The sequence below is a fragment of the Oceanobacter sp. 4_MG-2023 genome, from assembly GCF_030689165.1.
GTDB lineage: Bacteria > Pseudomonadota > Gammaproteobacteria > Pseudomonadales > Oceanobacteraceae > Oceanobacter.
Genome location: NZ_JAUYVV010000005.1, coordinates 57,672 through 173,014, shown reverse-complemented (window position 1 = coordinate 173,014; position 115,343 = coordinate 57,672). Strand labels below are relative to the sequence as shown.

Genomic DNA, 115,343 nt, shown 5'->3' with positions numbered 1-115,343 from the left:
GATGGCGTTATCTTTGGCAGGCATGACCAGCAAGTGATCGAGCAGGAATTCAATCAGTACCAGTTTGACGTCGATAATCAGCGAGAGCGGTGTGGTCAGGGCGACAGATAATCGGGATTGTGACAAGTGATGCTGGATAAACTGCACCAGATCTACCGATTGTTTGGCTGGTCCGGTCAATACATTAAATGATCGCGTTGCCAGCGCCAGTGGTATCGCCAGAGCTGGCTCTGTCGCCTGGGAGGCTTGTTCCAGCGTGGGAGCAACCAGTGCCAGTAATGAGGGGCGTTGCCGGTTGGTTACCTGATGGCGCAAGTGATCACATTCCCGCTGCAAGCGTTCAAGGTCGCTGCTTTGCACCATTGCCATATGCTGGAATTCGTCTTGTTGCTGGCGTAAAGAGGCTTCCATACGCAGATTCAGATCTTGCAATTGCTTGTGAGCATAATATTCACTGGTGTGGTCAACGCTGCAGATCAGCACTTCGTTCGGGCGGTTGTTATGAAAACGGATGGCCTGAAAGCTGATATCGAATACACCTTCCTGACCATTGAATTTGAGAATGGAAAATTTGCCCTGGACCCGTTTGATCCGTCCTTGCAGTAACTGGTAAATACGTTCCCGTTGCTCTGCACTGGTGTCTGAATTCATACGTTCCAAAATAGCATGTAACGGGTTTTCCATACCGTTCAGGGCTTCTTGATCGGTTCGTAGCTGGTAACAAAAGTTGCGGTTGGTTTCCATGTGATCTTCACGAACCAGATAGCGGCAGAAGCCCATGGTGGTGTTCTCAATCGCCATATTGAGGTGATTGTGGGTATCTTCCAATTCCATTCTGGCCTGGTCACGCAGGTGCATGTCATTGAGTAATGACAGACGCATTTTCTCGATGGCAGAGGCCAGGGCGTCCAGCTCATCTTGCTTGTGCATGGTATTGGTGGTGCGGTGCTCAAGTGTGACTGGGTGGTCGGGTGTTTGAATGGAAAAGGCATTGGCCCACTCTGACAATGAGCGAATATGACGGGTAATCAGATGGTGGATCAGCAGCAGTAATACCAGGGATATGGTAATGGTCTGGCAGAGCAGTACCAGCAGCATATTCAATGCGCGGGTTTCCAGTTGTTGGTAGAGCTGTGCATAACTGCCCAGAATGGTCAGGGTTGCCAGAAAGGTGCGGTTATTGTCCTGATCTTCGTAATAGAGATTGAATTGGTGGCGAATATCAACCTTGTTTGGCTTGAGGCCAGTTTCGACGTAACCAAAGTCGGTACTGTCGACCATGATGTACTCAACGCCGTCAAAGTTGAGCATGCCTTTCAGCTGTGTGCGCAGCTGCTCGGAATTGAAATTCCAGAGGCTGATGACAAGACTGTCGTGATAACTGTCCTCCAGCTTGACCAGGTTATTTTGCAGGCGTTGCGTACCATGCTGGTAGTCGTCGATCAGCATCCAGCCATAAGACAAGGTGGCGATAAGGAAATTGGCCAATAGCAAGTATGAAAGCAATCGTCTTCCGATCCGGGTAGCGAATGCCGCAGAAAACTGCTCAATCAAACGTCAACTCCATGATTTTCTCCGGATGTTGTTCACAATGGTGGACAGGAAAACGATGGCCAGTGGATCAGCCTCAATGAAGAGGGTCTGATCATGTCAGACGGCAGTGTCAATCACGATGGTAGTCACACTTCAGCCTGAATCCGGTGACAATAATATCAGGGATGGCTAACTGTATCTCAGCTAACGTTTTTTTGCTGCCTTTGAATGAAAGAAGCATGCCATAGCACTGTTGGACAGCTTGTAGGGTTGACACAAATTGACCTATCACAAGATTGTCAGGTGTCTTTATTTTGGGGCATTAAATGCTTGATTTGCATCAAAATTGTGCAGATCAAGCCGGGTACCCTGCACTCATCTACCAAAAGCACGGAATCAAGGAGTGCAAAATGAAACTGATCAAAACTCTGCTGGCTACTGTTGTTGCAGTATCTGCTATCCCGGCTATGGCCTACGAAGCGGGTGACATTATCGTCAAGGCGGGTGCTGTGACGGTTTCTCCGAAAGACGGTAATGCCGATAGCAGTGGTCTTGTTGCAGGCAGTGAACTGGATGTCTTGTCAGATACCCAATTGGGTTTGACCGGTGTTTATATGGTGACCTCCCAGATCGGTGTGGAACTGCTGGCAGCGACGCCTTTTGAACACGAAGTCGAAGGTGATGGTGGTGCTATTGATGGCGCTACGATTGCGACAACCAAACACTTGCCACCTACTGTTTCTGTACAGTATTACCCAATGGGAGCCGATTCCAAACTGCAACCCTATGTGGGCCTGGGTGTTAACCATACCTTCTTCTTTGATGAAGAAGATGATGCGGGTCTTGGTACCAAAGGGCTGGAAACCAGCTGGGGTTTGACTTACTCCGTAGGTGTTGACTATGCCCTGAATGATCATTGGCTGGTGAATGCTGCAGCTTGGAAAATGGATATCGATACAAAAATCAAAGGCGGTGCAGCTGATGGCCTTGATGTAGAAATTGATCCGCTGGTTTACTTTGTTGGTGCTGGTTACAAGTTCTGATTACTCGGGTTTGATATAAAAAAAGCGGCGCAAGCCGCTTTTTTTATATCTGCTGGTTGCGATGTGTTGACGTGTCACATAATCAAGGTCAACACTCGAAACCAGACTTACAAAAAGCCCCCTACAAAAACACTGCTGAGATACTGTTACTGGTTTGTGGTGGCTGTACTTGCAACGCAGGAGCATCAACAAGAACAGCGGGTGCCATCGAGGCCTGGATCAGCGCCTGAAACCAGTCCTGTCCACGGATAATACCCATATATTCATTCTTGACCATTACTTCCGAGCCACGGCCGGGGGTGTACTCAATAACAATACGGTCACCCTGTATCAGACGGGTATCCATCATTTTGACCAGCGCATTCAGGCGTGCTTCCAGTATGGCCATCTGTTCCCATTCCGACGTGATGGCAATGGTATCGTACAGTGACAAGCCAACCCCACGACCGCTGATTCGCTCGGATTGAACCGTCAGTTCAAGGCGCTGTATACCGGTGCGGGAAGGGGCATGATAGAGAGCGCTGGTATAGGCATCGCGGATATAAAAATAATCCCGGGATAATGAATCAGCCAGTTGCAGGGTATGGTGGCCATTTAATGACAGTAACCGCTCTGGAAGCGGAGTCGTCAGGGCATGAGTCGTCAGACTGGTCGCTGAAAGCAACGACACCAAGGTGGTGACTAACCAGGTATTTTTCATAATCCATTACCTCTTTTGTTGGTTCTTTTCTCCTTTTCCTTCCTTGAATCTACGCTCAGTAATACTGGATCGCAATGATAAATAGGGGAGAGACATGGCTTTATTGGTAGCTGTTACAGAGGGTGACACCGTGGTCATTGGCTGGGTACAGAAAGCCGAATAATGTGTTTCTGGAAGTAGCAATCAGCGGCTGTTAGACGGCTACTAAATGGCTGTCTGATGGTTATCAGAAAGTATGCAGGTCTACGGATATGACAGAGGGGGTGCGGGAATGGCTATGGGGGAGGTTGCTGGTGTTGGGTGGGTATGAAGCTGTCTGACCAGCATCTGGACTCTGGTAAAGAGTCGGGCAGCGTTACGGAGCAGCGCGTTCAGATCTGATCAGCAGTCTGTCGGAGCGCCAGGTATTTTATACCCTGTATAAAAAGACTGGCAGCTCACGAAGTCATCGGGTTACATCCCGACCAAACGCATAAACTCGCTACGGGTGGCCGGATTGCTGCGAAAGTCCCCTTTCATAACAGATGTGCGCATGGATGAATTCTGTTTTTGCACACCGCGCATCATCATACACATATGTTGTGCTTCCAGAATGACGCCAACACCACGGCAGCCAGTCACTTCTTCGACGGCTTCAGCAATCTGTTTGGTCATGTTTTCCTGGATCTGCAGGCGACGGGCAAAGAGGTCTACTATTCGGGCAAACTTGGATAGGCCGAGTACCTTGCCGTTGGGTAGATAGCCGATATGACAGCGTCCGATAAAGGGCAGCATATGGTGTTCACACAATGAGTAAAACTCGATGCCCTGTACCGCGACCATCTCGTCATTATCACTGGTGAACACCGCGCCGTTGATTACTTCTTCGAGACTGGCGTTATAACCACTGGTCAGAAATTGCATGGCTTTGGCTGCGCGCTTGGGCGTATCCAGCAAGCCTTCACGGGTGATGTCCTCTCCCAGGTCGGTTAGAACCTCACTGTAAAGGTGTTCGAGTTTTGACATGTTTTATCCAGATTTCCAAAATACCTGAGCACTATACTCAAATTAAAAAATACTCATACAAGAGGGTTGCTTGTACAGCTTATGTTGACTGTATTGCCAGTGGTTTCTGGCAAATTCAGTTTTACCCAATCAGGGTTGATACTCTCTGGCAACGCGGCAGCGGACCAGAACTGGCTCAAATATCGGGCGTCGGCGATGCCATTCGTTTGATACAGATAGAGCTGTCCGAGCCTGGTATCAGCAGGGGCGGCTCCGAGTAAGTGATTGACTCGTCGAGCAATGGCTGCACCGGAGTCAACCCAGATAATCGTTGGCCAAAGCTTACTCAGATACGGCCGTAGCAGCGGGAAATGAGTACAGCCCAGCACAATATGACTGGGCCTGGGTGTTTGTTCTATCCAGCCTGACAGGTGTTGTTGGATGCGCTCTGACAAGCCTTGATGATATTGATCCGGTGCACGAACCAGGCTTTCAGCCCATTCAACCAGTTGGCGACTGCCCAGCCGCCTGACATCACAATGAGCGGCAAAATCGTTTATCAGCTTGTCGGTATAAGAGCGACTGATGGTGGCCGGTGTTGCCAGCAAACCGATCACGCCATTGGCTGATTGCTCTGCCGCTGTCTTGATGGCTGGAACCACACCCACTACCGGAATATCCAGTACTGCCCGTAATGAATCGAGTGCCAACGTGCTGGCGGTATTACAGGCGATAACCAGCAACTTGACCGGCAGGGCTGCCACTGCTTGCTGACACAAGGCGATAATCCGCCGGGTCAGGATTTGATCATTCTGGATGCCGTAAGGGAAGGCTGCCGTATCCATCAGATAGTGCACTGTCAGGTCGGGGCGTAACTGGTGTATCTCCCTGACAACACCAAGGCCACCAACACCAGAGTCAAAAACCAGAATCAAAGACAGTTACCAGCAATAATAGAAACAGAAGGATGATAGTTTAACAAATTTCATCCGGTGTGGCTGCGTGTTTGGATCGCGCGCCACGGTTGCTGAAGTCAGGCGTACAAACAGTAAGCGATACGCCTGACACGGTCGGCCAGGCGGGTTACTGCGGCTTCAGGATCAGAGTGAATTCTACCGGTACGACCTGGGTAATGGATGTCAGTTTGGCGATATTGCGTAATGCTTCGATACCGCCCTCAAGCCCGAACTCGGCGGCATCAATCAAGACAGGCGCCAGGCTGCTGACAACCAAAGAGGCATCCGCTGCGGGAGTGGCAAGTACCTCGGTAGTGACCGTCGCCTGTTTGCCGTGTAACGACAGGGAGCCAGACAGAGTAAAGCGTGTTGGTTTGCCCTGTTCCAGCGAGGTCATGACCTTGGCAGGAACCGTGGCCTGCAGCACGGCAGTGGCAAACCGGCTGGTATCAAACAGCATGGATTGCATGCGGCTGTCACGAATATCGATACCGGTGGCAACACTGCTCAGGTCGATATTGATAGTGGCAGCGCCGGTGCTGCTAACGGCCCCGGACACGTGTTTGAAGTGATGATTTTCTACCTTGTTAATATTCTTGGTGGTCTGGAAGGCGACCACTGAATCATTGTCGACTTGCCAGTCGGCCAGGACGGGTAAGCAGGTCAACAACAGCGGGGCTATCAGTGCGGTGCGAAAAGTCATACAGACTCCTTGACGTTATGTTGGATATCCATGGGTGTATTGTCAGTCATGTCATGAGCGGTTGAAGGCTGGTCGATGGTTCTGCTGCAGCGCCACTGTCCGCACATCACAATCTGACCGTTATATCCCGGATTGCCGCCCACCGGCGGAACCGCTTCAGGCTGCGGAATACTTCCCCGATATGATGGCGTATATGGCAGCGTCCCGGTCTTAATGCAGCAAGGTCAAACCGGGAAAGCGGAATTCGACCAGCCATTTCAGCGCATGTTCAATCGCCGCCTTATGTTCGTCTTCCAGGGTCAGGCGACGCTTGTCGATGGCGAACTGTTGTTTGGGAGGGAGTTTTTTATAGGCATCAAGGATCGGCATATCAGCCACTTGCTCGTGAAACATACGTAATACGGCCAGGTTCTCATGCTGCCAGACCGTGGGATCGAGGCCTTTAATGGTGTGGTGCAAGCGTAAGACCCCTTCGGTGATATCACATTGCTCGCTCAAGACTGCTCGCGCCAGAAAGCGTACATCCTGCACCAGGCTGTGCTGGTAATCACGCAGCTGTTGTTCTGCGGCAGCCGCTTCGGCCTGTTGTTCAGCCTCAATACGTTTGACCTGACGGGTCAGGCGCCAGGCGTAGGCAGAAAGTGCGGCGATAATGGCAATGCCAACGACAGCGATCAGTATCATCATGGAAAAAACAGCCAGCAGAAGAGTGTGATGGGATGATAAACATTTCAGCACAAAAGTTAAGGCGTGTATTGGCAACAGCCCATTCTGGCACTGGCTTTATGACTGGCGCTCGGGAGAGCACAATCGGCACCCCGGTGCTGGCGGTGTACCCTCCCGGTATCGCACCCGAAAACGGGGGCCAGAGCGATGGCTGGAGACCGTATAGATTGGACGGACAGGGGGCGCCGGGTTACTCACCGGGTGGTCTGGTAACGACGGTGGCAGCCGATCCGGATGTGACTCGGGGTGTGATTCAGAGTGTGAGTTGGTGTGTGAGTTGGTGTGATCAGACATGGCCCAGCTCCTTTAATGCTTCACTGGCGGTAAAAAAAACTTGTCCGGGCTGGATACGTTCCAGCCAGTCGGTGTTTTCCAACAGGTCCATCACCGGCCCTTTGAACTCCGCCATATGCAACAGGATATTGAGTGATTGCAGCTGCTCGTGCAGCTCCAGCAGACCTTCGTAACCGTTAAAATCGATATGGTTGATGGCACTGCCTACCAGCACAACGTGGCGGATATCCGGCGACTGTTCGAGGCGACGAATAATAAAAGTATTCAGGTAATGACTGTTGGCAAAATACAGGTTTTCATCAACCCGAATCATCAATACATGTGGTGAGGTGCTGACATCATGGCGCTGGATATTACGGAAGTGATCACTGTTTTTATAACGACCGATTTCGGCGATATGAGGCTCACTGGAACGGCGTAAATACAAGATCAGAGACAGTAAAATACCAAGGGAAATACCGATTTCTGCATTGGTCGCCAACACCGCCAGAAATGTCATCAGCCAGACCACGCCGTCACTTTTCTGAAAGCGCCAGGCATGCAAACCATCCTGAAAGTTGATCAGCGGTAATACCGCGACCACAATAATGGCACCCAGTAACGCCTTGGGCAGCACCGTGAACCAGCTGGTGGCGACCACCAGTACCAGCACGATACCGGCCAGTGTGATCAGCCCCGCCAACTGGCTGCGGGCACCTGCCGCCTGATTCACCATGCTGCGGCCAAATCCGCCCGCCACCGGATAGGCTTGTGAAACCGCTGCCCCGAGGTTGGCAATACCTAGCGCCAACAGTTCGCGGTTGGCATCCAGCCCGGAGGTTTTGACGCGTCGTGCCATGGCGGTGGCCACAGACAGGCTTTCCAGATAACCGATAAGCGCAATCAGCAAGGCAGAAGGAATCAAGGATTGCCATTGGTCAATCGTCAGTTGTTGAGGCAGCGTCAATACCGGTAAACCGGAAGGAATATCACCTACAATATCTGCGGGTAAATGCAGCGCAGGCACCAGCGTAATGCCCAGTACAATCAGTACCAGAGGGCCGCTGCGGCCAAGTAATTCACGTAACATTTTCCAGTGTTCAGCAATCAATACCCGGCACAGAAGCGGCCATAACTTGAGCAACAGAATGGCTGCTACAGACAATACAACCACTGCAGGAATGGCCTGCCCGAGATGTTGCAGTACGTACCAAAGAGTATCGGCCAGACTGTCCTGCCGGGGAACCGACATGCCGGTCAGGGATTTGCTCTGGTTAATAATAATGACTATGGCAGCCGCGCTGGAAAAGCCGGAAATAACCGAGTGGCTGATAAACGTTGTCCAGCGACCCAGACCAATCAGATAAAACAGCAATAAAAACAGCCCGGTTAATGCCGCCAAAGCTGCAGCCAGCTGACTGAACTCAGCCCCGCCCGGCGTCGACAGCTGCTGCAGGGCTTCCAGCGTCATCAAGGACACAATGGCCGCTGGGCCAACCGCAAGGCTGGGGCTGGTGCCGAGCACGGCATAAATAAACAAGGGCAGCAGCGCAGCGTACAAACCCGCCTGAGGCGGCAATCCCGCCAGAAAGGCATAGGCGATGCCCTGGGGAATCAGTAAAATCGCAACGACCAGACCCGCTGTCAGATCCGCCGAGAACCACTCGCGTTGGTAGTGGCGCAGAGTACTAAACATGGTTTGTATTCTCTCCGTAGAGCTCGTTTAACAAACGAATAACGCGAACCACCTTGTGATCAGCAAGGCAATAAAAAACGCACTGGGCTTCGCGGCGGCTGACCACCAGATGTTCTCCCCGGAGCCAGGCAAGATGCTGCGACAGGGCCGATTGACTGAGTGGCAGCTGACGCCCGAGGTCGGCCACGGAAATTTCCCCCTGTCTGAGTAAACAGAGAATGGCCAGCCGATGTTCATTGGCGAGCGCCTTGAGCAGACGGACGGCGGGTTGGCGTTGAGTGTCGAAAGAAGAAGGCATAACCGCAATCTCATCAGGCTGCTGGAAGTCACCTGATACAGTGTATATTAAATATTGCTAAATAAGAATATTCTAATATAGTTGGGTTGTTTTGAAATGATCAAGATAAGGCGGAGGTTGCCATGCAAATCCAGAGTTTCTACCATCAGGATACATCTACTTATACCCATTGGTTGGAAGACACCGAGCAGCAGCTATCGCTGATTGTCGATCCGGTGATGGATTTTGATCAGAAATCCGGCCGAACCGGTACCGGTTTTATCGATGCGGTGCTGGACCGTCTGGCAGAGAAAAACAGCCGCCTGGTATATGTGCTGGAAACCCATGCCCATGCTGATCATTTGTCGGCGGCAGATTATCTGCGCCGCCAGACAGGGGCTAGAATTGTGATTGGACAGCCTATCAAGCAGGTGCAGGGAACGTTCAGCAAGATATTCAATGAGCCTGCGACGTTTGTTGCGGATGGGCACCAGTTTGACGTGCTGGTTGCTGATGGCGACACCCTGACACTGGGTGATCACCAGATCCGGGTGTTGGCAACTCCGGGGCATACTCCCGCCTGCGTCAGTTATGTGGTGGATGAGCAGGTGGCTTTTATTGGCGATACGCTGTTTGCACCGGATACCGGCACGGCGCGCTGTGACTTTCCGGGAGGGGATAGCGATACCCTTTATCACTCGATCCAGCGACTGTTTGCCCTGGGCGATGGGGTGCGCTTGTATTTGTGCCATGATTATCCCCCGGATGGACGGCCAGCGATGAGTTCGGCAACGGTCGCCGAGCAGCGCCAGCACAATATTCATATTCGGGATGGTATCAGTCAGGCAGCATTTGTGGCCTTGCGTACCGCGAGAGATGCGGGATTGGCGATGCCACGGCTGATTTTGCCATCGTTGCAGATTAATATTCGCGCCGGGGCACTGCCCGATGCAGAAGATAACGGTGTGTCCTATCTCAAACTGCCGTTGAATCTCTTTTAGCCAACGCGCATACCCTTTGGCTCAGCCGGGCGGGGAGCCGATCAATCACGGCGCCGGGCGCGGCTGTATCGGTTTTGGCTGGTTTGGTTGATTTGGTATTGATCAAGTCGTCACGACCCTTTCCTTTGTGACGGCTTACGACTCCGCGTCATCGTCTGGATGAGATGCCGGACGGGGTCGACGCTGGCGCTGCTCTTGCTGCAAGCGTTGTGCTTCTTCTTGCCGTTCCTGTTCTTCGCGTTGGCGAGCTTCGATTGCGGCTTGTTCGATGGCGACCATCTCCGGTGTTTCGAGAGAAATACGCCCCAATTTACCGGAACGTAATTCGTGTAGTACCAGCTCTGCTGCCTTGTGCAAATCAATCACGCCACCCGGACGTAAACAACCACGCTTGCGACCAATGTGCTCCAGTGCCTCGGCTGCTGACGCGGGTTTTTCCTTGAGCTTGTAGCGTTGCATCAGCAGGTCAGGGTATTGCAGCAATAAAAATCCCAGCGTGTGGTTGGCAATATCCTGATATTCGATGGCAGTATCCTTGACGGCACCACTGGCAGCCAGGCGATAACCACTGTTTTCATTTTCAAACTTGGGCCAGAGAATCCCCGGCGTATCAGAGAGCACCATGCCGTTTTTCAAATCAATCAACTGATTGGACTTGGTCACTGCCGGCTCATTGCCGGTACGGGCAATATAGCGTCCTGCGAGGCCATTGATCAGAGTGGATTTACCGACGTTGGGGATACCCATCACCATCAGGCGCATGGCCTGGTTACGTCCGGAACGCACACGGCCCATTTTTTGACACAAGGCCAACAACCGCTTGAGTTGCGACTTGTCTTCGGCAACCAATGGTAATGCCTGGGTGTTTTCCTGTTGGCTGAAATAGTCGACCCAGGCCCGGGTGATATCAGGATCGGCCAGGTCCTGCTTGTTCAGCAGCTTGATAACGGGCTTGTTGCGACACAGCTCGTCCACCATGGGATTGGTGCTGGAGAACGGCAAACGTGCATCCATGACCTCGATCACCAGATCGATATCCGGCATGGCTTCACTGATCTTCTTGCGGGCTTTGTTCATATGCCCTGGGAACCATTGGACTGCCATTGTGTGTAATCCGGTTGACCTGAATAAATTAGGGCGGCACATTGTATCGATCGGCCCGGTGAGAGCAACCGCCCGAGAGCAATTGGGCGTTATTTGAATGTCATATTTGCTCGATAACCTGACTGTGGTCGAAAAATTCCTGTGGAATTGGTCAAGTTGGAGACAATGTATGGATGTCTTGCAAGAAGATTTCGCTCGAAGTGCCAAACGTCAGGGCCGTCAGGCCTCGGCAACGGTTTCTGGTCGTCGTCGCGCCGGTTTCCTGGTTGGCAATAAGTTTGTTTTTTCAGATCAGGCCGAGGTGCTGTGGATGGAAGCAGGCCCCGGAGAATTTCGTGAATTGCGTCTCTGGCGCAAATAGAGTGATAGCGCGGCGCTGAAAGCGCCGCCCTGGAATCGCTAGGCTTCTGCAAACACTGATGTTGCTTCTGCTTCATCGGAGGGGTTCGTACCCTCTGCAGAAAGCGCATCGACTGGCTGTTGTGCCAGAACTTGCTCGGCATTGACTAATAATTCTTGCTGCTTTTCTTGCTCGCGGGCACGTTTACGCTCCAGTTTGACGAAGTGTTTCTCATGCGTGGTCCATTGCCCCTGACGGATATCCACGTCGGTTACGCCGTTTTCTTCGGCAATTTCTTCTGCCAGTTGGCGCGTGGCTTCATCGGCATCGCGGGCCAGTAACTTGCGTTCACCAGCGTCAAGATGGCTGAACAGGTCGATCAGCGCCGTCGACATGATGTCGCGGCTGATTTCATCGCGGCTTTTGTTGAAGCGACGGGCAATCATATTCAGCATGGGTTTTTTCTTGCAAACGGCGCTCTTGTTCTTCCTGATAATATCTGTCGATCAGGTTCTGGGTGTTGTTACTATCGTTTTCGTGCATGCAGTGCTCCGGGTCACTCGGGAGAGAGGGCTGGGCTTGAGTTATGCCTCGGGGCGGCGGATTATACGCAGACATTACCGAGCGAGTAACCGGAGTTTTTATGAAGCCTGAAGAGTATCCAGAAGAGTATATCGTTGAGCAGATGGCATCACTGTCGCCATCTCATCTCGAATTGATGAACGAAAGCCATATGCACGCAGGCCCGGCGACGACGTCCCACTACAAACTGGTGATGGTATCCGACGCTTTTGAGGGCAAGCGCCCGGTGGCCCGGCATCAGCTGGTGTATGGCCTGGTGGCTGATATTTTGCAAAATCCGGTACATGCTCTGGCGCTGCATTTGTATTCGCCACAGGAATGGCAGGCACAGACGGCTGTACCTGAGTCGCCACAATGTGCCGGGCAACACTGATCATGACCTGATGATGATTGATGCATCATCAGCTCTGCTGGATCGAGTCTGCTGGTCCGGGTGGCTGGCCCGGAGCAACAGCGACATAATCCTGATTCCATAGGACAAGCCGCAAATCACCAACAGCTGTACCCCCAAAAGACCCCACCAGATCGGGAAGTGCGCAATTTCCTGCCGATATCATCATGCAATGATCTGTCAGGTTGGCAACTTTGTAACTAAAATGTCACTTAATATTCATAGACTCGCGCCGAACTCTCGACCAGAAATCAGAATTATGACTACGATTCGTGTTTGTTTGACTCTGCTTGCCATTCTGGGTTTTTCAAGCGCCAATGCCGGGATTTTATCTCCTTTCACTGGCCTGCCAAAAAATGGTGAAGTACGTCTGTTTGGTATCCAGGGCTCCAATACCATTGGTGATGAACTTGGACCTAATCTGGCTAAAAAATACCTGGAAGAAAAAGGGGCGACAGACGTTCAAATTCGTAATACCCGGTTTAATAATGAAAAAGTGGTCAGTGGTTTTTTGCCTGATCTTGGTACCCGTTTGACGATAGACATCGCCGCACATGGTTCCGGTACCGGCTTCAAGGGGATTGCGAGTGGTTCATCAGAAATTGCCGCCTCATCCCGTCCGATCAAGGCCAAGGAAGCCAGCCTGTTAAAACACATCGCCGATATGAGCAGGCCATCGGCAGAACATATCATCGGCATTGATGGTTTGGCGATTGTGGTGCACCCATCCAATCCGGTCAGTGAACTCAGTGTTGATGAAATCTCCGAGATTTTCTCCGGAGGCTATACCGACTGGTCGCAGGTGGGCGGCCGTCCTGGCGCCATTCATGTGTATGCCCGTGATGAAAACTCGGGTACCTGGGACAGTTTTAAATCCATGGTGCTGGGTAATACGCCGTTGATTGCATCGGCCAAGCGTTTTGAATCCAATGCGGTATTGTCTGATGAGGTCTCTGCGGATGATAACGGAATCGGTTTTGTCGGTTTGTCATCGGTCCGTGCTGCCAAATTGCTGGCCGTATCGGATGGCAGCGCCAAGGCACTGAAACCCAACAAGCTGACCGTTGCCACTGAAGATTATGCCTTGTCCCGGCGTTTGTTCATGTACACGGATGATGTGCCGGAAAATCCGTATGTCGTTGAGTTTATGAGCTTTGTTCAGCTCAATGAAGCACAGCAGGTGGTCGCGGATTCTGGTTTTATTTCACAGGAACTGAAAGAAGTCGTGCCGGAGTTTTATAGTGAGTTACCGTCTGATTTTCGTGAAATAACCAATGACGCCAAGCGTTTGACGATTAATTTCCGTTTTCGGGCCGGGAGCGCATCGCTGGACAATAAAGCGCTGAAGGATATTGAGCGGCTGGTTAATTATCTGCAGCAGAAAGGCCGCAACGATGCCGAAGTGATGCTGATCGGCTTTGGTGACAAGAAACGCACCGAGAAACGCTCCAAGCTGTTGTCCAAACTGAGGGCCATGGCGGTACGTCGTGAACTGGTACGTAACGGCATTTATCCTGAACTCTCGGTTGGGTACGGTGAGTATTTACCGGTTGCTTCTGTGAATCGGGCAGAAGGGAAAATGAAAAATCGCCGGGTTGAGGTGTGGCTCAGGGACAATACCTGAGCCGGACTGCTGCCAAGCGACAAAGAAAAACCCGAAGCCTGCAAAGGCTTCGGGTTTTTTGTGTTCTGGCAGGCTCAGGTGCATAACGCTGCCTGTGGTTCAGCCCTGGCTATGGAAAAACAGATACAGGTCGATGACGGCTGCTGGAATACCGCCACAGACCTGGTCGGACAGCTCGATGTCATCATCGATGTCGGCCATTTCTTCTTCGTCTGCGAACAGGCCAGAAGCGTACATGATCGGGAACAGGCTCTCGGCGACGTTTTCTTCATCGCGCTGGTACCAGTCCTCTTCGTGCAGCATGACACCGGTCATAAAACCAATAGCCCAACCTTCGATGGGTGGCTCGTCTTCTTCATCCGACAGAGTCAACTCACAAGGTACAGGGAAATCCTGGCCGGAATCGAGCCAGCCCTGGATTTCCGCAGTCATTTTGCCAAGCAGCTCGGTGACGGTGGCTTTTTCAGCGCTGCTGAAGCCCAGTTTTTCGTCAAAGGCACAGTCCCAGACTCGCTGGATATCGAACTCAATCGGCCCTGCCAAAAACGAGGTAATCAGGCCGTGGACGGCGAAAAAATCGAAACTGTCCTGGCGTTCTGCTTCGTCTTCCAGCAATACCCCGAGAGTTTCCAGTTCGTTCTCGGTCATGGCTGGGATATTATTTAGATCATTCATTTGGGTGCTCCTGAAGTCGGAGCCAATGCTAGCAGGCTTATGAAAGGCTACAAACAACAATTGCTTGTTCCGCTGGATGGAGAGGATGTTGTACTCCATATTCAGGCGATGAAACGCAAAAGTTTACGACTGGTGCTGAACCCGGCAGGTGAAATCGACCTGCGTATTCCGTTGGGTGCCAGTAAAGCCCAGGTAAACCGTTTTCTCGACGGTCATCAAGCCTGGCTGATTCAGCGTCGTCGAGAGTGGAAAGAAAACCAGAGTCGCAATGAAGGTGTGCTGAAGTACCTGGGGCGCACCCTGACGCTGGTGGAGACCGACGTGGCCATCCCGCAAGTGTGTGATGACCAGCTGCTTGTACCTGCCATGCCCGCAGGGCAGCGGCAGGCGCTGATGGATGACTGGCTCAAGCAGCAGGCGCGCAGCACCTTCAGTGATCTGCTGGATTGCTGGTGGCCCCGGTTTCAGCAGTATGGGGTTGAGAGGCCGGTGCTACGGGTGAAAAAAATGCGGACCCGCTGGGGCAGCTTGTCTCGCAAGGGGTATATCAATCTGAATATGGCGCTGATTCATATGCCCGAACCGCTGATTGAACTGGTGGTGGTACATGAGCTTTGCCATATCCGGCATTTTGATCATGGCCCCGGTTTTCGGCGTCTGATGGCATTTCATCTGGCGGATTGTCGCCTGCGTGAGCAAACATTGGATCAGTACCACCTCAACGGTTTTCTACGCTCGTATTGATCCATAATTGCGAATACCAGTAAAAATAGCCGGGTTTGCTGAGGCTGGGGGCGGTGCAGTTGTAGCGGCTGCGTCCCTGGGTAATGGGTTGGGTGGCTTGGGTTGTCAGGGTGATGGTGGTGCCAGTGACATCGACCTGGTGATCAATCTGGCCTTCACCGCTGGCAAAACAGCGCAAATGGTCAGGATCAAGATCCTGGGAGTGCAGGGTTAGCCGCAGCTCTGGCGGGTTATCGCTCCCCAGTGCCGGGTCGACCAGAGAGTTGCTGGCAACGGGTAATGCCAGGGTCTGGAGTTTGTTATTGAGCGTATCAGGGTCGGCATAGGCACCCGCGACCGGGTAGCGTGGAATCGCTTGCCAGAATGATTGGCTGGATACAGCCCCGGAATGTTGCCCAAATGCCAGGTAATCGTGATCTTGGAGCCACTCCGCGATTGCCAGTGAATACTCACCATAAGGGTAGGCCAGCAAGCGGTTGGATTGCCCCATTTCCTGCTTGATTCGTTGTTCGGCGTTATCGACTTGCTGGGTCAGCCATGCATCCAGCGTCAGGTTATCCGGGCGCTGAATCAGATAAGGGTGGTCCTGGGTGTGATTGGCAACGGTCGCCCCTTGCTGTTGCATCTCGCGCAACTGTTGCCAGGGCATGATCCCCTCGTGTTCTGCATCGATCGTTCCCGGGTTCACAAAAACAGTGAAAGGCCAGCGACGTTGGGCCAGTAACGGGAAGGCGTTGTGATAAATAGATTCGTAGGCATCATCAAAGGTAATGGCAACGGCGTTGTCCGGCAGAGTGCCACCTTGGCGCAAGGTCTGAATGGCGCTTGGCAAATCGACAATGGTTTTGTTCAGTGACGCCAACAATAGCAAATGCCGTTTGAAATCCGCCGGGCTGATACTGGTGGCAGCCGGTGTGCTGGTGGAAACGTGATGGTATTGCAAGATAACCAGCTCTGCCCGGGTTGCCATCGTTATCAACAGGCCGGCAAGTAGTACGAGATACTTCATGGAACGCCCTTGTTCTGTGAAAGCGGGGTATGGAATTGTGGGGACATCGATTTAATCCTGCACGGCTCTGCGCGAGTGTTGCCGTTGTTCAGGGCAAGGCGACGAATGCAGCGAAATGACGAGTCCTTTTCAAATTCGTCCCCCTTGTGACTACGGCATTCGAGTGACGTTCCTTGGCATCCTGATGTGTTGGTGACTGCCGATATTGTTCCTTCTGTGTTGACCTTCTGGCGGTTGCGCCGTCGCTAGTGACCCCTTGCCGAAGATAGCCTGTCCTGGCCAACAAGACGGATATTGGTTGCGGTTCTAGAAGAAAGTGTCAAACCGTCAGCCGTTGATACGCCGCCAGCAGCGCCTGGAAATGACTGACATCACCACCCCGGTCCGGATGGTGGCGCATGGCGAGACGGCGATATTGCCGACGGATATCCGATTCGTTGGCACCTTCCTGTAACTCCAGCAAGCGCAGGTCGCTGCGGCGCTGATCAGGTGTCAGGGTTTGCTGCCAGATGCCCCGCAAGAGCTTGTCGACGGTATCGCGATCGGTACTGAGGTGGGTGAGATCAAGATAATAGCGGGCCAGCGGATCGGCTTCACAGACGTGCTGGTTATCGCTGGCCTGCTCAGTATTCCAAGGCTGTAATTGCACGCCGAGTGGTTCGATATTCAGCCAGCCAGCCTGTTGCGCCAGCCATTCCAGGCGTAAACGATACAAACAATGCATCACCAGAAAGTGGCAACGAAACAGAGTCAGGGAATCGGCCAGGGCATCCGGCTGGAAAACGCCGGGCACTGGCTGTTTGAGCCAGTGGATCAGTTGGTATTCGGTGTGACACTGGCCATCCTGCAATTGACTGGAAAGCAGTGCTTGCAGGGTATCGAGGCTTTCATCCGGAGGATTGATTTGGTCGCGTTTGAGATTCAGCATGGCGGCAGAATATCACAGCTGATAACGGCCTGCTGTGTCAGTGAGGCCCAGGATCGGTGTCTTCAATCAGCTTGCGGGCAAAGCCGGGCAACTTGCTTTTGATGGCATTCAGTCGGCCAGAAAATTCCCGATAACGATGGCGTTGTTGGCGTAGCCATTCCCGCACGCGTGGCACAGTGCTGACGAGTAATGACAGGCCGATAACGATCATGACGAGGCCAAAAGGGAGGGGAAGAGGCGTCACAATGATACCGGCGATAATAAAAAAAATGCCGAGCAGAATTTTGGCACTGCGTTTAACCATAGCAAAGTCAGCCAGTGGTGATCGTAACTTACCAAGGTGTCATGCTGATGTTGCTTCATCATGACGGTGACGATAACTAATTGAGCAGAGATACCGGTTTTTCCGACAGCTTAACCTGAGTTATCACTCCGGTTTTTTAGCGCCTGATCCACCACAATACTGGCAACAATATCCCCCTCAACATTCACGGCGGTGCGGACAGTATCGAGAATACGATCGATGGGGAGCAAGATGGCAATGGCTTCGGCTGGCAGCCCCACAGATTGCAACACCATGACCATGGTAACCATGCCGGCACTGGGAATGCCTGGCGCGCCCATGGAAGCAATCATGGCCGTCAGCATCACAATGATCTGCTGGCCGACTGACAGGTCGATGCCGATCAGATAGGCGATAAACAGCGCTGCAGCGGCCTCATACAGGGCTGTGCCGTCCATGTTCATGGTGGCGCCAACCGGCAAGACAAATCCGGCCACGTCTTTGCTGACGCCCAGATTTTCTTCGCTGCAGCGCAGACTGATCGGCAGCGTGGCAGCACTGGAGCTGGTGGCAAAAGCAGTGATCAGGGCCGGGCGCGCTCCCCGCCATAACCACTGTGGTGATTGACGGGTAAAGAGCCACAGCAGGCCAGGCAAGATTACGGCACCGTGGATCAGGGTAATCGCAAACACCAGGACAATAAATTCGCCCATGCTGGCCAGCAGGCTCAGATCTTGGGTGGCCAACAGCTTGGTTAACAAGGCAAACACGCCGAATGGAGCCAGCAGCATGATCCATTGGATCATGCGCATTAACAGCGCCAGTAATTCTTGCAATACCACCAGAATGTGCATTTTTTGCTCGCCGGATTTGACCAGTGCAATCCCCAGTAACAGTGCAAACACCACTACGGGCAGGATTTTTCCATCCGCCAGGGCAGCCATCGGATTCATAAACAGGCTGTGGAGAAATTGGGCAAAAAATTCGCCGGCACTTAACTGTTTGGCTTCAAAATTTTCCATGCTGTCGGCAAACATGGCGAGTTGCAGATGACTGCCGGGTTGAACCCAGTCGGTAACGACCAGCGCCAGTACCATGGCGCAGACCATGGAGAGAGCAAAAAATCCCAGGGTGTAGCGCCAGACCTGGCCACCATGACGATGGGCCTGCAGGTTGGCCACACCAACCACAATGGAGGTGAATATCAGCGGAATCAGGATCATTTTGAGCAGATCAATAAACAGTCTGCCCATCACATTGGCGGCATACAGGATGTTACTGCGCAGGGCGGATGCGTCGTCCATGCCATTCAGCCAGTAGCCAAGGATCAGGCCTGCGACGGCGGCGATCAGGATTTGCAGATTCAGTCCAGGCCAGGAAATGGAGTGTCTGGTCACGTGTTGTCCTCTTGCTTGCCGGTGGTGTCCGGTGATTCAGCTGGGTGTTGAGCGGGAGGTATACCAAGCAACGGCGGTCTTTGTCTCAGGGCATCGAGTAAAGTTTATGGCCATTTCAAGAACTCAGTGATCGTTTTCACCCAGGTATCTTGTTTATGCGTCTGTTTGTCAGCCTGACAGAAACAATGGAGCGACTGTTCCGATGCCTTATCCTATCCTGTCATAAGGGTTGTTACCCTTTGTAAATCAATAAGATAGGCAGGAATGGCAAAGGCTTTGATTGCCAGAAGTCTGGTATTATCGTGTTTTGGGCTGGTGTTTTGGGCTGGTGTTTTGGGCTGGTGTTTTGGGCTGGTGTGTGGGGCTGGTGTCGTGGTGAGAGAGATAACAAGCGAGACGATGATAAGCCGGTAAAAAGAGAGGCGGTCTGTGTCCCGGTATTACTGGTTCAAGGAGCGTCTTGGCTTGCCTGCCTCCGCCGGCAGGTCAATGGTTTACAAACCAGTACTTTTCCCAGGCGGCCATTACCTTTTCCGGATAAACCGTTCTGCCCAGGCTGCCGTTATAGCGTGCCAGAGCGCGGGTCCAGTTGCCTTTTTCCTTGTCGAGGTAGTGGCGCAGTATGGTACAGCCGTAACGCAGGTTGGTGGCCATATGCATCAGGTTGTCGCCATCGCGGCCGATTTCATTTTTCCAGAAAGGCATGATCTGCATATAACCGCGGGCACCTACACGGGAAACCGCAAAACGGTCGAAGGCACTTTCGACCTGAATCACGGCCAGTACCATCTCGGCGGAGATATTGGCCCGACTGGCTTCGAGGTGTACCAACCGCAGAAACTCAAGCTGTTCGGCCTTATCTCTCAGCTTGATCCATTTCATGCTCTCGAGCCGGGATTGCATATCCATTAACCAGACTTCGGCATCAAAGCGGTCGGGGAACGACTCGGCAGTGGTAACAGCGTTCAGCAAGGCCAACCGTAATTCCGGGTCGTGGTTGGGCATCGCCTCTGCTGCACTGAGGGCACAATGGCCACTCAGTACGGCAGTCAGCAACCATGTAGCCGGTTGGCGGCCTAGCATGACACCTTGGTTTTCAGGAATGGCATCAGTTCATCGAGAGCAATGTCTTGCTTCTCGTCAGCACGGCGGGCCTTGTATTCCACCGTGCCGGCTTCCAGTCCCCGGTCTGACAGTACAATGCGATGCGGGAAGCCCATCAGCTCCATATCAGCAAACTTGACGCCGGGGCTGGTTTTTTTGTCGCGGTCGTCCAGATAAACGTCATAGCCGGCAGCGGTCAGTTCGGCGTAGAGGGTTTCGGTTGCCTGTTTTACGGCGTCTGAACGGTGGTAGTTCATGGGTACAATACCGATATGGAACGGCGCGATGGCATCAGGCCAGATAATGCCCTTGTCGTCGTGGTTTTGCTCGATGGCGGCAGCGACCACCCGGCTGACGCCGACACCATAACAACCCATGATCAGGGTGCTGTCCTTGCCATTTTCGTTGAGCACGGTGGCTTTCATGGCTTCTGAGTATTTGGTACCCAGCTGGAAGATATGGCCAACTTCAATGCCCCGTTTGATTTCCAGTGTGCCTTTGCCACAAGGACTTGGATCGCCGGCCACGACGTTACGCAGGTCGGCAAATTCTGGCAGCGGCAGGTCGCGTTCCCAGTTGATGCCAAAATAATGTTGACCGTCTTTGTTCGCGCCAGCACCAAAGTCTGAGCTGATGCTCAGGGCACGGTCGGCAATAATGCGTATTGTCAATCCAATCGGGCCAATGGAGCCTGGGCCAGCCCCGATCACCGGACGTATTTCTTCTTCACTGGCAAATTCGAGTGGCGAGGCAATACCGGGAATTTTTTCAGCCTTGAGTTCATTCAGCTCATGATCGCCACGCACCAGCAGGGCAACCAGATCGTATTGCCCCTTGTCGTCGGCTTCACCATGAACGATCAGGGTTTTGATGGTTTTTTCAATGGCAATGCCATGTTGTTCAACCAGCTCGGCGATGGTTTTGGCATCTGGGGTGTCGACCAGCTGCATCGCTTCGGTTGGTTCGGGGCGCTCACCGGCTGGTGCCACGGCTTCGGCCAGTTCAACGTTGGCGGCGTAATCACTGGCGCTGGAGAAGGCGATATCGTCTTCGCCAGAATCAGCCAAGACGTGGAATTCGTGGGACTTGGCACCACCGATGGAGCCGGTATCGGCCCAGACCGGACGGTAGTCGAGGCCAAGACGGTCAAACAGGTTGCAGTAAGCGCCGTGCATTACCTGATAGGTTTGTTCCAGGCTTGCTTCGGTCAGGTGGAAGGAGTAGGCATCCTTCATGATAAATTCACGTGATCGCATGACCCCGAAGCGCGGGCGGGTTTCATCACGGAATTTGGTCTGGATCTGGAACAGCGTGACCGGTAGCTGTTTGTAACTGCTTAGCTGGTTACGGGCCAGATCGGTGATGACTTCTTCGTGGGTCGGGCCAATACAAAACTCACGATTGTGGCGGTCTTTGACACGTAGCAATTCGCCACCGTATTCGAACCAGCGACCGGTTTCTTCCCACAGCTCGGCGGGTTGTACCGCTGGCATCAATACCTCCTGGGCACCGGCTTTATTCATTTCTTCCCGTACAATGGCTTCAACTTTGCGCAAGGTACGTAACCCCAGCGGCATCCAGGTGTACAAACCCGCGGCCAATTTGCGGATCATGCCGGATCGCAACATTAATTGATGACTGACAATCACGGCATCGGCTGGGGTTTCTTTCTCTGTAGCGAGTAAAAATTCGGTTGCACGCATGGGGCTAGTTCAAATCCGGTTTATTAATCGAAAAATATCGTCCGATTCTACTGGCTAGTCAGGCTGGCGGCAATTTGCCTGTTACAGTGATTCTCGAAAAAGGGCATGGAATGGTGCAATAAAGATCATGCTATTTCGAAGCGGCACTATTTCTGCCGACTGGTGCCTGTGACATACTCTGCCGCGAGTAAGGCTGAGGGTGGTCTCGGCAGACAACAGGAATCGCTATGAATCGGGTGAATATTCTGCCGGAGCTTCAAATTGCACAGGATGAAGACCTGCCGGTCTCGGAATCCTGCTTACGTAATCAGCAACCCATTGGTGATGTACTGTCAGAAGAGTTGCCGAAACATTCTGTCGTACTGGAAATAGGCAGCGGTACTGGCCAGCATGCGGCGTTTATGAGTGAACGCATGCGCGATATTACCTGGCAGCCTTCTGAAATGGCGGCCCGGATTGCATCGATCAATGCCTGGCGTTTACGTTCAGGGCGGGATAATTTTTTGCCACCGTTAGTGCTGGATGTATCGCAAGACCTGTGGCCAGTGAAGGAAGTTGATGCGGTGTTTTCGGCCAATGTAGTGCATTACGTTGGTTGGCCCAAGGTACGCTCCATGATGGCCGGGATTGGCCGGGTATTACGCATCGCCGGATTGGTTTTTTTGTACGGCCCGTTTAACTACCATGGCAAGTTTACCAGCGAAGGCAACAAGTCGCTGGATGCCTGGCTCAAGGCCGATGTTGACCCGGAAGCCGGAATCAAGGATTTTGAGCAAATCGTACTGGCTGCCCGCAAGGAAAAGCTGCGGCTGATCAAGGATATTGCCATGCCGGCCAATAACCGCATTCTGGTGTTCAAAAAATATGTCTGAAGCACACCTCGACGGAGCCTGATTTATAATGAATGAATGGCAGCCAGTCGTGGCTGTGAGTAAAGGATGCCATCTGGACTCTGGACAATATCTGTCTGTCATAGTGATACTGGGCTGATTACCCGATCAATCGCACGTTAAAAAAACAATAGCAGACAGGATTTTTGTGGTGACATAATCGCTGTCGGTTTATATTTTATTTTCAATATATATACCATTTGATTCAAATATGTATTGGTGCATGCTGCACTGGTCGCTGGTGTGTATATCAGTGTGTTTGTCAGTGTATATATAAGTCCGTGTATCCGTGCGTATCAGCCTGCTGAAACTATTGATAACCATGGTATAAATAATGATTGCTGGTATCAAGGCCAGCTTCTGACAAGCGGCTGAGTCGCAGTATACGGCTACGGCTGCTGTGCACTGGTATCACAGGACTTTCCTGTCTGATGGCTCAGTGACGCATGGTAGAGCAGGGAACAGGACATTTCAGAAAAAATGCTTTTTAAAAATATAAGCGACGGCTTTTGTCGCGTGGGTTTGTTTTTATTGTTTTTCAGGAAGAATATATCAATGACTAAATCACGGAGTATGGCCATGACTGATAATCATCGACCAGAAAGCTATAGCGATAGCGGTTTTTGGGAAAAACTAACAAAGTATGCCAAATCAGCTGGAAGTGAGGTGGTAGAAAAAGCCTTGACGTTGTACTACGTTACGGCAGATAGCAATACACCAGCCAGTGCCAAAGCCATTATTTATGGAGCGTTGGGTTACTTTATTTTTCCTGTTGATATTATCTCGGATTTTATCCCGGTTGTAGGGTACACGGACGATACGGTGGCACTGGCTGCTGCTGTTAAAGCTATGGTTGATTATACTGATCAGGATCATATTGATGCTGCAAAAGAAAAAATCAAGGAATGGTTTGGTTGATATTTTTATATGGTCAAAATTATTTAATGGCTAAGGAATAATACAAGAATCATATGGTTTGTATGTGTGTTATGCATGGATATATACGGGAGATTATACAATGCCATGGCCAATTTATTGCGTTATTCGCCGCTGTCAGCAATGTGGCCATGAAAGTCGGGAGTACGGCGCATCGGATTGTATTGCTACCGGACTTCCCTGTAATCAATGTCGATCGACTGATCTGGATATCATCATAGAGTCGCAGCCTGAATCGACTCTTGGCAAGTTGATAGCCACTTTACAGGGCCGAACAGTTCGTTGGTGATTCGTTGGTGGGGAGAATAATGGCTATATCTGTCAGAAGGAGGAGACCGTGTGGACTTTGATCAAGTGTGTTGTTGTCGGGCCGGTGTATTTGATTCTGGGCTTGCTGCTGTTGCTTGTGGCATTCAGGTTCTTTGGCGATACCTTTTTTGCTGGTAATCGGGTTAGTGATTTGGCTGCTGCGGCGCTGATGCCCGGCGACCACAAGCAAGCCTGAACCTGATCCGGGAGGCAATAAAATCAGCGTGTGTTAATCCGCCAGCCGGCGTGACTGCCAGTAATGATTTTCCCAGTAGCTGTTTTCAAAACTGGAAATAATCACGCCACTCTTGGTAGAAACATGGAGAAACTGGTCGTTGTCCAGATACATGCCGACGTGGCGGTTCTTGTTCTCGGTTTTGAAAAACACCAGATCACCGGGGCGTAATTCGTTGCGGCTGACTGCTGAGCCAATCTGCGACTGTTGCAACGTTGTGCGAGGGACTGGCAGGCCAAATTCATCACGATAAGTAAGATAAACGAGCCCGGAGCAATCAATGCCCTGGCGACTTAAACCTCCCCAGGCATAAGGCGTACCGCGCCATTGTTGATATTGCTGATACAGCCGCGCGCGGGTGGCCTCGTCATCGTTTAGCTGTGCCCCTGAAGCGCTGTAGGAACTGTTACTGTCGCCAGGGGACGGTAAGGCGCTCATCTGACTGCAACCGCTGGCAATCAAAGACATCATGACAATAGCGAGATATATAGCATGCGACATGGTATTTCCTGTGAATGACACTGGATGAAATGGCTGGTACTGGTCTGATTATCGATCGAGGGGCCATGGCAAAACAACAGAACCCCAATGCAGCGGTATCGCCAGCCAAGCAGTATAGCCAGATAATATACCCGATATCGGTATTGATCTCCGGTTTCACGCGGTGCAATGACCTGGATTCCGGCGTTTGCGTTTTGTGGGAAGAAGGGAGCAGGGCAGGCAGAAAGCATCTGTTTCGTGCGGACGAGAGCTAGCACGGGGTCAGGCAATTAATCAGGGGGGAAGGTAAGTAACCCGGTCACTGGTATCGGGCGGGGCTCTGCTCTTGTTCCGGATGCAAGGACCACGCCCGGAGGCGAGGCCTGTCTATTCTACCGGGTGAGCAGGATGCGTGCGGGTCGGATCAACTCCCTATTTTGCCTTCCAGCTCTTCCAGGTGGCGAATGATTCGGTCGTTATAGCTGATGACCAGAAAAGGCACGTCCATCTCGTGTTGGCGGGTAATGGAATTACGCAGAAAGCGCCACTTGCTATTGATGTTATCCATCAGGATATCGGTAGATCGCTGCGACGTCATGACCTTGAGATCAGCAAGACGGAATTCAAAATCCGAGGTCATTTTTTGCATGGTGTTCTTGTACTCACTGAGATACACCTCAGAGTTCTCCATAGCTGCGGAGGCGGCATATTGAGTTGTCATTTCCTGTAGCAGCATGGCCATGTCACGTACTTTCTCAATGGCAGGATTGGTGTCACTTTCGCCAGCCAATTGCTGATAGGCCGTTGAAATACGTGTCACCAGGGTGTTGTTGAGACGACCCAGTTCATCAACCATCTGCACACTGGGAAAACCTTGATTCTCAACCAGGTTGCGGTTGCTGTTCAGCGAGCGGGTGAAGTGATGCCATTTGTCTTCAATATCGTTCAAATGACGGATCAGCTCTTGCTGGCCATCAGCCCCTTCCCGGGCCTGGGCCAGAGAAGTATTAAATGAATCCATATCGGTATTCATTCGACGGCTGTATTTGCTGTCGCCATCAAGACCGGTATACATAAAAAAGTCTGTCATCACTCCGATAGAAGCAAGCCGCATGTGCTGAAGCTGGACCATCAGCGCATTGTCATCTGCGTGGGAGGAAATGGATGTCAAAGTGAGTGCCAGGGCGAATCCCAGCGATTGGAAGAATCTAGTCATCATGACCTCAGTCTTTTTATGATTATTGTTAGGGTCTTCATCTGTCTGCTTGCTGAACACCCTCGCTTTTGTTCAACCACACGAACAGGCCGCGGGTGAACGCAATAAAAGCCGGTCAAGCAATACTACGATATTTGCTCGCGAATGTCGCGGCGTCATACATTAGTAGTAGGTTGTTTTGATACGAAAAGACACTTTATCGTGGTGACGAGCGAACTTGGCGCGATTGGCGGCATGCCCGGAGGCGGCCATGTCTGCTCTTTGCCCAATGCTTGCTGACGGCCTGTTTATCCTTGTATTGATGGCATAAACCGATGTTTGCTGAAGCAGGTGACAGCCTGTTTTGTGCCAGTGGCCAGCGTTTTCCAGAGTGGTTTTTTGATGATGCGACCAGGAGTGGTCCAATCTGGCTGTTGACTTTGCTGTGAGATTCAACGAAGGTTGTTTCATTATTCAAACGGTCGTATTAATCGAGTGTTTGAAAATAGCTTCGTGTCCATAATAGATAACCATATGATGCGAAGGCACAAACCATGGATCGGGCTGTCAACCAACAGTCCTTACGCTAACCACCACTTGGAGATCAGTTGATGATTTACGAAGGTAAAGCCATCACGGTCAGCATGATCGAAGGTGACATCGCCGAACTCAGGTTCGACCTGCAGGGCGAGTCCGTCAACAAATTCAACCGCGCCGCACTGGAAGAGTTACAGGCTGCCACTGCCGCGATTGCTGCCAATGATACGGTCCGGGGCGTGCTGTTAACGTCCGGTAAAGACTCATTTATCGTGGGTGCTGATATCACCGAGTTCGGCGGCTACTTTGCTGGACCAGAAGCATCCATCATCGAATGGATCGGCTACGCCAACAGTGTTTTCTCTGCCCTTGAAGACTTGCCAGTACCCACCTTGTCAGTGATCAACGGTATTGCGCTGGGTGGTGGTATGGAACTGGTATTGTCGACCGATATCCGGGTGATGGCCGACACCGCCAAAGTGGGGTTGCCTGAAGTCAAACTGGGTATCATGCCGGGCTTTGGCGGCACTGTGCGTTTGCCACGTCTGATCGGTGCTGACAATGCGATCGAGTGGATCTGCATGGGCAACGAACAGAAAGCCGACAAGGCGCTGGCCGATGGTGCTGTCGATGCGGTATTCAGCGCCGATGCACTGCGTCCACAAGCTATTCTGATGCTGGAAGCGGCGATTGCCGGAGACATCAACTGGCAACAGCGTCGGGCCGAAAAAACAAGCAAGATGATGCTGGACACCATGGAAGCCATGATGGTGTTCGAGACCGCCAAGGGTTTTGTGATGGGGCAGACCAAAGGCCACTATCCAGCGCCGGTAACGGCCATCAAAACCATGCAGAAACATTGCTCCATGAGCCGCGACAAAGCGCTGCTCGTTGAAGCCAAAAACTTTGCGACCCTGGCCAAAACCACCGAAAGCCAGGCCTTGATCGGCTTGTTCCTCAATGATCAGCTGCTGAAAAAGAAAGCCAAGGAATACGACAAGATCGCCAGGCCAACGGCCATGGCAGCAGTATTGGGCGCCGGTATCATGGGCGGTGGTATTGCTTACCAGAGTGCCTATAAAGGTACGCCAATCCTGATGAAAGACATCAGTGAAGACGGCATTGAGCTGGGTCTGAATGAAGCCAACAAGCTGCTGTCCCGTCGGGTGGATAAAGGCAAGATGACCGCGCTGAAAATGGGCGAGTCATTAAACCGTATTCGTCCAACGCTCAGTTATGGTGACTTCGGTACGGTCAATACCGTGGTGGAAGCGGTCGTGGAAAACCCGAACGTCAAAAAAGCAGTCCTGGCTGAGCTGGAAGACCAGGTATCTGCAGACACGATTGTGACCTCCAACACCTCGACCATTTCGATTGATTTGCTGGCAGCCGATCTCAAGCGGCCGGAAAATTTCCTCGGTATGCACTTCTTTAACCCGGTACATATGATGCCGCTGGTGGAAGTTATTCGTGGTTCAAAAACGTCCAACGAAGCAGTAGCAACCGTCGTGGCTTACGCCAAGAAAATGGGCAAGACCCCGATTGTGGTCAACGATTGCCCGGGCTTCCTGGTGAACCGGGTCTTGTTCCCGTATTTCGCCGGTTTTGCAGGTTTGGTACGAGACGGTGCCGACTTCCAGAAAATCGACAAGGTGATGGAAAAGTTCGGCTTCCCAATGGGGCCTGCCTACCTGCTCGATGTTGTTGGTATTGATACCGGTGTGCACGCCAACGAAGTCATGGCGGCAGGCTTCCCGGATCGTATGAAAGCCGATTACACAACCTCGATGGAGGTCATGTTTGAAAACCATCGTTATGGTCAGAAAAACGGTGCAGGTTTTTATAAATACGAAACCGACAAGAAAGGCAAACCGAAAAAAGTTGTTGATCAAACCACCTACGAACTGATTCAGCCTGTAGTGGCAGCCGCGACCGACTTTGAAGCCGACGACATCATTGCCCGCTGTATGATTCCGATGTGTATCGAAATTGCCCGCTGTCTGGAAGAAGGCATTGTAGATACCGCCGCAGAAGCGGATATGGGTCTGGTCTTTGGTATCGGTTTCCCACCATTCCGTGGCGGCGCTTGCCGTTATATGGATACCGTGGGCCTGGCCAGCTTTGTTGAGCAGTGTGACCGTTTTGTGCATCTGGGCAAACTGTATGAGCCGACGGACCGTATGCGAGAAATGGCCGCCAACGGTGAGTCCTACTTCCCGGCAGCCGTTACCACAGACAGTGCGGAATAAGAGCGAACCTGGAGAAATTTATGACAACCCTGAATCCTAAAGACGTTGTAGTGATCGACGCGGTTCGTACGCCAATGGGCCGCTCCCGTGGTGGCGCTTTCCGTCATGTCCGTGCAGAAACCCTGTCCGCCACAATTATCGATGCACTGTTTGACCGCAACCCGGAAGTGCCACCCAAGCTGGTGGAAGATATTATCTGGGGCTGTGTGAACCAGACCAAAGAGCAGGGCTTTAACGTGGCGCGCCAGATTGGCCTGCTCACCAAAGTCCCGAAAGAAGCCGGTGCACAAACCGTTAACCGTTTGTGTGGATCGGCCATGAGCGCCATTCATACGGCGGCCCAGGCCATTATGACCGGCAACGGTGATGTATTTGTGGTGGGGGGGGTTGAGCATATGGGTCACGTCGAAATGACCCATGGTTTTGATCATAACCCGGCATCGTCCAAGCATTTTGCCAAGGCCTCCAACATGATGGGGCTGACCGCAGAAATGCTCGGCAAGATGCACGGCATCAGCCGTGACCAACAGGATGCCTTCGCAGTGCGCTCGCATCAGCGTGCGCATCAGGCAACGCTGGATGGCAAGTTCAAGAACGAAATCATCCCGATATATGGCCACGATGCGGATGGCAAACAGGTATTGATTAGCGAAGACGAAACCATTCGTCCGGAAACCACGTTACAGACCCTGGGTGCCTTGCGCCCGGCGTTTGATCCAAAAAGTGGGACGGTCACGGCCGGTACTTCTTCCCAGATCACCGATGGTGCGGCAGCAATGTTGCTGATGAGTGCGGAAAAAGCCGCCGAGCTGGGTCTCAAGCCCCGTGCTCGTATCGTGTCGATGGCGGTTGCCGGTGTGGATGCAGCGATTATGGGTTATGGCCCGGTGCCAGCAACCAAAAAAGCCTTGAAGCGTGCCGGTCTGGAAACCAGTGATATTGATTACTGGGAACTGAACGAAGCCTTTGCCGCACAATCCTTGCCTTGCATCAAGGACCTCAAGCTGACTGCGGTTGCAGATGATCACGTCAACATTCATGGTGGTGCGATTGCGTTGGGTCATCCGCTGGGATGTTCCGGTGCCCGTATCTCGACCACGCTGATCAATGTGCTGGAACAGCAAGGCGGTCGTTACGGCGTATCGACCATGTGTATCGGTTTGGGTCAGGGGATTGCCACTGTGTGGGAACGCCTCGAGGCATGATTTGACCGACAGTCATTCAATGCCATAGCAGACCGTCAGGGCTCGTCGGTTTGCTGTTGCATGGAATGAAAAAGCCCGCAGCGATGGTGATCGCTGCGGGCTTTTTTTTGGCTCGTTTTTGCTTGTTCTGGCCTGTCTTGTGGTTCGGCTCGGGAGCAAGGCAAGCAGGCGCCTGCACTGGCCGTTGTTCTATTTGATAATCACGCGGGCATTCAGATGCTGTAGCGGGCGGTTGTTCTCGCCAATCAGGCGGGTAAATCTTGTCATCTGGTCAGCGGAGGCTTCGATCGGTGTTTTCAGTACAAACCAGCTGACTCCTTCTGTACAGGGCGGCGTGGTTAAGGAGCCGTTGTAGCGAATGTAATCCAGTGAAGAGGGCAGTAATTGGGTGATATCCAGCGAGCCCTTCAATGCCCTGCGCTGGCCAGGCTGCGGCAGGTCATCCCAGATCCTGGCCAGTTCGGCGTTTTTCTTGCCGGTCTTGAACATGATAGCCAACACGGCCAGCCGCCCTTCCGGTGTGGCATGAACCATATGCATTTCCATCGGGTAGGAGCGGCTTTCAATACGGTTTTCTGACGGCGTATGAAAATGTAATTGCATCAGGTTGAAACGGTGGTAACCCACATTCAAGGTATTTCCCGTAGCGTAATTGACTTGTACGGTGTGGCCGTTGTTAAGGATTTCCTTGCCGCCCGGGTGGTAATTCAAGACCAGCGGTAACTGATCGGCATCAATCATGGCGGTCAGATTGAGCGGTGACTGATTCCAGCCATGGTTACAGGCGGTGTTGTTGTCTGAAAGACTGGACCAGTGCTCCGGGCCGTTGACACCTTCGTAACTCCAGCTGTGTGACGGGTCGGCACTGGCTATCAGGCTGTTTAGGGTAAGTGCTCCGATCAGAATCAGGGCAGACTGTTTAATCATGAAATATCTCTGAACTGGCTGAGGAATCAGATCCGGGCGGAACCGCTCGATCCGGCGAAAAACGCCCGGCTGCAGCGTTGTGAATGTGTCATGGCGTATTGATCATGGCAAAGCAAAGGGGCAACAAAATTGCTAACGCCGACCCGGTCAGTATGCCAGCCAAGGCAGGATCATTACTGTGCACCAGTACCTCGAGCATCCGGCGTGTGACGGCATGAAACGTTATGCCGGAGCGATCGCTGATGCGCAGCAAGCAGGTGTCGGGGTCAAACGTTGACGGGGCAGATTAGCAGATGCATTCCTTGGCAGGCAAACCCTTCGTGGGTAACTCTTTGTCAGGAAAACCCTGGTCGTGTTGCTTGCTGTATCAACGCATGCCGCGGATGGATAACGGACTCTTGCCCTGGCCTGTCAGCATCGGGTTTGGCGCAGGCAGACGCTGCGCTGGTGGAATAGATAATACTTTTTCTTAATCGACGGAATAGTCAGTTATGACGGCAGCCTCAGGTGTCATACTTTAGTGTTATGCTCCACTACGACTCAATGATAAGTGTGGAGACAGAGGCATGTAGCGATGATAAGTCGCTGCCGGGTATTTTTATCAATTGATCGATAAAGAAAAACGGCAGCAAATTGCCCGAATAATATTAACAACAAGTGAGCATATGATGGTGATTCAGACTGCGTTCGTTTTACTGGCTTTTGCCGCCAATTCTCTGCTCTGCCGCTGGGCGCTGCGGGAATATAATTTTGACCCTGAAAATTTCACCATGATTCGGCTGGTATCCGGTGCCGTGGTGTTGAGCCTGTTATTGTGGTTTCAAAATGCGCGGGCAGCAACTCATAACCGAGTAAGCATCAAGGCTCCCCGTTTCTGGTTTCTGGGGTTGGGACTATTTGTTTATGCTGCAGCGTTTTCCATGGCCTATGTCAGTCTGGATACCGGTGTTGGCGCTTTTGTGCTGTTCGCCACGGTACAAATCGGCCTGCAACTGGTCAATATCTGGCGCGGTGAACACCCGGGACGCTGGCAAGTGGCAGGCATGCTGGTTTCCATCAGCGGACTGGCACTGCTGTTACTGCCCGGGAGTGCCGTATATTCCTGGTGGGCGGTATTACTGATGGTGGTTTCTGCCGTGGGCTGGACCAGCTTTGTGGTGTTGGGACAAGGTTCATCGACACCGCTGGCGGATGTGCAGGCAGCGTTTGTCGCGGCGAGTATTCTGTCGATGCTGTTATTGCCTTTTGCTGCTGTCGCAGAACTGTTGGACTGGCAGCCGTTATTACTGGCGATTCTGTCAGGAGCTGTGGCGTCCGGAGTCGGCTATTTTGGCTGGTATCAGGTGTTGCCCTGGTTGGGGATTCATCGGGCAGCACAGGTGCAGCTGTTGGTGCCAGGGCTGGCGGTATTAATGGGGGCGCTGGTCTTGTCTGAGCATCTGACCCTGCTGATGTTGCTGGCAATGGTGATGATTGTGGCGGGTGTTCTGATTGCCATTCGGGCTCGGCAAGCCACTGCCTGAATCCGTTGGTTGTGTATAAGCCCTGTATCAGGGCTTATACATCTCTGCCAATCCAGACGACTCGGCCAATGATTCCCAATGGGTTGATATCGTCTGCTGCCAACAGGATATCGGTATAGTGGGTATTATCGGTCAGTAGCCAGATGCCCTGACCCGGTTTGCGCTGAATGCGCCGTATGACTTCGAAAGTATCTTCTCGCAACGCGTACAGATAACCATCTTCCAGTGAGGTATTTCCGGTGTCGATCAGCACCAGGCTACCGTTGGTAATGGTGGGTTCCATACTGTCGCCCCGGGCCGTTATTAATCTCAGGCTCTGGTCGTTCAAGCCCCGTTGTTTGGCCCAGTGGTTGGGAGGGGCAAATTCTGCGCAGGTCGTGTGCTTGTCGCACAAGGGGAGTGAGCCGGTATGGCACGGAGTGGGGGTGTCGATGCGCGCTGTTTTTTGATCAGGACAGGCTTGCATCAGGCCTTCGCCGGATATTGCCCATTCAATGGAAACGTTGGCGGCTTTTGCCATGGCGACCAGTGGTTCGACCGTGGTGGCACTGGCACCTTTGATGCAACGGTAAAGCTGTGACTCTGAAATACCAGCGGCATCGGCGAGTTTCTTTTTGCCACCGACCAGATCGGCCATGGTGGAAATTCGTTGTCCCAGCTGGGTCAGGAATTCCATCGATTTTTTGTTGTCGTTATCCGCTGATGCGCTATTCATGTTGTCACTGTTGGTTGAGTATGCAAAAACCACTGGTTGTGTCTCATCCGGAATATCGTTGTCACACACATATATGCATGCTTCTGTTGACTTGGTCGCATATGTGTCAATATGCTCCGGCCAGACCGACGAGAGGCTGCTGTCTATTGCGGGCAAACAGTGACGGCTCCATAGACAACATGGGCGTTTTATACTGTCCGGGTCTTTTCAGCAGGCAGTATAAAAGCACAAAGTTGATTGATCATTCGTAGAAATTGGTACTTTTGGCTGAGAAAGATGCTTTTTTCGGTAGTTATTGTTCCTGGCAAGAGACTAAGTGTTGTTTTTGGCCAAGTGGGCTCTTTTTGTAGATTCCCTGTCGTTTCCCTCTTGCGTCGATGATTATTGGATGGTCGCGTGATTACAGAGATGTTGGAGCAGGTTATGCTAAGCAGGACAGCCTGAGCCGTTTTGCTGTATGCCTATGCTACCATTTCCCGGATGGGGGAGTTCTGTAGCACAAATGACGGAGAAAACTCCCGTTTTCAGCAATCGTGCTGTGGAGTATCCGTAAAAAACATGATTACCGATAATATGTTGACCCGAGCATGATGACAGTCAACGTTGCATAGCCTGAGCCAGAGGATGGTCTCGGGTCATATATATCGCTTTACGAGGAATTGATTTATGGCGTTTGTTGTCGCCGAAAGTCTTGCAGAACAAATAGCCAATCACCTGGCCAATCGCATTATCCAGGGAGACCTGGTCAATAACGAGCGTATCCAGGAAGCTCGTATCGTAACCGAGCTGAAGGTCAGTCGTGGGTCGGTTCGCGAAGCACTGCTGATTCTGGAACGTCGGCATCTGGTCACTATCCAGCCGCGCCGGGGTGCTTATGTCACCGAACTGAATGCCGACCGTGTACGCAGCCTGTATCGGTTGTATGGCAACCTGCTTGAAATGCTGGCAGAGAAACTTTCCTGGAGCTGGAAAGAAGAAGACAAGCAAACACTGGAAGCGCTGGTCAACAAACTGAGTAACACCGCCGCCGAGCACGACCCTCACCAGTTTATCGATGCCAACTTCGAACTGATATCCAGCGCCGCGGTAGCGGCCGGCAATGAATACCTGAAAACTGCCCTCGACAACCTGCAGCCTCCCCTGCATCGGGCGCTGGCCCTGGCATTACGCAAAAACCTGGGCGAAATGAACGAAACCAGTCTGTTTGTTACCCGCCTGATCGGCTATACCCTGGGTGAACGCTGTGATGAAGTACAGGCGTTGGTCAATGAATATTGTAAGCGTCACTGCTTGCTGGTAGTGCAAGCCATCGAAGCCAATGCACAGAAAGAGTCAATCTGACGCTGTAGAAGTGGCGTGATTAGCCACTTCCAATTAATATTGCGTATTATTCGGGCTGTTGCCCTGTACAGCCCAACTCCACCGGATTCCTATGCGCCTGAAGGCCATCAAACTCTCTGGCTTCAAATCTTTTGTCGACTCCACCACGGTCAGCTTTGATACCAATATGACCGGTATCGTTGGCCCTAATGGGTGCGGCAAATCCAACACCATTGATGCGGTGCGCTGGGTGATGGGCGAAAGCTCAGCCAAATACCTGCGTGGCGACTCGATGACCGACGTTATCTTTAATGGTTCTTCCGAGCGCAAGCCGGTAGGCAAAGCCAGCGTTGACCTGATTTTTGACAACAGCGACCAGACGCTGCGGGGAGAATATGCGGCCTACACCGAAATTGGCGTCCGTCGCCAGGTTACCCGGGATGGCCAGTCTACCTACTTTCTGAATGGCAGCCGCTGTCGCCGTAAAGACATTACCGACCTGTTTCTGGGGACTGGCCTGGGGCCTCGTTCCTACGCCATTATCGAACAGGGCATGATCTCCCGCCTGATTGAAGCCAAACCGGAAGAACTGCGGATTTACGTTGAAGAAGCGGCGGGTATCTCCCGTTATAAAGACCGCCGCCGTGATACCGAAAACCGCATGCGCCGCACGCAGGAAAACCTCGAACGCCTGCAGGATATTCGCGACGAACTGACCCGCCAACTGGGGCATCTGCAGCGCCAGGCGGAGGCCGCGGAAAAATACAAGGCACTCAAAGCCGAAGAGCGGCAGAAAAAAGCCCAGTTGCAGGCACTGAAATGGCAGCAACTGGATCAGGAGTACTGCCAGCGCGAGTTATTGATCAGTGAGCTGGATACACGTCTGGAAGCGTATCGATCCGAGCAGGTGCGCATCGACACCACAACCGAATCGTTACGGCTACAACAAACGGAACACAACGAACAGTTTCAGGAAGTGCAGGGCCAGTTTTATGAAGTCGGTGCCCTGATTGCCCGCCAGGAACAAAAAATAGAACACCAGTCGCAAATGTCGCAGGAACTGAGCCGTAATCTGGCCGAAGCCGAACGTGAGCTGGAAGCCTGCCAGATCGCCCTGGAAGCCGATCAGCAGCAACTGGATCAGCTGGAAGCCGAGCGTCTGCAACAGGCACCGGAACAGGAACTGTTGGACGAGTTACTACAGCAAGCCAAAGAGCAGCTCGAAGACGCCGAACATGAGCAAGCCCGTTGGCAGGATGACTGGCAACAGTTTACCCAACGGGCGGGTGAGCCAGCCCGTCAGGCCGACGTTGCCCAGACCCGGATCCAATCCCTGGAGCAGCAACTGACGCGCTTGCAGCAACAGCTACAAAAATTGCAAAGCGAGCAACAGCAACTACAGAACAGCCCGGAACAGGATGAAATCCAGCTGCTGCAAGAAGAAGTGAGCGAATACGAGCTGCAAGCAGAAGACCAGCAACAGCGTGCCGACAGCAGTAAAGAACAGGCTGAGCGAGTTCGGGGCGAGATCGAGCAACAACGACAGCAAATAGAAACCGGTCGCCAGCAACTCAACACCCTCAGCAATCGCAAGGCAACACTGGAAGCGCTGCAAAAAGCCGCACTGGGGCAAGGCAGCGATGCCATGGCCCGTTGGCTGGAAAGCCGTCAGCTGGCGCGCAAACCCCGACTGGCAGAACGGCTGCAGGTTGAACGAGGCTGGGAAGACGCAGTGGAAGCAGTCCTGGGGGACTACTTGCAAGCGCTGGTGATCGATAATCTGGACGCCGCCAGCCAATGGCTGGACAGCTTGCAGGAAGGCAGCCTGGTGCTCTGGTCCGACTCCGCCGTTGATGCGAGCAATACCGCGCTGGCCCCGGACTCCCTGCTGCAACGGGTACAGTGTGCTTATCCGCTGGACGACCTGTTGGCCTCCGTACGCACCATAGACTCCCTTGACCAGGCCCTGGCGCAGCGTCACCAGCTGGCCGTCGGAGAAAGCTGGATCACTGCCGACGCAGTACGGGTTGGCCGTGACTGGATACGGGTACAACGCCAGGACGAAAGCCAGGGCAGTGTTCTGGGTCGCCAGCAAGAGCTGGAACTGTTGCTGGAGCAATGGGACCAGCTGGATATGGACGTGGAAGAGTGGGAAGCCGATTACGAAGCAGCGCGGATGCGCTTGCGTGGCCTGGAACAGCAACGGGACAATGCCCAACGGGAATGGCAGCAGGTCAACAGCCAGTTGATGACACTACAAACCCAGCTGTCAGCCCACCAGGCCCGGGCCGAACAGGCGGCACAACGAAGCCGGCGTATCGATGACGACCTGGCGGAAGCCCGTGAACAACAGGCATTTTTGCAAGAAGAACTGGAAGAAACCCGGCTGCAATGGCAAGAAGCCAATGCCGCGATTGAACAATATGGCGATGAGCGTGACCAACTGCTGCAGCAGCGAGACAGCAAACAGCAACAATTGGATGATGCACGGGCATTATTGCAACAACAACAGCAAGCCGCTCATCAGGCCGCATTGGGACAACGTGAACTGGATAGCCGTATTCAGTCGCTAAACACGGCACTACAGAGGTTACAGGCGCAGCTGGAACAGTGGCGTGGAAGAAAAAAGGCTATACTGTCAAGCCAAACGCAAGATCATAATATTGATCTGGAGCAGTTAAAATCAGAACTGCAACAACTGTTAACCCGACGCCAACAGGCAGAACAGCAGGTACAGGCAGCCCGTAGCCAGCTGGAAAGCACAGAAACCGGATTGCGGCAGCTGGAGCAACAGCGTGGTCAGGCAGAACAACAGGCCTTGGAAGTGCGTAACCAGCTGGAAGCCGTACGACTGGAATGTCAGGCGCTGGATATTCGTCGCCAAGGGCTGATCGAACAGCTGCAGGAAGAAAAACTGACCCTGAAAGACGTGCTGGACAATATGCCAGAAGAAGCGGACCCCGAACGTTGGCAGCAAGACCTGTCTGACCTGGGTGAACGCATTCGGCGTCTTGGCAATATCAACCTGGCGGCCATCGATGAATATCGACTGCAGTCAGAACGTAAAGTGTATCTGGATACCCAGAGTAACGATCTGGAAACCGCGCTGGCAACATTGGAAAGCGCCATTCATAAAATTGACCGTGAGACCCGTACCCGATTCAAAGAGACCTTTGATAAAATCAACCACGGCCTGGCCGACCTGTTTCCCAAGGTATTTGGTGGTGGGCATGCCTGGTTGGACCTGACCGATGATGACTTGCTGAGCACAGGCGTAGCCATTATGGCGCGGCCTCCGGGCAAGAAAAACAGCACTATTCACTTGCTGTCGGGCGGTGAAAAAGCATTAACGGCAATCGCACTGGTATTTTCCATCTTCCAGCTGAATCCGGCGCCGTTTTGTATGCTCGATGAAGTAGACGCACCATTGGATGATGCCAATGTCGGACGTTATGCCAAACTGGTAAAGGCAATGTCAGACAAGGTGCAATTTATATTTATTACCCACAACAAAATCGCAATGGAAATGGCATCCCGATTACTGGGTGTCACCATGCAGGAGCCTGGCGTGTCCAGGCTGGTTTCTGTTGATGTCGAAGCGGCGGCAGAAATGATCGAACAGTAAGCGTTAAGCTGCCGGGCGTCAGAAAGGGCGCAATCAACAACAGAATACAGCGGGCAACCTACAACGGGTTTTATGAGACACCAAATCCAGTTGCCCGATAATACACAGACGAAGAGGGCGTTATGGAACTGACCTGGAAAACGGTCATGATTTTGCTGGGGTTACTGGCAGTCGTGACGATCGTAGTGGATGGCATACGGCGAATGAAGCGTGCCCGGGCGATGGCACTGAAGCTGGACATCAACAAGAATTTCAAATTTCCGCAAGATAATCACAACCCTGAGTTACCGGGTGGGCGTTTTCGGGTAGTGGAGGATTCTGAATCCGAGGATGACCCGATAACGGCCAGCGACTCCGGCAATACAGACAACCCGGGGGATATCGACGCTTTTGTTCCCGAGGCCTGGGCCAGTGACCGTGACGATCTGGCTGCTCCCCGTACCGATGTTCTGGAACCCGAGACCGGGAGTACAGAAGAACAGGGCTTGCAAGACAATATTGAAAGCTGGCTGAATGCCCGTAGCCAGGAAATAGACCAGTCAACCGACGAGCAGCCACCGGCCGCCATCATCCCCAAAGCCCAGCCGGTGAATCTGGATGAATCCGTACCGCTGTTGATGACCGTCGAAGCGCTGGGTGAGCAGGAAGTGATTATCGAGCCAGAGGCCAGGACAGAAGAACAGGCGGCCATATCGACTGGGTACGAAACCAGTCATGAGGAAGCCGACACCACATTGGCTGACAGTCAGGCAGAGGACGACCAGCAGCCACATCTTGAAGATGAGATTGCCCTGCAAGAAGAACAGGGTGCGGATCAGGGCAGTGAGTTGATTATTTATGCTGGCGAGAATGCTGAACAGCTGTCCAGTCGCGCTGCAGCAGAAGTCGTACTGGTTGTGCACGCCCGTGCTCGGGATGAGGCAGGATTTTCCGGTCTGGCACTCTTACACCTGTTTGATGGCTGTGACCTGCGTTACGGCGAAGAAAAAATATTTCACCGCTTTGAAGAAGCCGACGGTCAGGGGGCGATCCAGTTTTCAATTGCCCAGACTTACGAACCCGGCATCTTTGATCCGGCCACCATGGCCGATGAGAATTTTGCCGGATTAACGTTCTTTTTAAGCCTGCCAGGTGCCAAGCGCCCGTTGGAAGCCTATCAGGCCATGTCTGAAATGGCGCGGCTGCTGGCCGATCACCTGAATGCCGAACTCAAGGATGGCACGCTCAGTACCTTTACCAAACAAACGGTAGAGCACGATCGTCAGCAAATTCTTGAATATGAACGTCGACAAGCACTGTTGGCCAAAAAACAGGCGGCAGCAGGCCGGCGGCGCTAGCGTCACCAGTGTGTACAACCCATTCCTTCAGGCGCGGCACGCACCGCGCCTGCCAGTGTGAGCCAGAAAGTCATGCCCTCCGATACCTCCCAAGACGTCGTGTTAGCAAACGAAGCCAGTATCCGTATTCAACAGCTGCGTCAGCAAATCAACGACCACAACTATCGTTATTACACTCTGGATGAAGCGCTGATTCCCGATGCCGAATACGACCGCCTGATGCGGGAGTTACAGCAGCTGGAAGCACAGTTCCCGGAGCTGGTTACCACAGACTCACCCACCCAGCGTGTCGGTGCCGAACCGTTATCATCGTTTGACCAGATCCGGCACGAAATGCCAATGCTGTCGCTGGATAACGCCATGAACGAAACAGAGTTCGCCGCGTTTTACCAGCGCCTGCAGGATCGACTGAAAACCACCACCGATATTGAACTGGTGTGTGAACCAAAGCTGGATGGTCTGGCGGTCAGCTTGCTGTATGAAAATGGCCTGTTGGTACGGGCGGCGACCCGTGGCGATGGCCAGACCGGTGAAGACATTAGCCGGAATGTCCGCACGATCAAGAATGTGCCCTTGCGCCTTCAAGGCGAGAACTGGCCGCAGCGTATCGAAGTCCGTGGCGAAGTCTATATGCCCAAGGCCGGCTTTGAGGCCTACAACGCCAAGGCCAGAGCCAGCGGCAGCAAGGTGTTTGCCAATCCACGTAATGCTGCCGCCGGCTCGTTGCGTCAGCTCGACTCTGCCATTACAGCACAACGGCCACTGGAATTTTGTGCCTACAGCGTTGGGATCGTCTCGGACGAATTTGAACTGGCGGCAACCCACCGGGGCGTGCTGGATCAGATTCAGGGGTGGGGTATCCGTATCAATCCGGAAACCCGTCTTGCCAGCGGTCTGGAACCGGCACTGCAATGCTATCGGCTGTTAGGTGAGAAACGCCATCAGCTGGACTATGAAATAGATGGTTCGGTATTCAAGGTAAACGATCTGGCTTTACAACAGCAGCTGGGCTTTGTGGCCCGGGCACCACGCTGGGCGATTGCCTTCAAGTTTCCGGCACTGGAGCAGATGACCCGTTTGATCGGGGTGGATTTTCAGGTTGGCCGCACTGGTGCTGTAACCCCTGTAGCCCGCCTGCAGCCAGTGCAAGTCGCAGGAGTTATCGTCAGTAATGCCACGCTGCACAATATGGACGAAGTCGCCCGGCTGGAAGTACGGATTGGGGATACCGTTATTATTCGTCGGGCCGGTGACGTGATTCCACAGATTGTTTCCGTGGTGATGGCAGAACGGCCGCCGCAGACCGAAGCGATTGTCATGCCTGATCGCTGTCCGGTGTGTGACTCGCTGATTGAAAAGGTCGCAGGCGAAGCCGTAGCTCGTTGTACTGGCGGGCTGGTATGTGCCGCACAACGCAAAGAAGCCATCAAGCACTTTGCCTCACGCAAGGCTCTGGATGTAGAAGGTCTGGGCGACAAACTGATAGAACAACTGGTGGCTGCCAACCTGATCGATTCTGTCGACGACCTGTTCCACCTGACACTGGAGCAGTTGTCGGGCCTGGAGCGAATGGGCGAGAAATCGGCCACCAATGTACTGGCGGCCCTCGACAAGGCCAGGCAGACCACTCTGGGACGGTTTTTGTATGCCCTGGGTATCCGGGAGGTCGGTGTGGTGACGGCGCAAAGTCTGGCCGATCACTTCGGCTTTTTGCAGGCGATTATGGATGCCAGTGTTGAACAACTGCTGGAGGTGTCCGATGTTGGCACCGTGGTGGCCAGTCATGTGGTCAACTTTTTTGCCGAAGCCCACAACCGGACGGTGATCGAGCAATTACAACAGGCCGGGCTGGTCTGGCCAGAAGCCGAACCGGTGCAGCCGTCAGAGGCCGATGCATTGCCTTTGGCCGGGCAAACCGCGGTGATTACCGGCACCCTGTCGGCCTTGTCCCGTGAGCAAGCCAAGGCACATTTGCAAACACTGGGAGTCAAGGTAACGGGCAGTGTATCGGCCAAAACCGATTTTCTGGTGGCGGGAGACAAGGCGGGTTCCAAATTGACCAAGGCCAATAATCTTGGCGTCAGTGTCTGGGATGAAGCCCGCCTGCTGGCTGTGTTGGCTGAGCATGGGCTGGTGGTCGAATAAAAACCGCCGGGCTACAGCCATCGTTATCTAGCGTTATCTATCGTTGGTTATTCCAGAACGTTATTTTTGGCTGTTATCTCAGGACGTTGTATCAGGATGGATACAGACTGTCGTGCAATGAACCGGAACCAGCCTGTGTGCGACCTTGCTGTTGACGCCAGTGTGTCAGCTGGCGCAGTAGCTGTTTGCCATCCAGGTTCGAACGGTCGTTTTCCGGTGCATACAAGCTGGCGTCCAGTTGCTGCAAGCTGCGAACCAGCTCAGGATCGCCAGCCCGGCTGGCCAGCTGATCGATACGGCTGATACCACTGCTCGCCATCTCTGTTGCCAGCCAGTTCAGTAGCGCGGCGCGTATTTCTCCCATGGTTCCCTGATTACACGCCCGTGTTAGCGTTGCCCAGCTGGCGGCCGGCGTTTTATCCCTGTTAACCGTTTGGTTGGCCTGTGTGGTTGGCTGTGGCGAGCGGAATTTCCACCAGTACAGCAACAACAGATGACTGCACAGCAGTAATAGCGCCACTACCCAGCCAATAATGCCGATGGTAGTCATACCCTGGGTGGTGGCAGCACCGGCCATTGTGGTGCCCGGGTTGGTATTGCTGAGAGCGGTGTTGTTATTAAGAGTCGTGCTGGCTGCACTGCTCTGGGATGGGGGCTGGTTGGCTGTCATCCCACTGGGTGCACCTGGGACAGTCTGGGCCGGGTCTGCTGATACCGTCACGGTACGCGCAGGCAGTGTGGCGTATTCCAGTTGATTGGTATGAGTGTTCCACCATGGCAAACGTATCTCCGGCAGGACGACGGTCCCTGCTGCTGTTGGCACCATGGCAATGGCTTGCTGGAACTGGCCACTGAAGCCGTGCTCCCCGGGGGTATCCTGATACTCTGACTGATCCGGGTACTGCTTCATGCCAGCCGGTTGGGGTAAATCGGGTAATACCACCTGGCTGGCCGACATGCCTTCGGTGCGGATAATCAACGTCCGGGTAATGGGCTCGCCAACCTGCCATTGGGTCGGGTCGGCACTGAACTGCTCCGTCAGGCTGAGCTGTTGGGCGGGTAGCCAGGGAGCAGCCGGATAGTTGGCAGGAATCGGCGAAATCTCCAGCTCCAGTGGCCGGGTCACGGCCGAAATCATGGTGCGCTGACGGTCCCAGGGGTCGTTGCCGTTTTGCACAATTCCCAGAGCCTGAAAACGTTGCCCGGGAATCACCAGGGTGCCCGCTTTTTCTGGATAAATCACATAACGCCGTTCGTAGACGCCGACCCGTTCACCATTAATCATGCTGGTGTAATGTTTCGGGTCTCCCAGCATCTCGACCCGAGCATCTTCTACCTGCAATTCACTGAGATTGGCATCGCGGTGATTAACGCGGTAATAAAGCTTTTCGGTGTAGAGGATTTGGCCCTGGACATAATATTCAGGTTGCTGGTCCAGCTGGATATCGAAAAATGCCTGCTGGCTGGCCTGTTCGCGCACGCTGTCGGACAGCGGCTTGACCGTAATGGTCAGAGGTTGACTGCGTTCACCTTTAAACTCAATCGCCGGAATGGTCAGGGCACCGGTACGTTTGGGCATCAGGGTCAGGGTCCATTCGGTGCGAGAGCTGCTTTCGCCATTGACCGAGCGCATGCTGTTCATGCGGTTGGGCCCTTGCACAATCTCAAAGTCTTGCCGGATGGCGCTCAGGTCGGGGGAACCAAAGAGTATTTGCGGATCGTGGGTCAGGGTCAGTTGCAGGGTTTCCTGTTCCGACAGCTGGCTGCGATCGACACTGGCGGTAAAGCTGTCGGCCAGCAGGCGCGGGCTGATCAGGAGCAGGGCTAGCAGTAGCCATAGCGAGTGCAGTGAACGAGCCGTGCCCCTTTGGTGGGCAGGGGTGGCTTTAGCTTGGGCTTGGGCGACAACGGGGCGGGCCATCAGCCGGAATTCTCGCTGATTTACCATAAAACATCCTCTGGCGGCTGATCTTTGGATTGCTGGGAATACTGATATAAAAACTTGCGTTGCAGCAGCTGGCCGGGCTGGTCGGGCACCCGGTTAAGCCATTGGCGCAGGCTGGCTTGTTCTTCTGGGCTCAAGTGTTCGAGGCTATCGCTGGGAATATCCCCAAGCGCGCGCTGTGGTGCCTGGTTGTTGGCTGGTGTGTCGTTGTTAGCCTGGTCTTTGTTGGTCTGGTCGTCGCTGGTCTGGTCGTCGGCGTCTTCTGGTGATGATTCCTGAGACGGCTGCTGATCCTGGCCGGGTTGCTGATCTGACTGGCCATCGTTATCGGCGTCAGACGGCGATTGCTCGCTGGGTTGTTCGCTGGATTGCTGTGGCTCGGAAGACGGCTCACCGGACTGATCGGCATTCTTTGAGGACGAGTCCGAGGACGGTTGATCCTGACCATTCTGACCATTCTGGCCCTGCTGGTTTTGCTGGTTTTGCTGGTCTTGTTGTTGTCCCTGATTATCCTGATCTTGCTGCTGATCCTGACTTTTCTGATCTTGCTGGTCCTGCTGCTGTTTCAGTGCCTGTTCAACTATCTCCCGGTTCTTGCGGGCATCTTCCATGTCGGGCTGCTGTTGCAGGGCATTGTCGTAGGCCGCCAAGGCATCCTCGTAGCGGCCCTGTTGCGCCAGTGCGTTGCCCAGATTGTAGTGGCCGGTGGCACTGGGGTCGTTGGCAAAAGCGTCGACCGCTGCCTGATAGTCACCGGCTCGATAGGCGGCGGTACCACGCCAGGCCGGGTCTTCAAACTTGCTGGCCGCGGCGGCCGGGTCGGTGTCCAGTAAGCGGGCACCCTGTTGATCCGGTGTTGACCACCAGTCTTGCCAGCGACTGCCAGTGTTGGCGCTGCTGTCGGTGGTTTCCGCATAGCCGGGTGGAGATGATAACAACCCGAGCGGCAAGAGTAAGACCAGGCACCAGCTGCTTAATACTCCTCGGCGGAATCCGGCCAGCGCCAGAGGCAATATGATCAGTAGCAACCAAAAGCCCTCATCCAGCCAGCGGTCGAAGGATGGCTGACTCTGACTGTGGTTCAGACTGTTGTTCTGGTCCGAGTGTTTTGCTTCAGGGTTGGTATGGGAATCCGGGGTTGCCGCTGCTGGTGTAACGGCTTGCCAGTCGTCGTCAAGCAAGCTGATGGCGTGCCAGGGAATACCCAGCTGTTGCTGTAATGCATCCAGTGGTCGGGTATCCAGACCTGGCAATACAATACTGCCGTTGCTGTCTTGTAAAAAGCCGCCGGAGGGCAGGGGAATCGGTGCCCCTTGAGGGCTGCCAAGGCTGATCACCCCAAGGTGGAAATGCCTTTGATCCAGCACCTGCTGGATGCGGTCAACGTCTCTGGGCTGGATACCGTCGGTAATCAGCAGCAGGTCAGCCCGCTGGTAGCCACTGTCTTGCACCAGTTGTTGTGCCAGCTCGATGGCGCGGTCCGGGCGGCTGCCCGGGCTGGGCATGATAAAAGGTGACAGCGCTGGAAGCAGGTTGGCAATGGTGCCGCTGTCGTTGGTGACCGGGGTGACGGTATGGGCGTCACCGGCGTAGGTGATCAGGGCGGTTTGTCCGTCCCGGCGGCTGTTGAGAATATCGGTGATTTTTTGCAACGCCCGTTCAGTCCGTGACGGCTTGATATCCTGGGCGGCCATGGAATACGACATATCCAGCAGAATCACCAGTATGTGTTGGTTCTTGTATACGGGTTGGGGCAGTTTCTCCCAGCTTGGCCCAGCCATGGCCAGAGTGGCCAGTAACCATCCCAGTGCCAGCCAGATCAGTCCGGGGCGGCGTCCCTGGGCCGGTTGCTGCTCCACCATATAGTCCAGCAGCTGTGGGTCCATCAGGGTTTGCCACTGGCCGGATTGCAGTTGGCGGCGATGGTTTTGCCACAGTAACAGGGCTGCTGGTAGCAGCAACCAAAGCCATTCAGGGCGCAGAAAATGAAAACTGGTCATCAGGTTAGAATCCATCACAACGGCTATTTACCTCGTGAACCGGCATGGCGCAGCCGCTGCTGCAGCGCGATAAAATCAACGCTGCGTGCCAGCGCCAGTAACAGCGATAACACCAGCGCCAGTCCTAGCGGCTGGTCGTACAGGCTGCGTTGTGGCCGGAATATTTCCGGGTCTTTTTCGGTTGGTTCCAGTTGGTCGATCAGCCCGTAAATCTGGTTCAGCTCGTCGATATTACGGGCACGAAAGAAAGTCCCGCCGGTTTGTCGGGCGATCTCGGTCAGAGTGGGCTCATCCAGATCGCGGGACGGGTTGACCCGACGATTACCAAACAGGCCGGGTACCACCATGGAGTCGGCTCCCAGGGCAATGGTGTAGATCCGTACCTGGTTGTCAGCGGCCAGGGCAGCGGCACGTAATGGTTCGATTTCGCCGGCGGTATTGGCCCCATCGGTCAGCAACACCATTACCCGGCTGTCGGCGGGATGACTGAGCAGGCGTTTGATGCCAAGACCAATGGCATCACCAATCGCGGTTTGCTCACCGGCGAGGCCAATCTGGGCTTCCAACAGATACTGGCGTACGGTCTGGCGGTCAAAGGTCAGTGGCGTCTGGATGTAGGCGTTGGAACCAAACAGAATCAGACCCAGCCGGTCGCCCTGACGTTGATCGATAAACTGCTCCACGACGTTTTTAACGGCGCTCAGGCGATCAACCTGCTGACCATTAATCACCATGTCTTCACGTTGCATGCTGCCGGAAATATCGACGGCCAATAACAGGTCTCGACCGCTGGTGGGCAGGGCAACAGCATCACCCAGTTGATAAGGTCGCGCCAGGGCCGTTACCAGCAAACACCAGATCAGACTGATACTCGCCAGAACCAGCCAGGCACTGGTGTGGCGCTGTTGATCATTGCTGTGTTGGCCAGTCCAGTCATCCAGCTGGCTGACGCGCAGGGCAGCCTGTTCCGGCTTGATGGCCGGGAGCAGGAAGCGGATCAGTAATGGCAGCGGCAACAGTACAAAGGCCCAGGGCCAGTACCATTCCAGTGAAGCCAGGGCATCAAGTGAAAACCAGTTCATCCGCGTGACTCCTGTTGCCGGGGGATAGGACGAGTGGCGGTCGTTTCCTGAATCGTTTGCGGCGCTGTTTCTGGGGCTGCTTCCGGGGCTGTAGCGTTGGCCAGCCAGTGAGTCAGATGCTGGTATAAGGTGTCCAGTTGTTCGTCACGAATATCAGTGAGCGGCGCGTAATGCCCGTGCTGTAGCAAGCGACTGTCGCTGCTGTCGAAAAGAGATTCCGCCTGGCGACCTTGTAAAAAAGTGAGCCAGGCCGCGCCATGTAACGTCATTGCCTCTGGGGCGTAATGCCGACACCAGAGTTTCAGTGTGGTTTGCAGGTCGGCAATATAACGCCCGGCCTGTTGATGCTGGTGCCAGTCGGCTCTGGCCTGTTGCAGCCGGGCCTGCAAAGCCTGCTGGATGGCCCGCTGTTTTTGCCGCTGCCGGTACGGTCGCCATAATTGCTGGTAGCCGACGTAGCAAGCCACCGCGACGGCGACCAGTACAACCAGTCCCAGCAGCCACCATCCCGGTGCGGGCCAGCTTGACACTGGATCGGGCAAGTGAATGTCGGCCAGTGGCAGTGAGGGAGCCGGACTGGCCAGTGGGTTGGTTGCGGCTGGTAGGGTAGGGCTGGTTGCCATGGTTAACCTCCTGTGACTTTGGTTAAACCCAACCCGGCCAGCAGGCTCGGTAACGGCTCGTCGGCGGTTGACAGGGTCAACAAGGGCATCTGCAGCCGCAGCATATGTTGCTGCAATTGCTGTTGCTGCTGCTCAAAGCGTTGCTGGTGGCTGTGCTGCTGGCGTTGTGAGGAGCTGTTAATCAGGTCACGGCGCTGGCCATTGGTCAGCGTCAGCCAGCCGCTGGCTGGCAAGCGGGCTTCAAGTGGGTCATAAATCTGGATCGCCGTCAGGTCGCAATGGCGACTGAGGGTGAACAGCTGTGCTTCGGCATCGGCATTCATGCCGTGCCAGTCACTGATAAAGTAGATACTGCTGCCGGGCTTGGCGATACGGCGTAAATGCAGGCACATATCGGTGATTCGTTGCTGGGGTGACGCCGGGGCTGAAGCTGGAACATGACTGCCCGGTGGCCGGGTGTCGTACAGGGTCGCCAGACTGTTGATAATGTGCAGTTGCTGACGCCGACCTGGCTTGGGCCGCAGATCGAGTTCGTCGTTATCATTAAACAGCAGGGCACCAAGGCGACTGCCTTCTGCGATGGCAGCCCAGCCCAGCAGGGCCGTCAGATCGGCAGCTAACAACTGTTTCAGCGTGCGGCGACTGCCAAAATTCATGCTGGCACGCAAGTCAGTGACCAGCAGGACCGGCCGTTCTTTTTCTTCCTGATAGACCTTGATATGTGGGCTACCCGTCCGGGCCGTGACGCGCCAGTCCATCGCCCGAATATCATCACCGGGCAGATACTGGCGGTTTTCGGCGTAGTCGAGGCCACGTCCTTTAACCCGTGATACATGGTTGCCTGCCCGACTGCTGAGTATCCGTTGCTGTTTTTTTAACGGGATATGGCGAGCCAGCTGGCTGAGACGAATCAGCTGGGCAGGGTTGAGCTGACTGCCGTGATGAAACAGGCTCAGGGTCGGGTCGTTGGAATAGCGCATGAGAGTCTGCCTGTCAGAGCACGGGAACCAGGGACAGCAGCGTATCGATCACCTGATCGGTCGTTTTGCCGCTGGCTTCAGCTTCAAAGCTCAGTATCAGGCGATGATGCAGAACATCGTGGGCGACTGCCTGGACATCATCCGGGCTGACGTAATCGCGGCCCTGTAACCAGGCGTGACTGCGGGCGCAGCGTTCAAGCGCGATGGTGCCACGGGGACTGGCGCCGTACTCAATCCAGTTGGCCAGCTCGGCGTTGTAACGGTCGGGGTTCCGGCTGGCCATCACCAGTTGCACAATATATTGCTCAACGGCTTCGCTCATATGTAACGACAACACTGCCTGGCGGGCGCTGAGAATATCTTGCTGGCTCAAGGCTGGCAGAGCGTCGGTTGGGTTATCCATGGCTTCGCCGCGGGCCAGCCGCAGGATTTTCAGCTCGGCGTCGGCATCCGGGTAATCGATCCGGACATGCATGATAAAACGGTCGAGCTGGGCTTCGGGCAGTGGGTAGGTGCCCTCTTGCTCAATCGGGTTCTGGGTGGCCATTACCAAAAACAGCGCCGGTAATGGCCGGGTGACACCGGCAACGGTTACTTGCCGTTCGGCCATGGCTTCGAGCAAGGCGCTTTGCACCTTGGCTGGTGCGCGGTTGATTTCGTCGGCCAGAATCAGGTTATGGAAAATCGGCCCGGGCTGAAACTCAAAATTATGGTGCTCGGGGCGGTAAATTTCGGTGCCGGTAATATCACCGGGCAGCAAGTCCGGAGTGAACTGGATACGTTTGAAATCGCCTTCCATGTTTTGCGCCAGGGCATTGATGGCCTTGGTTTTGGCCAGCCCCGGAGCACCTTCCACTAACAGATGTCCATCACTGAGCAGAGCAATCAGCAAACGGTCAACCAGATGAGGCTGGCCAATAATCTGGCGCTGCAAAGTGGTACGAAGACGTTGAAATCCTTCTTGCTGGGTCATGGAATATTCCTGTCATATTACGATTCAAAGCAATCAGAGCGGCCATGGATGACTGGCGAGAGTCGATGACGCTGTCGCTCAGATGGGGGCAGATGCAGTAAGTTCAAGCGCAGTGCAAGAATCACTGCGGCGATCGGATGGTTAGTAGCACGGATATCACGCAACTAATTGTCAGCAATGTTACTCTGAAGTAAACATGACGACCGAATTGGATAGTTCCCATGCTGACTGCCTTGCACAACACGATTATGGACCGCAATTCACCCACCCAGGCCGCGGTATTAAGCCGTTTTGCCGATATTTATTACGCTAACGCACCGGTCGACGAATGGCTTGTGCGTCCGATTGCCGATGTGTACGGGGCGACCCTGTCGAGTTGGCATTTTATTCAGCAGCGGCAAGCCAATGAAGTCAAGGTACGGGTATTTAACCCGGATCATGAGAATCACGGCTGGCAGTCGTTACACACTGTGGTGGAAGTGGTGTGTCAGGACATGCCGTTTCTGGTGGATTCCGTGCGGATGCAACTGAACGCCCATCAGATGTCGCTGCATACCATCCAGTACTGTGTGCTGCATGCTACGCGGGATCGCGATGGCCATCTGAATACCGAATCCGACTGGAGCCAGCCGGGTCAGGGCAAGGTAGCTGAAGCCATTATCTATATTGAGTTTGATCATCACTCCGACAAGGCCGTGCTGCAACACCTGACCGAATCGCTGCATTCGGTGCTGGAAGAAGTTCGCTGTTGCGTCGACAGCTTTGCTGCCATTACCCAGCGGCTTCACGTCGTGAGCGACCACCTGGCCAGTGTTCAGGTGGAGGGTGCCGAAGAGGGGCTGGCCTTTCTGCAATGGCTGGAAAAAGGCCACTTTACCTTTCTGGCTTCGGATGAATTCCATTTTGAACAGAAAGGCGACGACCGCTTTGTGGTGCGCGACAGTGAACAGGGGTTGGGCTCATTCCTGTTTCGCAACAAGACCGACCGGACGCGGCTGAAGCTGCACGACTTGTCGGACGAAATTCAGGAATTTATTACCGGCCGTTGCCCGGTCAGTTTTATGAAATCCGGCGTTCGCAGTCGTGTTCATCGTCCGGTATACCCTGATTATGTGGTGGTTAAACGTTATAACGACGATGGTGAGGTCATTGGCGGCGTGCGTTTTATGGGGCTGTATACCTCCATGGTGTATATCGAAAGCCCGAACAATATCCCTATCGTTCGTAACAAGTTGGCACAAGTACGGGCGCAGGCGGGATTTGACGCCGGCAGTCACAGCGGCAAAGAGCTGGATCGTATTCTGGAAGTGTACCCCCGTGATGAGTTGTTCCAGTCATCGGCGGAACAGCTGTACAAGACCGCCATCAGTATTCTGAATATCCAGGAACGGCGCCAGACCCGGGTTTACTTGCGTCGTGACACCTACAGCAAGTTTGTTTCCTGCCTGGTGTATGTGCCGCGGGACATTTACAACACCGAACTGCGGCAACGGATCGAAGGGGTGTTACAGGCCGAATTCGAGCCGCAAGATATTGAATCAACAACCTATTTTTCTGAGTCGGTACTGGCGCGGGCGCAGTACACCTTGCGGCTTGATCCGGAGCGCGACAACAGCTTTGACGATGCCCGGGTATCACGCAAAATCCGTCAGGTGGTGCGCTCGTGGCCGGATGATTTGCATGATGCGCTGATTGAACAGGTAGGAGAAGAGCTGGGCAATCGCCAGTATCACACCTACCGCACCGCCTTTCCGGCCGGTTATCGGGAAAGTTTTGGCGCCCGTACGGCGGTGGCCGATATCCAGCATATGGAATCCTTGCTGAAACAGCAGCCTGGCCAGCTGTCGATGAGTTTTTACCGTCAGCTGGAAGAAAATGGCGACCACTTGCGTTTCAAACTGTTTCATCGTGGTTCGATTCTGCCGCTGTCGGATGTGATTCCGGTACTGGAAAACCTGGGGTTGCGGGTACTGGGCGAACACCCGTACGAGATAGTTTGCCAGAATGGCGAAGTCGTCTGGATTCACAACTTTTTGCTGCAATATACCCTGGCCGACAGCATCAGTATTACCGATGTCAAAAACCTGTTTCAGGATTCGTTCCGTGCTACCTGGGAAGGTCGCTCAGAGAACGACGCCTTTAACCGGCTGGTATTGGGTGCCCAGATGGACTGGAAAGATATTGCCTTGTTGCGGGCCTACGCCCGTTATATGAAACAGATTCGTTTTGGCATATCGGAATCCTATATTGCCGAAACCCTGTGTCGTTATATCCCGCTCAGCACCTTGTTGGTGAAACTGTTTCATAGCCGTTTTGGTCTGGATCAGGACGGTGCCGAACAGCGGGAGACCGATACCGGCAGAATTGAACAGCAAATACTCGACAGTCTGGATGACGTGCGCCAGCTTAATGAAGATCGCACCATTCGTCGTTACTGTGAGCTGATCAAGGCCACCTTGCGCACCAACTTTTTCCAACTGGATGACGACGGCCAGACCAAGCCCTATATCGCCCTGAAAATGAACCCGGACTTGATCGGTGATATGCCGTTGCCGAAGCCGATGTTCGAGATTTTTGTTTACTCACCCGTGGTAGAAGGGGTGCACCTGCGTGGCGGCAAGGTGGCTCGTGGCGGCTTGCGCTGGTCTGATCGTATTGATGATTTCCGTACCGAAGTGCTGGGACTGGTCAAGGCGCAACAGGTCAAGAATGCCGTGATTGTGCCGGTCGGAGCCAAAGGGGGTTTTGTTGCCAAGCAGCTGCCCAAGGACGGTGGCCGTGATGCCGTTATGGCAGAAGGTATCCGCTGTTACAAGATTTTTGTCAGTGCACTGCTGGATGTCACCGACAACCTGGTTGAGGGTCAACCCTGCTCACCGGAAGGGGTTGTGTGCCACGATGGTAATGACCCTTACCTGGTGGTGGCGGCCGACAAGGGGACCGCAACATTTTCGGATATCGCCAACGAGATCGCCGTCAGTCGCGGCTTCTGGATGGGAGATGCCTTTGCCTCTGGTGGCTCGATTGGTTATGACCACAAGAAAATGGGCATCACCGCCCGGGGTGCCTGGGTGTCAGTACAGCGGCATTTTCGCGAACGTGGCCATAACGTGCAAGAGCAGGATGTGACGGTCGTTGGTATTGGGGATATGGCCGGGGATGTATTTGGCAACGGTATGTTGCAATCGGAGCATATTTGCCTGGTGGCGGCGTTTAACCATATGCATGTTTTTATCGACCCGACGCCGGATGCGAAAGCCAGCTTTGCAGAACGCAAGCGTCTGTTTGAATTACCACGATCTTCCTGGGCGGACTACAACAGCCAGCTGATTTCAAAAGGCGGCGGTGTCTTTTTGCGTTCCGCCAAAAGTATTGCCATATCCTTGCCGATGAAACAGCGCTTTGGCATTACCCAGGATCGTATGGCGCCCAATGATTTTATTCGGGTCTTGCTCAAGGCTCCGGTGGATCTGCTGTGGAATGGTGGCATTGGTACCTATATCAAAGCCAGTAGCGAACGCCATTCCGAAGTCGGCGACAAGGCCAATGACAGCCTGCGTATCGACGGCAAAGAAGTACGCGCCAAGGTCATTGGGGAAGGGGGCAACCTGGGAGTAACCCAACTGGGGCGGATTGAATTTGCCGAGCAGGGGGGAGCCAGCTATACCGACTTTATCGATAACGCTGGTGGAGTGGATTGCTCCGACCACGAAGTGAATATCAAGATCATGCTGAACGAGGTGCTTGATAACGGCGACCTCACCCGCAAGCAGCGTAATGCCATTTTTATGGAGTTGACCGACGATGTCGCCGAGCTGGTGCTGGCGAACAATTACCGTCAGACCCAGGCTATTTCGCTGGCCTACAAGGACTGCATGACCCGGCTGGACGAATACAGCCGCCTGATGAAAGCCTACGAAAGCCAGGGCAAACTCAACCGGGCGCTGGAATTTTTGCCCGATGACGATCAGCTTAACGAGCGCAAGAACTCCGGCTCTGGCCTGACCTTGCCCGAGTTGTCGGTACTGATTTCCTATACCAAGGCCGATCTGAAAGAACAGCTGAACTGCCCGGACATTTACGCCGACCCTTATGTGGCCGAGATTCTGACCACGGCGTTTCCACAGGCGCTGGACAAACGTTTTGGCGAGCAGTTAGGACGACATCGCCTGCACCAGGAAATCATCGCCACCCAGCTGGCCAACGATATGGTCAACTATATGGGCATCACCTTTATGCACCGGCTGCATAAATCTACCGGTGCCAGCATTGCCGATATTGCCCGTGCTTACGTTGCCGCCCGGGATATTTTTGCGCTGGAAAAACACTGGTTGCAGATCAACGAACTGGATTATCAAATCGGTACTGATATCCAGGAAGACATGATGGCGGAATTAATGCGGCTGGTACGCCGTGCGACCCGCTGGTTCTTGCGAAATCGTCGCTCGACCATTGATATTGCCAACGAAGTGGCCGCTTTTGGGCCAGCGGTGGAAGATATTGCCGCCAATCTGGGAGATATATTGCGGGGTTCATCCCTGGAGCGCTGGCAACGCAGCTATCAGGCCCGGGTTGACCGGGGTGTCCCCCAGAGTCTGGCCAGCTACACGGTGGGTGCCATCAATCTGTACTCAGCCCTCGGCATTATTGAAGCCGCCACCGAAACCGACCGCACCTTTGCGGAAGTGGCGGCGGCGTACTTCGATATTGGTGAACACTTGTCACTCAACTGGGTCGGGCAACAAATCAACACCCTGCCGACCAACAGCCATTGGGAAGCTCTGGCCAGAGAAAGTCTGCGCGATGATCTGGACTGGCAACAGCGCTCACTGACGATTGCCATTCTGGCCAGTAAAACCGCTGACGAAACCCTGATGGAGGCGTTACAACGTTGGCAAGGTGAGCAGGCTCTGATGTTTGGTCGCTGGCAAGGTATGCTGGCGGAATTACAAAGCGCTGATGTGGTGGAATTTGCCATGTTGACCGTGGCTCTGCGGGAATTACTGGATTTGGCGGAGGTCAGTCGTATCCAGTATGGTGATCGTACGGATAATGAGTCAGCCAGGGTTGTGTCCGGGGATAAGTTATCCGGAGACGAAAGTACGGTTAACAATACCGGTGCATAAGGGCATAACATAAAAAGTCGACGCTGATAAGTGATTCAGGCAGCCAGGTATGGTTGTCTGAATCTGCGGATAATCTGTATCTGATGGACAAACCGTTGCCTCAAACCTGGCCATCTCCTGCGCCTGGAGCGTGGTATAACCAGTGAGAAAATATGAATAACAAAACCATCCTGTTTGATATTAACGAAACCGTATTGGACCTGAGTGCCCTGAAACCCGGCTTTACCGAGGTCTTTGGCCACGAGAGTGCCTTGCCGTTATGGTTTTCGTTACTGCTGCACTCCTCAAACGTGTGTATCGCCACCAAAGTCAGCACCAACTTTGCTGAATTATCCGCCGCGATGCTGGACTCTGTGGCTGTGCGTTATGGCATTACCCTGACCGATGACCTGCGGGCCAAACTATTGGCCGGTTTCGCCAGCCTGCGTCCTCATGCGGATATAAAACCGGCACTGGCAACACTGCGGAGCCATGGTTTTCGCACCGTGGCCTTTTCCAATTCTTCATTAACCCTGATAGCCAATCAGATAAAAAACGCCGGTCTGGAAAGCTGTTTTGATGAGATTATATCGGTAGAAGAAACGGGCAGTTTCAAACCGGACCCGGCGGTATATCACTTTGCAGCGCAAAAACTGGCCGAACCCATCGCGTCCTTGCGACTGGTCGCTACCCACGACTGGGACACCCATGGAGCCTTGTCGGCAGGTATGCAAGCCGCCTATATCGACCGCTCCGGCATTCCTTATCATCCGTTTTATCGTCGCCCGGATATTGACGCCAGTAGCATGGATCAGATTGTTGCGGCCATTCTGCAGCACTCGCAAGGTCTGTAGTCAGCGGTCGCTAACAAACAGCGCAGAGGGCCGTATATTGCGGCTTCTGGCTGGACGCCTGGCTACTGTCTCGCTATTTTTATGATGGCAAGTGATATCAACAGTATTGGCAAATGATGGCGTTATTTGTTCAACTGCGTACTGGTCTTGTCCATTTTTTGTATTCAATACACGACACGAGGTTGTATGAACGCGGTTATCGATTTACTCAAGTCCCATCGTTCCATTCGTAAATTTACCGATCAGCCCATTAGTGATGAATTATTGCAGACGCTGGTCGAAGCAGGACAGGCCGCTGCGACCTCCAATCACGTACAGGCCTATGCCATTGTGCGGGTAGTGGATCGCGCCAATCGTGAGCAGCTGGTGACGTTATCGGGTGGCCAGCCCTATGTGGCCAGCTGTGCTGAGTTTCTGGTGTTTTGCGCCGATATGAAACGGGCGTTCAGAGCGGCAGAGCGAGCCGGGGCCGAAGTCGTCACCGGTATGACAGAACAGTTACTGGTTGCCACAACGGATGCAGCATTGATTGCCCAGAATCTGGTGGTAGCGGCTGAGTCTGAAGGATTGGGTATCTGTTATATCGGTGGTTTGCGTAATAACCCGGCCGAAGTGAGCGAGCTATTGAAATTGCCGGCGCATGTCTACCCGGTGTTTGGTGTGTGTTTGGGGTATCCGGCCCAGAACCCGGAAGTCAAACCCCGTTTACCACTGGCGAGTATCCTGAAGCAGGATTATTACGATGACAGCCAGGATGAAGCCCAGATAGCTGAATTTGATGCGGCGATGGAAGCCTATTATCAGCAGCGTACCGGTAATAAGAAAATCACCAACTGGTCGGAGCAATTACGGCCGATGTTCAGCCAGAAACTACGGCCCCATATGAAAGATTTTTTGTTCTCCAAAGGCTTTGAAATGAAATAATCACGGCTCATCAGCAAACGCTGCTTGGGTTGTATGCTGTGAGGCCGCTCTGATCGCAGTGGCGGCCTCCAGAGGTTGGCCGTTATTGTTTGTTAATAGTGCCTGTTAACCGATGTTGCCTGTTTGTTGATAGTTATTGTTTGTTGATGGCTATCGTTTGTTGATAGTTATTTGTTGGGCGTTATTGTTTATTGATAGTGCCTGTTTGTTGATTGTTATTGTTTGTTGATGCTGTTTGTTAATCAACTTTTGATCGCCTGAACCACGGAACGCCATATGTCGCGCAAGAAAACCACCCGCCACAAGGCCATTATTGACCAGCTGACGATCAATCCGTCAATGCGGGTCAGTGAGTTATCCGGCGCTCTGGGAGTAACCACCGAAACGATCCGGCGGGACCTGGAAGAACTGGCAGCGCAACAGCTGATCAGCCGTACCTATGGCGGTGCCTTGCTGCGCCAGCCGGCTGAACCCGCATTGTCGGAGCGACACAAGGCCAACGTTGAGGAGCGCGCTGTTATTGGCAAGGCCGCCGCGCCGTTATTAAAAGGTGCCAGCGTGCTGATGATGGGGTCGGGGGCTACCACGGTACAGGTAGCCAAACGGATCGCATTTGAGATGAACAATATCACCGTGATCACCCACTCATTTGGCGTTGCGACCGCCTTGTCACTGAATCCGACCATTGAAGTGATATTGGCGCCGGGGGTTTATCATGCCGGAGAAGGGGCCGTTCACGGTGCCCAGACGTTGAGATTCCTGCTCGATTATAATGTCGACTGGGCCATTCTCGGGGCCAGTGGCATTTCTCCGGCAGGGCCAACCGATGCCCTGATGGATGCTGCCGAAGTGTATGCCGGTATGTTGCGGCAGAGCAGCCGCCATATGATTGTGGCAGATCACTCCAAATTTGACCGTATGGCCACGGCGCGTTTTTCACAGTGGGCCGATATTGACGTACTGGTGACGGATATCGCCCCGCAAGGCCCGCTTGACCAGGCATTGGCCAGCGGTGGTGTTGATATCCAGCTGGCCAAACCAGTCCGGCGCTCATAGCCGGTTGCCCGCTGTCAGTCGGTACTGAGAGCCAGTGCCAGGGCATCGACAAATTGCTGCGCTTCCGGGCGTGTCAGGCACAAGGGTGGGCGCACTTTCAGGGTCGAGGCATGTTTACCGGCGGCACCAATCAGTACACCGGCATCACGCATCCGGTTAATGATCTGGACGGTGTGCGTCGGGTCCGGCTGGCCGGGATGATCGACGCTGCCAATATCCACACCAATAAACAAACCACTGCCGCGAACATCCGTTATACGGTCATGCCCGTTGGCCAGCTGGGTTAACTGCTGCTGCAACCAGTGGCCGGTATCCAGGGCATTATGTTGCAGCCCCTCCTGATCCAGCACATTTAATACCGCCAGTCCCGCCGCCGCCGCTACCGGGTTGCCACCAAAAGTGTTGAAGTAACCGGTGTCCTCACAGAAAGCTGCCAGATAATCCGGTCGAGTCGCCATGGCCGCCATCGGAAAGCCATTGCCCATCGGTTTGCCCATGGTAACCAGATCTGGCTGGACGCCATGGTAATCAAAGCCCCAGAAGGCAGCACCAAGGCGGCCAAAACCCGGCTGTACTTCATCGGCAATATACAAGCCCCCAGCCTGGTGGATAACCTCAACGGCGGCTTGTAAAAAACCGGCAGGTTGGGCAAACACACCATCCGAAGAAAAGATTGAATCAACCAGCAACGCCGCCGGTGGATGTCCACGCTGTGTCAGAGTCCGGATTGCATCACGTACGGCGTTGGCAAAACCGGTGGCAATGTCGTCGCCGTATGCTTGTGTTGAAGGCGGAGCAATCGCTATGACATGGTCGGGTAGCGATGCATGGCGAAAAGCCGACGGGGATACTTCCGTTACCAGAGCCGTATTGCCGTGATAAGCCGCTTCGGTCACGATAAAACCACTGCCGCCGCTGACCTTGCGGGCAACACGCATGGCGAGGTCATTGGCCTCGCTGCCCGAGCAAGTCATGACAACATTGGATAAATCACCGGGCAGCCTGGCCTTGAGGGCATCGAGGTAATCATCCACCGCGGCGACCAGATAGCGGGTGTTGGTATTCAGCCGTGAAAGCTGTTGGGTGACCGCCTCAAGCACCGCAGGGTGGCTATGGCCGACACTGGGCACATTGTTGTAAAAATCAAGATAACGGCGGCCATCAGCGGCCGTCATCCAGCACCCCTGGGCCGAGACCATTTCAATCGGCTGGCGGTAAAACAGTACCGAAGCCGCTCCCAGATTGTTCAAACGCCGATTAACACCGGGGTTGGCAGACGCCTGGCTGCTGTCAAAGGCATTCATATCGAGAATCGGGCGTACCGCAGAATCCGTCTGGCTCATTGGTTGGTCTCCTGTTGGTTCAGCCATTGCTGTGCCAGTTCGACGGTACCCTGGGTATAGGTTTCGTGTCCGGCAGCGGCAGCGGTCTCGGTTTCCGGGTGGCTGGCGATCCAGGCCGTCAGTAACAAACGACGAAACAGAATAAAATCCGGAATCATCTGGATATGTTCATCGGCTAACGGCTGTACGGAACAGTAGCCGCGCAGCCAGGCTTGTTGCAGCTCCGGTACCAGTGGTGAGGTTTCATAAAACGAGATGGCAGCAGCAAAGTCGTACATAAACCAGCTGAAGCCGCAGTCATCAAAGTCAATAACCGCCAGCTGCTTGTCATTAACCAGCAGATTGGCCAGCCGCAAATCGGCATGTACCAGCCCGAAGCGGTCGGGTGTTTCTCCATAGTTGGCCAGCCGTTGTTGCAAGCGCTGACACAGCCGCTCCAGCGTATCTTGACCTGCAGGCGTCAAGCCCGGCGCGGCGCGCCAGTCTCCCCAGAGCGGTTGTGCCCCAAAGGCACTGTCGAAATTCCAGGTTTTGCGCTGGAATGCAGGTGGTAATGTCCAGGCACTGGCTTGCTGATGCAGGCGGGCAGAGGTGGCCCCCAGCAGTTCAAAACCGGGAATCAGGTTGGCATCGGCATCTGGCTCTGTGCCTGGCATAAAGGCAAAGGCAACGACGTAACGGGTCTGGCCCTGATCATCAAAGCTGGCGATAAAAGAGCCGTCATCCAGTGGTATCAGGGCTGGTGTCGTGACGACCTGATTATCTCTCAGGGTTTGAATCCAGTTCAGTTCGGAGGCAATTTCAGCGCGGGAGTGATAATCCGGGCGGTGTACCCGAATCACCAACGGCTCTTTGTCTGGTTGCTCCAGCAGAAAGGTAGCGTTTTCCGACAAGGTGAGCAGGCGCACGCTGGCCTCTGCTCCGGCACCCCAGCGCGGCGCCAGTTGTAGTACGCCCTGTTGTAGCCGATTAACAAACTGATCGTCGTAAATACCTGTCATGGTGTGCTCTCTGATACGGGAAATGTCCAAGGTGTCGGGTTATTAGAGCGACAAAATCTTTATCTTGCAAATTAAAATGTTGCAAGAGAAAAAGTATACCGAGATGATGTGCTGTATCAACTCACTGTAAATCGAGGGAAAATCATGTTCAGTTCCATCAAAGACAAAGTCGTGATCGTGACCGGTGGCTCCAAAGGTATCGGCAAGGGTATTGCGCAGATTTTTGCCCGTCAGGGGGCCAAGGTAATGATTGCTGCGCGGGGCGAGGAGGAAGCCCAGCGGACGGTTGCTGAAATCGAGGCAGAAGGCGGAATCGCTGCCTTCTGCCAGTGTGATGTAGCCGATTGGCAATCGGTACAGGAAATGGTGGCAGCCACCACGGATATATTTGGCAAGATTGATATATTGTGTGCCAATGCCGGTATATTCCCACAGACCAAACTGATCGATCTGGAGCCAGACGATTGGGACAAGGTAATGGACACCAACCTTAAAAGTACATTCCTGTGCGTAAAAGCCTGTATTCCATCCTTTGAAGTAGCAGGGAAAGGTCGGGTTATTGTGACGTCATCCATTACTGGCCCAATAACCGGTTATCCTGGCTGGTCACATTATGGTGCATCAAAAGCGGGTCAATTGGGTTTTCTGAAAACCGCAGCGATGGAACTGGCGCGTTACAACACGACGATGAATGCCGTTATGCCGGGCAATATTATGACGGAAGGATTGGCGGATCTGGGAGAAGAGTATTTGAACAGTATGGCATCATCCATTCCGCTTAAACGCCTGGGCGCGGTTGAAGATATTGGTAATGCCGCATTGTTTTTTGCCTCGGATGAAGCATCGTATATCACCGGCCAGCAAATTGTTGTGGATGGTGGGCAGATCTTGCCAGAAAGTCTGGATGCCATCGCTGAGATTTAAGTGCGGGGATTCAAGTGCTGTGATTTAAGGTTATTGGCAACAGCTCATAAGCTTAATACCGTCTGGAATAACAACAGACAACATAGACAACAGACAACAGACAACATAGACAGCATAACAGGCTCAACAACCAGTACCGGACAAGTACCGGACAAGTACTAAAACAGACAATAGCAGCAGAGGATACAACATCTGCTGCTATTGTTGAGAGTAAAACACACACAGCGGCAACCCGCAGGTTTACCGGCTGTGTATGGTTATGACTACTCTTTCCAGGTTCTTACAACAGCAAACCCGTATTCTTCAATCCATTGATCCAGCAGCTTGGGAGAGCGTTTGATCTTCTCCACAACTTCCTGGGTAGCCGGATTGCGGTATTTGCCGACTTTCAGCTTCGGCAGGGGCAGGCTGGAGGTCTTCTGTACCTTTAACGCCGCTTTGGTGAAGTGTTTTTGCAGTGATTCATACAGAGCGCTTTCTGGATTGCTTTTAATCCAGTTTTCCAGATCTGATGCAATGTACTGGTAATACTCTTTCTCGGAAACACCGTGCTGCGTTAATGCTGATTGAAAGGCTTCTGCGATGTCATTCAGAGCAGCGTATTTTTTTTGCTGATCGGCTTTGGCCTGAATTAATTCGGCAAGTTTCTTTTGCTCGGCTTCAATCAGCTCATCGATATTAGTTTCGAGAATGGATACGGTCATTCAAACCTCTGATGGTTTAATGGTGAATATGGGCAGGTAAAACCAAAAATGTTGCACATGCAAAAAGACACAGAAAAAAACAAAGAAATGCGTAGTGTATAAACAATAACACGCAATCCTTGTTGGTTTTTTATGCTGTAGGAGCAGATGCAAGACTCTCAGGTGTTCCTGATGATTACTGTATAGCACAGAGTTCACCAATGTTCCAAGATAGCAGTATTAAAAAACATGAAGTCGTGAGTGTTTTGGGGCAACAAACCGCCAACGACATGGTGAGTAGCAGGGATGGATAATGGCTTCATTGCACTTGCGTCGATTTTTTAACCAGAATAGTGGAACAGTAATATGCACTCAGGTGCATTAATCTGAGAGGTGAGAATAATGCAAGGATATGTAAATTATGAAAAATATGCAGTAAAGACCGGCCAGCTGGCTGCTTATGGTAGGAGCAAATAGCATTGCCGTTGCTTGACGAAACCAATACGACCAAAGTAAAAGTGCCCTTATCTGACCCGTTGGACAGGTTAAAGAGCCGTTGATTTATTCATCGGAAATAGCAGGTCAAGGTGATACACCATCGTTATGGTCAACATGTGCATCGTTGGTTTTATAATATGGCAGTTGTTTTTATGAGCTGTTTATAACCGTAATGCCTGATTATCGGTCTGGGTGCCTGTTATTCAATTCTTACCCGCAGTGTTCACCTGAATCGCCACGACCAGTATCTACTGGACTCCGGGCGTCGGGTGACAGAGCCGACAGAGCCAGAGCAGCGATACAGCAGGAAGCGATACAGCAGGACCAGGTTTGATACAGGGAGATCATCACCGGGCCTGCAAGCCGACTGGAGCAAGTCAGCTGGAGCAAGCTGGCGGGTCGTGAGAGCGGTTGTGAAGCGGTTGTGAAGCGGTTGTGAAGCGGTTGTGAGAGAGGTCGTGACAGGGATTGTGAAGGGATTGTGAGAGCGGTTGTGACAAAGAAGGATATGAGGGCTGATAGAACAGCAGGTAACGGCATACAGAGGCTGTGCCGCGAAGAGGCGCAAGATTACCCGTATGACCCTGTCACAGGCATGACAGGGCATGATGCATGATTAATCCGGTACTGACTGACAGATGTTGGTCTGTATTGATCAGCGCTGGTTGGGTTTGCCGATCTGACCGCGTTCCGGGTTAAACGTCAGCACCGCCAGCAAGGTAAATACCATCAGGCAGCCACTGACCACCAACAGCGCGTCAGCGTTCAATTTACCGTACAGCGCATGGCGAATCAGCTCGACACAAAAAGAGAAAGGATTTATGCGGCACAGCCAATAAAGCCATTCACTGGATTCCTGCATTTTCCAGAGCGGGTATAAAGCCGACGACATAAAAAACATCGGGAAAATAACAAAATTCATCACTCCGGCAAAATTCTCCAGCTGGCGGATAAAACTGGATATAAACAGCCCGATGGCCCCGAGTAATACACCGGTCAGTATAACCGCGGGAGCAACCCACAACAGACCAACCTGTGGCACTTCAACGTCGAATAACCAGGCAATTGCAAGAAAGGCATATACCTGTGGAATGGCGACCAGAGTGCTGGCAACCAGCTTGCTGAGTAGCAAATACCAGCGGGGCAGCGGGCTCATCAACAACACCCGCATACTGCCCATTTCACGGTCATATACCATCGACAGCGAGCTTTGCATGGCATTAAACAGCAAAATCATCGCCACCAGTCCGGGGACGATATACACCTCATAAGTGATGTAGGTGTCGTAAGGCTCGATAATGGAAATCCCTAGCGCCGCCCGAAAACCGGCGGCAAAAACCGCCAGCCACAACAATGGCCGTACCAATGAACTGAAAAAGCGACTGCGCTGATGAATAAAACGCAAGCTTTCACGTTTGAGAATGCCACTAAAGGCATACCAGTAACTGGCCAGGCTCATAGGTTGGCTCCATCCGTTGGCGGTGGGCGGGAAGTCAGCTGCTCAAAAGCCTCCACCAGGGAGGTCGTACCGGTTTGCTGGCACAGGGCATGGGCCGAGGTACTGGCCAGTACACTGCCCTGATGCAGCAGCGTGACAGGATCGATGGGCAATATTTCTTCAATCAGATGGGTGGCCCACAGCACGGTGACCTGCCGCTGTTCACACAGCGAACGGACATGGCGATTGAGACTGGCGCGGGTGTGCGGGTCGAGGCCAACCGTGGCTTCGTCCAGTAACAGCAAACTGGGGTGATGCAGGAGCGCTCGGGCGATTTCCACCCGGCGACGATGGCCGCCGTTTAGCGCCCGGACTTTTTTGTGCCGGGCATCGAGTAATTCCACCCGGGCCAGCTCTTCCTCGATACGCTGCTGGCGCAAGCGCGTCGACAGGCCGTGCAGGCAGCCGTGGTAGTCGAGATTCTGTTCGACGCTAAGATCGAGATCGAGAGTACTTTGCTGGAACACCATACCAATATTACCCAGCAGGGCAGCCGGGGCATGACGCAAGCTGTGGCCATTCACCCGGATGTCACCCTGTTGCACCTGAAACAAGCGGCTGATCAGCGCAAACAGCGTACTTTTACCCGCGCCGTTGGGGCCGAGCAGAGCATGAAACTGACCGGCCTGAATATTGAACGACACCTGCTTCAGTGCTTGTTTGCCAGGGTAGCAGTGCCCCAGCTGATCGACTTCCACTAACGGCTGTGATGAATGCGTCATAACTCAGTCTGGCTTGATGGCCAGCCCCCAGGGGTAGCGTCCTACCTTGATGGATTTGGTGACCTTCATCCGTTCGATATCAATCACCGAGACATCGCCACTGATACCGTTGGTCGTGAGCAGGAATTTTTCATCGGGCGTCAGTGCCATATGCCAGACCCGGCGGCCGACCAGCAAATAGTCGAGCACCTCCCAGGTGTTGGCATCCACCACCGCGACATGATTGGCCGGGCCGAGGGCAACAAAGGCATAACGGCCGTCAGAGGTCAGCTTGACGCCAACGGGCTGCACCTTGTCGCGATGAATCCCGCGGATATTGAAGCGGATCTTGTGGAGCTCTTCCTTACTGGCAACGTCGATCACCGATACCGTGCCACCAATCTCGGCACTGGCCCAGAGGCGGTTGCCATCCTTGCTGAACTGGACATAACGGGGGCGCTGGTCGACCTTGGTATTGTGTATCAGTTGGTTGGTACTGGTATCGATCCAGTGCAGCATGCTGGTGGTTTCGGAGGTATTGACCACCAACTTGCCATCCGGGCTGACGGCCATGCCCTCCGGCTCAACACCAACATCAATCTGGCCGGTGACCAGATGGGTTAACGGGTTCACCACAGTCACCAGAGCACTGTCTTCGTTGGAGATATACAAGCGGTCGCCATCGGGGTGAAGGGCAAACTGCTCCGGGTCTTCACCGGAAGGCAGACTGGCGACGATACGTTGTGTGGCAACGTCCATCACCTGCACGGTGTCATCGTCACTGGCACAGATATACAGCAACGAATAGTCATGGTTAAAGGTGATACCACGGGGGCGCTGGCCGACCTCGATGGTGTCGACCACGGCAAAACTGTCCAGATCAATAATAGAAAGCGAATTGTCTTTCTCGTTGGAAACATAAGCCAGCGCCGCCTGGGCGCTGACCGGCAGCAATAATGGGGTGATCAGTGCTGCAGAGACTAACAGCTGTTTAAAAGGGGAATTCATCCTGTGGCTCCTCGGATTTGGGCAGGTGCAGATAGTGGCGGCCGGTTTAATCAGCTTGATCGACCAGTCGGCACTGGCTCTCGGGCTGGTCAAAACCCAGGGTGTCAAGTTCGGTATAAGGGTGCAGATAACCTTCCTGCGGCGACTGGGATACCAGCGCCCGTGGATGCACCAGCGCAATCGGTTGGCGCAGCTGGCCATTCCAGTGCCGGTAGGTCAGCTTGCGGCCCTTGAAGCCCGCCAGTTCAAACCGGCTACTGAGCAAATGGCTACGAATATCAGTGGCGGAATAAGGAATCTGATGGGACAGGGATTCGCCAATGGAACGAATGGCAGCCCAGGCAGCATAATCCTTGTCGGTCATCCAGCGGCTGGCTTGCCGGTCAAAGCGGCTTTGCAGCTGTGCCGCTCCCCATTGTTCAATAACACGATGCCAGCCCACGGGCTTCAGCCCCTGGGTTCCGGTGACAGGACGCGGGTACCAGGTGTTATAAAGCAGGAATTCGCCAAAATCGCCAACTTCATCGGCCACTACAACCGCATCGTACTCTTTGGTCTGGGTAAATAGTGGCACCTCGGTTTGGGCAGACCGACGCAGGTCAGAATCAAAGGTCCAGTCTTTTGCGGCGACAATTTTGCCCCCAAAACGTTTGGCTGAGCGCCGGACAGCATTGGCGTAATCCTTGTCTTCCGGACGAGTGCCGCTGATCAGCAACCATTTTTTCAGTTTCTTCCTGATCAGCCACTGGGCCATGGCATCGGTGAGCATGGCGCGGCTGGGCAAAGTGTGCAGCACATTGGCCACACATTGGTTGAGACGTAATGAATCGTCGTAACTCCCCACATTAAAAAACAGCAGCTCGGGGTACTGGTTGGCCATCGTTGTCAGGGTCTGGGCCGGAGCATTCACCAGCAACAACTGGATGCCCTGTTGCTGAAAGCGATGGAGTGCGGCCAGGAGTTCAGCCTCATCATAGCTGCGGGCCTGCTCCAGAGAGTAGGCGAGACCAAGAAAGCGGCCACCGGCGTTGTTATCGCTGATACCCAACAACGCCCCTTGCAGGGCATTGTCTTGCGGGTCGGGCAAAACATTGGAAAGCAGCGGTGGGGTCTCGTGCTGCAATTCAAGATAACCAATCTGGATGGATTGGGTATCGGCTGCCGGAGTCGCGGCGTTGACCATCGTGGTGACGGACAGCAGCCAGCAACTGAGCAGCAAGGTTGGTAATCCTGTGGGGGCAGACCTTTGCCCCGATGTTAGGCAGGTCAAGCCGGTTGAGCAGACTGACCTGGTTGAGCAGATTGACCAAAGAGAGAGGCAAAAGGCATAAGCCTGATGAAATCGGGCGTTTGTCATAGTATCCCGCCGTTGCAAAATGATTATTGTTGTTATGGTAATAAAGCCCGGATAAAGCCTGATTGTTATCGGCGGGACTGTTATTTCAACGAGATTACGCAACCCGACAAGAGACAGGTATAGGCATTAAGTACCCAACATTTACGCCTCTCGTACTATGTGATGCAGCGCGGGTACTGTTGTTATGCCGCGGCCGTTATTGCCGGAATGGAACCCGGTTTTACCCCAGAGGCTGTTATAACGCCGCCAGATAGCGGTCACGGTTGGATTTGACCGGGTCGTGTCGGTGGTTATCCGGTGATGATTGCAGCACCTTTCCCTTCTGGTTTTATGATGAATGGCAACCCAGTGCCAGCCGCCTCCCCCTGAAGACCGCCGTTATTGGCAATACCCTCCTAGTACCAAGGTACTGAAAATCGGCTACCAAAGTGTTCTGTGGCCCGTTTTTACTCGTACCTAGAATAAGCTCAAAGAAAATAACAAACGGGTACTCATAATGAAAAAATTCAGTTCTGTCCTTCATGGCATCGCATTAGCTGGTTTTATGGCAGCGTCGGGTACTGTCTGGGCGCACGGAGATGTGACACCTCAGGCGATTGACGTCAGTGGTCTTGAGAAGCTTGGCGACGAATGGCGCGAAGAAAACCCATACCGTGGTAATCCACGCGCTATCGAAATTGGCGCATCGGCATACGCTCAGAACTGTGCCCGTTGTCATGGTCTTGATGCCATTTCCGGCGGTATTGCACCGGATCTGCGGATGCTGGAGCCAGGCCTTGATGGCGATGAATGGTTCGTTTATCGGGTACGTAACGGCGCGGTACGTAATGGCGTGCCATATATGCCGAAAATGGCCGACTTCCTCAGTCAGGAAGGTCTCTGGGCCATTCGGGCATGGCTCGAAACCCGTCCTGCAGACGAGTAATCCCTTGTTTTCCCTGACGGCGAAAGCATCCGGTATGCTGCTGAAACCCGCCTGGTGGCGGGTTTTGCTGCTGGCATGGGTGTTAGCGAGTAGCAATGCCAGTGCCCGCTCTCTGGAAGATGTGCAAGAGAGCGGTGAACTCAGTGTGGCGGTATATCGTGATTTCCCGCCGTACTCCTGGGAAGTGGACGGCAAGGCCATGGGGTTTGACGTGGAGATTGCACGGGCACTGGCCAAAGGGCTGGGCGTCAAGCTGCATCTGCACTGGATGATCCCGGATGAAAACCTGGATGACGACCTGCGTAACCATGTCTGGAAAGGCCATTATCTGGCCCGGATCGAAGACGAACCCATGTTACGGCGTGACGTCGCGGATGTGATGCTACGGGCACCGTACGACCGTGAATTTGCCTTCAAGGTCGACCCGGATGGACGAGTCATCAACGATCTGGTGCATTTCTTTGCCCCTTATCAGCGGGAACGCTGGGAACTGTTGATCGATCGCCAGCAACTGGCAACGATCGAAAACCTGGCCACCTTTATGTACGACAAGGTGGGTGTCGAAATAGACTCACTGCCGGATTTCTACCTGACCAGCGCCTTTCGCGGCAAAGTCCGTAATAACGTGGTGCACTTCACGACCACCGCTGACGCCATTGCTGCCCTGAAAGAAGGAGAGGTTGCCGGCGTTATGGGCATGAAGTCACAGCTGGAGTGGGGCATGCAACAGCTGGGTGCCAGTCAGGCCGAGCGTTACCAACTGGCCGATATACCAATGCCGAATCTGGTGAGTCGTTATTGGGAAGTGGGTATGGCAGTCAAAAACGATCATCGGGCGCTGGGGTATGCGCTGGAAGACGTGGTGACAGCAATGATCAACAGTGGTGACATGACCCGGCTGATGGCGCAATACGGGGTGGAATACCTTAAAACCGAGCAGTATCTGGTGCAGGAACAGGCTGAGTAATCAGCCTGATTCGGCTGCCCCGGTGACAGCAGGACACCAGCCAGCAAGACACAGCCCCGGCTGATTTACTGGCACCAACACTGACTGCCAATATATCCGCTGTTCGCAACGGATGTCTTTACCCTTGCCACCTCTATCCTTGCAATCTTTATTCTTGCCATCTTTATTCTTGCCATTGCCATATCCTTGTCATGCCGCTGATGCTTTCCGCTACACTGTTTGGCCTATTCGGATAACGCCAACAGGGAGCAGGTTTATGACATCATCCTGGCAGCAGCCACTACAACACTATTTTGGTTTTGATGCGCTACGTCCTGGTCAGCAGCCAGTGATCGAGGCGATTCTGGCCGGGCGTTCCAGTGCGGCGATTTTTCCGACTGGCTCGGGCAAGTCACTCTGTTATCAGCTACCAGCCCTGATCTTGCCGCACCTGACCCTGGTGATTTCACCATTGCTGGCCCTGATGCAGGATCAGGTACAGTTTCTGAAATCCCGAGGTATCGCCGCGGCCACCATCGACTCAACCCAGAGCCGCGATGAAGCCCAGGATGTTATGAACGGAGTGCGCAGCGGCACAATCAAAATCCTGATGGTGTCGGTGGAGCGACTGAAAAACGAGCGCTTCCGCCAATTTATAGCCCAGGTGCCGATTTCGTTATTGGTCGTCGACGAAGCACACTGCATCTCCGAGTGGGGGCATAACTTCCGCCCGGACTATCTGAAATTACCCGCTTATTGCCGTGAATTTAACGTGCCACAGGTGCTGCTGTTAACCGCCACAGCGACCCAGGCAGTGATCGAAGACATGCAAACGCATTTTGCCCTGGATGCAGAGGATGTCGTCACAACCGGTTTTCACCGTCCCAACTTACGTCTGTTAGTGCAGCCAACCGCCACCTCCGAACGGGTGGCCCAATGCGCCCGCTGGTTACAGCATCTGGCGCGTAAATCGGCACAAAAACAGCAGGATTTTGCAGCCATCATTTACGTCACCCTGCAACATACCGCAGAAGACGTGGCTCAACAGCTGGCCCGGCAAGTGCCGTTTCCGGTGCGGGCTTACCATGCCGGTTTGAGCCATGAGCAGCGCGACAGCATCCAGCAGCAGTTTATGTCGGGGCAAGTACCGGTGATTGTGGCAACCATCGCCTTTGGCATGGGCGTGGACAAAAGCAATATCCGCCAGGTCATGCATTACGACCTGCCCAAATCGATAGAAAATTACAGCCAGGAAATTGGCCGCGCCGGACGTGACGGCAAGGCATCGGACTGTATTATGCTGGCCGATGACAGCGGGCTGACGGTGTTGGAAAACTTCGTTTACGGCGATGGGCCGGAATTACACAGCATTCAACAGGTGATTCAGTCGGTCGCCGGTCAGCTAGAAGGGGGACAGTGGGAGGTACTGATGACGCCGTTATCCAGTCTCTCGAATATTCGCTTGCTGCCGCTGAAAACCCTGCTGGTCAACCTTGAGATGCGTGGCGTACTGACATCGCAATACAGCTATTTTGCCGAATATCGTTACAAGCTCGAACAGACCGAAACAGCGTTATTAAGCCACTTCAACGGCGAACGCCAGCAGTTTTTGGCCACGGTACTGAATACCAGCAACAAAGGCCGCAGCTGGTACACCCTCAATCTGGATGCTCTGGAACAGTCGTTAGGGGCGCAGGCCAGCAACGGAGACAGACCAACCCGGGTACGGGCATTAAACGCGCTGGAATTCTGTCAGGAAAGAGGCTGGTTACAGCTCGAAAGCAAACAAATGACGGACGTGTACCGGGTGAATGAACAGGCACTCGCCGAGCCTGGCCTGGCAGAATCCCTGTATCAGCATTTTTTGCAGAAGCAAGCCAACGAGATCAACCGCATCCACAATATGCTCAACCTGTTTCGTCAGCCTGACTGCGTATCGCGGCGGCTGGCCGCCTACTTTGGTGAACAGATGCCGCAAGACTGCGGTATCTGCTCCGTCTGCCGGGGGCAGTTTAAAGAGTGGCTACCAACCCGGAGTGGTGCGTCATTGGCCGCGCTGGATGCAGCAACTCTGGTCGCTCCGTTACAACAGAAAATACAGCAACAGTTTGGCCGGGCCGCATCGCTGGAATTACTGACGCGTTTTTTATGCGGTATCCAGGTGCCCTGGTTATCCAAGGTGCGTGCTCGACAGTTGCCCGGTTTTGGCCAGCTGGAGCATGTGCCATACGCTGAAGTATCTCGCTGGCTGGAATCTGCCCGAGTCATGCCGGAGATATAGAAAATATTGAACTGCACCGCTTTGTGTTGATGGCAGCTATATTCACCAGCCACTCAGCCAGGTTTCTGTTATCCAGCCCTTGTTAAACAGACTACAAGCAAAGTATGAGCAGAATACAAGCAAAGTACGAATAAAGTACAAACAAAGTGCAAGAGAAGTACAAAGTCCCTAAAAAGTTACTTTAGGTGATAAAAGCCCAGTTAATGCAACCAATCAAGCACATTAAAATATATATTTGACAGGTTTTTTGTAAAGTCCTAAATTAAGAACATTAAGCAAATAAACCAGATTTAAAGTAACCAAAACGGGACTTTAAAATGAAAGTCGAGACCGCTACAGCACTGGCAGAAGAGATCGGCGACAGGTTGAAGCAAGCCCGACTCAACCGGGACCTCACCCAATCCGAAGTGGCAGCGCTTGCTGGCATAGCCCGCAAAACGGTTCTGAATGCAGAAAAAGGAAAAGTGCAGCTCGATACCATGATCGCGATATTAATGGCACTGGACCTCACAGAACAGATTGATCTCTTCCTCCCTCAGCAAGAAATTTCTCCCCTGCAACTGGCCAAACTACAAGGCAAAAAAAGGCAGAGAGCCTCTGGCCAACGCAGCAATAAAAATGAGGAAACGCCAGAATGGTAATGGAAGCCATCAGAATAACTTACCAGGACGAACTGGTTGGCGCAGTGAGTTTTAACACTGAAAAGGGGTTCGGCTCATTTGAATACGACCCTGGCTTCGTAAAAAATGGCGTCGAACTGTCCCCAATCAAAATGCCATTATCGGGCCGCATTTATAGCTTTCCTGAGCTGGGTTTCAATACGTTTAAAGGACTGCCCGGATTAATTGCCGATTCATTGCCAGATGATTTTGGCAACGCAGTGCTCAACGCATGGGTTGCAGGACAAGGCCGCTCACCGAACGAAATTACGCCACTGCAACGCCTTCAATACACAGGAAAGCGAGGCATGGGCGCACTGGAATATGCACCAGCGACACAGCTACGAAGTTTGAATGCGTCACAACAGGTAGAAATCCAATCGCTCGTTGCAATTGCACAGGAAATACTCAACTCACGAAATGATTTTGCCGTAGCACTCAAACAAAATGGCCAGGATGACAGAGAAGCAATGATGTCTTTGTTATCTGTAGGCATGAGTGCAGGAGGAGCAAGACCAAAAGCAGTACTGGCATTTAACAAAGATTTTACCCAGGTTCGCTCTGGCCAAGCCAACGTACCCAACGGTTTTACTCATTACCTGATGAAATTTGATGGCGTGAGTGAGCATAACAAACATCAAGAAACCTTCGGTGATCCATCAGGTTATGGTGCCATGGAGTTTGTTTATTATTTAATGGCCCAAAAATGCGGTGTCGATATGATGCCATGCCGCTTGCTTGACGAAGGCAAGCGACGACACTTTATTACCCAGCGATTTGACCGAATTAACAACAGCAAGGTACACGTACAAACGCTTAACGGCCTTGCCCACGTTGACTATAAAAAACCGGGTTCATTTTCTTACGCCGAATTATTTGGCATAGCCAGACAGCTGAAACTATCCGCTCTTGACGCCGAGCAACTTTTCAAGCGCATGACCTTTAACATCATTGCGAGAAACCATGACGACCACTCAAAAAACGTGGCTTTTATGCTGAAAAAAGACAAATGGTCGCTCGCACCGGCTTATGATTTGGCCTACAGCTACAAACCAGGCAGCCAATGGGTGAACAGCCACTGGATGAGCCTGAATGGTAAAAGAGATCACTTTACACGAAGTGATTTCCATAGCCTGGAAAAACTCAGCCCGATTTTTAACAAAAGAAAAATCGACGATATTATTGATACAACCATTGAGCACGTATCAACCTGGCGTCAGCTTGCGCAGGAACAGGAAGTACCAAAAACACTGATAGATGAAATACAAGAAAACTTGCGCCTCGATCTTGAGTGATGTTGATCTGCCTGGCCAGCCAGGCAAGCGTCATGGCCTTGCGGTAACTCATTTACCCGCAAAATATACCTAACAGCCGTTCTCTATAGTACACTGATTTTCAACCAAAAAGAGGCAGCGGACGCTTCATCTCTTTCCCCGCTGGCTCTGCTAATACGTTTTATAAGGCAAAGCTATTTCATGACTGACTTCTCTCAAACGGCCGCATTCATCTGGTCGGTGGCTGACCTTCTGCGTGGTGATTTCAAACAAAGCCAATACGGGCGGGTGATTCTGCCTTTTACCTTGTTGCGTCGTCTGGAGTGCGTACTGGAGGCAGATAAAACAGCGGTTTTGAGCGAATGCGAAAAAGTACAAGGCATGCACCTGCCCGCGGAAGCCACGGAGAAACTGATTCTGCGGGCAACCAGCCAAAACTTCTTTAACACATCCCCCATGTCGCTCGATAAACTGGGTGAAACAGGCATTAAAGACAACCTCGAAAACTATGTTCAATGCTTTTCCAAAGATGCCCGGGAGATTTTTGAATACTTCAAGTTTGATGAGTTTGTCGGCCTGCTGAGTGATGCCAACCTGCTCTACAAAGTGGTGCAGAAGTTTGCCAATACCGACCTGAGCCCCGACGCCATTTCCAACCACGAAATGGGCCTGGTGTTTGAAGAGCTGATCCGCCGTTTTGCGGAGAGCTCGAATGAAACCGCAGGGGAACACTTTACCCCACGGGATATCGTCCGCCTGACCACCTCGCTGGTGTTTATGGAGGATGACGACGCGCTGACGAAAGACGGCATTATCCGCACCATCTATGACCCCACCGCAGGGACAGGCGGCTTCCTGTCGAGTGGTATGGAATATGTGCATGAGCTCAATGCCAATGCGGTCATGCGTGCCTTTGGGCAAGAGTTGAACCCCGAGTCTTACGCTATCTGTAAAGCGGATATGCTGATTAAAGGGCAGGATGTTAGCCGTATTAAACTGGGCAACACGCTGTCAAACGATCAACTCTACGCCGATAAATTCGACTACATGCTGTCTAATCCACCGTTTGGAGTGGACTGGAAAAAGGTCGAGGGCGACATTAAGGATGAGCATACCCTGAAGGGCTATGATGGCCGTTTTGGGCCTGGGCTGCCACGGGTGTCGGATGGCTCGCTGCTGTTTCTGCTGCACCTGATCAGCAAGCTGCGCGATACCTCGATAAACCAGTCAGGCATTGCTGAAGGCGGTGGCCGTATCGGCATTATCCTCAACGGCTCGCCTTTGTTTACCGGCGGCGCAGGAAGCGGAGAGAGCGAGATTCGCCGTTATATCCTCGAAGCCGATCTGCTGGAAGCAATTATCGCCTTGCCGAATGATATGTTCTACAACACCGGCATCGCGACGTATGTTTGGGTGCTGTCGAACAAGAAATCAGCCGAACGCAAAGGCAAGGTACAGCTGATTAACGCCGTCAACCTCTGTGGCAAGATGCGTAAATCGCTAGGCTCTAAACGTAACGAGATGAGCGCAGACGATATCCGCATGATCACCCGCTGTTTTGGTGGTTTTGAAGCCATCGATAATCAGTCGCTGGATAAACCTGCCGAGCAAAAGAGCAGCCGGGGTCGCCAAGCGGCCAACCCCAAACCAGAAACAACCAAAACCTTCGCCAGCAAAATATTTAATACCACCGATTTTGGTTATCGCCGTATTACCATCGAGCGGCCATTACGGTTATCCGTACAGCTCAGTGATGAACGCCTGGAAGCACTGCGTTTTGCCCCCAAACCCTTTAATGCACCGATGCAGTGGATCTGGCTGGCCTATGGTGGCGATTGGGATGAGACGAATTACGGCCAGCTTGCCGACGTTGCGATCGAAATCAGGGCCGAACTCAAGGCCAGCTACCCTGAACTGAAAGAGAAGCAGATCAAGGAGCTGCTGGATAGCAAACTCTGGTTGAGCCAACAAGCCCTGCTGGATAAAGGCCATCAGCTACAAGCGGCATTAGGTGCAGCAATGGGGTCAGACAGGGTTATTGACCAACCCTGCGATGACTTTAACCACTTTGAAGATACGCTGAAACTCGCCATCAGGCAGACCGGCATCAAGCTGGATGTCAAAGAGAAGAAACAACTACTGGATGCCATTAGCTGGAAAAACCCAGCGGCACAACCCGTTATCAAGAAAGTGCTGAAAGGGTCGGCTCAGGCCAGCCCTCAGGGTAAAAAGTACGGTGCTTTTGAAACAACCGTTAATGGCAAACCCGCCGTGGTGGAATACCAGCCCGATGGCGACTTGCGGGATAACGAAAACGTCCCCCTCGACCCCTCACAACCCACCGAAATCCTGATCGAAAGCTACTTCGACCGTGAAGTGGCTCCCCATGTGCCCGATGCCTGGATCGATGCCAATAAGCGCGATGCCAAAGATGAAGAGATCGGTATTGTCGGCTATGAAATCCCCTTTAATCGGCATTTTTATGTGTACCAGCCACCGCGCAGTCTGGAGGAGATTGATGCTGACCTAGACCAAGTGAGTGCGGAGATTATGGAGCTGCTGCGGGAGGTGCATTCGTGATGAATGGTAAATATCAGTCCTATTCAGAGTTAAAAGGAACAGGGATTCTTGGTTTAGAAAAAATTCCAACTAACTGGGACCTAAAGCGCATTAAATATCTTTTTAGTATTGGCCGAGGTCGAGTGATTTCAGGACAGGAACTGATAGATGAAGGCCTGTATCCCGTTTACTCATCACAAACAAAAAATAATGGATGCCTTGGTTATATCGGTACTTATGATTTTGATTGTAAACAAATTACTTGGACAACCGATGGAGCAAATGCGGGAACAGTTTTTTTGCGAGAAGGGAAGCATAACTGCACTAATGTATGCGGAACATTGCAGCCAAAAAATAATGAGATGATCATGAGTTATGCTCTTTATTGTTTAGAGTACGTTACTCAGTTTCACAAGCGCCCAGATACGAATGGCGCGAAAATAATGAATAATGAAATGGCTGAGATATCCATTACTCAGCCTTCAGCATTAGATCAAATATGCATCGCCAACTTCCTCGACCACGAAACCGCTAAGATCGACACCCTGATCGACAAGCAACAGCAACTGATCAAACTGCTGAAAGAGAAGCGTCAGGCGGTGATCAGCCATGCCGTCACCAAAGGCCTGAACCCCAACGCCCCGATGAAAGATTCAGGTGTTGAGTGGTTGGGCGAAGTGCCAGAGCATTGGGATGTGTTAAGACTTTTCCGAGTAGGAAAGATTGGCCAAGGCTGTTCATTTCCTCATTCAATACAGGGACAAGAAACAGGAGAGTTACCTTGGTTCAAAGTAATGGATATGAATTCTCCAGGTAATGAGGAGGTAATGAGTATTGCGGCTAATTGTATTAATTATGATCTTGCAGCAAGAATCAATACACCTGTTTTTCAACCAGATACCATAATATTTCCAAGAGTTGGGGCCGCTCTACTTACAAATAAACGACGAATACTATCTGAACCATCAGTAGTGGATGATAATATTTACGCATTCACACCGACCAAAGTGCATCCTAGATTTGCGTACATGATTTTACAACTCATAGATATGTCAACTCTGTGCAGTCCTGGTCTTGTTCCAACAATCACGTTTTCCGCAATAAATAACGTACGCATACCACTGCCCCCAGTTGATGAGCAGATTGTAATAGTGGAGACAATAGATACTCAGTCAGCGAAGATACAAGTGTTGACTCAGAGGGCAGAAAACGTAATCTCATTACTGAAAGAACGCCGCACAGCCCTAATCTCCGCCGCTGTCACAGGCAAAATCGACGTTCGCAACTTCAAAGCCGGCGATACGCATGTGGCTTAGTATGAGTGGCTCGGCAGGCACCGTTCCTGCGTACCTCGACCGCGGCACTGGCACCGCGCTGCCTGTAGCCATCTTGAGTGATCACTGGATGCTCGGGATACGCGTGTTCCTGATTGGTGCTAAACAGCATGGCTGGATAGCAAGATGAGCCTTGCAAGGATGCGAACGAATGACTAAAACACCACAATCATCTGATAATAACCAGTCGCTTTTAAATAAAGCGCTCGGTTTTGATGACAGGTTTCAGTACAGCCTATCGATCTTGACCGTGCTCATTAGGGCTGTATTTCATCAGACCATGATGGTTAAAGTATGAATATAACGACTCATATAGATAATCCAACCGATGTTTATGTTAATAAGCAGACGTTGGCACAGTTACTCCAGCTTAATTTGATACTGCCTCCGTATCAGCGGCGTTACTGCTGGGGTGAGTCACAAGTGGCGGCACTGTTAGGGGATATTGATAGCTTATTGCGAGACAAAGGGGGAGAGGAGGCGCAGTATCAAGTGCCGCTCTTTTTAGGCACGGTGATTTTGCACCAGGAGGGTGACGTTAAACTGCGTAATAACTTAGTGGATGGCCAACAGCGGGCACTAACCCTGAGTTTATTACTCATTGCGCTGCATCGTTATAACAACCGATTAAACAACGGCATTGATGTTTATCAGTTAGCGGGCATCGAGCAGCCTGGTTTATTAAACGCTAGGTTTAGCCACAATCAGGCGCAGCAGCAATTGGCACTTAATTTTAAACAGATAGAGCAGCATATTAACAATGCCGCTTGGGCGAACAATCAAGAAAAGCTAGCCCAGATGCTCGCAGGTATTGAATGCGTGGTGATCACGATTCACTCCATCGATCAGGCGTTTGCTTTTTTTGATAGTCAAAATAGCTCAGGCAAACGTTTATCTGAGTTTGATCTGCTTAAAGCACGTCACCTGCGTGGCATTGTTTCTCACCCATCCGTAGGCATTGGTTGCTCTCGTATTTGGGAAGAGTATGAATTACTCAAGCTTAACAGCTGTCGTAACTATTCCGTCGCTTACTATTTGACCAAGCAATTATTGGGATACACACGCCAGCGGCAACGGGGCAAACCCGTGGATACGTTACAACTAGACGCTGAATACCCTGTATCTACGCAATCGATCACGTCATCTGCAACACATCAGCACACGCCGACAGTAGTCTTGTCTGGGCTGACTAACTCGCCTTTTTGTCGTGATTGGCAGGTTGAGTATAATGCGGAGAAAAGAGACAGTTTTCCCTTTACATTTACCCATCAATTGTCGCTGCATGGGGAGAAAATTTCCCATGATGTAGAGGATGTGAGCCTACTGCCTTTACAGTTAAATCAGCCATTGATTGGCGGTGAGCAGTTTTTCATTTTTATTGCCAAATATGTGGCACTGTATAAGCAGTTATTTGCTTCTGACATCAATACTCAATCTGCAACTGATAACGGGGAGGTGGTTAGCATGCAAGAGCGTTATTTGCAGCTACATCGCGGGCTTGAAGCCAGGCAAGGTTTAGGCTATCCCCGTTTGATTCAAGTGTGGCAATCATTAGTTATTTTTTATGTGGACCGATTTGGGCAGGATAAGAATTTAGACACCTTTGTACAATTGAGCGATCAATATGTGTTTAGTTTACGCATCGCTATGGCTCGATTGTCTCGCGTATCGATTGAAAAGTCGTTACGCAGTGATGAACTGTTTTTAAGATTTGCTCAATTGGCAACCTCGTCTCAAGCGATTAATTTGCTACGAAAGCTTATTGAAAAACGATCGACTGATAAGGTGTTAAACGAACGCTTAATGGAAGGAATTAAAGGCATAAGTGCAAACTACATCAAGCTGTTTTATTGGCATGAAGATAAAAGCAGTGATGCACTTCGTTACCCTGATAACGGGTTAACCCGCTTACTGTTGAAACATAAAAAGAGGAAGTCGCCGAGTGAATAATCCCGTCACTGAGCAGCCTGCTTCGCTTACAACAGCTAAATTCAGCCCTAAGGTTATGGTGAGTGGGCATGGTTGTCTAGCGGCTGAGCTATCGGATATACCCTTTTTGATTCCTATCTACCAGCGTTTATATAGTTGGGAAACTGAGCACGTACAGGGCTTGTTGGATGATTTATGGGATGCCTTTCGATACGGTGTGCCTCTGAATCAACAAAAAGAGTATTTTATAGGTGCCTTAGTCGTCACCCGTGAGACGGTTGAAGGTCAAGTGCTGTTAGAACTGATTGATGGCCAACAACGTTTAACAACATTATGGCTGTTGGCATCAGTGCTGGTCACTAAATCTGAACTCGAACTGGAAAGGCGCTCACAATGGCAGCAATTTATTGCCTTGGCTCAGCAGTCCCGATTAGTATTCTCTGGGCGAGAAGCGGATATAAAATCGTTTAACACCTTCATACAAAATGTTGGGCAAGATAAGGAAGGGCGTTATAGCGCCAATAATCAACAGTGGTTAAGCAATACGGCTATGATTAATGCCCGCACTGTGATTGCTAATTTTTTCTCTGCTAGAGCTAACGATTGGAATCATGACAGGTTGCAGGCCTTTAGTGATTATATTTGGGCAAAGGCGACCTTCGTTATTACGCAGCTTGATACTCATACGGATAAGGAGCGCTTTTTCGATACCATGAATAGCCGGGGAATCCAGCTAGAAAAACATGAAATATTGAAGGCGCTAATGCTGACCGGTTTAAATGATGACGAACGGGTCGCTTACGCACGGGTGTGGGATTTATGTGCAGATATTCATGGTTACTTACCCAGTGAACTACAAACCGCAGTGAACTTTGGCTTTGCTCCGCTACATAACATGGAAAAAAACGACCTGTTTTCTGCGTGTAAAATAGTAGAAGTTGCGGACAATAGGGATGCGCTCACGGGGGATTTGAGTTTAGAGGCTATTTTAGCTCCTGAGTTTTCATTATCTGTGGTGGTTGATACGCAACAAAGTGTGCCCCCTGCGGTTAAAAGTCCCGTGTCTTTTCCTGTTTTTTTATTGCATGTATTGAGTATTTTCCTTAAAGAAAATTCAGACTTGCCGGTTAAACAGAAAACAGTTTCGCTTGACGGTAAAAAGCTAATCGAAACATTTAAACCCGTGTTTGAAAACAGTGATAAAAGCCTACGGGTGGCTTTTATCGAGTGTTTACTGAAATGCAGGCTATTGCTGGATAACTTTATTATCAAAGGTCATACGGATACTGCTAATGCCTATGCTGATTGGAAAATTTCGTCACGGTTAGCAGATCCCTGTAGAAAGTCGCCGGCTAAGTTTACCGGAGAGGTATGGAAATCTATCCAAATGTTGCAATCGATGATGCATTTTAGTCCGATGAATGGCGGCCAACGGACAACATGGCTATCCCCTGTACTCAGCGCGTTAATCGCTCAACAAAATGCGCCCGGTACTGATGCATTTGCGCAGAGCTTTTTAGCGACCTTGCAGCTGCATGATAAGGCCTATGCCAACTCCATATTAAATGGTCAATCCTTAAGCAGTGCATTGGGGGCAGGTGAGGGGAACGCGCTGGGAACTCAGGTTCATCATTATTGGTTTTATAAGTTAGAATACTGTTTATGGCGGCTATGGTATAACTCATCCGCAGGCGATAAGAATACTCTCTGCCCTAAACCGGACAACCTTTCAGCCCCGCAATTGACCTTTCGTATGCGCTCGGTAAACTCGGTTGAACATATTAGTCCGCAAAGCCAGAATAATGGCGAAGTCGATGCGGCTATGCTTGATCGCTTTGGCAATCTTGCTTTAATTTCGATCAGCGAAAACTCAACCTATAGTGATGCCGACCCTCTGACCAAAAGAGGGATTTTTGTGTCTCACTTGAAAAAGGGGTTAATTCAATCATTAAAGTTAGCGCATATTTTTTCTACATTTGAGACTGATTCATCCGATTGGACAAATGAGGCTATGGCGCAACATGAACAAAAGATGCTCGATGTATTAACAGCGTTTCATGACGAAGGTTCGGCGTTCAATAACAGCACGCTATAGGTTTTAAGTAATTACTCTGTAAGGGATTATCGGGATATGGGTAAAGCTAACGAGTCAACTTTTCAAAACGACATTATCAAACAGCTAATCGCTAACGGCTGGTTGCTTGGTCAGCCCTCTGGCTATAACCGCAAGCTGGCGCTGTATGAAGAGGACTTGCTCGGTTTTGTACAAGAGACTCAGCCAGAACAATGGCAAAAATACGGCAAACTCTATCCGCAAAACCCTGAACAACACTTTTTGGAACGGGTGGCTGCTCAGTTATCCAAGGCAGACCCGAATGCCGCCAGCAAGGATCTGCGCACCTTTGGCACGCTGGGTGTGCTGCGTAATGAGCTGAAAGATCGCGGCACTCGTTTCCGTCTCTGTCAGTTCAGGCCGGATCATAATCTCAACCCAGATACCTTGGTGCGCTACCAGAAGAACCGTCTGCGGGTGGTGCCTGAATTGGTGTATAGCCCTTATGCCACCGAGGCGCATCTGGCTGAAACAGGCAAACAGGCCAAAAAATGGCGCATCGACCTGGTGTTGTTTCTTAATGGTTTGCCTGTCGCCACGCTGGAACTGAAATCCGAGTTCAAGCAGGCGGTTAATAATGCGATCAAGCAATACAAACTGACCCGCCTGCCGAAAGACCCCATCACGAATAAACCTGAACCGCTGCTTACCTTTAAACGCGGCGCGTTGGTGCATTTTGCGGTCAGCCAATACGAAGTGTATATGGCGACAAAACTGGAGGGGGCGAACACCTTCTTCCTGCCGTTCAATAAAGGCACTGCCGCGGGAGCGGCGGGTAATGATATTCCTGCTGATCCGAATGAATATGCCACGGCTTATCTGTGGCATGAGGTGCTGGCTCCCGATAATCTGCTGAAAATTCTGGCGAAGTTTGTTCATCTGCAAATCGAAGATAAAGAAGACTGGCAGGGTAAAAAGAGCAAGAAAGAAACCATGATCTTCCCCCGTTATCATCAGTGGGATGTCGTTAATAAACTGGTCGGGGATGCTCGTGACAATGGCCCTGGCCATAAATACCTGGTGCAGCATAGTGCCGGCTCGGGTAAATCAAACTCTATCGCCTGGACCGCTCACCAACTCGCCTCACTGTATGATGCCAGGGGGGATAAACGCTTTCATTCGGTGATTGTGGTCACCGACCGTACCGTACTCGATGATCAGCTACAGGACACCATCTATCAGTTTGAACATGCCGATGGTGTGGTGGGGCGAATCAATAACAAAGAGGGCCAGGGTTCCAAATCAGAAAAACTGGCCACTGCGCTGGAAAATGCTCAGCCGATTATTATTGTGACTATTCAGACTTTTCCTTTTGTGCTGAAAGCGATTGAGAACAGCGTCAGCCTGAAAACACGTAACTATGCGGTGATTGCCGATGAGGCCCATTCATCCCAGTCAGGCTCGACTGCGCGGCAGCTGAAAGAAGTGTTGATGACCGACTCGACCGATCCGGTAGATGATGAGTTAACATCAGAAGATATTCTGGACGCTACCATCAGCGCCCGAAAAGGCTCACAAAACCTCAGTTATTTTGCCTTTACCGCCACCCCCAAATCGAAAACCCTGGAACTGTTTGGCCGCTTGCCTGATCCTGATTTGCCGGCTTCATCCACCAATAAGCCTGAGGCTTATCATGTTTACAGTATGCGCCAGGCGATTGAGGAGGGTTTTATCCTTGATGTGCTGAAAAACTATACCAGTTACAAGGTGGCGTATAACCTGGCGGAAAAAGCCCGAGAGCAAGACAAGGAGGTGGATAGCAAACGGGCCAAGGTCAAACTGAACCAATGGGTGCGGTTGCATGATTACAATATTGCGCAAAAAGTGCAGGTGATTATCGAGCACTTTAAAACCAATGTGATGGGGCTGTTGGGCGGCCAGGCAAAAGCGATGGTGGTGACCAGTTCCCGTAAAGAAGCGGTGCGCTACAAATTGGCGTTTGATAAGTATGTGGCCGAAAATAAATACCAGAATATCACTGCGATGGTGGCTTTCTCTGCTGAGGTTGAGTTTAACGAGGATGACCCTAATGCCACCGGGCTTATTGGTGAGAAGTTTACCGAAAACAATATGAATCCCGCGCTCAAAGGGCGTGATATGCGTAAAGCCTTTGATTCTGATGATTATCAGGTGATGCTGGTTGCCAACAAGTTTCAGACAGGGTTTGACCAACCCAAGCTGTGCGCCATGTACGTGGACAAAAAACTGGGTGGTGTTGAATGTGTCCAGACTCTCTCCCGACTGAATCGAACCTATCCGGGCAAAGCCGAATCAGGCACCTTTGTACTGGATTTTTTTAACGATCCCCAGGATATTCTCGACGCCTTTCAGCCCTATTATCAAACCGCTGAACTTACCGATGTTTCTGATCCCAATCTGGTTTATGACCTGTGTGAGAAGCTTAAAGCGCAGGGTGTTTTTACCTGGTGTGAGGTCGAACAGTTTTGTACGGCTTTTTTTGTTCCCAACAAGAGCAATGCGGCCATCAGTAATATCTGTAAACCGGCCGTTGAACGCTGGCAAAAACGTTACGCCTTGGCTATTGATGCCTATAAAACAGCAAAAGAGATGTTTGAGCGCTGCAAGGCGTCTGGTGATGCGGTGCTGATTGCCAATGCGGAAAACAGCTTTAAAGAATGCAAGCAGGAAAAAGACGCACTGGAGATATTCAAGAAAGATCTGGGCAGCTTTGTTCGTTTTTATGAGTTTATGTCACAGATCGTCGATTATGACGATAAAGAGCTGGAAAAGCTCAGCCTGTATGCGCGCCATCTTCGGCCCATGTTGCGGGAAAAAGTCAGTGACGATGATGATGTCGATCTGACTAATGTCGCCCTGAGCCATTACCGCCTGTCGAAGATTCGCCAGCAGGATCTCAAGCTGAAAGACGATGCGCCGGATTACACGCTTGACCCCAATACCGATGTGGGTTCTGCCAAAGCCAAAGATAAAAAAGAGGAGCTATTGTCGGTTATTCTACAGCGCCTGAACGAGTTGTTTGTTACCGATAACCTGACCGATGATGACATGCTCAACTATGCCCGCACCGTAGCGGACAAGGTGGGTGAAAATGATAGGGTCATGCACCAGATTCGTAACAACTCCTCGGAGCAGGCCTTTCTCGGCGATTTTCCGCAGGCGGTTGATGATGCGGTGATGGACAGCTCTGACGCACATCGGAACCAGATGATGCAGATCCTGAGTAATCCACAAGTGGCCCAAGGGTTTGCACGGGTGGTGTTTGATTTATTGGCGAACCAGCAAAAATAGGTGTGCAGGTTCTGCCGGGTTGATAGGGGGCGAGGTTTTGCCCAGGTGTTGGCCAGCGGTTCTTGTGGGGATCTTTAGCATGTCAAAAACCAATACTTTGGGCCTATATTCAGAGCGCTAAAGTAGACTTTTTTCTGTCCGGCAGGTGGCCGACACTGACTCTATCATCAGTAAGGGTCACTGGCCGTTGTGCCGGTGTGCTGCAAGGCTGGTGGTGGCCATCATCGGAATTCCCCATTCAGGGGGTGTACGACCTCCGGTGTGTATCCATAGATCCAAGGTGCTCTGGCGAACACCAAACACCTTTGGGAAGCTGTTCAGGGAGCAGGAATAATCCTGTTTCATAACAATAAGAGGAAACAACTATGTGGACTAAACCAGCCTACAACGACCTGCGTATCGGCTTCGAAGTAACCATGTACTTCAGCCACCGCTAATGTCTGCCGGAGCGGTAACGCTCTGGAAGACGGGAGTTTACTCCTGATTGCCCGAGTACGCTGCGGGCTGAAAGTGCCCGGGGTAGTTGCTATTTCGGGCATTTTTTCGGGCATTTTTAATGCTGCGATAGCCTCGGTAACAATGCGCGGTGCGTTTCTAACAAAAACAATAAACAGGCTTACTCATGAAAATTCATGTTCTCGGCTCTGCTGCCGGTGGCGGTTTCCCGCAGTGGAACTGTAATTGCGTTAACTGCAAGGGTTATCGGGATGGCACGATCAAGGCGACCGCCCGTACCCAGTCTTCTATTTGTGTGTCTGCGGATGGTGAACGCTGGCTGTTATTCAATACGTCGCCGGATATTCGTGCCCAGCTGGCCTCGTTTGCGCCATTACAACCGGCTCGTCAGGATCGCGATACCGGGATTCATGCCATTGTGCTGATGGATGCCCAGATCGATCATTCCACCGGCTTGCTGATGCTGCGGGAAGGTCTGCCGCTCGACGTGTACACCACGGCTCCGGTGCATGAGGATCTGAGCACGGGGTTTCCCTTGTTTACCATGTTGAAAAAATGGAACGGTGGCCCGCGGCATCATGATATTCCGCTGGATGGCCGTTCGTTCTCCATTCCTGGTATGGAAGCTTTGAAAATCACTGCCATGCCGCTTGATAGTAATGCTCCGCCGTATTCTCCCCGCCGTGGTAATCCGATGCCGGGGGATAATATCGGGGTGTTTATTGAGGATACTCTCACCGGCGGCAAGCTGTTTTATGCTCCGGGGTTGGGGGTGATTGAAGATCATCTGTTGCCCTGGATGGCGCAAGCCGACTGCCTGCTGGTGGACGGTACGTTGTGGACGGATGATGAAATGATCAATATGGGCCTGAGTCAGTCGACCGGGCAAATGATGGGGCATCTGGCGCAGTCCGGGGACGGCGGCATGCTGGATGTACTGGCCCAGTACCCGGACAAGCGTAAAGTGCTGATTCATATCAACAACACCAATCCGATCCTGAACGAAGAATCCGCCGAGCGCGCCATTGTTGAGGAACAGGGGGTTGAGATTTCCTGGGACGGTATGGAAATCGACATCTAACTGCTGTTAGCTGTTAAAATAGCGTGAACTAAAAAGACACGGATTAAAAAAGAGCACTGATTAAAAAGAGCGTGAATCAAAAGAAAAACAAAATATTTACAACAGAACATATAAAAAGAACATTAAAAGAAGAATATCCACCGGCAAGCGGTAAAAAGCCGGTGAGTAGGGGAAGCGCAGAACAATAACAATATCCCCAACCAGTAACCTCCCTGAGGTGGAGACATACCATGACAGAACACAGCAACAAGCAGCCCTGGTCCCGCGAAGAATTTGAACAACGCCTGCGTGCCAAAGGGGCGCTTTATCATATTCACCACCCTTATCATCAGGCGATGCACCACGGCGAATGCAACGAAGCGCAAATTCGTGGCTGGGTCGCCAATCGTTTTTATTATCAGATCAATATTCCGGTGAAAGACGCCAATATTCTGGCCAACTGTCGCGACCGGGATGAGCGCCGCATGTGGGTGCAACGGATTCTGGATCACGATGGTTTTGACGGTGCCCATGGCGGGATCGAAGCCTGGTTGATGCTTGGCGAAGCGGTGGGTATTGATCGCGAGACCATGTTGTCGCAAGAGCTGGTGTTGCCGGGTGTCCGTTTTGCGGTGGATGCTTATGTCAATTTTGCCCGGCGGGCCAGCTGGGAAGAAGCGGCCTGTTCTTCGCTGACCGAAATGTTTGCGCCGGAAATCCATCAGTCGCGGCTGGATACCTGGCCACAGAATTACCCCTGGATTGATGCTCAAGGCTTGCAGTATTTCCGGGGGCGGTTGAGCGAAGCCCGCCGTGATGTTGAGCATGGCTTGCGGGTCACGCTGGATCATTTTGTCACCCGGCAGCAGCAGCAGCAGGCGCTGGATATCCTGCAGTTCAAACTCGATATTCTCTGGACCATGCTGGATGCGATGACCATGGCTTACGATTACCAGCGTGCGCCGTATCACAATATCGAAGCCGATGGCATGGGCAACCCGGTGCGTTATCACAAAGGGGCGTACCGATGATCAGGGCAGAGCAAATACCGGTTATGAACCGCCTGTACCGGATGCAATGGGAAGAAAGCCAGCAAACGCATGTGCTGTTGTACCCGGAAGGTATGGTGCAACTGAATGGCAGTGCTGGAGAAATCATGGCGCTGGTGGATGGCACCCGTTCCGGGGCTGATATTATTGCGGCGCTGGAACAGAAATTCCCGGAAGCCGGTGATCTGGGCGCTGATATTATCGAATTTCTGGGAGTTGCCCATGAGCACAACTGGATCACCTTTGACTAGCCCGGTTATTCAGCCATCGGCGGATAACCCCCACGCTGCGGGCCGCCCTTTCTGGCTGCTGGCCGAGCTGACCTATAAATGCCCGTTGCAGTGCAGTTATTGCTCCAATCCGCTTGATCTGAGTGGCAGTGGCACCGAACTCACCACCGACCAGTGGCTCAGTGTGTTTGAGCAGGGCCGCAAAATGGGAGCGGCGCAACTGGGCTTTTCTGGTGGCGAGCCGTTGCTGCGGCGAGACCTGGAAGTGCTGATTCGTGAAGCCCGCCAGATGGGCTATTACACCAACCTGATTACCTCGGGTCTGGGGATGGATGATCGCCGGGTGTCGGATTTTCGTGATGCCGGGCTGGATCATATCCAGGTCAGTTTTCAGGCCAGTACCGAAGAGTTGAACAATCAACTCGCCGGGAGCCAGAAAGCCTTTGCCCAGAAGCTGGCCATGGCGCGGGAGGTGAAAGCCCAGGGCTACCCGATGGTGCTGAACTTTGTGATCCATCGCGACAATATTGAGCAGATCGACAAAATCATTGAGCTGTCGATCGAGTTGCAGGCCGATTTTGTCGAGCTGGCCATTGCCCAGTATTACGGCTGGGCTTTTATTAATCGTGCGCACTTGTTGCCCACCAAGGCACAGCTGATCAAGGCTGAAGCCATTACCAATCAATATCGGGATCAACTGGATGGCCGTGGCCCGAAGCTGATTTTTGTCACCCCGGACTATTACGAGGAACGCCCCAAGGGCTGTATGAATGGCTGGGGAAATATTTTTCTGACCATTGCTCCGGACGGTACGGCATTGCCGTGTCACAGCGCCCGTGAATTGCCCATACAGTTTCCGAACGTCAAGGATGAGGCGTTGGCAGATATCTGGTATCGCTCGACCGGTTTTAACCATTTCCGGGGTTATGAATGGATGAAGGAGCCGTGCCGCTCCTGCGACGAAAAAGAGAAAGATTTTGGTGGTTGCCGCTGTCAGGCTTTCAAGCTTACTGGTGATGCCGCCAATGCCGATCCGGTTTGCAGCAAGTCGGCGCACCACGGCAAGATCGTGGCCGCCCGTACCGAGGCGGAGCAGTTGGCGGCTGGCGTCGCGCCGTCGTCACCGCTGCTGGCGCGTAATAAACGCAACCAGCAGGCAGCTGTCGATATTATTGCCCGCGGATGATGACGGCCATCAGTGCCCAACAGGCTGCTGCCCAGGGCAAGCAATGGGCGGAACTGCGCAGCGCCGGCAGCTGGCTGGGCTGGCTTGAGTTTGATCCGGCAACAGCCACCAATCAGGTGCTGGTTGCTGCGCTGGACGAACAGCCGTTAGTTCCTGTGGTGGTCAGCCCGGCAGGGATGTCTGCCCGTAGCCGGGTGCATGAATATGGCGGTGGCAGCTGGTGTTTGTTTGCCAATGGGCTGATCTTTGTGAATGAGGCCGATCAGGGCTTGTACCTGGTTACGCTGACCGGGGATTTGCAGGCTGTGCCGGTTCCGCAGCGGTTGTTTGTGCAGCCGGGCTGCCGCTATGGCGACCTGGTGTGGGATGAGCTTCACCAGCGGGTGCTGGCGGTTGAAGAGGCGCATTCGAGCACCACGCAAGAACCGGTCAATCGTCTGGTGGCGCTGGCATTGGTCACGCTGCCGGGTCAGTCAGTACAGGCTGAGCGGCATCTGCTGGCGGAAGGCTGGGACTTTTATGCCAGCCCGACGCCCGCGGCCGATGGCCGTTATCTGGCCTGGCTGTGCTGGAATCACCCTCATCAGCCCTGGTTGTCGACCACGTTACAACGGGGCGAACTGGACAACGCCGGTGCCTTGCTGGCGGTAGAGACGGTCGCCAATCCGCAACAGGCTGAGGTTTCCTTGTGCCAGCCGGGTTTTCTGGGGGATGAGTTGTGGGTGGTGTCGGATCAGCCTGGTGACGTTGCGCTGTCTGGCAAGCCCGAGGATGAGTCCTATTGGAACTTATACCGTTATCTTTGTGCGCCCTCTGTGGCATCTCCTGCAACATCTCTTACAGCACCTCCTGTCGCCAAAGTGGTACATGCCCAGGCGGCTGAATTTGCAACGGCGCAATGGCAACTGGGGTTACGTCACTGGGTGGCAGGAGCCGATGGGGTGGTGGCCAGCTTTTTCCAACAAGGAGAGGCTGGCATCGGTTGGCTCAACCGTCGCAGCGGTGTTTTTGAATCCCTCTTATCACCGGATCACAAGGCAACGGCCCGTTACCACAGCCTGTGCTGGAATACCCACAGCGGCCGTTATTACGCCTTGCGGGAGTGCTGGGATTCTCCCACGCAACTGGTGAGCTGGGACTTGTCTGTTGCTGGCGAGGATCGAACCGCTGAAGGCCTTATCCGTCTGGATATCGGCCCAATGCCGCAAACGCTGACGCGCCCGCAGCGGTGCATGATCCCGGCTCCTGGAACAGCGGAGCAAACGCTGTTTGGCTGGTATTACCCTCCAACCGCTGCAACCGACGTATCCGGTAACGCGTATCAACCGGGCTTGATTATCCAGTTGCATGGTGGGCCAACGGCCATGGCGGACAGCAGCTTTGATCCACAAAAGCAGTTTTGGTGTGATCGTGGTTATGGCCTGCTGATGCTGAATTATCGTGGCAGCAGTGGGTTTGGTCGTCGTTATCGACAGGCCTTGGCCGGTCAGTGGGGGCTGACAGACGTGGATGATGTGCTGTTGGCCTGTCAGTACGCCCAGGCTCAGGGCTGGGCACAACCGGGCAGAATACTGGTGCGGGGCAACAGTGCCGGTGGCTATACCGTGTTGCGGGTCTTGTCGGATGACCGTGCCGCAGCGGCTGGCATCGGAGGCGGTGCCAGTCTGTATGGAATCAGCGATCTGGCTCTGTTAAATGCCCACACGCACAAATTTGAATCCCGCTATCTGCATTGGTTGATCGGCGACCCGGTTATGGATGCACAGCGTTATCGCCAGCGTTCACCGATTTTCCGGTTGGATCACTTTCGGCTGCCGGTGATCTTTTTTCAGGGACAGCAGGATCGTGTTGTTCCGCCGCCGCAGACGCGGCGGTTGTTTGAGGCTTTGCAAGCGCGCTCGGTCATTACCGATTATGTGTTGTTCAAGGGAGAAGGCCATGGCTTTCGCCAGCAAAAAAACCGGGCGACGGTATTGCAACGGGAAGATGCGTTTTATCAGCAGTTATTGGGGGCTGATGCCGACGGGCTGGGCTGAACAGTAACAGCGGGGAAAAACCAGCAGAAAAAAACAACAGAAAAAACAGCAGAAAGAAAACCAGCGGTAATAAAAAGATTGATACCAGAACCAGAACCAGAACCAGAACCAAAGAAAAGCAAAAGCCGGTTCTGGTGACGACGCCAGGTTATTCAGGTAAAACAATAACCAGGCATCGTCACGGCAAGAGCCAGCGCCATCTCTAACGTGTTATTCGATACGGCGGCCTTGAAGAACCTTGCGTTCGGTGGTCTTTTCTTTCAGGGAATCGGCGTCTATCCATAACCGTGGTTGCGAATAGAGCTGGCCTTCACATTCTGTGGCCTGATTATCCACGGTGTAGTACCACTCACCGTCGTAATACACCTGGAAGTGATTGTCTTTATTACGCCCCAGCGAGGTGTAATCTCCCTGAGCAACACCTTGCTCGACACCAAAGGTAAGGGCTGTACCTTCTTCAAAGCTGACCGCCATAAAGTTCTCGTCGACCTGAACAGCAACGCCGGGGGTCCAGGATGGTACTACCACTTCATGCACCAGTTGTCCTTGACGACGAATCAGTTTGCCGCTGGATATGTTTTTTTCAACCATTCTGAACTGGCGTTCGGCCCGGAAGGGCGGACAAACATAATACTGCAGTTGTTGCAGGTCGGCGTTATTAAAGCCTTCGCTGTAACGTAACTCTTGGGTAAACGGAATATATGATTGATGGCTACAGGCAGTCAGCAGTAAAAGGCAGCTTGCCGAGACGATTGTTCTCATGAAAATCCTCATGTCGTAACCTTGATCAGTACATTTAAAATATCAGCATGTTGCCAGATCGCCTGTATTGCCGATCAGCATTCAACATGCATAAGGTTTATTATGCCAGTCATTGACAGGTTATGGGCAACAGCAGGGCCATGATTATGGATAAATCTGTCAAATCAAGATAGCAATCAGCGCTCTTGTGTTGTGCAAGAGCCGGTATTTCATAACATGATAGTACAACTGACCGCAGTCCATTGTGGCAATACAGTACAGGGTGTGACAGGAGAAAGGTGATTATGAAGGTTTGGGACAGTTTTGTTCGTGGGTATCACTGGTTGCAGGTGATGTTACTGGTGGGATGTTGGTGGACCGCAGAAGAGGGTGAAATGGGCTGGCATATGAGCCTGGCGTCGTGTCTGGTGGCGCTCTGGATCACGCGGTTGGGGTGGGGATTGTTTGGTTCTTCCAATGCCCGTTTCAGCCAGTTTGTGCCGGGGCCGCAAGCTGTGATCCGTTTTTCCCGCACTATGCTGACCGGCAAGGAAATGCCACGGCATGCCGGACATAATCCGCTGGGTGCCTTGATGGTGGTGGCGCTGATGCTGTTGATTGCTGCGCAATGGGGCAGTGGACTCTTTGCAACGGATGAAATTTTTACCGAGGGACCTCTGGTTGAGATGGTCTCTGCAGATACCGCGACACTGTTGACCCAATGGCATCATCTGAATTTTGATCTGATTGTTGTGCTGGTGGTTTTGCATGTTGCTGCGGTGGTGTTTCATCAATGGCGTGGTGAGCCTCTGGTGCAGGCCATGATTACCGGCAAACGGAACGATTTGAGCGCAGCCGAAGCACCGACTCTGGTACCTGCATGGCGTGCCTGGGTGGTATTTTTGCTGTTGTGGGTGGTGAGTAACCGTCTGATTGTGGGCAGCTGGTGGATTTGGTAAGTCGACAGAAAGTTGATGTGATATTGATGAGATGTTGATGTAACAGAGCGGCGGGTAACAGGGCAGTCCCCGCCGCAGTACCCGACGACACAGGGTTTGGCCATGTCGGCGGGTTGAGTCATACCGGCCTGACGTGGTCAGGCCCGGAATCAGCTACTAGCGGTTTTTAAAGTCGGTGTGGCAGCTTTTGCAGTTTTTGGCTGCTTCCATAAAGACAGGCTTGATAGTGTCCATGTCGCCGGATTGTGCTGCTTTTGCCAATGCGCTTGAGTCTTTCTGGAACTTGGTCATTTTTTCTTCGAACAGTGCCGGTTTTTCCCAGACTGCCGGTTTGGCTTTGGTATCGCCTTTATCTGAGCCAGGTACGGTAAAACCTTCCATCGGCATTTTTGACAGTGCATCCAGGCTGTTGGCGCGGTATTGGAATTCCACGGCGTCAAAGTCTTTTTTGCCTTTGATCATGTCACCCATTTGACCAAAATGCGCAGCGACCAGGTGGAATACTGCCTGGCGGTATTCAATGGCGTCTTCAACTTCGTCGTTGCCGTGTGCGACTGCACTGAAAGTACAGGCAGAGGCAAGAGAGATGGCCATAAGTTGTTTGCTAATGATATTCATCAAGAGTCCTTCTATTGGTTGCTATTGGGAATTGTTATAGGGATTAAGCCGTCGATTCTGTCTTTGGATGGCAGAACTGCTCAGGCTATCAGCCAGGCTATTGGTCAGGCTGTTAGTCAGGCCAAGTAGCTATTACACCCGTATTATGTGGCTAATATACGACAACATAGTGTTGGATGGTCAGCATGCTGGCAAGAATCCGACCGATTTGTGAGATCTTTTACATTTGTTGACTTTCACGGCATTGCGTTGGCGGCATCACCTGATCCAGGGGGCGATGATGCCGGACGCCGGTCTTGTGTAGCAGGCTGGTGGTTATTCCCGGAACATGGCAGCCAGTGACTGGCTGGCCATCATTGCGGCTTCGGCTTTGGTATCGACAGCCTGCTGGATTGAAAGATCATCTGGACTGGCCAGAGTGCTCTGGTAAGGCACATGGTCCAGCAAGGGGATACGTTGCTGGCTCAGTACCTCGGTTAGATAGTCGAGATTATCCTGCTCCACCACCATGGAGGGATTCAGGCTGTTGGCTATCCAGCCTGTGAGCGTCAGGCCCCGGGCGCGAATGGCTTCAACACTGAGTAAGGCATGGTTGATACAACCCAGCCGTAAACCCACCACCAGAATCACTTCCAGTGGCTGACGGTCAGCGCTGCGGTCGATGGCAACGGCGAGATCTGCGAGTGAATGGCTGGTGTTGATCGGCACCAGCCAACCCCCGGCACCTTCGATCAATTCAAAATTGGCTCCGGCATTGTCGAGAGAGTTTATACAGACCTGGGTCAGCTGATCCAGATGTAGTGGCCGCTGTTCCTGGCGGGCAGCAATATGAGGGGCTATGGCAGCCTGGAAGGCAACCGGGTTATGACTGGTATAGGGCTGCTCGACGCTACTGAAACGCTGTAACAGCAGCGCATCGTCATTACACCATTGTGGTTGCTGCGGTTGGTCCGGGCTGGCCATCCATGTGCATCCCGCGGCAACGGGTTTCAGCCCAAAAGTGCGATAACCGGCTCTGGTCGCGGCAGCCAGCAAGGCGGCAGATACCAGCGTTTTACCCACATCGGTGTCGGTGCCGGTAATAAAAAGGCGGCGCGGAGGCAGGGCTGGCCCGGTGGCGGAAGGGGGAGTCGTATGGGTCATGGGGTTATCCGTGATCGGGTTTGGTGGCCAGTATCCAGCCCAGTTGGTAACTCAGGGGACACTGGCCGTTGGCCGCTTTGGGGTAGTACTGGTCAAACAAGCGAATGAGCTGGCGACCGCCCAGACCAGGGCGACGGTCACTGTTGACGTTGGTGGCACCAATGGCTTTTAACGCTTTTAACAGGCTGAGAGTGTCCGGGTAATGCTCCTGATAACAGCTCTGGCGTTGTTGCTGAATAATAAAACCGGCCTGTAATAGCGCCCTGGCCAGCTCTGTGTCACTGGTAAAGTGATTGATATGGCGGAAATGATCAATGTGTTGCCAGGTGGCGGCAATTTCGGCGTGGGTGCCGGGTAACAGTGTGGCGATGGCCAGCGTGGCCCCCGGTGCCAGTACCCGATACCACTCGGTCAGGGTCTGTTGCGGGTGTTCGCTCCATTGCAGCATCAGGCTGGAAATGGCACCACAAGGGGGCTGCTGGCTTGCGTCGGTGCTGGCATTCGTGACGGTATTCCGGTAACGGCCGTCAGGCAGCGGGAGTTGGTCTGCATCGGCCAGTAGCAGGGTGCGGGAAGTCAGCTCACCAGTGGCCGCGGCATGGGGGTAAAGCGGCCGCTGGCGGGCAACCGTCAGCATGCCTGCGGCCATATCGATCGCGGTAATATGCTCGGCCCCCAGAGTCGACAGCGGCTCGAAGGCGGTACCGGTACCACAACCGATATCAAGCCAGTGTCCGTGCAGGCCTTCCGGTTGCTGTTGTTGCAGGTAGTGCATTAATTGCTGTTGTGCCCATTGCTGCACCGTGGCGGCCTGGTCATAGCTGTTGGCGGCGCGGCTGAACTGCTGGCTGACCTGGCGTTTATTACGCATCAGGGGTGGCTTCATTGTGGTGTTCCAGCGCTGTGATCAAGCAGTTGGAGCAGGGCGTCTTGCAGGGAAGGAATCGTCGTTTCTTCCACCAGCAGTGCGTGGCTCTGGCCGGCCTCCGCCAGCAAGCCGTGGCTGGAGGTTAATCCGGCTGGGCGTAAGGCATCCTGCTGGCTGTAACAGGCCAGTCGGGGCATGCCGGGCTGCTGCTTGTCGAGCTGTGCATCGTCCAGCTGATATTGGGTTAACCAGTCCAGCGAGGTGGCGAGCAGTGCGGCCTGGGTGCTGTCCAGTTGGGCGTTGGCAAGGGTGGTCATATTACTGCGCGCTTGCTCCGCTCCCTGGCAACATAACGCCAGGAAGCGTTTCAGGGTTTTGGCCGGGAAGCGCTCAAGGCTGTTGCGGAAGCCGGTAAAGGCCGCGGCATCCATACCCTGCTGCGGGGCTGTTGGCTGGCTCAAGAAATGATGGCCCGTGGCCATGGTGCACAATGCCCGTGCGCTGATGGCCGGTTTGGTTTGCTGGGCCTGCGGTTGGCTTAACGCGGCATGGGCCAGCGCGCCGCCCAACGACCAGCCGACCCAGATCGCATCGGCCGTCGCGGATTGTTGCAGCAGGCGAGTGGCATCGCTGCATACCGGTGTGCTGTTGAACCGGGTCAGCTGTTGATAAAACACCGGATAGTCGAGGCCCAGGTGCACACCGGGCAACCGACTCAGTAATGGCTCAAATACGGTGGCTTTGAATCCCCAGCCGGGGAGCCAGTACCACACGGGGCTGGTATCCGCACTGGATTGTGAATGGGGGGCGGCGGCCAGTGGTTGCCAGATATCAGCCGGGTTCACAATGTCTCTCCCTGTGGGTCTGATGACCGGATGTCGGCTGCGGGGAGGCGCAGCGACTCTGGTATCAGCTCATCCAGTGCTGTCAGTAACTGGTCAATCTGGGCGGTGGTATGGGCTGCGGTCAGGGTGATACGTAGACGGCTGCTGCCATTGGGAACGGTCGGTGGTCGAATGGCTGTTACCCATAGGCCACGCTGCTGCAGTTCGGTACTGATGGCCATGGCGCTGGCTTCGTCGCCAATCATCAAGGGTTGAATCGGGGATTCTGACGGCATCAGGGCAAGCCCGAGCTGGCTGGCACGTTGGCGAAAATAGCCAATATGCTGGTGTAATGTGTGTCGCAAGCTATCGTCTTGCAGGCGTTCGAGGTTCGACAGCATGGCTTCGGCCACCGCTGGCGGTAACGCGGTCGTGTAAATATAGGGGCGAGCAAACTGCACCAGATAATCGATCAGTGCCTGATCACCGGCGACAAAGGCACCAAAGCCGCCAAGAGCTTTACCCAATGTGCCTATGTACACCGGCAGTTGTTCGCTGCTGAGATCAAAGGCCGAACGCACCCCGGTACCTTGTTTGCCAATAATCCCCAGTCCGTGAGCGTCATCAACCATCAACAAGGCCTGTTGCTGCTGGCAAATCTGGCTGAGCCGGGCGACATCGGCGAGGTCGCCATCCATGCTGAAAATACTGTCGCTGACCACCAGTGTCAGTGGTTGTTTTGCTATCTCTTGTTGCGCTTGTTGCGCTTGTTGCGCTTGTTGCGCTTGTTGCGCTTGTTGCGCTTGTTGCGGCTGTTGCGGCTGTTGCATCAGCGGTTGGCGCTGTATCAGCCGTTGTTGCAGCTGATCGTAATCCAGATGGCGGTAACGCAGAAAGTCGGCGCGGCTGAGTAACGCCCCATCGATCAGTGAAGCATGGTTCAGCTTGTCTTGCAGAATCAGGTCGCCGCGTTGGGTCAGGGCATTGATGCAGCCGACATTGGCCATATAGCCGGTGGAAAACAGCAGCGCGGCCGGATAGCCAGTGTGCCTGGCCAGCGCTCGTTCCAGTTCGTCGTGGGCGCTGGAATGGCCACATACCAGATGTGACGAGCCGCTTCCCAGGCCCCAGCGCTGGGCGCTTTGCGCCAGGGCGTTGGCACCACCCATCGCCAGCCCAAGATAATCATTGCTGCAAAAATTGATCAGCGGCTGCCCATTGCGTTGAACCACTGGCCCTTGCTGGCTATTGAGGGTTGAACGCTGACGCCATTGGTCGAGTTGGCGGCGCTGTTGACTGGCGTGATTCAGACGACGTTGCCAGGGCGTGGAGCAGGAATTGGGCATGGGAGCGGATTAACCTGTTGATGAGGTGGCGGTCAGGTGGCGATTAAAAGGCAGTACTGGGTTGCTTGACAATAAGACGGTGACAGAACAGGTCAATACGGTCAGCCCGGTTTGGTTTACTAATGGTGAGGCTGGCTCCGACTGTTTAGCTCAAAAGAGGAAATCACGCCGTTGAATCGATCTGTTATCGGGTTGTAGCGGAGTTAATGGCTGAAATCCGTTAACCTTTCTGCCATTGATTTCAGTGAGAGCAGATGATGACAGGCCATGACCACTCCAGCGCCAAACCCTGGTCAAACCCGGCGTTAAGCGATAGCGAATTTGACCACCAGCATTTATGGCACCCCTACAGTTCGATGACCACCCCGGCTCCGGTATGGCAGGTGGCTTCTGCCAGTGGTGTACGGTTACGCCTGAGCGATGGTCGCGAGCTGATCGATGGCATGGCCTCCTGGTGGTGTGCGGTACATGGTTACAATCACCCGCGTCTGAATCAGGCTGCCACCGAGCAGCTGGAGAACATGTCCCATGTGATGTTTGGCGGTCTGACCCATGGCCCGGCGATTGAGCTGGGGCGGCGGCTGGTGGCCCTGACACCAGCGGGGCTGGACAAGGTCTTTCTGGCCGATTCCGGCTCGGTGGCGGTTGAAGTGGCCATGAAAATGGCCATCCAGTACCAGCAGGCGCGGGGAAAACCGGCCAAGCAACGACTGCTGGCGCTGGAGCGTGGTTATCATGGCGATACCATGGGGGCGATGTCGGTGTGTGACCCACGCCGGGGAATGCACCATCTGTTTGCCGGAGTCCTGACGGCCCAGCACTTTGTCCCTGAACCGCAGGCTGTTTACCCCAAGGCTGACCAGCCGCAAGATGCATCGGTACTGGCGGCGGACATTGCCGGGTTGCGCCAGAAGCTGGAGAGCTGTCACCAGGAACTGGCCGCGCTGATTCTGGAGCCTGTTGTGCAGGGGGCAGGAGGGATGCGTTTTTATCATCCCGACTATTTGCGCGCCGCCCGACGTTTGTGTGATGAGTTTGATGTGCTGTTGATTGCCGATGAAATCGCCACGGGGTTTGGCCGTACCGGCAAGCTGTTTGCCTGTGAACATGCCGCTATTTCGCCAGATATCCTGTGTGTGGGCAAGGCATTGACCGGTGGTTATATGACGCTGTCTGCCACACTGGCAACCACCGAAATTGCCACTACCATCAGCCAGGGAGAAGCTGGCTGTTTTATGCACGGCCCGACCTTTATGGGGAATCCGCTGGCATGCCGGGTGGCTTGTGAAAGTATCGACTTGTTGCTGGATTCGGATTGGCAGGCTCAGGTACAGCGTATCGAACAGCAGTTGGAGCAGGGCTTGTCGCCGTTGCGAGGCCAGGCCGGTATTCGTGATGTCCGGGTGCTTGGAGCGATTGGTGTGGTGCAGCTGGAGCAGTCGGCCAATGTGGCAGAACTGCAGCCCTTGTGTGTAGCGCAAGGGATCTGGGTGCGGCCGTTTGCCGATTGTGTTTATGTGATGCCGCCATTTGTGATGAACAATGACGATCTGGCAACGCTGACAACGGGCATCCAGACGGCACTGGGGCAATATCTGGCTGGTTCGTAAGGCACGCCAGACAGGGGGCCTGACGTGTTTGCTCCGGGTTTACGGGTTTTTCGGGTTATTGTTCCAGTAAATAGGCCATCAGGGCGCGGAGCTTGGCCGGTTTGACTGGCTTGTTCAGACGGGTGGCTCCCAGTCGGGTGATTTCCTGACGCACGGTATCGCTGCGGTCAGCGGTAATAACGATCAGGGGAGTTGCCATAACGTTGCTGTCGGCGGCTGCCAGAGTACGTATCACGCCGGTGCCGGTTTCATCGTGATCCAGATGATAGTCCGCCAGTACAATATCCGGACAGAAGTTGTGCCAGGCATCCTGGGCGACTTCGCCATTACTGGCGGTAATCACGTTACACCCCCAGGCCTGCAACAGGCTTTTCATACTGAGACGAATGGTTTCCTCGTTATCGATCACCAGTACCCGCACCCGATTAAGACGAGCACTGGCGGCCAGACCTTCCGGCACGGTGTCGGCACGATTGGCGGAGTGGCGGCCTTGTGGGTCATCAGCACTTGCCTGTGGCACGGTGACGGAGAAACAGCTGCCAATCCCAACCCGTGAATGAATGGCCACCGGGTGATCCATCATTCGGGCGATACGTTCAACAATGGCGAGGCCGAGGCCAACGCCTTTGCTGCGCCCCTGGTTGGCGTTGTCGAGCTGGCGGAATTCCCGAAAAATCTCTGTACGCTGGTGTTCGGCAATCCCCGGCCCGGAGTCACAAATCATCAGTTGCAGCTGGTCGCCACGGCGGCGGCAACCTATCAGTACCCGCCCGGTGGGGGTATAGCGAATGGCATTACTGACGAAGTTGCGCAGGATGCGCATCAACAAGCGCGGGTCGCTGCGGATACGCAGGCTGCTGGGTACCATATGCAATTCGAGATTGGCCTGATGGGCCTGGGTCTGGAATTCGCTGTACAGGGTTTTGAGCAGGTCGTTGACGGCAAACTCTTCATGATCGGGGGTTACGGCATTGGCATCGAGGCGGGAAATATCCAGCAGGTCAGCCAGCAGTTCTTCGGCACCGGTCAGGGCGGTGTGAATACGTTCAACCAGAACCCGGTTGTCGTTATCCAGTGTGCGTTCTTGCAATGTGGCAACCAGCAGGCGGGCGGCGTTCATTGGCTGCAACAGGTCGTGGCTGGCGGCGGCAAGGTATTTGTCTTTGCTGGCGTTGGCGGCTTCGGCTTCCTGCTTGGCGGCCTGTAGTTCCCGGGTGCGGACTTCGACACGCTGTTCCAGTTCGTTATTGATACGGGCCATGGCGGCTTGGGCGCGTTTGCGTTCGGTAATATCATGCACGAAGACTTCGATCAGGCCCTGTTGCGGGTCTTTCAGCAGCACGTTGATCGACACCGCGACTGGTTCCATGCCCAGTTTGCGCTTGAAGCGGGTTTCGAATGATTGCTGGCGACCGAGCTGATTTACCTGTTGCATCAGTGTGTCCAGGTCTTGCGGATCGTGGAACAGGTCGTGGCGCAAGGAGGTGACGGAGTAGCGGAATTCGGTGGCATCCCGATAGCCACACATACGGGCGATGGCCGGGTTGGCACCACTGATACCGCCACTGGCTCTGGCCTGGAAGATGCCGTGCAGGGCGTTTTCGAACAGCCATTGATAGCGTTCTTTTTCGCTTTCCAGCTCATCAATCTTTTGCAGCAATTCCGGGTAGTAGCTTTTGCGCGCCGAGAAGGCTCCAAGGCCAATCAGGTTTTGTACCAGGGCCTGGTCTTCTGCATTGTGCTCGTTGCTGTTTTGCGGCTCGTTGTTCACGTCAGAGGCTGGGTCATAACGCTTCCTCATAGACCACCTCTACATCTCGTTTGCTGGATTTTCTGGGGTTGGTCAGAATGCAGGGGTCGGTCAGTGCTTTGCCAGACAGTTCCGGAATATCGGCCAACCGCACGCCGGATTGCCCCAGGTTCTGGGTCAGACCCACTCTGGCCTTGAGCTGGCTGATGTTGTCGACCAACTGGCGGCGTATTTCGGTACTGGTCCGGCCTTTGGTCTGGATACCCAGGGTTTCGGCAATCACCCGGAAGCGATCTTCTGCATGGCTGTAGTTATAGTCTATTACTCGTTCGACCAGAATGGCGTTGCAGAGACCATGCGGTAAATCGAGATAACCGCCGAGGCTGTGGGACATGGCATGTACGGCCCCCAGAATGGCGTTGGAAAACGCCAGCCCGGCTTTGAGTGACGCCAGCATCAGCTGTTCGCGCAGGGCAATATCGGTAGGGTTGTCGACCAGCGCGGGCAGGTTGCCGGCCACCAGGCGGATGGCTTCCAGGGCATTCGTATCGGTGAGTGGGCCGCTGGCGGTGGATACAAATGCTTCGATGGCATGCACCATGGCGTCGATGCCAGTGCAGGCGGTTAAAAAGGGCGTCATCGTCAGCGTGGTTTCCGGGTCGATGAGGGAAACATCCGGTACCACTGCCTTGCTGATGATGGAGATTTTCATGCGGCTGTTCTGGTCGGAAATAATGGCAAACTGGGAAACGTCTGCCGAAGTGCCTGCGGTGGTCGGAATAAAAATCAGCGGCGGAATCGGCGAATGAATGCGGTCGACTCCTTCAAAAGTGAGAATATGCTGGCGGTTGACCGAGACTATGCCAATGCCCTTGGCGCAGTCCATCGGGCTGCCGCCGCCCACGGCAACAATCAGGTTGCAGCCTTCTTCATTATAGAAGGCGGCTCCGGCCATGACTTCTTCGGTTCTGGGGTTGGGACTGACGGCGGAGAAAACCCGGTAATCAATGTCCATTTCCTGCAGGCTGTTTTGTACATCGGCGACCCACCCGGAGGCGATTACACCGGGGTCGGTGACGATCAATACCCGCTGGGCGCCAAAATTCCGGGCGAAGTTACCTACGGTTTTGCGGGCTCCGACGCCAAAGATAATCTCCGGGGCAACAAACTTTCTCAGATTGGAAATGGAATCAGACATAAATAGAGGGTCCCGAAGCGTATGCGCAGAGTGCGTCATTATTCTTGTAATAATGGAAGACAGTAAACCGGTTCCTTACCTGAGGTAAAGGCTACGATAGCGTTAGGTATCTAGTGCCAAGGGGTTAGTCGGGCGGTAGATTCTTGCTGTTGCGCAGTGGCTATTGACATTATTTTCCAGAACGTCTGACAGTTAATTACCCGCCAAAGAGACAGACTGTGGCAACAGCGGCGGCCACCACTGTCCTCACCACTGTCCTGCACGGGTACGATTGTCCAATATAGAATATTGTCGACTCCATCACAAAGAGACTTCTGGATAGGTATGTTAGAGCCAACAAGTGTCAACCAATGTTGAGCGACTGCGTTGACAACAGAAATACCCTGATAAGGAGTCTGTTGTATGAAAGCACGTCTACGGTTTACGGCTGTTGTTTTTTCTTTGCTGCTCAGCGCTTGTGGCGGTTCTTCTGGCACTGGCAGTAGTGGTGGCTCAAGCGGTGATGGTGGCGATTCTTCCGGTATCACCCCGCTGCTGGAAGATACCAACCCGACCTTGAGCAGAGCCAGTTACGATGGTGAGAATACGGAGCTTGCACATAATACCCTGGTACACGCTTCGATCATTTATGATGAAGAAATTGACTACGATGAACCGGACCATCATTACTATCTTTATACCGCCCCGGCCAGCGGTTATATCAGTGTGATCCTGCATAGTGAGTTTCTACAAGGCAGTTCTGGCGATATAGCACTTGAGGTGGTGGAATATAACGCTCAACCAGCAGGTGACTTGTCATTTGAGTGGAGTGGTAATCAGGTGATTATATTTCCGGTCAGTGCTGGCTTGACATACCGTATTGCCATTTATCCCAATGTGACTTACGAGGATGAAGACGATGATAGCTATGACGAAGGCCAGGTTGACTATCAGCTGACGCTGTCTGATGTCAGCCGTCACCTGTTGGATATGAGCAGTACCGAGCATCTGGCTCTGGTGTTCTCAGACATTATGATCACGGACTGTGATGACGACAGTCACCCGATGAGTCTCGGTTACGATTACGCCCCTTTTGTCATTGAGCTGGATGCTGGCCATTTTGTCGGTGACCACTGGGGTTACTGGCAAATGCCGGACCCCCAGTCTGTCAGCCAGTCTGGCAATCTTATCCAGCTCAGTGCCGATTATCGTGTGTATATGAACGAACTCTTCACCATAGACAATACCCTGACCGCGCAAATCAATCTGTCTGACAATCGTTTTACGGGCGTCAGCGACTCCACCGCCAACATCAGTTACAACGGTAATGTCATCAGCAGTGAATGCCAGAGCTATCATTATGACGGCGAAGTGTTCTGGTTACTGTAACTGGCCAGGCTGTCCTTGCACGTGCTGTCCTTGGTGTGCGTAACCTGTTGCGATCATTCTGGTCGCAACAGGTTGTGCTTGCTGATGTTGTTATTGTGCCGCATCGGTTGCCAGTAACCTGGCCTTGGCTTGCCGCTGCTCCTTTTTTCGCGCACTGATGCTGTCTACACACTGGGTGTCGTCGCGCAGAATCACGACGCATTCCAGGCATTGGATGCACTCGTCGTAGTCGATTTCTCCATCCTTGCGAATGGCGTTGATTTCGCAACGGCGTTTACACAGCTGGCACGGCGTGCCACACATATCCACACGGTCGAGCATGTTCAGGCGGCGCAGTTTGCCAATAATGGCCAGACCGGCACCGAGTGGGCACATATAACGGCAGTAGAATTTGTGCACAAACATACTGGCCACCAGCAAGGCGACGGCGTACAGCACAAAGGGCCAGGCGCGATAAAAATAGAGGGTGATACTGGTTTTGAAGGGTTCAACTTCAGCCAGTTGTTCCGCCAGCGTCAGGGAATAAAACGCGGTTGCGACCAGTCCGGCCAGAATCGGGTACTTGATCAGAATCAGCTTGCGGTGCAGGGGTTCAGGGATACGCCGTTGACGAATGCCCAGCCGTTTGGCCAGTGCTGAGGCCATTTCCTGCAAGGCCCCAAAGGGGCAAAGCCAGCCACAGAACAGCCCGCGTCCCCAGATAAACAGACTGACAAAGGTGTAGCTCCACAGAATAAAAATCACCGGGTCGAGCAGGAAGATACCAAGGTTAAAGCCGTCGTACAGGTTCAGCAGCAGGGTATAGATATTGACGACTGACAGCTGCCCCTGGGCATAAAAACCGAGATAGGCGACGGTATACACCAGAAAACCCCAGCGAAAAACATGCATCGCACGGGGGAAACGGGTGAAATACCGCTGCCAGCTGAACAGGATGGTTAGCAGAATCAGGCTGATGGTCAGCAGCGTGATTGACAGCCAGCGATCTTTCCACAGGCCGACCCAGAGTGGTGCCCGGGTGGTGGTTTCTATTTCAACCTGCTCAAACAGTTCGGCAGGCAAGGTTACCGGAATCTCAAAATGTGCCCGGTCGGTGATCAGGTGGTTGCGGGGCATCTCCATGTTCAGTATCAGGGCGGATTCGGCTCCGGGGTTAAAACCGGCGTTGCCACCGACCTGAAACAGGTTGGCCTGGGTAAAGGATGGAATGCCATCGGCGACCAGCTGGATATTGCGATCGAGCGCGTCCATATCACGCATTTCGACCGCCAACTGGCTTTGCTGGAGCGCCAGGCGGCCGGGTACGGTGCCGGGGCGGAAATCAGCCGGTACATGGGTAAACAGTCCTCGTGACATAACCGCCAGCACTTGTTGGCCCGGCTTGAGAGATGCCTGCAGCTGGGCAAAACCTTCATCACCCAGCAGGTTGCGGCCAACAGAGGGGGCGTTGATATAGGCGTACCAGAGTTCGGTAAAGGCTTCGTCTTCTTCCGCATCACTCAGGGAAGGGTAGCTGCCAAGGTCGGTACCTAATGCCCGTTCGGCATCTGCCTGATCCAGACGCCAATAGCCGATGTAGCCCCGGTCGAGCATTTCTTGCCAGTTCAGTGGTTCATATTTGTCCATGATCGGCTGGGTGGCCGCAGCCTGGGCAAAACCTTCCAGCTTGTGCCGGGCGACCTTGAGCGCCGACGATAACACCGTATCGTTGACGATAATGACCGATACCGTGGCTTTGGAGACGCCATCAAAATAGACCACGCCGTCGGTGGCATTACCACCGGCCTTGTTGCTGTCGATAACGATATGCTCTGTCAGTGAACGGCCTTCGTACTGGTTGATAAACCGGAACAGCGGCTCCTGTCCCAGACCGTGTAGAAAAACCGGTTCGTGATGTTCGAGGATATGGATGCCGGTGAATTGCCCGGTGGCACCCAGGCCGATCAACAACCGGATCGGTCGGCCGGAAAAACCTGGCAAATCAACAAGGTCGGCAGATTCGTAGGCGTAACCCAACAGTTCATTCAGCTGATAGACCGGGTAAACCGGGTAGTCTTGCTGTTTGGCTTCAATACGGGTGGCTTTGGGAAACAGCTGCTGGATCAAATCATGGATGGCGGTTGGTGCTGCCGAATGATCCACTGGTTCATTGGCCGTGCTGGTGGCTGGCCAGCTGGCGAGACTGCACAAGCAGGCCCACAACAGAACGTGTGCGTACCAGGGTCGCATAAGAATTCCTCGATTATTATTTTTATGACAATCCCCCCATCCTAGGCAGCAGGGCGACAGGCTCAATGCTTCTTTGGGGCCTGATAATGACCTACTAAAGCCTTATATGGCGTGGGGCATATGGTGTGGAACGAGGGCACCATTGCCTATGGGCTGGGTCGCGGCGCGGCGTATTTCTAATACTAAGGTTTTAGGTGTCGCGACTTTAGAATCGGGATTTCTGTGCACCAATGAAGTGCAACCAAAGAGGGCGTGATTGTCGTTAAAGGGATGATAGCGGTAACGATACAGACAACGGATAGTGGCCAACGTTGTTCAGGGCGAGAGTCCTGCACCGCTTCAGAGTGTTCCTGTTTAAGATGGTTCGGGCCTGACCGGCCTGAACCATCTTTTTTCTGTACGGTAGCCAACAGCGCCGCAGAAAACGGAGGACCCTGACCCTGTACGACAAAAACAACACTATCAGGGCCATACAAAATGAAAAATAATAAAATCTTCAAGTTGCTGCCAATGGCAGCGGCGGTAGCTATCAGCGCACAGGCGTCTGCCGCTATCACGCTGTACGACCAGGAGGCGACCACCTTTTCTGTGGATGGTTTGTTCAATACCTTTTATGTCAACAGTGATAGCAGTGCTGACGGTACCAATGATGTATCCCAGTCCCGTGTCAAAATGGGCTTTTTACCCAATGTGATCGGTTTTAATTTCAGTAAAGAGGTGGATGGCCTGACCATGGGCGGCCGTTCTTCTTTCTGGGTCACCATCAACGATGGTAATTCCAATCTGACCGACTCCATGATTGATGTGCGGCAGTTCTATGCCACAGTCGATGGTGATTTTGGCCAGATTCTGATGGGTAAGGATTTCGCACTGTTTAACCGCGCCAATATTTTTGGCGATGAAATGTTGCTGGGCTTTGGTCAGACCATCACCACCACTGACGATGGCAACAACGTATCTTTCGGTAATATTGGTACCGGCTATCTGTATCCTTTCCCGAACTCCCAGATTACCTACCGCATGCCGGCCATGGGAGGCTTTAACCTGGCTGTGGGTCTGATGGACCCGGCCAAGCGTTCAACGGCATCGGAAGAAAGCCGTCCCCGTATCGAAGCCGAAGCAACCTACGATATGGACTTTGATGGCGCTACCGCCAAAGCCTGGGTGGGTTATATGAACCAGGAATCGAAAGAAGCCGGTACCAAACTGACTTCCAGCGGCGTGTCTTACGGTCTGAATGTCAAGGTGGCGGGGCTGGCCCTGACTGCTTCCGGCTTTACCGCTGAAGGCGTTGGTGCGGCGGGTCTGAGTAATCTGGTTACCTCTGATGGTGCAGAAGTGGATGGCACCTTGTTGCAAGCATCCTATACCCACGGTGATAACCGCTTTGTGGTGTCCAAGGGCAAGAACGACGGCGGCACTACCGACGGTGGTTCTGATCTGGATCTGGAGAACAAAACCCTGGCCGTTTTCCATTCCATCAACAGCAATCTGACGCTGGTGGGCGAATGGGATAAAGCCGAGACCGCTACGGCGGATACAACAACCGTCGCACTGGGCGCGGTTGTTACTTTCTGAGTGTTTTATAGATAAGCACTGCCTGAAAAATCGGAACAAGGGACGGCTACGGCTGTCCCTTTTTTGTGGCTGGTTTAGTGGCTGGTTTAGTGGCTGGTTTAGTGGCTGGTTTAGTGGCCGCTGGCGATAAAACGACTGTAAAAAACGACTGTAAAAAACGACTTATACACAAACGACTATAAACAAAACGGTTATAAATGACGTACTTTCAGATGAAGTATGTCCGGCAGTATTGAATGGCAAGGGCTGGTGAATCGGGGCAGAGTCGTGAACTCAGCCAAACGAATGTGCCAGCAGAGGAAGCACCGGGTCGGAAGTAGCATGTTCCTGCCCTTTGCGGTTAAGTAAACTCATGCGCTATGGAAAGAATATCCTGAGTGGTGTGGAGGCAGGAAGGTGGAAACGATGCTGGCATTACAACCCAAACAGTACGATGGCATAAAAACAGCCTGTTCAGCCAGCCAGGATCCAGAGGTTGCCGCGCAAGAGTTATTGCAGGAACTGGCGGGTATCGAGCTGAGTCAGGTGGTGTTTTTCTGCTCCAACGATTTTGACTTTGAAGCCCTGGCCAAGGCGCTGGGCGAGTGTTTTTCCGGTGTTAACCTGGTGGGCTGTACCACCGCCGGAGAAATCTCGCCGCTGGGGTATTGCAGCGGCAGTATTACCGCGATTGGATTTCCGGCTTCATCGTTTGCGATCCAGTCGGCCCTGATGTCCGATCTGGCCCGCTTCAGCTTTGCTGATGCCCAGGGGCTGATTCACCAGATGCTCGACCACTGCCGTGAGCAGCAGGTTGCGCCCATCAAGGGTAATACCTTTGCCTTGACCTTGCTGGACGGACTGTCGGTAGAAGAAGAGCGCTTGCTGCGTTTGCTGAACGCACACCTCGGCAGTATTCCCTTGCTGGGAGGGTCGGCGGCCGATGATATGTGCCATAACAAAACCCATGTGTATTATGACGGCCGTTTCCATACCAACGCCGCCATTCTGTTACTGGTGAATACCGCCTTTGATTTTGAGGCCTTCAGTATTCATCATCTGTTGCCGACCGATGACAAGCTGGTGGTGACCAATGCCGATCCACTGGAACGGCGGGTATTTGAGATCAACGCCGAACCCGCTGCCCTGGAATACGCCCGGGTATTGAATATTCCGCTGGAGACTTTGAATCCGCAAATATTTGCCCTGAACCCCTTGTCGGTAAAAATCGGTGAGCGCTATTACCCCCGCGCCATTCAGAAAGTGAACCCGGACAACAGCCTGTCTTTTTATTGTGCGGTGGATACTGGCATTGTACTGACGTGTTCACGGTCAGATGACATGCTGGCGCAGCTGGATGGTTTATTCGACGACATCAGCCAGCGCATCGGCACGCCGCAGTTGATCCTGGGCTATGATTGTATTTTTCGGCGGCTGGAGCTGCAGCATCTTGGCTTGCTTGAGACCGCGTCCACCATGTTTGCGCACCATAAGGTGATTGGTTTTAACACCTATGGGGAACAGTTTAACGGCATGCATTTGAACCAGACGTTCACCGGTGTGGCACTGGGAGGAAATGACTATTGAGTGCAGAGGTCGATGAACTCAAGCGGCGCCTGGCCGAACTTGAAGACAAAAACCAGCGGCTGGAAAAAATCAATCAGGCGCTGATGCATCGGGTTGAAGCCGGGCCGGAAAATTCTGACGGTGCCTACGATAACTTCAAGCATTCGGTCTATCTGGCGGAGCAGGTACGTGAACGTACCGAGGCGCTGAATGAAGCGATGCACAGCCTTAAAAGTACCAACGTCGAGCTGGTACGGGCCAATGCCGCCGCCACCAATGCCCACGATCTGTTACGACAAGCGATTGAAAGCATTTCCGATGCCTTTGTGCTGTACGATGCCGACCGCAAGCTGGTGCTGGCTAACTCCCGTTTCAACCAGTTCTGGCAATGCTCCGGTATTGAAATTTCCCCCGGTATGGAACAGCAGCAGATCCATAAACTGTCGCAGCACTACCGCTTGATTGACCGTTATTATGGTGAAGCGGTCAGCACCGGTTATGGTGCCTTGCCGGGGGATGGCAAGGTCTTCCATATGCGTAGCGGTGCCTGGGTGCATGTCAGTGAACGGCCGACACGGGATGGCGGTCTGGTGGTGTTGTACAAGGACATCAGCGCGCTGATCGAAAATGAACGGGCGTTGCGCGAACGGGCGTTGGCGACCAAGTCCCGTACCCTGCAAAATACCCTCGATAACCTTTCGCAGGGGGTGGTGCTGGTCAATCAGGCCCAGCACCTGGAAACCTGGAATCACCGCTTTGCCGAACTGACCGGGTTAAGCAAGGCGGTGCTGGAGTCCGGCTTCAGTTTCTCTGGCATGATGCAGCTGACCGAAGTGGATGACCTCAACCCCTTGTCAAAAGACGGGCAGGGCAGGCCTTGCCTGCAGCTGGAGCAGGTGTTGTCGGATGGCCGGGTGCTGGAAATCCGTACCCATCCGATGCCCGATGGTGAGTTCGTCAATACCTATACTGATATCACCGAACGCAGCCGGGCGGTAAGAGCCTTGGCCGAGAGTGAACAACGTATCCGGGTCATCACCGATACCGTGCCGGCGCTGATTGGGTATGTCGACAAGAACCTCAGTATTATGTTTTCCAACCGTGCCTATGAAACCTGGTACGGTTATGAGCGCGAAGATATCCTCGGCCGCCGCATGGAAGAGATTATCCAGCCGGAGCAGATGCGGCGCTTGCGGCCTTATATCGAACGGGCGCTCAGTGGGCGCAGTGTGAATTTTGAAATCACCGATCCCGCTCCGGATGGTGAAATCCGCCATGTGGTCAAAAACTATGTGCCGGAAATCGACAGTCAGGGAGAGGTGCAGGGGTTTTATGTGCTGATTCAGGATATTACTGAAATCCGCCGGACTTCCGAGGCACTGACCCAGGCCTATCAACATCTGGAGCAACGGGTCGAAGACCGCACCAAGGAGCTGACGGAGCTGAATGGCCAGCTGCTGCAGGAAATCGAAGAGCGGGTGCAAATGGAGCATCGCTTGCGGGATGCCAAGCAGGAAGCCGAAAAAGCCAACCACAGCAAAACCAAATTCCTCGCCGCGGCCAGCCATGACCTGTTGCAGCCGATGAATGCTGCGCGGCTGTTTTGTGCTTCCTTGATGGAACACAATCTGGATGAGCGTACCCGGCAACTGGTGTTTTCGCTGAATTATTCACTCGAAGATGTCGAAAGTCTGCTGGCGGCGCTGGTGGATATTTCCAAGCTGGATGCCGGGGTCGTCAAACCCGATATTACGGCTTTCAGTGCCGGGGACCTGTTGGGGAATCTGGCCAATGAATATCGTACGCTGGCAGCGGATTCCGGGCTGGCGTTTGAGTTTGTCGCCACTTCGGCGGTGATCCTGACCGACTCACAGTTGTTAGCCCGTATTCTGCGTAACTTCCTGACCAATTCCGTGCGTTATACCCGTGAGGGCAAGATTTCTCTCGGTTGTCGCCGTCGTCCACAAGGGCTGGAAATACAGGTCTGGGATTCCGGTGTGGGGATTGCCGAAGACAAGCTGGAGGAGATATTCCTTGAGTTTAATCGCGGCAGCCAGAAAGACACGGCGCGGGACAAGGGTCTGGGTTTGGGGTTGGCGATCGTGGATAAAATGTCCGGTATTCTGGGGCATCCGATCAAGGTGCAGTCCCGACTTGGCTTTGGCTCCTGTTTTTCGGTATTGGTGCCTTATGGTCGCCGCCAGCTGTCCCGCAAGGCAACCACACCGGGATTGGCCTTGTTGGGCAATCAGCAATTTCGGGGACGCCGGGCGCTGGTGATTGATAATGAAGCATCGATCTGTCAGGCCATGGCGGTGTTGCTCAGTGGCTGGGGTTTTGAGGTGATCACCGCGCGTAGCTACGAAGAACTGTTGGTGCAACAACCAGAGCTGGATGCCGGTATTGATTTGATTCTCGCCGATTATCATCTCGACAATGGCGTCACCGGGCTGGATGTGGTTCGGCAGATGCGTACCGATCTGGGGCTGGATGCGCCGGTGCTGATGATTACGGCCAATTACACCAATGTGCTGAAACAGGAAGTGCGGGAGCTGGGCTATCGTTTGATGAACAAGCCGGTACGCCCGGCGAAACTCAAAGCCATGATCCATCATATGATTCATCAGGCCATTGTGGTGTAAATCACGGATTCCAGCTTCCAGCCGGTTTCTGGATCAGAACAGCGGCCAACCTCGTCTCTTGTTATAACGGGGTATCGTAACGAATGGCGGTGATTTCCCATTCCCGGGTTGCTTCTTCTGTTTTGATGAACACATCATCACCGACTGACTTCCCCAGACACGCTCTGACAACCGGCGCATTAACAGAGGCATAATGCTTTTTGCCGTAGATTTCATCCGGGCCAACGATACGGAAAAGCAAGGTGTTATCCTCTTCGTCCATCAGGGTAACCCAGGCACCAAAATAGGCCTTGCCTTCCTGACTGGGGTGGTATTCGCTGACCCGTACAGCGTCCAGCCGTTTTCTAAGATAGCGCACCCGGCGGTCAATCTCTCGCAGCCGTTTTTTGTTGTACTGATAGTCGGCATTTTCAGAACGGTCGCCCAGACTCGCTGCCCAGGTCACTTTTTTGGTGACTTCCGGGCGTTCAGTTCGCCAGAGATAATCCAGCTCCTGCTCCAGTTCTGCATACCCCTCAGGGGTGATGATATTGGTATCCATGGTTCTCCCTTGAAGGTTGGGTGCGCTGTCTGGTGAGGAGCTGCCCAGGGGCCGGACGCGCCTTTAATCGATGGTGACGATATCGAGCCGGGTGGCCAGGTGCGTCTGGTCTTGTTGTTGTTGCAAATTGACAAAATCAAACAGATTGAGATCGCCGAGCTGGGAGGGGGCGATATTGCAGATGGCAGCAAAGATATTCTCGCTGCGGCCTGGTTGTACCCTTTCCCATTCGGTCAGCATATTCTTGATGTTCTGGCGCTGCATGTTGTCCTGGGAGCCGCACAGGTTACAAGGGATGATTGGGAACTCCATGGCGGTCGAATAAGCCTGGATGTCTTTTTCCTTGCAGTAGGCCAGCGGACGGATCAGAACGTGCTTTTTATCGTCGCTGAGCAGCTTGGGTGGCATGGCTTTGAGTTTGCCGCCGTAAAACATGTTCAGGAATAAGGTTTCAATGATGTCGTCGCGATGATGGCCCAGGGCGATTTTATTGGCACCAATTTTTTCAGCAAAGCCGTAGAGGGTGCCGCGACGCAGGCGGGAGCACAGGCCGCAGGTGGTTTTTCCTTCCGGCACCAGATCCATGACCACGCTGTACGTGTCTTTTTCAACAATATGGTAGGGAATATCCAGTTTGCCCAGATACTCGGGTAACACGTGTTCGGGGAAGCCGGGCTGTTTCTGGTCCATATTGACGGCAATCAGCTCAAAGTTGACCGGGGCGCTTTTTTTCAGGCTGATCAGGATATCGAGCATGGTGTAGGAGTCTTTGCCGCCCGACAGGCATACCATGATCCGGTCACCTTCTTCGATCATGCAATAGTCTTCAATCGCCTTGCCAACGTTTCGGCGCAAACGTTTATGAAGTTTGTTGAATTCGGTGCGTGCTTTGCGATCAATGACATCGGCGGTCATGCTGGAAAACTCCTGAGCATTCTGGGGCGGAACACTGGCTAAAAATCAGGCGGCGAATTCTAGCGAATAGATTGGCTGGCGTCAGTAACTGTTGCCAGCCAATAACAACGCGGTGGCCGGTTAGCGGGTTCAGGGATGAAACTGGGCACAGAAACAAGGATATAAGGGGTTTTTGCCGTTACCGCTGAGAAGGGTAACGGCACGCTGTGCGGGATTATTCCGCTGGCGTTTTCTCGTCACATTCAATTTGTGGGTTCAGTCCGGCCATTTCATACAGGCTGTTCATGTCCAGAACGATGATTTCCTTGCTCTGGGTTTCGATCAGGGCATTTTTCTGGAAACGGGTGAATACCCGACTGATGGTTTCTACCGCGAGGCCAAGGTAGTTGCTGATGTCGACCCGCGACATGGGCAGGCGGAAGTGGGTGGCACTGAAACCGCGTCGAGCGTAACGGTTGGAGATATCCAGCAAAAACGAGGCTACACGTTCTTCGGCGTTCTTTTTGCTCAACAGCAACATCATGTTCTGGTCGTGACGAATTTCGTTGCCCATGGTGCGCATCAGCTGTTTGCGCAGGTCGGGGAGTTCGTCAGTCAGGTTTTCCAGCTGATGAACCGGAATTTCACAGACGGTGGTGGTTTCCAGCGCTTTGGCGGTGAGAGGGTAATCACCGGCATCGTAACCGGCCAGACCAATCAGTTCGCTGGCGAGATGAAAGCCAGTGATCTGTTCTTCGCCATTACTGGCCAGGGTGTAGGTTTTCAGGGCACCGGTACGTACCGCAAACACGGACTGGAATTCATCCCCTTGCTGGAATAACAGCTGGCCTTTTTGAATGGGCCGGCCGCGGCGAATGATATCGTCCAGTCGCTCCATATCTGTGTCACTGAGCGAGAGTGGCAGACACAGTGCGTTCAGGGAGCAAGTCTGGCAGTGGGGTTGATTACCGCGCAAGGGAGGGTGCGCAGGCTGTGCAGCTTGGTTTGTTTTCATTGAGCTCACCGTGTCGGGTTTTCCGTTATGTAGGGAAGAACCGTGTTCCATTAATTTTCGTATGGTCTTAGCTCGACGAGTGGCTGTCAAGACATTGGTCAAGGTATTGAGTCAAGGTATTGTCAACGGATGATCAGTCGCTGATCAATAACGACCCTGGCTACTATAACCAGATGGCTGCTGCAGTCCAAACGCCGTAACCAATCAGTAACAGTCCGGCAATGATACGGCTAAGGCTGTGACTGAGTAATCGGCTCAGGCTGGTGGCGGCGAGGCCACTGGCGAACAGGGCAGGCAGTGTGCCAAGGCCAAAGCAGAACATGGTCAGTGCCCCTTTGAGGGGATCACCATTGGCGGCGACCCAGCTCAAAGTGCTGTATACCAGTCCGCAAGGGAGCCAGCCCCATAGCAGTCCAAGGCGAAAGCGACTGCTGATCGAATATTGTGTCATCAAGGGGCGGGTAGCAGGCTGCAGCCTTTGCCATAGATATTGGCCAACTTGTTCGATACGGGTGAGCCAGCTTGCCCAGCGGGCAACGTAGAGCCCCATCAGCACCAGCAGTATGGCGGCCAGTGTACGTAATGCCAGCATCAGTACATCATTCAGTTGTTGTAGCCATAAGCCAAGCAGCGAGACGAGCAGGCCGGCAAAGGCGTAACTGGTGATACGACCGCTGTTAAAAGCCAGTGCTGTCAGTAGCGGTTGTTGTTGTGAGCGGGTGCCAATGGCGGCGGCAATGCCGCCACACATTACCAGGCAGTGACTGGAGCCAAACAGGCCCAGCAACAGGGCGGTTAACAGGGAGAGTGGTTCAATCACAATGGGTTTTTATCGGTTGCCGTGGTATGGGGTGCTGGTGTTGTGTCGGTTGCTGCGGGTTGGGTGCTTGCGGGATCGTCATCGTCATCAAAGAGAATTCTGTGAGCCGGAGATTCCATATCATCAAACTGGCCGCTGCGCACTGCCCAGAAAAAAATCAGCGTGGCAATGCTGATCAGGACGATCGAAAGTGGAACAAGTATGTAGATAATATCCATGTTATGTCCATCAAACCAAGCGAGTGGAAGCCATTATAATCTGGCCTTGTGGCTGAGTGTGCTAATTGTGACCGGATACATCCGGTTTGGTCGTCCGGGATAGTCGCAGCGCATTACTGACCACCAAAAGCGAACTGAATGACATGCCAATGGCTGCGGCCCAGGGAGGAATATAACCTGCCGCTGCCACTGGCAAGGCCAGCAGATTATACAGCAGCGCCCAAGCGATATTCTGGTAGATCACCTGGCGGGTACGGCTGGCGGTGTCCAGAGCCTGTAATACACAGTCCAGGCGGCCGCTGGTGACCAGGGCATCGGCGCTGGTTTTGGCCAGGTCCGTGGCGTCACTGACGGCAATGGCAATGTCGGCCCCAGCCAGTACCGGGACATCGTTGATGCCATCGCCAATCATTAATACACGTTCTCCCTGCTGTTGCCACAGGCGTACCTGTTGTAGCTTCTGTTCGGGTGACAAGCCGATCTGGACGTCGTCAATACCCAGCTGTGTTGCCAGTTGTTGACCTGAGGCGCCGGGGTCGCCGGTGAGCAAGGCTGTTTTGATTTTGCGTTGGCGCAGGCCCTGGGTCAGGCTGGTGGCGGATTTTCGGACGCTGTCCCCGAGCCTGATCCAGGCTGCAGCCTGATCGTCGACACTGAGCAGCAGCCATTGCCCTTCCTGATGGTTCAACTGACTGGTATCCAGTGAGGAGTGGTCAGGCAAGGCAAAGTCGGGGCGGCCAAAGCGGACGGCATATGACTGTTCTGCTGTTGGCTGCCATTGCCCCTGAATGCCAGCCCCGGTGTGTTGCTGGACCTCGGTGACGGTGTCGGGACGAATCCGGCGAAAAGCGCGAGCAATCGGGTGACTGCTGGATTTTTCCAGTCCGGCGGTAATGGCGAGTACCTGGTCGCTGTCCAGTTCCCCCGCCAGAACGACGTCTTCAATGGTGAGCTTGCCTTGGGTGAGGGTGCCGGTTTTATCGAATACTACCCGGTCGATGGTCGGGAGGGATTCCAGTACGTGGCCTTTGCTGATGAGTAATCCGGCCTCTCGTAGCGCGCCGGTGGCCGCTGTCAGCGCCGTTGGTGTTGCCAGCGACAAGGCGCAAGGGCAGGTGACGACCAGTACCGACAAGGCGATAAAAAAGGCGTGATCGTTACCCTGTTGCCACCAAAACAGAAAAACAGCCGACGAAATCAGCAAGACGGCGGCAACAAAACGACTGGCAATCCGATCGGCGATCAGGGCTATTCGGGGTTTTTCCTGCTGTGCCCGATCCATCAGGCGAACAATGGTCGACAGCTGGGCTTCCGCTCCGGTGGCTGTGACCTGCATGATAATCGGGCTTTCGATATTGATGGTGCCGCCAATCAGGTGATCCTGATTACGTTTGGTGACGGGCAGGTATTCGCCCGTCAGGGCAGCTTCGTCGACGGAGCTGCGACCCTGGATCACAACGCCGTCGGCAGGAATGGCATGACCGGGCTTGATCAGCAGCAAATCTCCCAGTCTGACTTCTTCGCTGGCAATAACCGTTTCGGTGGCGTTTGGGGTGTCGTCACTGAGTTTCAGAGCGACGTTGGGCAGCAGCGTCAGCAGGTTGTTACCGGATTTTCCCATGCGATGACGGGCGCGCATTTCCAGAAAGCGGCCCAGCAGCAAAAAGAAGGTGAACATGCAGACGGAGTCAAAATAGACCTCTTTGCCCTGGTTGAACGTGCTCCAGATGCTGGCACAAAATGCCAGGGCAATCGCGAGGGAAACCGGTACATCCATGGTCAGGTGGCGGGTTTTGAGGTCCCGGATTGAGGCTTCAAAAAAAGGCCAGGCTGCGTACAGCACCACAGGTAATGTCAGTAACATGGAGGCCAGGCGCATAAAAAATTCGTATTGCGGCACCATGCCCACATACAGAGGGACGGCCAGCATCATTACCTGCATCATGCCGATGCCAGCAACCGCCAGACGGCGGATGCTGCGCTTGCCTTCGACATGACGTTGCTGTTCGGCAGCGGTTGCAGAAAAAGGGGAGGCGCGGTAACCAAGGCGGTAAATTTGTTCGATCAGACTGGAAACCGGTATTTTCTCTGGTTCCCAGCGTACCACCAGGCGGTGGTTGGACAGATTGAGGACGGCCTGGTCAACGCCGGGCAGCGCATTCAGACGGTG

At 53.2% G+C, this 115,343-nt stretch carries 92 protein-coding genes (2 of these 92 cut by a window edge); 43 read left to right on the top strand and 49 right to left on the bottom strand.

Going from position 1 to position 115,343, the window contains the following annotated elements:
• Nucleotides 1-1,554, bottom strand: partial view of a hypothetical protein gene (locus tag Q8W24_RS06040; RefSeq protein WP_305474736.1) — the 5' portion only. The gene continues 216 nt to the left of window position 1, outside the view; the window shows 1,554 of its 1,770 coding nt (coding positions 1-1,554); its start codon is at nt 1,552-1,554; its stop codon lies off the left edge, out of view.
• Nucleotides 1,555-1,943: 389 nt separating this feature from the next.
• Here Q8W24_RS06040 and Q8W24_RS06035 point away from each other — a divergent pair, with 389 nt between their 5' ends.
• Entirely contained in the window at nt 1,944-2,576 is a 633-nt protein-coding gene (locus Q8W24_RS06035; protein ID WP_305413716.1) for an OmpW family protein, read from the top strand.
• Between the two features lie 121 nt (nt 2,577-2,697).
• Here Q8W24_RS06035 and Q8W24_RS06030 read toward each other — a convergent pair whose 3' ends face one another.
• From Q8W24_RS06030 to Q8W24_RS06000, 7 genes are all read right to left on the bottom strand, one after another.
• Nucleotides 2,698-3,276, bottom strand: coding sequence for a chalcone isomerase family protein (locus Q8W24_RS06030; protein ID WP_305474734.1), 579 nt, complete (start codon nt 3,274-3,276; stop codon nt 2,698-2,700).
• Nucleotides 3,277-3,729: 453 nt separating this feature from the next.
• The gene (folE, locus tag Q8W24_RS06025; RefSeq protein ID WP_303434609.1) at nt 3,730-4,281 is read right to left on the bottom strand and encodes a GTP cyclohydrolase I FolE; all 552 of its coding nucleotides are present in this window, start codon (nt 4,279-4,281) and stop codon (nt 3,730-3,732) included.
• Between the two features lie 53 nt (nt 4,282-4,334).
• A complete protein-coding gene (gene murI / locus Q8W24_RS06020) occupies nt 4,335-5,195 on the bottom strand; it encodes a glutamate racemase (RefSeq protein ID WP_303434608.1) in 861 nt (286 codons plus the stop codon).
• 148 nt (nt 5,196-5,343) lie between these two features.
• Nucleotides 5,344-5,919, bottom strand: a complete 576-nt coding sequence (locus Q8W24_RS06015; RefSeq protein WP_305413714.1) for a YceI family protein — start codon at nt 5,917-5,919, stop codon at nt 5,344-5,346.
• A gap of 210 nt (nt 5,920-6,129) precedes the next feature.
• Nucleotides 6,130-6,606, bottom strand: coding sequence for a DUF2489 domain-containing protein (locus Q8W24_RS06010; RefSeq protein ID WP_303434606.1), 477 nt, complete (start codon nt 6,604-6,606; stop codon nt 6,130-6,132).
• Nucleotides 6,607-6,931: 325 nt separating this feature from the next.
• On the bottom strand, nt 6,932-8,614 hold the full coding sequence (locus Q8W24_RS06005) for a SulP family inorganic anion transporter (RefSeq protein WP_303434605.1): 1,683 nt from the start codon (nt 8,612-8,614) through the stop codon (nt 6,932-6,934).
• On the bottom strand, nt 8,607-8,912 hold the full coding sequence (locus Q8W24_RS06000) for a helix-turn-helix transcriptional regulator (RefSeq protein WP_303434604.1): 306 nt from the start codon (nt 8,910-8,912) through the stop codon (nt 8,607-8,609). Before Q8W24_RS06000 ends, Q8W24_RS06005 begins: the two co-directional genes overlap by 8 nt.
• A 122-nt stretch (nt 8,913-9,034) precedes the next feature.
• Between Q8W24_RS06000 and Q8W24_RS05995 the strand changes: the two genes are divergently transcribed.
• Nucleotides 9,035-9,892 carry an MBL fold metallo-hydrolase gene (locus tag Q8W24_RS05995; RefSeq protein ID WP_303434603.1) on the top strand — a complete coding sequence of 286 codons (858 nt, stop codon included), beginning with the start codon at nt 9,035-9,037 and terminating at the stop codon, nt 9,890-9,892.
• A gap of 135 nt (nt 9,893-10,027) precedes the next feature.
• On the opposite strand, the gene ylqF is transcribed toward Q8W24_RS05995, so the two are convergent.
• On the bottom strand, nt 10,028-10,996 hold the full coding sequence (gene ylqF, locus Q8W24_RS05990) for a ribosome biogenesis GTPase YlqF (protein ID WP_305474730.1): 969 nt from the start codon (nt 10,994-10,996) through the stop codon (nt 10,028-10,030).
• A gap of 169 nt (nt 10,997-11,165) precedes the next feature.
• On the opposite strand from ylqF, the gene Q8W24_RS05985 reads away from it, so the two are divergent.
• On the top strand, nt 11,166-11,357 hold the full coding sequence (locus Q8W24_RS05985; RefSeq protein ID WP_303434601.1) for a hypothetical protein: 192 nt from the start codon (nt 11,166-11,168) through the stop codon (nt 11,355-11,357).
• Nucleotides 11,358-11,395: 38 nt separating this feature from the next.
• Here the strand turns inward: Q8W24_RS05985 and Q8W24_RS05980 are convergent, their stop codons facing one another.
• Nucleotides 11,396-11,791, bottom strand: coding sequence for a hypothetical protein (locus Q8W24_RS05980; protein WP_305474728.1), 396 nt, complete (start codon nt 11,789-11,791; stop codon nt 11,396-11,398).
• A 188-nt stretch (nt 11,792-11,979) separates the two neighbouring features.
• Here Q8W24_RS05980 and Q8W24_RS05975 point away from each other — a divergent pair, with 188 nt between their 5' ends.
• Both Q8W24_RS05975 and Q8W24_RS05970 read left to right on the top strand, forming a co-directional pair.
• Nucleotides 11,980-12,291, top strand: a complete 312-nt coding sequence (locus Q8W24_RS05975) for a BolA family transcriptional regulator (protein ID WP_303434599.1) — start codon at nt 11,980-11,982, stop codon at nt 12,289-12,291.
• 277 nt (nt 12,292-12,568) lie between these two features.
• Nucleotides 12,569-13,933 (top strand): phosphate ABC transporter substrate-binding/OmpA family protein, encoded by a 1,365-nt coding sequence (locus Q8W24_RS05970; protein ID WP_305474725.1) that lies wholly within the window; start codon nt 12,569-12,571, stop codon nt 13,931-13,933.
• Nucleotides 13,934-14,032: 99 nt separating this feature from the next.
• Here Q8W24_RS05970 and Q8W24_RS05965 read toward each other — a convergent pair whose 3' ends face one another.
• Nucleotides 14,033-14,608, bottom strand: a complete 576-nt coding sequence (locus tag Q8W24_RS05965) for a YecA family protein (RefSeq protein WP_303434597.1) — start codon at nt 14,606-14,608, stop codon at nt 14,033-14,035.
• 39 nt (nt 14,609-14,647) lie between these two features.
• Between Q8W24_RS05965 and Q8W24_RS05960 the strand changes: the two genes are divergently transcribed.
• Nucleotides 14,648-15,352 (top strand): M48 family metallopeptidase, encoded by a 705-nt coding sequence (locus Q8W24_RS05960; RefSeq protein WP_305413708.1) that lies wholly within the window; start codon nt 14,648-14,650, stop codon nt 15,350-15,352.
• Here Q8W24_RS05960 and Q8W24_RS05955 read toward each other — a convergent pair.
• The 6 genes from Q8W24_RS05955 to Q8W24_RS05930 form a co-directional block, all read right to left on the bottom strand.
• Complete coding sequence (locus Q8W24_RS05955; protein WP_305474722.1) at nt 15,327-16,361, bottom strand: polysaccharide deacetylase family protein; 1,035 nt, start codon at nt 16,359-16,361, stop codon at nt 15,327-15,329. The two genes, Q8W24_RS05960 and Q8W24_RS05955, sit on opposite strands and share 26 nt — an antisense overlap.
• 319 nt (nt 16,362-16,680) lie before the next feature.
• Nucleotides 16,681-17,289, bottom strand: a complete 609-nt coding sequence (locus tag Q8W24_RS05950) for a DNA-J related domain-containing protein (RefSeq protein WP_305474720.1) — start codon at nt 17,287-17,289, stop codon at nt 16,681-16,683.
• A gap of 37 nt (nt 17,290-17,326) precedes the next feature.
• The gene (locus Q8W24_RS05945; RefSeq protein ID WP_303434037.1) at nt 17,327-17,593 is read right to left on the bottom strand and encodes a PGPGW domain-containing protein; all 267 of its coding nucleotides are present in this window, start codon (nt 17,591-17,593) and stop codon (nt 17,327-17,329) included.
• Nucleotides 17,594-17,703: 110 nt separating this feature from the next.
• On the bottom strand, nt 17,704-18,969 hold the full coding sequence (locus Q8W24_RS05940; RefSeq protein ID WP_305474718.1) for a dicarboxylate/amino acid:cation symporter: 1,266 nt from the start codon (nt 18,967-18,969) through the stop codon (nt 17,704-17,706).
• Nucleotides 18,970-19,455: 486 nt separating this feature from the next.
• Entirely contained in the window at nt 19,456-20,025 is a 570-nt protein-coding gene (locus Q8W24_RS05935; RefSeq protein WP_303434035.1) for a lytic transglycosylase domain-containing protein, read from the bottom strand.
• Between the two features lie 20 nt (nt 20,026-20,045).
• Entirely contained in the window at nt 20,046-21,776 is a 1,731-nt protein-coding gene (locus Q8W24_RS05930; RefSeq protein WP_305474716.1) for a proline--tRNA ligase, read from the bottom strand.
• A 227-nt stretch (nt 21,777-22,003) separates the two neighbouring features.
• Between Q8W24_RS05930 and Q8W24_RS05925 the strand changes: the two genes are divergently transcribed.
• The 3 genes from Q8W24_RS05925 (at nt 22,004) to Q8W24_RS05915 (ending at nt 24,107) form a co-directional block, all read left to right on the top strand.
• Entirely contained in the window at nt 22,004-22,648 is a 645-nt protein-coding gene (locus tag Q8W24_RS05925) for a DUF938 domain-containing protein (RefSeq protein ID WP_303434033.1), read from the top strand.
• Between the two features lie 597 nt (nt 22,649-23,245).
• Nucleotides 23,246-23,584: a YkvA family protein gene (locus Q8W24_RS05920; RefSeq protein ID WP_305474714.1), complete on the top strand. Its 339-nt coding sequence runs from the start codon at nt 23,246-23,248 to the stop codon at nt 23,582-23,584.
• 355 nt (nt 23,585-23,939) lie between these two features.
• Nucleotides 23,940-24,107 carry a hypothetical protein gene (locus tag Q8W24_RS05915; protein ID WP_305474712.1) on the top strand — a complete coding sequence of 56 codons (168 nt, stop codon included), beginning with the start codon at nt 23,940-23,942 and terminating at the stop codon, nt 24,105-24,107.
• Nucleotides 24,108-24,140: 33 nt separating this feature from the next.
• Here Q8W24_RS05915 and Q8W24_RS05910 read toward each other — a convergent pair whose 3' ends face one another.
• On the bottom strand, nt 24,141-24,647 hold the full coding sequence (locus Q8W24_RS05910) for an NlpC/P60 family protein (protein ID WP_303434031.1): 507 nt from the start codon (nt 24,645-24,647) through the stop codon (nt 24,141-24,143).
• 403 nt (nt 24,648-25,050) lie between these two features.
• Nucleotides 25,051-25,845: a hypothetical protein gene (locus tag Q8W24_RS05905; RefSeq protein WP_303434030.1), complete on the bottom strand. Its 795-nt coding sequence runs from the start codon at nt 25,843-25,845 to the stop codon at nt 25,051-25,053.
• 587 nt (nt 25,846-26,432) lie between these two features.
• Between Q8W24_RS05905 and fadB the strand changes: the two genes are divergently transcribed.
• Complete coding sequence (gene fadB / locus Q8W24_RS05900; protein ID WP_305474710.1) at nt 26,433-28,607, top strand: fatty acid oxidation complex subunit alpha FadB; 2,175 nt, start codon at nt 26,433-26,435, stop codon at nt 28,605-28,607.
• A 20-nt stretch (nt 28,608-28,627) separates the two neighbouring features.
• Entirely contained in the window at nt 28,628-29,812 is a 1,185-nt protein-coding gene (gene fadA, locus Q8W24_RS05895; RefSeq protein WP_303434028.1) for an acetyl-CoA C-acyltransferase FadA, read from the top strand.
• A gap of 189 nt (nt 29,813-30,001) precedes the next feature.
• Here the strand turns inward: fadA and Q8W24_RS05890 are convergent, their stop codons facing one another.
• A complete protein-coding gene (locus tag Q8W24_RS05890; RefSeq protein WP_305474708.1) occupies nt 30,002-30,739 on the bottom strand; it encodes a carbonic anhydrase in 738 nt (245 codons plus the stop codon).
• Nucleotides 30,740-31,404: 665 nt separating this feature from the next.
• On the opposite strand from Q8W24_RS05890, the gene Q8W24_RS05885 reads away from it, so the two are divergent.
• Complete coding sequence (locus Q8W24_RS05885) at nt 31,405-32,262, top strand: DMT family transporter (protein WP_305474707.1); 858 nt, start codon at nt 31,405-31,407, stop codon at nt 32,260-32,262.
• 34 nt (nt 32,263-32,296) lie between these two features.
• On the opposite strand, the gene Q8W24_RS05880 is transcribed toward Q8W24_RS05885, so the two are convergent.
• Complete coding sequence (locus tag Q8W24_RS05880) at nt 32,297-32,977, bottom strand: S24 family peptidase (RefSeq protein WP_303434025.1); 681 nt, start codon at nt 32,975-32,977, stop codon at nt 32,297-32,299.
• A 666-nt stretch (nt 32,978-33,643) separates the two neighbouring features.
• Here Q8W24_RS05880 and Q8W24_RS05875 point away from each other — a divergent pair.
• From Q8W24_RS05875 to ligA, 4 genes are all read left to right on the top strand, one after another.
• A complete protein-coding gene (locus Q8W24_RS05875) occupies nt 33,644-34,318 on the top strand; it encodes a GntR family transcriptional regulator (protein ID WP_303434024.1) in 675 nt (224 codons plus the stop codon).
• A 91-nt stretch (nt 34,319-34,409) separates the two neighbouring features.
• Nucleotides 34,410-37,922, top strand: coding sequence for a chromosome segregation protein SMC (smc, locus tag Q8W24_RS05870; RefSeq protein WP_305474705.1), 3,513 nt, complete (start codon nt 34,410-34,412; stop codon nt 37,920-37,922).
• A gap of 122 nt (nt 37,923-38,044) precedes the next feature.
• Nucleotides 38,045-39,259: a cell division protein ZipA C-terminal FtsZ-binding domain-containing protein gene (locus Q8W24_RS05865; RefSeq protein WP_305474703.1), complete on the top strand. Its 1,215-nt coding sequence runs from the start codon at nt 38,045-38,047 to the stop codon at nt 39,257-39,259.
• Between the two features lie 72 nt (nt 39,260-39,331).
• A complete protein-coding gene (gene ligA / locus Q8W24_RS05860; protein WP_303434021.1) occupies nt 39,332-41,404 on the top strand; it encodes an NAD-dependent DNA ligase LigA in 2,073 nt (690 codons plus the stop codon).
• 91 nt (nt 41,405-41,495) lie between these two features.
• Here ligA and Q8W24_RS05855 read toward each other — a convergent pair whose 3' ends face one another.
• Genes Q8W24_RS05855 through Q8W24_RS05830 form a run of 6 tightly spaced genes read right to left on the bottom strand, consistent with a single transcriptional unit; the run spans nt 41,496 to nt 49,007 of the window.
• Nucleotides 41,496-43,352: a BatD family protein gene (locus Q8W24_RS05855; RefSeq protein WP_305414829.1), complete on the bottom strand. Its 1,857-nt coding sequence runs from the start codon at nt 43,350-43,352 to the stop codon at nt 41,496-41,498.
• Nucleotides 43,346-45,364, bottom strand: coding sequence for a VWA domain-containing protein (locus Q8W24_RS05850; RefSeq protein WP_305474743.1), 2,019 nt, complete (start codon nt 45,362-45,364; stop codon nt 43,346-43,348). Before Q8W24_RS05850 ends, Q8W24_RS05855 begins: the two co-directional genes overlap by 7 nt.
• A gap of 8 nt (nt 45,365-45,372) precedes the next feature.
• On the bottom strand, nt 45,373-46,431 hold the full coding sequence (locus Q8W24_RS05845; RefSeq protein ID WP_305451324.1) for a VWA domain-containing protein: 1,059 nt from the start codon (nt 46,429-46,431) through the stop codon (nt 45,373-45,375).
• A complete protein-coding gene (locus Q8W24_RS05840; RefSeq protein ID WP_305474701.1) occupies nt 46,428-47,054 on the bottom strand; it encodes a DUF4381 domain-containing protein in 627 nt (208 codons plus the stop codon). The genes Q8W24_RS05845 and Q8W24_RS05840 overlap by 4 nt, the downstream gene beginning before the upstream one ends.
• Nucleotides 47,055-47,056: 2 nt before the next feature.
• Nucleotides 47,057-48,034, bottom strand: coding sequence for a DUF58 domain-containing protein (locus Q8W24_RS05835; RefSeq protein WP_305474699.1), 978 nt, complete (start codon nt 48,032-48,034; stop codon nt 47,057-47,059).
• A gap of 13 nt (nt 48,035-48,047) precedes the next feature.
• On the bottom strand, nt 48,048-49,007 hold the full coding sequence (locus Q8W24_RS05830) for a MoxR family ATPase (protein WP_303434015.1): 960 nt from the start codon (nt 49,005-49,007) through the stop codon (nt 48,048-48,050).
• A gap of 221 nt (nt 49,008-49,228) precedes the next feature.
• On the opposite strand from Q8W24_RS05830, the gene Q8W24_RS05825 reads away from it, so the two are divergent.
• From Q8W24_RS05825 to Q8W24_RS05810, 4 genes are all read left to right on the top strand, one after another.
• Nucleotides 49,229-54,133, top strand: a complete 4,905-nt coding sequence (locus tag Q8W24_RS05825) for an NAD-glutamate dehydrogenase (RefSeq protein ID WP_305474697.1) — start codon at nt 49,229-49,231, stop codon at nt 54,131-54,133.
• A 152-nt stretch (nt 54,134-54,285) separates the two neighbouring features.
• Nucleotides 54,286-54,966 (top strand): haloacid dehalogenase type II, encoded by a 681-nt coding sequence (locus Q8W24_RS05820; RefSeq protein ID WP_305474694.1) that lies wholly within the window; start codon nt 54,286-54,288, stop codon nt 54,964-54,966.
• 186 nt (nt 54,967-55,152) lie between these two features.
• Nucleotides 55,153-55,890, top strand: coding sequence for an oxygen-insensitive NADPH nitroreductase (gene nfsA, locus Q8W24_RS05815; RefSeq protein WP_305474692.1), 738 nt, complete (start codon nt 55,153-55,155; stop codon nt 55,888-55,890).
• Nucleotides 55,891-56,166: 276 nt separating this feature from the next.
• Nucleotides 56,167-56,946 (top strand): DeoR/GlpR family DNA-binding transcription regulator, encoded by a 780-nt coding sequence (locus Q8W24_RS05810; protein WP_303434011.1) that lies wholly within the window; start codon nt 56,167-56,169, stop codon nt 56,944-56,946.
• A gap of 14 nt (nt 56,947-56,960) precedes the next feature.
• Here Q8W24_RS05810 and Q8W24_RS05805 read toward each other — a convergent pair whose 3' ends face one another.
• Together Q8W24_RS05805 and Q8W24_RS05800 are read right to left on the bottom strand one after the other, a co-directional pair.
• Nucleotides 56,961-58,289, bottom strand: coding sequence for an aspartate aminotransferase family protein (locus tag Q8W24_RS05805; protein WP_303434010.1), 1,329 nt, complete (start codon nt 58,287-58,289; stop codon nt 56,961-56,963).
• The gene (locus tag Q8W24_RS05800) at nt 58,286-59,290 is read right to left on the bottom strand and encodes a phosphotransferase enzyme family protein (protein WP_305474691.1); all 1,005 of its coding nucleotides are present in this window, start codon (nt 59,288-59,290) and stop codon (nt 58,286-58,288) included. The genes Q8W24_RS05805 and Q8W24_RS05800 overlap by 4 nt, the downstream gene beginning before the upstream one ends.
• Before the next feature lie 144 nt (nt 59,291-59,434).
• On the opposite strand from Q8W24_RS05800, the gene fabG reads away from it, so the two are divergent.
• Nucleotides 59,435-60,214 (top strand): 3-oxoacyl-ACP reductase FabG, encoded by a 780-nt coding sequence (fabG, locus tag Q8W24_RS05795; RefSeq protein ID WP_305474689.1) that lies wholly within the window; start codon nt 59,435-59,437, stop codon nt 60,212-60,214.
• Between the two features lie 263 nt (nt 60,215-60,477).
• Here the strand turns inward: fabG and Q8W24_RS05790 are convergent, their stop codons facing one another.
• From Q8W24_RS05790 to Q8W24_RS05770, 5 genes are all read right to left on the bottom strand, one after another.
• On the bottom strand, nt 60,478-60,918 hold the full coding sequence (locus Q8W24_RS05790; RefSeq protein ID WP_303434007.1) for a hypothetical protein: 441 nt from the start codon (nt 60,916-60,918) through the stop codon (nt 60,478-60,480).
• A 1,132-nt stretch (nt 60,919-62,050) separates the two neighbouring features.
• A complete protein-coding gene (locus tag Q8W24_RS05785) occupies nt 62,051-62,854 on the bottom strand; it encodes an ABC transporter permease (RefSeq protein ID WP_370693308.1) in 804 nt (267 codons plus the stop codon).
• Nucleotides 62,851-63,615: an ATP-binding cassette domain-containing protein gene (locus tag Q8W24_RS05780; protein WP_303434006.1), complete on the bottom strand. Its 765-nt coding sequence runs from the start codon at nt 63,613-63,615 to the stop codon at nt 62,851-62,853. The genes Q8W24_RS05785 and Q8W24_RS05780 overlap by 4 nt, the downstream gene beginning before the upstream one ends.
• Before the next feature lie 3 nt (nt 63,616-63,618).
• Nucleotides 63,619-64,602, bottom strand: a complete 984-nt coding sequence (locus tag Q8W24_RS05775) for a YVTN family beta-propeller repeat protein (protein WP_305414841.1) — start codon at nt 64,600-64,602, stop codon at nt 63,619-63,621.
• Nucleotides 64,603-64,648: 46 nt separating this feature from the next.
• Nucleotides 64,649-65,821, bottom strand: coding sequence for an ABC transporter substrate-binding protein (locus tag Q8W24_RS05770; protein ID WP_305414842.1), 1,173 nt, complete (start codon nt 65,819-65,821; stop codon nt 64,649-64,651).
• A gap of 634 nt (nt 65,822-66,455) precedes the next feature.
• Here Q8W24_RS05770 and pedF point away from each other — a divergent pair.
• The 16 genes from pedF to Q8W24_RS05690 all read left to right on the top strand — a co-directional run bounded on the left by pedF (nt 66,456) and on the right by Q8W24_RS05690 (nt 89,266).
• A complete protein-coding gene (pedF, locus tag Q8W24_RS05765) occupies nt 66,456-66,884 on the top strand; it encodes a cytochrome c-550 PedF (protein WP_303434003.1) in 429 nt (142 codons plus the stop codon).
• Nucleotides 66,885-66,888: 4 nt separating this feature from the next.
• A complete protein-coding gene (locus Q8W24_RS05760; protein ID WP_305451317.1) occupies nt 66,889-67,851 on the top strand; it encodes a transporter substrate-binding domain-containing protein in 963 nt (320 codons plus the stop codon).
• Between the two features lie 256 nt (nt 67,852-68,107).
• A complete protein-coding gene (locus tag Q8W24_RS05755; RefSeq protein WP_305474687.1) occupies nt 68,108-70,111 on the top strand; it encodes an ATP-dependent DNA helicase RecQ in 2,004 nt (667 codons plus the stop codon).
• 317 nt (nt 70,112-70,428) lie between these two features.
• Entirely contained in the window at nt 70,429-70,752 is a 324-nt protein-coding gene (locus Q8W24_RS05750) for a helix-turn-helix transcriptional regulator (protein ID WP_303433999.1), read from the top strand.
• Nucleotides 70,746-72,065 (top strand): type II toxin-antitoxin system HipA family toxin, encoded by a 1,320-nt coding sequence (locus Q8W24_RS05745; protein WP_305474686.1) that lies wholly within the window; start codon nt 70,746-70,748, stop codon nt 72,063-72,065. The genes Q8W24_RS05750 and Q8W24_RS05745 overlap by 7 nt, the downstream gene beginning before the upstream one ends.
• Nucleotides 72,066-72,245: 180 nt before the next feature.
• Complete coding sequence (locus tag Q8W24_RS05740) at nt 72,246-74,624, top strand: class I SAM-dependent DNA methyltransferase (RefSeq protein WP_305474684.1); 2,379 nt, start codon at nt 72,246-72,248, stop codon at nt 74,622-74,624.
• Entirely contained in the window at nt 74,624-75,919 is a 1,296-nt protein-coding gene (locus Q8W24_RS05735; protein WP_305474742.1) for a restriction endonuclease subunit S, read from the top strand. Before Q8W24_RS05740 ends, Q8W24_RS05735 begins: the two co-directional genes overlap by 1 nt.
• A 312-nt stretch (nt 75,920-76,231) precedes the next feature.
• Nucleotides 76,232-77,887, top strand: a complete 1,656-nt coding sequence (locus Q8W24_RS05730; RefSeq protein ID WP_305474681.1) for a DUF262 domain-containing protein — start codon at nt 76,232-76,234, stop codon at nt 77,885-77,887.
• Nucleotides 77,880-79,961 (top strand): DUF262 domain-containing protein, encoded by a 2,082-nt coding sequence (locus Q8W24_RS05725; RefSeq protein ID WP_305474679.1) that lies wholly within the window; start codon nt 77,880-77,882, stop codon nt 79,959-79,961. The genes Q8W24_RS05730 and Q8W24_RS05725 overlap by 8 nt, the downstream gene beginning before the upstream one ends.
• A gap of 36 nt (nt 79,962-79,997) precedes the next feature.
• Nucleotides 79,998-83,249, top strand: a complete 3,252-nt coding sequence (locus Q8W24_RS05720; protein WP_305414856.1) for a type I restriction endonuclease subunit R — start codon at nt 79,998-80,000, stop codon at nt 83,247-83,249.
• 365 nt (nt 83,250-83,614) lie between these two features.
• A complete protein-coding gene (gene pqqA, locus Q8W24_RS05715) occupies nt 83,615-83,686 on the top strand; it encodes a pyrroloquinoline quinone precursor peptide PqqA (protein ID WP_283171941.1) in 72 nt (23 codons plus the stop codon).
• A 185-nt stretch (nt 83,687-83,871) separates the two neighbouring features.
• Nucleotides 83,872-84,786: a pyrroloquinoline quinone biosynthesis protein PqqB gene (gene pqqB / locus Q8W24_RS05710; RefSeq protein WP_305451308.1), complete on the top strand. Its 915-nt coding sequence runs from the start codon at nt 83,872-83,874 to the stop codon at nt 84,784-84,786.
• Nucleotides 84,787-85,016: 230 nt separating this feature from the next.
• The gene (pqqC, locus tag Q8W24_RS05705) at nt 85,017-85,796 is read left to right on the top strand and encodes a pyrroloquinoline-quinone synthase PqqC (RefSeq protein WP_303433992.1); all 780 of its coding nucleotides are present in this window, start codon (nt 85,017-85,019) and stop codon (nt 85,794-85,796) included.
• Nucleotides 85,797-85,819: 23 nt separating this feature from the next.
• The gene (pqqD, locus tag Q8W24_RS05700) at nt 85,820-86,065 is read left to right on the top strand and encodes a pyrroloquinoline quinone biosynthesis peptide chaperone PqqD (RefSeq protein WP_305474677.1); all 246 of its coding nucleotides are present in this window, start codon (nt 85,820-85,822) and stop codon (nt 86,063-86,065) included.
• Nucleotides 86,037-87,230: a pyrroloquinoline quinone biosynthesis protein PqqE gene (gene pqqE / locus Q8W24_RS05695; RefSeq protein ID WP_303433990.1), complete on the top strand. Its 1,194-nt coding sequence runs from the start codon at nt 86,037-86,039 to the stop codon at nt 87,228-87,230. The genes pqqD and pqqE overlap by 29 nt, the downstream gene beginning before the upstream one ends.
• The gene (locus Q8W24_RS05690) at nt 87,227-89,266 is read left to right on the top strand and encodes a S9 family peptidase (protein ID WP_305474674.1); all 2,040 of its coding nucleotides are present in this window, start codon (nt 87,227-87,229) and stop codon (nt 89,264-89,266) included. The genes pqqE and Q8W24_RS05690 overlap by 4 nt, the downstream gene beginning before the upstream one ends.
• 210 nt (nt 89,267-89,476) lie before the next feature.
• On the opposite strand, the gene Q8W24_RS05685 is transcribed toward Q8W24_RS05690, so the two are convergent.
• Entirely contained in the window at nt 89,477-90,028 is a 552-nt protein-coding gene (locus tag Q8W24_RS05685; RefSeq protein WP_303433988.1) for a hypothetical protein, read from the bottom strand.
• A 284-nt stretch (nt 90,029-90,312) separates the two neighbouring features.
• On the opposite strand from Q8W24_RS05685, the gene Q8W24_RS05680 reads away from it, so the two are divergent.
• On the top strand, nt 90,313-90,966 hold the full coding sequence (locus Q8W24_RS05680; RefSeq protein ID WP_305474672.1) for a cytochrome b/b6 domain-containing protein: 654 nt from the start codon (nt 90,313-90,315) through the stop codon (nt 90,964-90,966).
• Between the two features lie 156 nt (nt 90,967-91,122).
• On the opposite strand, the gene Q8W24_RS05675 is transcribed toward Q8W24_RS05680, so the two are convergent.
• From Q8W24_RS05675 to Q8W24_RS05655, 5 genes are all read right to left on the bottom strand, one after another.
• On the bottom strand, nt 91,123-91,584 hold the full coding sequence (locus Q8W24_RS05675; protein WP_303433986.1) for a cytochrome c: 462 nt from the start codon (nt 91,582-91,584) through the stop codon (nt 91,123-91,125).
• Between the two features lie 315 nt (nt 91,585-91,899).
• Nucleotides 91,900-92,727: a dethiobiotin synthase gene (gene bioD, locus Q8W24_RS05670; RefSeq protein WP_305474670.1), complete on the bottom strand. Its 828-nt coding sequence runs from the start codon at nt 92,725-92,727 to the stop codon at nt 91,900-91,902.
• 4 nt (nt 92,728-92,731) lie between these two features.
• Nucleotides 92,732-93,613 (bottom strand): methyltransferase domain-containing protein, encoded by an 882-nt coding sequence (locus Q8W24_RS05665; protein WP_305414863.1) that lies wholly within the window; start codon nt 93,611-93,613, stop codon nt 92,732-92,734.
• Nucleotides 93,610-94,440 (bottom strand): hypothetical protein, encoded by an 831-nt coding sequence (locus tag Q8W24_RS05660; RefSeq protein ID WP_305474668.1) that lies wholly within the window; start codon nt 94,438-94,440, stop codon nt 93,610-93,612. Before Q8W24_RS05660 ends, Q8W24_RS05665 begins: the two co-directional genes overlap by 4 nt.
• Nucleotides 94,437-95,765: an 8-amino-7-oxononanoate synthase gene (locus Q8W24_RS05655; protein ID WP_305474666.1), complete on the bottom strand. Its 1,329-nt coding sequence runs from the start codon at nt 95,763-95,765 to the stop codon at nt 94,437-94,439. The genes Q8W24_RS05660 and Q8W24_RS05655 overlap by 4 nt, the downstream gene beginning before the upstream one ends.
• Nucleotides 95,766-96,019: 254 nt before the next feature.
• On the opposite strand from Q8W24_RS05655, the gene bioA reads away from it, so the two are divergent.
• Nucleotides 96,020-97,375 carry an adenosylmethionine--8-amino-7-oxononanoate transaminase gene (bioA, locus tag Q8W24_RS05650; protein WP_370693307.1) on the top strand — a complete coding sequence of 452 codons (1,356 nt, stop codon included), beginning with the start codon at nt 96,020-96,022 and terminating at the stop codon, nt 97,373-97,375.
• Between the two features lie 55 nt (nt 97,376-97,430).
• Here the strand turns inward: bioA and Q8W24_RS05645 are convergent, their stop codons facing one another.
• A complete protein-coding gene (locus tag Q8W24_RS05645) occupies nt 97,431-99,176 on the bottom strand; it encodes a NahK/ErcS family hybrid sensor histidine kinase/response regulator (protein WP_305474663.1) in 1,746 nt (581 codons plus the stop codon).
• Nucleotides 99,160-100,323 (bottom strand): alcohol dehydrogenase-like regulatory protein ErcA, encoded by a 1,164-nt coding sequence (ercA, locus tag Q8W24_RS05640; protein WP_303433980.1) that lies wholly within the window; start codon nt 100,321-100,323, stop codon nt 99,160-99,162. Before ercA ends, Q8W24_RS05645 begins: the two co-directional genes overlap by 17 nt.
• 402 nt (nt 100,324-100,725) lie before the next feature.
• Between ercA and Q8W24_RS05635 the strand changes: the two genes are divergently transcribed.
• Nucleotides 100,726-101,691, top strand: coding sequence for a hypothetical protein (locus tag Q8W24_RS05635; RefSeq protein WP_305474661.1), 966 nt, complete (start codon nt 100,726-100,728; stop codon nt 101,689-101,691).
• 90 nt (nt 101,692-101,781) lie between these two features.
• Here the strand turns inward: Q8W24_RS05635 and Q8W24_RS05630 are convergent, their stop codons facing one another.
• Nucleotides 101,782-103,920, bottom strand: a complete 2,139-nt coding sequence (locus Q8W24_RS05630; RefSeq protein WP_305474659.1) for a 4Fe-4S binding protein — start codon at nt 103,918-103,920, stop codon at nt 101,782-101,784.
• 477 nt (nt 103,921-104,397) lie between these two features.
• Here Q8W24_RS05630 and Q8W24_RS05625 point away from each other — a divergent pair, with 477 nt between their 5' ends.
• The 3 genes from Q8W24_RS05625 (at nt 104,398) to Q8W24_RS05615 (ending at nt 109,685) form a co-directional block, all read left to right on the top strand.
• Nucleotides 104,398-105,498, top strand: a complete 1,101-nt coding sequence (locus tag Q8W24_RS05625; protein WP_305414870.1) for a porin — start codon at nt 104,398-104,400, stop codon at nt 105,496-105,498.
• 405 nt (nt 105,499-105,903) lie between these two features.
• Nucleotides 105,904-107,064: a nitric oxide-sensing protein NosP gene (gene nosP / locus Q8W24_RS05620; RefSeq protein ID WP_305414912.1), complete on the top strand. Its 1,161-nt coding sequence runs from the start codon at nt 105,904-105,906 to the stop codon at nt 107,062-107,064.
• Nucleotides 107,061-109,685, top strand: coding sequence for a NahK/ErcS family hybrid sensor histidine kinase/response regulator (locus Q8W24_RS05615; RefSeq protein WP_303434301.1), 2,625 nt, complete (start codon nt 107,061-107,063; stop codon nt 109,683-109,685). The genes nosP and Q8W24_RS05615 overlap by 4 nt, the downstream gene beginning before the upstream one ends.
• Before the next feature lie 61 nt (nt 109,686-109,746).
• Here Q8W24_RS05615 and greB read toward each other — a convergent pair whose 3' ends face one another.
• The 6 genes from greB to Q8W24_RS05585 form a co-directional block, all read right to left on the bottom strand.
• A complete protein-coding gene (greB, locus tag Q8W24_RS05610; protein WP_303434300.1) occupies nt 109,747-110,226 on the bottom strand; it encodes a transcription elongation factor GreB in 480 nt (159 codons plus the stop codon).
• A 63-nt stretch (nt 110,227-110,289) separates the two neighbouring features.
• Nucleotides 110,290-111,141, bottom strand: coding sequence for a tRNA 2-thiocytidine(32) synthetase TtcA (gene ttcA, locus Q8W24_RS05605; protein ID WP_305451294.1), 852 nt, complete (start codon nt 111,139-111,141; stop codon nt 110,290-110,292).
• 214 nt (nt 111,142-111,355) lie between these two features.
• The gene (gene fnr / locus Q8W24_RS05600; RefSeq protein ID WP_303434298.1) at nt 111,356-112,135 is read right to left on the bottom strand and encodes a fumarate/nitrate reduction transcriptional regulator Fnr; all 780 of its coding nucleotides are present in this window, start codon (nt 112,133-112,135) and stop codon (nt 111,356-111,358) included.
• A gap of 163 nt (nt 112,136-112,298) precedes the next feature.
• The gene (locus Q8W24_RS05595; RefSeq protein ID WP_303434297.1) at nt 112,299-112,955 is read right to left on the bottom strand and encodes a sulfite exporter TauE/SafE family protein; all 657 of its coding nucleotides are present in this window, start codon (nt 112,953-112,955) and stop codon (nt 112,299-112,301) included.
• Nucleotides 112,952-113,173: a cbb3-type cytochrome oxidase assembly protein CcoS gene (gene ccoS, locus Q8W24_RS05590; protein WP_305414873.1), complete on the bottom strand. Its 222-nt coding sequence runs from the start codon at nt 113,171-113,173 to the stop codon at nt 112,952-112,954. Before ccoS ends, Q8W24_RS05595 begins: the two co-directional genes overlap by 4 nt.
• Nucleotides 113,174-113,234: 61 nt before the next feature.
• Nucleotides 113,235-115,343, bottom strand: partial view of a heavy metal translocating P-type ATPase gene (locus tag Q8W24_RS05585; RefSeq protein WP_305474655.1) — the 3' portion only. The gene runs 366 nt beyond the window's last position; the window shows 2,109 of its 2,475 coding nt (coding positions 367-2,475); its start codon lies off the right edge, out of view; it ends in the stop codon at nt 113,235-113,237.

Excerpts from the sequence above, each read along its gene's own strand:
- Q8W24_RS05960 (WP_305413708.1), top strand. The coding sequence starts at position 14,648 with ATGAAAGGCTACAAACAACAATTGCTTGTTCCGCTGGATGGAGAGGAT.
- Q8W24_RS05955 (WP_305474722.1), bottom strand. The coding sequence starts at position 16,361 with ATGAAGTATCTCGTACTACTTGCCGGCCTGTTGATAACGATGGCAACC.
- nosP (WP_305414912.1), top strand. The coding sequence starts at position 105,904 with ATGCTGGCATTACAACCCAAACAGTACGATGGCATAAAAACAGCCTGT.
- bioD (WP_305474670.1), bottom strand. The coding sequence starts at position 92,727 with ATGACCCATACGACTCCCCCTTCCGCCACCGGGCCAGCCCTGCCTCCG.
- bioA (WP_370693307.1), top strand. The coding sequence starts at position 96,020 with ATGATGACAGGCCATGACCACTCCAGCGCCAAACCCTGGTCAAACCCG.
- Q8W24_RS05775 (WP_305414841.1), bottom strand. The coding sequence starts at position 64,602 with ATGAATTCCCCTTTTAAACAGCTGTTAGTCTCTGCAGCACTGATCACC.
- Q8W24_RS05780 (WP_303434006.1), bottom strand. The coding sequence starts at position 63,615 with ATGACGCATTCATCACAGCCGTTAGTGGAAGTCGATCAGCTGGGGCAC.
- Q8W24_RS05950 (WP_305474720.1), bottom strand. The coding sequence starts at position 17,289 with ATGCTGAATCTCAAACGCGACCAAATCAATCCTCCGGATGAAAGCCTC.
- Q8W24_RS05625 (WP_305414870.1), top strand. The coding sequence starts at position 104,398 with ATGAAAAATAATAAAATCTTCAAGTTGCTGCCAATGGCAGCGGCGGTA.
- Q8W24_RS05880 (WP_303434025.1), bottom strand. The coding sequence starts at position 32,977 with ATGAATAGCGCATCAGCGGATAACGACAACAAAAAATCGATGGAATTC.
- Q8W24_RS05685 (WP_303433988.1), bottom strand. The coding sequence starts at position 90,028 with ATGAGAACAATCGTCTCGGCAAGCTGCCTTTTACTGCTGACTGCCTGT.
- Q8W24_RS05975 (WP_303434599.1), top strand. The coding sequence starts at position 11,980 with ATGAAGCCTGAAGAGTATCCAGAAGAGTATATCGTTGAGCAGATGGCA.
- Q8W24_RS05890 (WP_305474708.1), bottom strand. The coding sequence starts at position 30,739 with ATGATTAAACAGTCTGCCCTGATTCTGATCGGAGCACTTACCCTAAAC.
- Q8W24_RS05875 (WP_303434024.1), top strand. The coding sequence starts at position 33,644 with ATGGCGTTTGTTGTCGCCGAAAGTCTTGCAGAACAAATAGCCAATCAC.
- Q8W24_RS05800 (WP_305474691.1), bottom strand. The coding sequence starts at position 59,290 with ATGACAGGTATTTACGACGATCAGTTTGTTAATCGGCTACAACAGGGC.
- Q8W24_RS06010 (WP_303434606.1), bottom strand. The coding sequence starts at position 6,606 with ATGATGATACTGATCGCTGTCGTTGGCATTGCCATTATCGCCGCACTT.
- ercA (WP_303433980.1), bottom strand. The coding sequence starts at position 100,323 with ATGTCTGATTCCATTTCCAATCTGAGAAAGTTTGTTGCCCCGGAGATT.
- Q8W24_RS05845 (WP_305451324.1), bottom strand. The coding sequence starts at position 46,431 with ATGAACTGGTTTTCACTTGATGCCCTGGCTTCACTGGAATGGTACTGG.
- Q8W24_RS05930 (WP_305474716.1), bottom strand. The coding sequence starts at position 21,776 with ATGCGTGCAACCGAATTTTTACTCGCTACAGAGAAAGAAACCCCAGCC.
- Q8W24_RS05905 (WP_303434030.1), bottom strand. The coding sequence starts at position 25,845 with ATGATGACTAGATTCTTCCAATCGCTGGGATTCGCCCTGGCACTCACT.
- Q8W24_RS05680 (WP_305474672.1), top strand. The coding sequence starts at position 90,313 with ATGAAGGTTTGGGACAGTTTTGTTCGTGGGTATCACTGGTTGCAGGTG.
- Q8W24_RS06015 (WP_305413714.1), bottom strand. The coding sequence starts at position 5,919 with ATGACTTTTCGCACCGCACTGATAGCCCCGCTGTTGTTGACCTGCTTA.
- nfsA (WP_305474692.1), top strand. The coding sequence starts at position 55,153 with ATGAACGCGGTTATCGATTTACTCAAGTCCCATCGTTCCATTCGTAAA.
- Q8W24_RS05755 (WP_305474687.1), top strand. The coding sequence starts at position 68,108 with ATGACATCATCCTGGCAGCAGCCACTACAACACTATTTTGGTTTTGAT.
- Q8W24_RS06005 (WP_303434605.1), bottom strand. The coding sequence starts at position 8,614 with ATGTTTAGTACTCTGCGCCACTACCAACGCGAGTGGTTCTCGGCGGAT.
- Q8W24_RS06000 (WP_303434604.1), bottom strand. The coding sequence starts at position 8,912 with ATGCCTTCTTCTTTCGACACTCAACGCCAACCCGCCGTCCGTCTGCTC.
- Q8W24_RS05735 (WP_305474742.1), top strand. The coding sequence starts at position 74,624 with ATGAATGGTAAATATCAGTCCTATTCAGAGTTAAAAGGAACAGGGATT.
- Q8W24_RS05645 (WP_305474663.1), bottom strand. The coding sequence starts at position 99,176 with ATGAGGAAGCGTTATGACCCAGCCTCTGACGTGAACAACGAGCCGCAA.
- Q8W24_RS05825 (WP_305474697.1), top strand. The coding sequence starts at position 49,229 with ATGCTGACTGCCTTGCACAACACGATTATGGACCGCAATTCACCCACC.
- Q8W24_RS05835 (WP_305474699.1), bottom strand. The coding sequence starts at position 48,034 with ATGCGCTATTCCAACGACCCGACCCTGAGCCTGTTTCATCACGGCAGT.
- Q8W24_RS06030 (WP_305474734.1), bottom strand. The coding sequence starts at position 3,276 with ATGAAAAATACCTGGTTAGTCACCACCTTGGTGTCGTTGCTTTCAGCG.
- Q8W24_RS05885 (WP_305474707.1), top strand. The coding sequence starts at position 31,405 with ATGATGGTGATTCAGACTGCGTTCGTTTTACTGGCTTTTGCCGCCAAT.
- pedF (WP_303434003.1), top strand. The coding sequence starts at position 66,456 with ATGAAAAAATTCAGTTCTGTCCTTCATGGCATCGCATTAGCTGGTTTT.
- fadA (WP_303434028.1), top strand. The coding sequence starts at position 28,628 with ATGACAACCCTGAATCCTAAAGACGTTGTAGTGATCGACGCGGTTCGT.
- pqqC (WP_303433992.1), top strand. The coding sequence starts at position 85,017 with ATGACAGAACACAGCAACAAGCAGCCCTGGTCCCGCGAAGAATTTGAA.
- Q8W24_RS05635 (WP_305474661.1), top strand. The coding sequence starts at position 100,726 with ATGAAAGCACGTCTACGGTTTACGGCTGTTGTTTTTTCTTTGCTGCTC.
- Q8W24_RS05850 (WP_305474743.1), bottom strand. The coding sequence starts at position 45,364 with ATGGATTCTAACCTGATGACCAGTTTTCATTTTCTGCGCCCTGAATGG.
- Q8W24_RS05855 (WP_305414829.1), bottom strand. The coding sequence starts at position 43,352 with ATGGTAAATCAGCGAGAATTCCGGCTGATGGCCCGCCCCGTTGTCGCC.
- folE (WP_303434609.1), bottom strand. The coding sequence starts at position 4,281 with ATGTCAAAACTCGAACACCTTTACAGTGAGGTTCTAACCGACCTGGGA.
- Q8W24_RS05985 (WP_303434601.1), top strand. The coding sequence starts at position 11,166 with ATGGATGTCTTGCAAGAAGATTTCGCTCGAAGTGCCAAACGTCAGGGC.
- Q8W24_RS05805 (WP_303434010.1), bottom strand. The coding sequence starts at position 58,289 with ATGAGCCAGACGGATTCTGCGGTACGCCCGATTCTCGATATGAATGCC.
- Q8W24_RS05675 (WP_303433986.1), bottom strand. The coding sequence starts at position 91,584 with ATGAATATCATTAGCAAACAACTTATGGCCATCTCTCTTGCCTCTGCC.
- fabG (WP_305474689.1), top strand. The coding sequence starts at position 59,435 with ATGTTCAGTTCCATCAAAGACAAAGTCGTGATCGTGACCGGTGGCTCC.
- ttcA (WP_305451294.1), bottom strand. The coding sequence starts at position 111,141 with ATGACCGCCGATGTCATTGATCGCAAAGCACGCACCGAATTCAACAAA.
- Q8W24_RS05690 (WP_305474674.1), top strand. The coding sequence starts at position 87,227 with ATGATGACGGCCATCAGTGCCCAACAGGCTGCTGCCCAGGGCAAGCAA.
- ylqF (WP_305474730.1), bottom strand. The coding sequence starts at position 10,996 with ATGGCAGTCCAATGGTTCCCAGGGCATATGAACAAAGCCCGCAAGAAG.
- Q8W24_RS05790 (WP_303434007.1), bottom strand. The coding sequence starts at position 60,918 with ATGACCGTATCCATTCTCGAAACTAATATCGATGAGCTGATTGAAGCC.
- fadB (WP_305474710.1), top strand. The coding sequence starts at position 26,433 with ATGATTTACGAAGGTAAAGCCATCACGGTCAGCATGATCGAAGGTGAC.
- ligA (WP_303434021.1), top strand. The coding sequence starts at position 39,332 with ATGCCCTCCGATACCTCCCAAGACGTCGTGTTAGCAAACGAAGCCAGT.
- Q8W24_RS05655 (WP_305474666.1), bottom strand. The coding sequence starts at position 95,765 with ATGCCCAATTCCTGCTCCACGCCCTGGCAACGTCGTCTGAATCACGCC.
- Q8W24_RS05830 (WP_303434015.1), bottom strand. The coding sequence starts at position 49,007 with ATGACCCAGCAAGAAGGATTTCAACGTCTTCGTACCACTTTGCAGCGC.
- pqqB (WP_305451308.1), top strand. The coding sequence starts at position 83,872 with ATGAAAATTCATGTTCTCGGCTCTGCTGCCGGTGGCGGTTTCCCGCAG.
- Q8W24_RS05745 (WP_305474686.1), top strand. The coding sequence starts at position 70,746 with ATGGTAATGGAAGCCATCAGAATAACTTACCAGGACGAACTGGTTGGC.
- Q8W24_RS05720 (WP_305414856.1), top strand. The coding sequence starts at position 79,998 with ATGGGTAAAGCTAACGAGTCAACTTTTCAAAACGACATTATCAAACAG.
- pqqD (WP_305474677.1), top strand. The coding sequence starts at position 85,820 with ATGAACCGCCTGTACCGGATGCAATGGGAAGAAAGCCAGCAAACGCAT.
- Q8W24_RS05750 (WP_303433999.1), top strand. The coding sequence starts at position 70,429 with ATGAAAGTCGAGACCGCTACAGCACTGGCAGAAGAGATCGGCGACAGG.
- Q8W24_RS05730 (WP_305474681.1), top strand. The coding sequence starts at position 76,232 with ATGAATATAACGACTCATATAGATAATCCAACCGATGTTTATGTTAAT.
- Q8W24_RS05920 (WP_305474714.1), top strand. The coding sequence starts at position 23,246 with ATGACTGATAATCATCGACCAGAAAGCTATAGCGATAGCGGTTTTTGG.
- Q8W24_RS05820 (WP_305474694.1), top strand. The coding sequence starts at position 54,286 with ATGAATAACAAAACCATCCTGTTTGATATTAACGAAACCGTATTGGAC.
- Q8W24_RS05980 (WP_305474728.1), bottom strand. The coding sequence starts at position 11,791 with ATGCTGAATATGATTGCCCGTCGCTTCAACAAAAGCCGCGATGAAATC.
- Q8W24_RS05865 (WP_305474703.1), top strand. The coding sequence starts at position 38,045 with ATGGAACTGACCTGGAAAACGGTCATGATTTTGCTGGGGTTACTGGCA.
- Q8W24_RS05665 (WP_305414863.1), bottom strand. The coding sequence starts at position 93,613 with ATGAAGCCACCCCTGATGCGTAATAAACGCCAGGTCAGCCAGCAGTTC.
- Q8W24_RS05785 (WP_370693308.1), bottom strand. The coding sequence starts at position 62,854 with ATGAGCCTGGCCAGTTACTGGTATGCCTTTAGTGGCATTCTCAAACGT.
- pqqE (WP_303433990.1), top strand. The coding sequence starts at position 86,037 with ATGAGCACAACTGGATCACCTTTGACTAGCCCGGTTATTCAGCCATCG.
- Q8W24_RS05970 (WP_305474725.1), top strand. The coding sequence starts at position 12,569 with ATGACTACGATTCGTGTTTGTTTGACTCTGCTTGCCATTCTGGGTTTT.
- Q8W24_RS05910 (WP_303434031.1), bottom strand. The coding sequence starts at position 24,647 with ATGTCGCATGCTATATATCTCGCTATTGTCATGATGTCTTTGATTGCC.
- ccoS (WP_305414873.1), bottom strand. The coding sequence starts at position 113,173 with ATGGATATTATCTACATACTTGTTCCACTTTCGATCGTCCTGATCAGC.
- Q8W24_RS05925 (WP_303434033.1), top strand. The coding sequence starts at position 22,004 with ATGAATCGGGTGAATATTCTGCCGGAGCTTCAAATTGCACAGGATGAA.
- Q8W24_RS05945 (WP_303434037.1), bottom strand. The coding sequence starts at position 17,593 with ATGGTTAAACGCAGTGCCAAAATTCTGCTCGGCATTTTTTTTATTATC.
- fnr (WP_303434298.1), bottom strand. The coding sequence starts at position 112,135 with ATGAAAACAAACCAAGCTGCACAGCCTGCGCACCCTCCCTTGCGCGGT.
- Q8W24_RS05810 (WP_303434011.1), top strand. The coding sequence starts at position 56,167 with ATGTCGCGCAAGAAAACCACCCGCCACAAGGCCATTATTGACCAGCTG.
- Q8W24_RS06035 (WP_305413716.1), top strand. The coding sequence starts at position 1,944 with ATGAAACTGATCAAAACTCTGCTGGCTACTGTTGTTGCAGTATCTGCT.
- Q8W24_RS05995 (WP_303434603.1), top strand. The coding sequence starts at position 9,035 with ATGCAAATCCAGAGTTTCTACCATCAGGATACATCTACTTATACCCAT.
- Q8W24_RS05740 (WP_305474684.1), top strand. The coding sequence starts at position 72,246 with ATGACTGACTTCTCTCAAACGGCCGCATTCATCTGGTCGGTGGCTGAC.
- Q8W24_RS05840 (WP_305474701.1), bottom strand. The coding sequence starts at position 47,054 with ATGGCAACCAGCCCTACCCTACCAGCCGCAACCAACCCACTGGCCAGT.
- smc (WP_305474705.1), top strand. The coding sequence starts at position 34,410 with ATGCGCCTGAAGGCCATCAAACTCTCTGGCTTCAAATCTTTTGTCGAC.
- Q8W24_RS05630 (WP_305474659.1), bottom strand. The coding sequence starts at position 103,920 with ATGCGACCCTGGTACGCACACGTTCTGTTGTGGGCCTGCTTGTGCAGT.
- greB (WP_303434300.1), bottom strand. The coding sequence starts at position 110,226 with ATGGATACCAATATCATCACCCCTGAGGGGTATGCAGAACTGGAGCAG.
- Q8W24_RS05965 (WP_303434597.1), bottom strand. The coding sequence starts at position 14,608 with ATGAATGATCTAAATAATATCCCAGCCATGACCGAGAACGAACTGGAA.